The sequence below is a fragment of the Actinocorallia sp. B10E7 genome (assembly GCF_039871655.1).
GTDB lineage: Bacteria > Actinomycetota > Actinomycetes > Streptosporangiales > Streptosporangiaceae > Actinocorallia.
On sequence record NZ_JBDPLZ010000002.1, the window covers coordinates 340,472 to 450,656 of the forward strand.

General features: G+C 71.0%; 116 protein-coding genes (2 of these 116 cut by a window edge). 71 read left to right on the forward strand and 45 right to left on the reverse strand.

The genetic code is table 11. The annotated features are described in order from the left end of the window. The 10 genes from ABGB12_RS06620 to ABGB12_RS06665 all read left to right on the forward strand — a co-directional run. Positions 1–641, forward strand: the 3' portion of a protein-coding gene (locus ABGB12_RS06620) for a PLP-dependent cysteine synthase family protein (protein WP_347675366.1). 394 nt of this gene lie to the left of the window's left edge; 641 of the gene's 1,035 nt are visible here — the last part of the coding sequence; its start codon lies beyond the left edge, outside the window; its stop codon occupies positions 639–641. Next, on the forward strand, positions 638–1,621 hold the full coding sequence (locus ABGB12_RS06625; protein WP_347675367.1) for a dipeptide epimerase: 984 nt from the start codon (positions 638–640) through the stop codon (positions 1,619–1,621). The genes ABGB12_RS06620 and ABGB12_RS06625 overlap by 4 nt, the downstream gene beginning before the upstream one ends. After that, a complete protein-coding gene (locus ABGB12_RS06630; RefSeq protein WP_347675368.1) occupies positions 1,618–2,766 on the forward strand; it encodes an MFS transporter in 1,149 nt (382 codons plus the stop codon). The genes ABGB12_RS06625 and ABGB12_RS06630 overlap by 4 nt, the downstream gene beginning before the upstream one ends. Next, complete coding sequence (locus ABGB12_RS06635) at positions 2,763–3,512, forward strand: class I SAM-dependent methyltransferase (RefSeq protein ID WP_347675369.1); 750 nt, start codon at positions 2,763–2,765, stop codon at positions 3,510–3,512. The genes ABGB12_RS06630 and ABGB12_RS06635 overlap by 4 nt, the downstream gene beginning before the upstream one ends. Before the next feature lies 1 nt (position 3,513). After that, positions 3,514–5,031: an ABC transporter substrate-binding protein gene (locus ABGB12_RS06640; protein ID WP_347675370.1), complete on the forward strand. Its 1,518-nt coding sequence runs from the start codon at positions 3,514–3,516 to the stop codon at positions 5,029–5,031. Further along, positions 5,028–5,942 (forward strand): ABC transporter permease, encoded by a 915-nt coding sequence (locus tag ABGB12_RS06645; protein WP_347675371.1) that lies wholly within the window; start codon positions 5,028–5,030, stop codon positions 5,940–5,942. The genes ABGB12_RS06640 and ABGB12_RS06645 overlap by 4 nt, the downstream gene beginning before the upstream one ends. After that, positions 5,939–6,691 (forward strand): ABC transporter permease subunit, encoded by a 753-nt coding sequence (locus ABGB12_RS06650; protein WP_347675372.1) that lies wholly within the window; start codon positions 5,939–5,941, stop codon positions 6,689–6,691. The genes ABGB12_RS06645 and ABGB12_RS06650 overlap by 4 nt, the downstream gene beginning before the upstream one ends. Continuing rightward, complete coding sequence (locus ABGB12_RS06655; protein ID WP_347675373.1) at positions 6,688–8,097, forward strand: ATP-binding cassette domain-containing protein; 1,410 nt, start codon at positions 6,688–6,690, stop codon at positions 8,095–8,097. Before ABGB12_RS06650 ends, ABGB12_RS06655 begins: the two co-directional genes overlap by 4 nt. Positions 8,098–8,107: 10 nt before the next feature. Next, positions 8,108–8,431 carry a putative quinol monooxygenase gene (locus tag ABGB12_RS06660; protein ID WP_347675374.1) on the forward strand — a complete coding sequence of 108 codons (324 nt, stop codon included), beginning with the start codon at positions 8,108–8,110 and terminating at the stop codon, positions 8,429–8,431. Between the two features lie 71 nt (positions 8,432–8,502). Then, a complete protein-coding gene (locus ABGB12_RS06665) occupies positions 8,503–9,408 on the forward strand; it encodes an SDR family oxidoreductase (RefSeq protein WP_347675375.1) in 906 nt (301 codons plus the stop codon). Here ABGB12_RS06665 and ABGB12_RS06670 read toward each other — a convergent pair. Then, positions 9,399–10,355: a YafY family protein gene (locus ABGB12_RS06670; RefSeq protein WP_347675376.1), complete on the reverse strand. Its 957-nt coding sequence runs from the start codon at positions 10,353–10,355 to the stop codon at positions 9,399–9,401. The genes ABGB12_RS06665 and ABGB12_RS06670 overlap by 10 nt on opposite strands. 122 nt (positions 10,356–10,477) lie before the next feature. On the opposite strand from ABGB12_RS06670, the gene ABGB12_RS06675 reads away from it, so the two are divergent. The 3 genes from ABGB12_RS06675 (at position 10,478) to ABGB12_RS06685 (ending at position 12,343) form a co-directional block, all read left to right on the forward strand. Next, positions 10,478–11,233, forward strand: a complete 756-nt coding sequence (locus ABGB12_RS06675; RefSeq protein WP_347675377.1) for an alpha/beta hydrolase — start codon at positions 10,478–10,480, stop codon at positions 11,231–11,233. Positions 11,234–11,308: 75 nt separating this feature from the next. Then, a complete protein-coding gene (locus ABGB12_RS06680; RefSeq protein ID WP_347675378.1) occupies positions 11,309–11,638 on the forward strand; it encodes a helix-turn-helix domain-containing protein in 330 nt (109 codons plus the stop codon). Between the two features lie 327 nt (positions 11,639–11,965). Further along, positions 11,966–12,343: a RidA family protein gene (locus ABGB12_RS06685; protein ID WP_347675379.1), complete on the forward strand. Its 378-nt coding sequence runs from the start codon at positions 11,966–11,968 to the stop codon at positions 12,341–12,343. Positions 12,344–12,388: 45 nt separating this feature from the next. Here the strand turns inward: ABGB12_RS06685 and ABGB12_RS06690 are convergent, their stop codons facing one another. The 5 genes from ABGB12_RS06690 to ABGB12_RS06710 all read right to left on the reverse strand — a co-directional run bounded on the left by ABGB12_RS06690 (position 12,389) and on the right by ABGB12_RS06710 (position 16,498). Beyond that, entirely contained in the window at positions 12,389–13,627 is a 1,239-nt protein-coding gene (locus ABGB12_RS06690) for an alcohol dehydrogenase catalytic domain-containing protein (RefSeq protein WP_347675380.1), read from the reverse strand. Positions 13,628–13,872: 245 nt separating this feature from the next. After that, positions 13,873–14,646 carry a hypothetical protein gene (locus ABGB12_RS06695; protein WP_347675381.1) on the reverse strand — a complete coding sequence of 258 codons (774 nt, stop codon included), beginning with the start codon at positions 14,644–14,646 and terminating at the stop codon, positions 13,873–13,875. Positions 14,647–14,793: 147 nt separating this feature from the next. Continuing rightward, positions 14,794–15,144: a hypothetical protein gene (locus ABGB12_RS06700; protein WP_347675382.1), complete on the reverse strand. Its 351-nt coding sequence runs from the start codon at positions 15,142–15,144 to the stop codon at positions 14,794–14,796. 315 nt (positions 15,145–15,459) lie between these two features. Then, positions 15,460–15,660, reverse strand: a complete 201-nt coding sequence (locus ABGB12_RS06705; RefSeq protein WP_347675383.1) for a DUF397 domain-containing protein — start codon at positions 15,658–15,660, stop codon at positions 15,460–15,462. 1 nt (position 15,661) lies between these two features. Beyond that, the gene (locus tag ABGB12_RS06710; protein WP_347675384.1) at positions 15,662–16,498 is read right to left on the reverse strand and encodes a helix-turn-helix transcriptional regulator; all 837 of its coding nucleotides are present in this window, start codon (positions 16,496–16,498) and stop codon (positions 15,662–15,664) included. A gap of 195 nt (positions 16,499–16,693) precedes the next feature. Between ABGB12_RS06710 and ABGB12_RS06715 the strand changes: the two genes are divergently transcribed. Next, a complete protein-coding gene (locus tag ABGB12_RS06715) occupies positions 16,694–17,113 on the forward strand; it encodes an ATP-binding protein (protein ID WP_347675385.1) in 420 nt (139 codons plus the stop codon). Between the two features lie 12 nt (positions 17,114–17,125). On the opposite strand, the gene ABGB12_RS06720 is transcribed toward ABGB12_RS06715, so the two are convergent. From ABGB12_RS06720 to ABGB12_RS06730, 3 genes are all read right to left on the reverse strand, one after another. Further along, the gene (locus ABGB12_RS06720; RefSeq protein ID WP_347675386.1) at positions 17,126–18,616 is read right to left on the reverse strand and encodes a CoA-acylating methylmalonate-semialdehyde dehydrogenase; all 1,491 of its coding nucleotides are present in this window, start codon (positions 18,614–18,616) and stop codon (positions 17,126–17,128) included. Next, a complete protein-coding gene (locus ABGB12_RS06725) occupies positions 18,613–19,899 on the reverse strand; it encodes an aspartate aminotransferase family protein (RefSeq protein WP_347675387.1) in 1,287 nt (428 codons plus the stop codon). Before ABGB12_RS06725 ends, ABGB12_RS06720 begins: the two co-directional genes overlap by 4 nt. Before the next feature lie 69 nt (positions 19,900–19,968). Then, complete coding sequence (locus ABGB12_RS06730) at positions 19,969–20,202, reverse strand: 4a-hydroxytetrahydrobiopterin dehydratase (protein ID WP_347675388.1); 234 nt, start codon at positions 20,200–20,202, stop codon at positions 19,969–19,971. Positions 20,203–20,288: 86 nt separating this feature from the next. Between ABGB12_RS06730 and ABGB12_RS06735 the strand changes: the two genes are divergently transcribed. Further along, positions 20,289–21,899: a PucR family transcriptional regulator gene (locus ABGB12_RS06735; RefSeq protein ID WP_347675389.1), complete on the forward strand. Its 1,611-nt coding sequence runs from the start codon at positions 20,289–20,291 to the stop codon at positions 21,897–21,899. Between the two features lie 84 nt (positions 21,900–21,983). Here the strand turns inward: ABGB12_RS06735 and ABGB12_RS06740 are convergent, their stop codons facing one another. After that, positions 21,984–23,318 carry a CoA transferase gene (locus ABGB12_RS06740; protein WP_347675390.1) on the reverse strand — a complete coding sequence of 445 codons (1,335 nt, stop codon included), beginning with the start codon at positions 23,316–23,318 and terminating at the stop codon, positions 21,984–21,986. A 293-nt stretch (positions 23,319–23,611) separates the two neighbouring features. Here ABGB12_RS06740 and ABGB12_RS06745 point away from each other — a divergent pair, with 293 nt between their 5' ends. Next, a complete protein-coding gene (locus ABGB12_RS06745) occupies positions 23,612–23,899 on the forward strand; it encodes a hypothetical protein (RefSeq protein WP_347675391.1) in 288 nt (95 codons plus the stop codon). Positions 23,900–24,055: 156 nt separating this feature from the next. Continuing rightward, positions 24,056–25,216: an extracellular solute-binding protein gene (locus ABGB12_RS06750; RefSeq protein WP_347675392.1), complete on the forward strand. Its 1,161-nt coding sequence runs from the start codon at positions 24,056–24,058 to the stop codon at positions 25,214–25,216. A gap of 458 nt (positions 25,217–25,674) precedes the next feature. Here ABGB12_RS06750 and gabT read toward each other — a convergent pair whose 3' ends face one another. Further along, positions 25,675–27,006, reverse strand: coding sequence for a 4-aminobutyrate--2-oxoglutarate transaminase (gene gabT / locus ABGB12_RS06755; RefSeq protein ID WP_347675393.1), 1,332 nt, complete (start codon positions 27,004–27,006; stop codon positions 25,675–25,677). An 81-nt stretch (positions 27,007–27,087) separates the two neighbouring features. On the opposite strand from gabT, the gene ABGB12_RS06760 reads away from it, so the two are divergent. Both ABGB12_RS06760 and ABGB12_RS06765 read left to right on the forward strand, forming a co-directional pair. After that, positions 27,088–28,464 (forward strand): PucR family transcriptional regulator ligand-binding domain-containing protein, encoded by a 1,377-nt coding sequence (locus ABGB12_RS06760; RefSeq protein WP_347675394.1) that lies wholly within the window; start codon positions 27,088–27,090, stop codon positions 28,462–28,464. Between the two features lie 114 nt (positions 28,465–28,578). Further along, the gene (locus ABGB12_RS06765) at positions 28,579–30,177 is read left to right on the forward strand and encodes an alpha/beta hydrolase (protein ID WP_347675395.1); all 1,599 of its coding nucleotides are present in this window, start codon (positions 28,579–28,581) and stop codon (positions 30,175–30,177) included. A 63-nt stretch (positions 30,178–30,240) separates the two neighbouring features. On the opposite strand, the gene ABGB12_RS06770 is transcribed toward ABGB12_RS06765, so the two are convergent. The 3 genes from ABGB12_RS06770 to dxr form a co-directional block, all read right to left on the reverse strand. Next, a complete protein-coding gene (locus tag ABGB12_RS06770; RefSeq protein ID WP_347675396.1) occupies positions 30,241–31,098 on the reverse strand; it encodes a GNAT family N-acetyltransferase in 858 nt (285 codons plus the stop codon). Between the two features lie 111 nt (positions 31,099–31,209). Then, the gene (ispG, locus tag ABGB12_RS06775) at positions 31,210–32,382 is read right to left on the reverse strand and encodes a flavodoxin-dependent (E)-4-hydroxy-3-methylbut-2-enyl-diphosphate synthase (RefSeq protein WP_347675397.1); all 1,173 of its coding nucleotides are present in this window, start codon (positions 32,380–32,382) and stop codon (positions 31,210–31,212) included. 4 nt (positions 32,383–32,386) lie between these two features. Further along, entirely contained in the window at positions 32,387–33,577 is a 1,191-nt protein-coding gene (gene dxr / locus ABGB12_RS06780; protein ID WP_347675398.1) for a 1-deoxy-D-xylulose-5-phosphate reductoisomerase, read from the reverse strand. Positions 33,578–33,682: 105 nt separating this feature from the next. Here dxr and ABGB12_RS06785 point away from each other — a divergent pair, with 105 nt between their 5' ends. After that, a complete protein-coding gene (locus tag ABGB12_RS06785; RefSeq protein ID WP_347675399.1) occupies positions 33,683–34,591 on the forward strand; it encodes a hypothetical protein in 909 nt (302 codons plus the stop codon). On the opposite strand, the gene ABGB12_RS06790 is transcribed toward ABGB12_RS06785, so the two are convergent. The 4 genes from ABGB12_RS06790 to ABGB12_RS06805 form a co-directional block, all read right to left on the reverse strand. Beyond that, complete coding sequence (locus ABGB12_RS06790; RefSeq protein WP_347675400.1) at positions 34,588–36,006, reverse strand: aldehyde dehydrogenase family protein; 1,419 nt, start codon at positions 36,004–36,006, stop codon at positions 34,588–34,590. The genes ABGB12_RS06785 and ABGB12_RS06790 overlap by 4 nt on opposite strands. Beyond that, on the reverse strand, positions 35,930–36,592 hold the full coding sequence (locus ABGB12_RS06795) for a DUF3995 domain-containing protein (protein WP_347675401.1): 663 nt from the start codon (positions 36,590–36,592) through the stop codon (positions 35,930–35,932). Before ABGB12_RS06795 ends, ABGB12_RS06790 begins: the two co-directional genes overlap by 77 nt. Beyond that, positions 36,579–36,989 (reverse strand): hypothetical protein, encoded by a 411-nt coding sequence (locus ABGB12_RS06800; RefSeq protein WP_347675402.1) that lies wholly within the window; start codon positions 36,987–36,989, stop codon positions 36,579–36,581. Before ABGB12_RS06800 ends, ABGB12_RS06795 begins: the two co-directional genes overlap by 14 nt. 169 nt (positions 36,990–37,158) lie before the next feature. Then, complete coding sequence (locus ABGB12_RS06805; protein WP_347675403.1) at positions 37,159–37,557, reverse strand: ATP-binding protein; 399 nt, start codon at positions 37,555–37,557, stop codon at positions 37,159–37,161. A gap of 145 nt (positions 37,558–37,702) precedes the next feature. Between ABGB12_RS06805 and ABGB12_RS06810 the strand changes: the two genes are divergently transcribed. From ABGB12_RS06810 to ABGB12_RS06820, 3 genes are all read left to right on the forward strand, one after another. Further along, complete coding sequence (locus ABGB12_RS06810; protein WP_347675404.1) at positions 37,703–38,506, forward strand: helix-turn-helix transcriptional regulator; 804 nt, start codon at positions 37,703–37,705, stop codon at positions 38,504–38,506. Further along, positions 38,476–38,697: a DUF397 domain-containing protein gene (locus ABGB12_RS06815; RefSeq protein WP_347675405.1), complete on the forward strand. Its 222-nt coding sequence runs from the start codon at positions 38,476–38,478 to the stop codon at positions 38,695–38,697. Before ABGB12_RS06810 ends, ABGB12_RS06815 begins: the two co-directional genes overlap by 31 nt. A gap of 82 nt (positions 38,698–38,779) precedes the next feature. After that, entirely contained in the window at positions 38,780–38,965 is a 186-nt protein-coding gene (locus ABGB12_RS06820) for a hypothetical protein (RefSeq protein WP_347675406.1), read from the forward strand. Here ABGB12_RS06820 and nhaA read toward each other — a convergent pair. Next, positions 38,920–40,179, reverse strand: coding sequence for a Na+/H+ antiporter NhaA (gene nhaA / locus ABGB12_RS06825; protein WP_347675407.1), 1,260 nt, complete (start codon positions 40,177–40,179; stop codon positions 38,920–38,922). The two genes, ABGB12_RS06820 and nhaA, sit on opposite strands and share 46 nt — an antisense overlap. A 274-nt stretch (positions 40,180–40,453) precedes the next feature. Beyond that, positions 40,454–41,122: a universal stress protein gene (locus ABGB12_RS06830; RefSeq protein ID WP_347675408.1), complete on the reverse strand. Its 669-nt coding sequence runs from the start codon at positions 41,120–41,122 to the stop codon at positions 40,454–40,456. Positions 41,123–41,290: 168 nt separating this feature from the next. Between ABGB12_RS06830 and ABGB12_RS06835 the strand changes: the two genes are divergently transcribed. Together ABGB12_RS06835 and ABGB12_RS06840 are read left to right on the forward strand one after the other, a co-directional pair. Continuing rightward, the gene (locus ABGB12_RS06835) at positions 41,291–41,848 is read left to right on the forward strand and encodes a TetR/AcrR family transcriptional regulator (RefSeq protein ID WP_347675409.1); all 558 of its coding nucleotides are present in this window, start codon (positions 41,291–41,293) and stop codon (positions 41,846–41,848) included. Beyond that, complete coding sequence (locus ABGB12_RS06840) at positions 41,845–42,858, forward strand: SDR family oxidoreductase (RefSeq protein ID WP_347675410.1); 1,014 nt, start codon at positions 41,845–41,847, stop codon at positions 42,856–42,858. The genes ABGB12_RS06835 and ABGB12_RS06840 overlap by 4 nt, the downstream gene beginning before the upstream one ends. Here the strand turns inward: ABGB12_RS06840 and ABGB12_RS06845 are convergent. The 6 genes from ABGB12_RS06845 to ABGB12_RS06870 all read right to left on the reverse strand — a co-directional run bounded on the left by ABGB12_RS06845 (position 42,842) and on the right by ABGB12_RS06870 (position 47,114). Continuing rightward, positions 42,842–43,666: an SDR family oxidoreductase gene (locus tag ABGB12_RS06845; protein ID WP_347675411.1), complete on the reverse strand. Its 825-nt coding sequence runs from the start codon at positions 43,664–43,666 to the stop codon at positions 42,842–42,844. The two genes, ABGB12_RS06840 and ABGB12_RS06845, sit on opposite strands and share 17 nt — an antisense overlap. Next, the gene (locus tag ABGB12_RS06850) at positions 43,663–44,085 is read right to left on the reverse strand and encodes a DUF3037 domain-containing protein (RefSeq protein WP_347675412.1); all 423 of its coding nucleotides are present in this window, start codon (positions 44,083–44,085) and stop codon (positions 43,663–43,665) included. The genes ABGB12_RS06845 and ABGB12_RS06850 overlap by 4 nt, the downstream gene beginning before the upstream one ends. After that, positions 44,082–44,828, reverse strand: coding sequence for a HipA family kinase (locus tag ABGB12_RS06855; RefSeq protein ID WP_347675413.1), 747 nt, complete (start codon positions 44,826–44,828; stop codon positions 44,082–44,084). The genes ABGB12_RS06850 and ABGB12_RS06855 overlap by 4 nt, the downstream gene beginning before the upstream one ends. Before the next feature lie 16 nt (positions 44,829–44,844). Beyond that, positions 44,845–45,294 carry a hypothetical protein gene (locus ABGB12_RS06860; protein WP_347675414.1) on the reverse strand — a complete coding sequence of 150 codons (450 nt, stop codon included), beginning with the start codon at positions 45,292–45,294 and terminating at the stop codon, positions 44,845–44,847. A 249-nt stretch (positions 45,295–45,543) separates the two neighbouring features. Next, positions 45,544–45,996 carry a hypothetical protein gene (locus ABGB12_RS06865; RefSeq protein ID WP_347675415.1) on the reverse strand — a complete coding sequence of 151 codons (453 nt, stop codon included), beginning with the start codon at positions 45,994–45,996 and terminating at the stop codon, positions 45,544–45,546. Between the two features lie 65 nt (positions 45,997–46,061). Further along, positions 46,062–47,114, reverse strand: a complete 1,053-nt coding sequence (locus ABGB12_RS06870; protein WP_347675416.1) for a hypothetical protein — start codon at positions 47,112–47,114, stop codon at positions 46,062–46,064. Positions 47,115–47,240: 126 nt separating this feature from the next. Here ABGB12_RS06870 and ABGB12_RS06875 point away from each other — a divergent pair, with 126 nt between their 5' ends. Beyond that, positions 47,241–48,122 (forward strand): TIGR03619 family F420-dependent LLM class oxidoreductase, encoded by an 882-nt coding sequence (locus ABGB12_RS06875; protein ID WP_347675417.1) that lies wholly within the window; start codon positions 47,241–47,243, stop codon positions 48,120–48,122. Here the strand turns inward: ABGB12_RS06875 and ABGB12_RS06880 are convergent. Further along, a complete protein-coding gene (locus ABGB12_RS06880) occupies positions 48,106–48,747 on the reverse strand; it encodes a PaaI family thioesterase (protein WP_347675418.1) in 642 nt (213 codons plus the stop codon). The genes ABGB12_RS06875 and ABGB12_RS06880 overlap by 17 nt on opposite strands. A 154-nt stretch (positions 48,748–48,901) precedes the next feature. Here ABGB12_RS06880 and ABGB12_RS06885 point away from each other — a divergent pair, with 154 nt between their 5' ends. Beyond that, on the forward strand, positions 48,902–49,372 hold the full coding sequence (locus tag ABGB12_RS06885; protein WP_347675419.1) for a CBS domain-containing protein: 471 nt from the start codon (positions 48,902–48,904) through the stop codon (positions 49,370–49,372). Positions 49,373–49,446: 74 nt separating this feature from the next. Here ABGB12_RS06885 and ABGB12_RS06890 read toward each other — a convergent pair whose 3' ends face one another. Beyond that, positions 49,447–50,016, reverse strand: coding sequence for a TetR family transcriptional regulator (locus ABGB12_RS06890; RefSeq protein WP_347675420.1), 570 nt, complete (start codon positions 50,014–50,016; stop codon positions 49,447–49,449). Between the two features lie 68 nt (positions 50,017–50,084). On the opposite strand from ABGB12_RS06890, the gene ABGB12_RS06895 reads away from it, so the two are divergent. Next, the gene (locus tag ABGB12_RS06895) at positions 50,085–51,482 is read left to right on the forward strand and encodes an amidase (protein ID WP_347675421.1); all 1,398 of its coding nucleotides are present in this window, start codon (positions 50,085–50,087) and stop codon (positions 51,480–51,482) included. On the opposite strand, the gene nfi is transcribed toward ABGB12_RS06895, so the two are convergent. Then, positions 51,418–52,137 carry a deoxyribonuclease V gene (gene nfi / locus ABGB12_RS06900; protein ID WP_347675422.1) on the reverse strand — a complete coding sequence of 240 codons (720 nt, stop codon included), beginning with the start codon at positions 52,135–52,137 and terminating at the stop codon, positions 51,418–51,420. The two genes, ABGB12_RS06895 and nfi, sit on opposite strands and share 65 nt — an antisense overlap. A gap of 89 nt (positions 52,138–52,226) precedes the next feature. Here nfi and ABGB12_RS06905 point away from each other — a divergent pair, with 89 nt between their 5' ends. Beyond that, positions 52,227–52,550, forward strand: coding sequence for a hypothetical protein (locus ABGB12_RS06905; protein ID WP_347675423.1), 324 nt, complete (start codon positions 52,227–52,229; stop codon positions 52,548–52,550). Here ABGB12_RS06905 and ABGB12_RS06910 read toward each other — a convergent pair. Both ABGB12_RS06910 and ABGB12_RS06915 read right to left on the reverse strand, forming a co-directional pair. Beyond that, complete coding sequence (locus tag ABGB12_RS06910; RefSeq protein WP_347675424.1) at positions 52,490–53,251, reverse strand: glucose 1-dehydrogenase; 762 nt, start codon at positions 53,249–53,251, stop codon at positions 52,490–52,492. The two genes, ABGB12_RS06905 and ABGB12_RS06910, sit on opposite strands and share 61 nt — an antisense overlap. A 91-nt stretch (positions 53,252–53,342) precedes the next feature. After that, positions 53,343–54,512 (reverse strand): serine hydrolase domain-containing protein, encoded by a 1,170-nt coding sequence (locus ABGB12_RS06915; RefSeq protein WP_347675425.1) that lies wholly within the window; start codon positions 54,510–54,512, stop codon positions 53,343–53,345. Positions 54,513–54,741: 229 nt separating this feature from the next. On the opposite strand from ABGB12_RS06915, the gene ABGB12_RS06920 reads away from it, so the two are divergent. The 10 genes from ABGB12_RS06920 (at position 54,742) to ABGB12_RS06965 (ending at position 64,093) form a co-directional block, all read left to right on the forward strand. Continuing rightward, positions 54,742–55,332, forward strand: a complete 591-nt coding sequence (locus ABGB12_RS06920; protein WP_347675426.1) for a hypothetical protein — start codon at positions 54,742–54,744, stop codon at positions 55,330–55,332. 145 nt (positions 55,333–55,477) lie between these two features. Continuing rightward, positions 55,478–56,056, forward strand: a complete 579-nt coding sequence (locus tag ABGB12_RS06925; RefSeq protein WP_347675427.1) for a hypothetical protein — start codon at positions 55,478–55,480, stop codon at positions 56,054–56,056. A 174-nt stretch (positions 56,057–56,230) separates the two neighbouring features. Further along, positions 56,231–56,524 carry a Dabb family protein gene (locus ABGB12_RS06930; RefSeq protein WP_347675428.1) on the forward strand — a complete coding sequence of 98 codons (294 nt, stop codon included), beginning with the start codon at positions 56,231–56,233 and terminating at the stop codon, positions 56,522–56,524. 90 nt (positions 56,525–56,614) lie between these two features. Next, complete coding sequence (locus ABGB12_RS06935) at positions 56,615–57,277, forward strand: TetR/AcrR family transcriptional regulator (RefSeq protein ID WP_347675429.1); 663 nt, start codon at positions 56,615–56,617, stop codon at positions 57,275–57,277. 631 nt (positions 57,278–57,908) lie between these two features. Continuing rightward, the gene (locus ABGB12_RS06940) at positions 57,909–59,204 is read left to right on the forward strand and encodes an extracellular solute-binding protein (protein WP_347675430.1); all 1,296 of its coding nucleotides are present in this window, start codon (positions 57,909–57,911) and stop codon (positions 59,202–59,204) included. A gap of 60 nt (positions 59,205–59,264) precedes the next feature. Beyond that, a complete protein-coding gene (locus ABGB12_RS06945; RefSeq protein WP_347675431.1) occupies positions 59,265–60,212 on the forward strand; it encodes a sugar ABC transporter permease in 948 nt (315 codons plus the stop codon). Beyond that, positions 60,209–61,030 carry a carbohydrate ABC transporter permease gene (locus ABGB12_RS06950; RefSeq protein ID WP_347675432.1) on the forward strand — a complete coding sequence of 274 codons (822 nt, stop codon included), beginning with the start codon at positions 60,209–60,211 and terminating at the stop codon, positions 61,028–61,030. The genes ABGB12_RS06945 and ABGB12_RS06950 overlap by 4 nt, the downstream gene beginning before the upstream one ends. Beyond that, the gene (locus ABGB12_RS06955) at positions 61,027–62,400 is read left to right on the forward strand and encodes a GH1 family beta-glucosidase (RefSeq protein ID WP_347675433.1); all 1,374 of its coding nucleotides are present in this window, start codon (positions 61,027–61,029) and stop codon (positions 62,398–62,400) included. Before ABGB12_RS06950 ends, ABGB12_RS06955 begins: the two co-directional genes overlap by 4 nt. Further along, positions 62,397–63,392: a LacI family DNA-binding transcriptional regulator gene (locus ABGB12_RS06960; protein ID WP_347675434.1), complete on the forward strand. Its 996-nt coding sequence runs from the start codon at positions 62,397–62,399 to the stop codon at positions 63,390–63,392. Before ABGB12_RS06955 ends, ABGB12_RS06960 begins: the two co-directional genes overlap by 4 nt. A 17-nt stretch (positions 63,393–63,409) precedes the next feature. Beyond that, positions 63,410–64,093 carry a helix-turn-helix transcriptional regulator gene (locus ABGB12_RS06965; RefSeq protein WP_347675435.1) on the forward strand — a complete coding sequence of 228 codons (684 nt, stop codon included), beginning with the start codon at positions 63,410–63,412 and terminating at the stop codon, positions 64,091–64,093. Here the strand turns inward: ABGB12_RS06965 and ABGB12_RS06970 are convergent. From ABGB12_RS06970 to ABGB12_RS06985, 4 genes are all read right to left on the reverse strand, one after another. Then, positions 64,077–64,466 (reverse strand): VOC family protein, encoded by a 390-nt coding sequence (locus ABGB12_RS06970; RefSeq protein WP_347675436.1) that lies wholly within the window; start codon positions 64,464–64,466, stop codon positions 64,077–64,079. The two genes, ABGB12_RS06965 and ABGB12_RS06970, sit on opposite strands and share 17 nt — an antisense overlap. A 79-nt stretch (positions 64,467–64,545) precedes the next feature. Next, the gene (locus ABGB12_RS06975) at positions 64,546–66,999 is read right to left on the reverse strand and encodes a lamin tail domain-containing protein (RefSeq protein WP_347675437.1); all 2,454 of its coding nucleotides are present in this window, start codon (positions 66,997–66,999) and stop codon (positions 64,546–64,548) included. Between the two features lie 129 nt (positions 67,000–67,128). After that, on the reverse strand, positions 67,129–68,169 hold the full coding sequence (locus ABGB12_RS06980; RefSeq protein WP_347675438.1) for a hypothetical protein: 1,041 nt from the start codon (positions 68,167–68,169) through the stop codon (positions 67,129–67,131). Between the two features lie 97 nt (positions 68,170–68,266). Beyond that, positions 68,267–68,776, reverse strand: a complete 510-nt coding sequence (locus ABGB12_RS06985; RefSeq protein WP_347675439.1) for an NUDIX hydrolase — start codon at positions 68,774–68,776, stop codon at positions 68,267–68,269. A gap of 82 nt (positions 68,777–68,858) precedes the next feature. Here ABGB12_RS06985 and ABGB12_RS06990 point away from each other — a divergent pair, with 82 nt between their 5' ends. Beyond that, positions 68,859–69,539: a peptidyl-tRNA hydrolase gene (locus ABGB12_RS06990; protein ID WP_347675440.1), complete on the forward strand. Its 681-nt coding sequence runs from the start codon at positions 68,859–68,861 to the stop codon at positions 69,537–69,539. Here the strand turns inward: ABGB12_RS06990 and ABGB12_RS06995 are convergent. Further along, positions 69,508–70,527: a hypothetical protein gene (locus tag ABGB12_RS06995; RefSeq protein WP_347675441.1), complete on the reverse strand. Its 1,020-nt coding sequence runs from the start codon at positions 70,525–70,527 to the stop codon at positions 69,508–69,510. The two genes, ABGB12_RS06990 and ABGB12_RS06995, sit on opposite strands and share 32 nt — an antisense overlap. 184 nt (positions 70,528–70,711) lie before the next feature. Here ABGB12_RS06995 and ABGB12_RS07000 point away from each other — a divergent pair, with 184 nt between their 5' ends. The 4 genes from ABGB12_RS07000 (at position 70,712) to ABGB12_RS07015 (ending at position 74,280) form a co-directional block, all read left to right on the forward strand. Next, positions 70,712–71,023 carry a hypothetical protein gene (locus ABGB12_RS07000; protein ID WP_347675442.1) on the forward strand — a complete coding sequence of 104 codons (312 nt, stop codon included), beginning with the start codon at positions 70,712–70,714 and terminating at the stop codon, positions 71,021–71,023. Positions 71,024–71,173: 150 nt separating this feature from the next. Then, positions 71,174–71,551 carry an OB-fold domain-containing protein gene (locus tag ABGB12_RS07005; RefSeq protein ID WP_347675443.1) on the forward strand — a complete coding sequence of 126 codons (378 nt, stop codon included), beginning with the start codon at positions 71,174–71,176 and terminating at the stop codon, positions 71,549–71,551. A gap of 100 nt (positions 71,552–71,651) precedes the next feature. After that, on the forward strand, positions 71,652–73,196 hold the full coding sequence (locus ABGB12_RS07010) for a hypothetical protein (protein WP_347676081.1): 1,545 nt from the start codon (positions 71,652–71,654) through the stop codon (positions 73,194–73,196). A gap of 28 nt (positions 73,197–73,224) precedes the next feature. Continuing rightward, positions 73,225–74,280 (forward strand): SAM-dependent methyltransferase, encoded by a 1,056-nt coding sequence (locus tag ABGB12_RS07015; RefSeq protein WP_347675444.1) that lies wholly within the window; start codon positions 73,225–73,227, stop codon positions 74,278–74,280. A 7-nt stretch (positions 74,281–74,287) separates the two neighbouring features. Here the strand turns inward: ABGB12_RS07015 and ABGB12_RS07020 are convergent, their stop codons facing one another. Both ABGB12_RS07020 and ABGB12_RS07025 read right to left on the reverse strand, forming a co-directional pair. Next, positions 74,288–74,716 (reverse strand): ferritin-like domain-containing protein, encoded by a 429-nt coding sequence (locus ABGB12_RS07020; protein ID WP_347675445.1) that lies wholly within the window; start codon positions 74,714–74,716, stop codon positions 74,288–74,290. Then, positions 74,713–75,195: a hypothetical protein gene (locus ABGB12_RS07025; protein WP_347675446.1), complete on the reverse strand. Its 483-nt coding sequence runs from the start codon at positions 75,193–75,195 to the stop codon at positions 74,713–74,715. The genes ABGB12_RS07020 and ABGB12_RS07025 overlap by 4 nt, the downstream gene beginning before the upstream one ends. A gap of 155 nt (positions 75,196–75,350) precedes the next feature. Here ABGB12_RS07025 and rimP point away from each other — a divergent pair, with 155 nt between their 5' ends. The 14 genes from rimP to ABGB12_RS07095 all read left to right on the forward strand — a co-directional run bounded on the left by rimP (position 75,351) and on the right by ABGB12_RS07095 (position 89,781). Next, complete coding sequence (rimP, locus tag ABGB12_RS07030; RefSeq protein WP_347675447.1) at positions 75,351–75,899, forward strand: ribosome maturation factor RimP; 549 nt, start codon at positions 75,351–75,353, stop codon at positions 75,897–75,899. Next, positions 75,889–76,899, forward strand: a complete 1,011-nt coding sequence (gene nusA, locus ABGB12_RS07035; protein ID WP_347675448.1) for a transcription termination factor NusA — start codon at positions 75,889–75,891, stop codon at positions 76,897–76,899. Before rimP ends, nusA begins: the two co-directional genes overlap by 11 nt. A 34-nt stretch (positions 76,900–76,933) precedes the next feature. Then, positions 76,934–77,173: a YlxR family protein gene (locus tag ABGB12_RS07040; protein WP_347676083.1), complete on the forward strand. Its 240-nt coding sequence runs from the start codon at positions 76,934–76,936 to the stop codon at positions 77,171–77,173. A 113-nt stretch (positions 77,174–77,286) separates the two neighbouring features. Continuing rightward, complete coding sequence (infB, locus tag ABGB12_RS07045; RefSeq protein WP_347675449.1) at positions 77,287–80,319, forward strand: translation initiation factor IF-2; 3,033 nt, start codon at positions 77,287–77,289, stop codon at positions 80,317–80,319. 62 nt (positions 80,320–80,381) lie between these two features. Further along, positions 80,382–80,693, forward strand: coding sequence for a DUF503 domain-containing protein (locus ABGB12_RS07050; RefSeq protein WP_347675450.1), 312 nt, complete (start codon positions 80,382–80,384; stop codon positions 80,691–80,693). 3 nt (positions 80,694–80,696) lie between these two features. Further along, on the forward strand, positions 80,697–81,161 hold the full coding sequence (rbfA, locus tag ABGB12_RS07055) for a 30S ribosome-binding factor RbfA (RefSeq protein ID WP_347675451.1): 465 nt from the start codon (positions 80,697–80,699) through the stop codon (positions 81,159–81,161). Further along, on the forward strand, positions 81,158–82,033 hold the full coding sequence (gene truB, locus ABGB12_RS07060) for a tRNA pseudouridine(55) synthase TruB (RefSeq protein WP_347675452.1): 876 nt from the start codon (positions 81,158–81,160) through the stop codon (positions 82,031–82,033). Before rbfA ends, truB begins: the two co-directional genes overlap by 4 nt. Before the next feature lie 89 nt (positions 82,034–82,122). Then, entirely contained in the window at positions 82,123–82,788 is a 666-nt protein-coding gene (locus ABGB12_RS07065) for a hemolysin III family protein (RefSeq protein WP_347675453.1), read from the forward strand. Positions 82,789–82,925: 137 nt separating this feature from the next. Further along, positions 82,926–83,867 carry a bifunctional riboflavin kinase/FAD synthetase gene (locus ABGB12_RS07070; RefSeq protein ID WP_347675454.1) on the forward strand — a complete coding sequence of 314 codons (942 nt, stop codon included), beginning with the start codon at positions 82,926–82,928 and terminating at the stop codon, positions 83,865–83,867. Between the two features lie 168 nt (positions 83,868–84,035). Continuing rightward, positions 84,036–84,305, forward strand: a complete 270-nt coding sequence (gene rpsO / locus ABGB12_RS07075; RefSeq protein ID WP_347675455.1) for a 30S ribosomal protein S15 — start codon at positions 84,036–84,038, stop codon at positions 84,303–84,305. Positions 84,306–84,532: 227 nt separating this feature from the next. Next, on the forward strand, positions 84,533–86,860 hold the full coding sequence (locus ABGB12_RS07080; RefSeq protein ID WP_347676085.1) for a polyribonucleotide nucleotidyltransferase: 2,328 nt from the start codon (positions 84,533–84,535) through the stop codon (positions 86,858–86,860). 96 nt (positions 86,861–86,956) lie between these two features. Beyond that, positions 86,957–88,300 carry a pitrilysin family protein gene (locus ABGB12_RS07085; protein WP_347676087.1) on the forward strand — a complete coding sequence of 448 codons (1,344 nt, stop codon included), beginning with the start codon at positions 86,957–86,959 and terminating at the stop codon, positions 88,298–88,300. A gap of 165 nt (positions 88,301–88,465) precedes the next feature. After that, entirely contained in the window at positions 88,466–89,206 is a 741-nt protein-coding gene (gene dapB, locus ABGB12_RS07090; RefSeq protein WP_347675456.1) for a 4-hydroxy-tetrahydrodipicolinate reductase, read from the forward strand. Then, positions 89,203–89,781: a transglutaminase family protein gene (locus ABGB12_RS07095; RefSeq protein WP_347675457.1), complete on the forward strand. Its 579-nt coding sequence runs from the start codon at positions 89,203–89,205 to the stop codon at positions 89,779–89,781. The genes dapB and ABGB12_RS07095 overlap by 4 nt, the downstream gene beginning before the upstream one ends. Positions 89,782–89,797: 16 nt before the next feature. Here the strand turns inward: ABGB12_RS07095 and modA are convergent, their stop codons facing one another. Further along, the gene (modA, locus tag ABGB12_RS07100; RefSeq protein WP_347675458.1) at positions 89,798–90,523 is read right to left on the reverse strand and encodes a molybdate ABC transporter substrate-binding protein; all 726 of its coding nucleotides are present in this window, start codon (positions 90,521–90,523) and stop codon (positions 89,798–89,800) included. A gap of 76 nt (positions 90,524–90,599) precedes the next feature. Here modA and ABGB12_RS07105 point away from each other — a divergent pair, with 76 nt between their 5' ends. After that, positions 90,600–91,259 (forward strand): uracil-DNA glycosylase, encoded by a 660-nt coding sequence (locus ABGB12_RS07105; RefSeq protein WP_347675459.1) that lies wholly within the window; start codon positions 90,600–90,602, stop codon positions 91,257–91,259. A gap of 42 nt (positions 91,260–91,301) precedes the next feature. Here ABGB12_RS07105 and ABGB12_RS07110 read toward each other — a convergent pair whose 3' ends face one another. From ABGB12_RS07110 to ABGB12_RS07130, 5 genes are all read right to left on the reverse strand, one after another. Then, complete coding sequence (locus ABGB12_RS07110; RefSeq protein WP_347675460.1) at positions 91,302–92,990, reverse strand: ribonuclease J; 1,689 nt, start codon at positions 92,988–92,990, stop codon at positions 91,302–91,304. A gap of 19 nt (positions 92,991–93,009) precedes the next feature. Further along, a complete protein-coding gene (gene dapA / locus ABGB12_RS07115) occupies positions 93,010–93,927 on the reverse strand; it encodes a 4-hydroxy-tetrahydrodipicolinate synthase (RefSeq protein WP_347675461.1) in 918 nt (305 codons plus the stop codon). Positions 93,928–94,121: 194 nt separating this feature from the next. Beyond that, complete coding sequence (locus ABGB12_RS07120) at positions 94,122–94,301, reverse strand: hypothetical protein (protein WP_347675462.1); 180 nt, start codon at positions 94,299–94,301, stop codon at positions 94,122–94,124. A 155-nt stretch (positions 94,302–94,456) separates the two neighbouring features. Then, complete coding sequence (locus ABGB12_RS07125; RefSeq protein ID WP_347675463.1) at positions 94,457–94,987, reverse strand: GNAT family N-acetyltransferase; 531 nt, start codon at positions 94,985–94,987, stop codon at positions 94,457–94,459. Between the two features lie 19 nt (positions 94,988–95,006). Next, entirely contained in the window at positions 95,007–96,413 is a 1,407-nt protein-coding gene (locus tag ABGB12_RS07130) for a PLP-dependent aminotransferase family protein (RefSeq protein WP_347675464.1), read from the reverse strand. Here ABGB12_RS07130 and ABGB12_RS07135 point away from each other — a divergent pair. The 11 genes from ABGB12_RS07135 to ABGB12_RS07185 all read left to right on the forward strand — a co-directional run bounded on the left by ABGB12_RS07135 (position 96,412) and on the right by ABGB12_RS07185 (position 108,516). Continuing rightward, positions 96,412–97,332, forward strand: coding sequence for a DMT family transporter (locus ABGB12_RS07135; RefSeq protein ID WP_347675465.1), 921 nt, complete (start codon positions 96,412–96,414; stop codon positions 97,330–97,332). The genes ABGB12_RS07130 and ABGB12_RS07135 overlap by 2 nt on opposite strands. A gap of 84 nt (positions 97,333–97,416) precedes the next feature. Then, positions 97,417–98,997 carry an MFS transporter gene (locus ABGB12_RS07140; protein ID WP_347675466.1) on the forward strand — a complete coding sequence of 527 codons (1,581 nt, stop codon included), beginning with the start codon at positions 97,417–97,419 and terminating at the stop codon, positions 98,995–98,997. Continuing rightward, entirely contained in the window at positions 98,994–99,851 is an 858-nt protein-coding gene (locus tag ABGB12_RS07145; protein WP_347675467.1) for a 1,4-dihydroxy-2-naphthoate polyprenyltransferase, read from the forward strand. The genes ABGB12_RS07140 and ABGB12_RS07145 overlap by 4 nt, the downstream gene beginning before the upstream one ends. Before the next feature lie 59 nt (positions 99,852–99,910). After that, positions 99,911–100,603, forward strand: coding sequence for a Crp/Fnr family transcriptional regulator (locus ABGB12_RS07150; protein ID WP_347675468.1), 693 nt, complete (start codon positions 99,911–99,913; stop codon positions 100,601–100,603). A gap of 100 nt (positions 100,604–100,703) precedes the next feature. Further along, on the forward strand, positions 100,704–103,274 hold the full coding sequence (locus tag ABGB12_RS07155; RefSeq protein ID WP_347675469.1) for a DNA translocase FtsK 4TM domain-containing protein: 2,571 nt from the start codon (positions 100,704–100,706) through the stop codon (positions 103,272–103,274). An 84-nt stretch (positions 103,275–103,358) separates the two neighbouring features. Further along, a complete protein-coding gene (locus tag ABGB12_RS07160) occupies positions 103,359–104,141 on the forward strand; it encodes a RodZ domain-containing protein (RefSeq protein WP_347675470.1) in 783 nt (260 codons plus the stop codon). A 68-nt stretch (positions 104,142–104,209) separates the two neighbouring features. Further along, entirely contained in the window at positions 104,210–105,625 is a 1,416-nt protein-coding gene (rimO, locus tag ABGB12_RS07165; RefSeq protein WP_347675471.1) for a 30S ribosomal protein S12 methylthiotransferase RimO, read from the forward strand. Further along, positions 105,622–106,179: a CDP-diacylglycerol--glycerol-3-phosphate 3-phosphatidyltransferase gene (pgsA, locus tag ABGB12_RS07170; RefSeq protein ID WP_347675472.1), complete on the forward strand. Its 558-nt coding sequence runs from the start codon at positions 105,622–105,624 to the stop codon at positions 106,177–106,179. Before rimO ends, pgsA begins: the two co-directional genes overlap by 4 nt. Before the next feature lie 5 nt (positions 106,180–106,184). Then, positions 106,185–107,459 (forward strand): CinA family nicotinamide mononucleotide deamidase-related protein, encoded by a 1,275-nt coding sequence (locus tag ABGB12_RS07175; RefSeq protein ID WP_347675473.1) that lies wholly within the window; start codon positions 106,185–106,187, stop codon positions 107,457–107,459. 112 nt (positions 107,460–107,571) lie between these two features. After that, the gene (locus ABGB12_RS07180; protein ID WP_347675474.1) at positions 107,572–107,940 is read left to right on the forward strand and encodes a helix-turn-helix transcriptional regulator; all 369 of its coding nucleotides are present in this window, start codon (positions 107,572–107,574) and stop codon (positions 107,938–107,940) included. A gap of 111 nt (positions 107,941–108,051) precedes the next feature. Continuing rightward, on the forward strand, positions 108,052–108,516 hold the full coding sequence (locus ABGB12_RS07185) for a DNA starvation/stationary phase protection protein (protein WP_347675475.1): 465 nt from the start codon (positions 108,052–108,054) through the stop codon (positions 108,514–108,516). Positions 108,517–108,625: 109 nt separating this feature from the next. Here ABGB12_RS07185 and ABGB12_RS07190 read toward each other — a convergent pair whose 3' ends face one another. Continuing rightward, positions 108,626–109,108 (reverse strand): Rrf2 family transcriptional regulator, encoded by a 483-nt coding sequence (locus ABGB12_RS07190; RefSeq protein ID WP_347675476.1) that lies wholly within the window; start codon positions 109,106–109,108, stop codon positions 108,626–108,628. Positions 109,109–109,300: 192 nt separating this feature from the next. Here ABGB12_RS07190 and ABGB12_RS07195 point away from each other — a divergent pair, with 192 nt between their 5' ends. Continuing rightward, positions 109,301–110,185, forward strand: the 5' portion of a protein-coding gene (locus ABGB12_RS07195; protein WP_347675477.1) for an ROK family transcriptional regulator. Its footprint extends 312 nt past the window's final position; the window shows 885 of its 1,197 coding nt (coding positions 1–885); it begins with the start codon at positions 109,301–109,303; the stop codon falls past the right edge of the window.

The following is a 110,185-nucleotide window of genomic DNA, read 5'->3' on the forward strand; positions in this document are numbered from 1 at the left end:
CCCTGCCGGGCGCCTACTGGCCGGACCAGTACAACAATCCCGACAACGCGCGGGGATACGCCTCGCTCGCACGGGAGATCGCCGAGCGGCTCGACCGGGTGGACGTGCTGGTGTGCAGCGTCGGCACCGGCGGGCACAGCGCGGGGGTCTCCCGGGCGCTGCGCGCCTACTGGCCGGGGCTGCGCCTGGTCGGGGTGGACTCGGTGGGGTCCACGATCTTCGGCCAGCCCGCGCGGAGGCGGCTGATGCGGGGGCTGGGCAGCAGCATCCATCCCCGCAACGTCGCCTACGGGGCGTTCGACGAGGTGCACTGGGTGGGGCCCGCCGAGGCCGTCGACACCTGCCGGCGGATGGCGGAGGGCTGCTTCGTCACCGGCGGGTGGAGCACGGGCGCGGTCGCGAGGGTCGCCGCCTGGGCCGCGCGCCGGGAGCCCGGGGCGGAGGTCGTGGCCGTGTTCCCCGACGGGCCGGAGCGCTACCTCGGCTCGGTCTTCGACGACGGCTACCGCCGGGCGCACGGCCTGCACCTGCCGCCCCGCACGCATCCGGTGGAGATCGCGCAGGCGGACTCCGTCGAGGTGTCGGGGTGGGCGCGGTGCCGCACCGTCGTGGACCCCCGCCGGGTGGAGGTGCCCGCGTGAGGCTGGAGTGGGAGACCGCGACACTGGCGCTGCGGGAGCCCTTCCGCATCTCCCGGTCGGTGATGGACCGGCGCGAGGCGGTCTGGGTGAGCGTCGAGCACGAGGGGCTGCGCGGCCACGGGGAGGTCGTCGCCAGCCGCTACCGGGGGCTGGACGTGCCCCGGATCCTGGCGGCGCTCGGCGGGCTGACGGGCTTCACAAGCCCCGAAGACCTGCTGGACGGTCTCGGCTCACTGCCCGCGGGAGTGCGGGCCGGGGTGGACGCGGCGGTCCACGACCTGCTCGGCAAGCGGAGCGGCCTGCCGGTGTACGGGCTGCTCGGGCGGGCACGGCCAAAGGTGCCGACGGCGTACACGATCGGGCTGGACCAGGATCCCGGGACGGCGGCCGAACTGGTGTCGCGCGGCTTCACCCTGCTCAAGCTCAAGCTGGGGAAGGAAGGCGTGCTGGAGCGGGTCGCCGCGGCGCGTGCCGCGGCCCCGGACGTCCGGCTGCTGCTCGATCCCAACGGGGCCTGGACGCCAGGGGAGGCCGTGAGGCTGCTGGACGGGCTGGTCCGCTTCGCGGTCGAGGCGGTGGAGCAGCCGATCCCGCCGGGCACGCCCGACGACCTCGCCCGGGTGAGCGCCCGTTCTCCGATCCCGGTCGTCGCGGACGAGGACGCCGCGACCCTGGAGGACGTGCGGCGGCTGGCGGGCGCGGTGCACGGCGTCAACGTCAAGCTCACCGAATGCGGCGGGATCCGCGCGGCCGAGGAGATCCTGCGCTTCGCCGAGGGCGCGGGCCTGGACGTCCTGCTCGGCTGCCAGGTGGGCAGTTCGCTGGGCGTCGCGCCGGCCGTCCACCTGGCGGGGGCGGTGCGCTGGGCCGACCTGGACGGGCACCTGCTGCTGGCCGGAGACCCCTGGACGGGGCTCGGCGGGCACGACGGGACCCTGCGGGCGGGCGAGGCGCCCGGGCTGGGGGTGCGGCGGGTATGAGAGGGCAACCCCTGGCCGTGCGGGTGCTGCTGGTCAACCAGTTCGGCGTCAACACCGGCTTCTACCTGCTGGTCCCCTACCTGGCCGTGCACCTCACCGGAGACCTCGGCCTGTCGGCGGCGCTCACCGGGGTCGTTCTGGGCGTGCGCAACCTCAGCCAGCAGGGCCTGTTCCTCATCGGTGGCTCGGCGGCCGACCGGCTCGGGGCCCGAAACGTGATCATCGCGGGCTGCGGATTGCGGGCCGTCGGGTTCGGGCTGTTCGCGTTCGGAGGGTCGCTGCCGGTGCTGCTGGGCGCGGCGGTGCTCAGCGGGCTGGCGGGCGCGCTGTTCAACCCGGCCGTGCGCGCCTACATCGCGGTCGAGGCGCCCGACAAGGCCGAGGCGTTCGCGTTGTTCAACGTGTTCGCGCAGGCCGGGGCGCTGTGCGGGCCGCTGCTGGGCGCACTCCTGCTGATGGTGGACTTCCGGGCGGCGGCGGTGACGGCTGCGGTGATCTTCGCGGTGCTCACCGTCGCGCAGGTCCTCGTCCTGCCCGCGAGAAAGGTGCCGCCCAGCGACACCACGGTGCTCGGGGACTGGCGGGCCTGCCTGGCCGACCGCCGGTTCATGGCCTTCACCCTGGCGCTCAGCGGCATGTTCGCGCTGCAGAACCAGCTCTATCTCGTCCTGCCGCTGGCGGCCAGGGAGGCGACGGGGCGGGCGGAGTCCACGGCGCTGCTCTTCCTCGTCGGGACGGTGGCCTCGCTGCTGCTCCAGGTGCGGATCACCCGGTACTTCGACCGGGCGGCGAGCCGGTACCGGTCCATCACGCTGGGGCTGGCGGTGATGGGGGCGGGGTTCCTCGTCCCGGCGCTGCTGCCCGGCCTGCCCTCGGTGCTGGTCGCGGTGCTGTGCCTCGAAATCGGTGTGATGATCGCCCAGCCGTTCGTGTACGAGCTGATCGGCGTCTTCGGCGGGGAGCAGCGCTCCGGAACCTACTTCGGCATGTTCTACCTGGTCTCCGGCGTGGTGGCCGCGGTCAGCACCGCCCTCATCGGCTGGGCCGGCGACGGCGGGACGGTGCTGTGCGCAGCGATCGGCCTCTCCTGCGCCGCGGCCACGGCCGTCCTGGGCGGCAGGACCACGGCGGCGGTGGCGCGATGAACTTCCTCACCGACAACCCGGCGCTCTACGAGGCGCAGTTCCCGGATCCGGAGCACGCCGCCGCGCGGTTCGTGGACGGGCTCGTCCGGCGGTTCGGGGCGGAGCGGAGCGTGCTGGACGTCGGCTGCGGCACCGGCCGGGACGCCGGGTACCTGACGGGTCTGGGCTATGAGGCGGCCGGGATCGACGTGTCCGGGCCGATGCTGGAGTACGCGCGGCGGCGTCACCCGGGAGTGGCGTTCACCCGCGCCGACATGCGCGACTTCCGGCTGGGCGCCCGGTTCGGCGTGGTCACCTGCCTGGACAGCGCGCTGCTGTACTGCCACACCAATGACGACCTCGTGGCGTTCCTGGAACGCTGCCGCGCCCATCTGCGCCCCGGCGGGCTGCTGATCGCCGAGATGCGGAACGGGGCGTACTTCCTGAGCAACCCCGTCCCCGAACCCTTCACCAGAACGGTCGTCCACGACGGCGTCCCCCACACCTCCCACACCACCCTGTGGATCGATCACGAGGCACAGCTGCTGCGCCGGCGCCGCCGGTGGACGCGGCCGGGCGGGGAGCCGCTCGACCAGCGTTCGGCCTGGCGGCTGCTCTTCCCCCGGGAACTGGAGTTCCTGCTGGCCTCCTGCGGCTTGGAGGTGCTCGCCCTCTTCGACGGGCCGGGCCCGCGCGCCGAACCGCACTCCGGTCCGCCGCTGTCCGGCGACCGACTTCACGTTGTGGCACGAATCAAAGGAAACTGACATGGATTACCCCCTGAGCCGCCGCGGGCTGCTCGGCCTCGGCCTGGCCGCCGGAGCCGCGCTGCTGACCGGCTGCGGCACCCCCTCCTCCTCGGCGTCCGGCGGAGGGCGGCTACGGGCCGCCTTCGCGGGAGGCGGGGCGACCGAGACACTCGACCCCCACCTGGCGAACCTGTTCAACGAGGCGGCGCGGGCCAAGGCGATGTTCGACAAGCTCGCGGACCTCGGCTCCGACGTCTCCCCGCAGCCGCGGCTGGCCGCCCGGTGGGAGCCGTCGTCCGACTTCAAGACGTGGAGGATCTCCCTGCGGGAGGCGACGTTCCACGACGGACGGGCCGTGCGGGCCGCGGACGTGCTGGCCAGCTACGCGCGGATCCTCGACCCGGCCAAGACGTTCCGGGCCAAGTCCAGCCTCGCGTTGATCGACCTGCCGAACAGCAAGGCCGTGGACGAGCGGACCGTCGAGTTCGCGTTGAAGCGGCCGTTCGCGGAGTTCCCCAACGTGCTGGCGGCGTTCGGCGCCTACATCGTCCCCGAAGGGGCCACCGACTTCACCGAGCCCGTCGGCTCGGGGCCGTTCTCGTTCGTCTCCTGGAAGCCGGGACGGTCGGTGCTGCTGAAACGGAACCCGGACTACTGGGACGGGGCGCCGTTCATCGACGAGCTGGAGTTCCTCATCGCCAACGAGGAGGCCGCCCGGATGAACGCGCTCCTCGGAGGACAGGTCGAGTACGCCCACGACCTGTCGCCCGCGACGGCCCGCCAGTACTCCTCCCGCGCGACGTTCGTGAAGGCGCCGAACAGCTCGATGCAGGCGTTCGCCATGAAGGTCGACCGGCCGCCGTTCGACGACCGCGACCTGCGGGAGGCGATGTTCCTGCTCACCGACCGGCGGCAGCTCGTCGACACCGTCCTGCCGGGAGCGGGGCAGATCGGCAACGACCTGTTCGGCAAGGGTTACCTGCACTACGCCGCCGAGATCCCGCAGCGCGAGCACGACCTGGACCGGGCGAAGGCGCTGATCAAGAAGGCGGGAGCGGAAGGGCTGGCCGTCGAGTTGACCACGGCGCCCGTGGCGGCGGGGTTCGTCGAGGCCGCGACGGTCTTCGCCCAGCAGCTGCGCGCGGCCGGGCTGAAAGCCGAGATCAAGACGGGGAACAAGGACACCTACTGGTCCGACATCCTCACCAAGGGGACCCTGGCGAGCTTCCGGTCGGGGGCGATGCCGATCGAGACGCACATCGCGCAGCGGCTCCTCACCTCCTCCACGATCAACGCGACCCGGTGGATGAGGCCGGAATTCGACGCGCTGTACGAGAAGGCCGTCTCCGCGTCCGAGGCCGCGGACAGGGAAGGCGCGTACCTGGACATGCAGCGGACGCTGCACGCCGAGGGCGGGCTGCTGGTGTGGGGGTTCGCGGACTGGATCGTCGCCACGTCCTCCCGGGTCAAGGGAGTGGAGGCGGCGCCCTCCAACACACTGGACTGGGCCCGGTTCGACAAGGTCAAGCTGAGTTGAGACCGGCCGGATACGTCCGGCGGAGGCTGCCACTCGCGCTGGCGCAGGTGGCGGCCGTCGCCTCGGCGGTGTTCCTCCTCGCCGAAGTACTGCCGGGAGACGCGGCGGTGGTGCTCGCGGGAGACGACCCCGATCCGGAGCGGATCGTGCGGATCCGGGCGTCGCTCAGGCTCGACCGGCCGCTGCCCGAACGGTTCGCCGAATGGGCGGGCGGGCTGGCGCGGGGCGACTTCGGGGAGTCGCTGGTGTCGGGCCGCCCGGTGCTCGACCTCGTACTCGACGCGCTGTGGCCGACGGTCGTGCTCGCCTCGGCCACCCTGGCGGTGCTGGTGCCGCTGTCGGTCTGGGCAGGGGTGACGGCGGCACTACATGAAGGGGGACGTTTCGATCGGTGTCTGACGGCCGTCGGGGTGGCGCTGTACGCCGTGCCGGAATTCGCGCTGGCCGTCGTCCTGATCGTGGCGTTCGGCGGGCTGCTCCCGGTGACGGCACTGGGCGGACTCACTCCGGCGACGCTGGTGCTGCCGGTGGCGGTGCTCGTCGCCCGGCCGTTGTGCTCGCTGAGCCGACTGGTGCGGGCCGGGATGATCGACGCCCTCGCCTCGGGGTACGCGGTGCACGCTTCGCGGCTGGGCGTCCCCGAACGGCGGGTGCGGTACGTCCACGCGCTGCCCAACGCCGTCGCCCCGGCCGTCCAGCAACTCGCCCGCACCGTGGACTGGCTGCTCGGCGGCGTCATCATCGTCGAGGCGGTCTTCGTGATCCCCGGCCTCGGGACGCTGCTCGTCGACGCGGTGGCCGACCGGGACCTACCCGTCCTGCAGGGGCTCGCCGTGCTGTTCGCGGCGACGACCGTCCTGGTGAACCTGGCGGCCGACCTGGCCGCGTTTCGATCGGCTCCACGCGCATGAGAAGACTGCTCCTCGTCGTTCCGTTGTTCGTGGCGCTGTGCGGACCGTGGCTGTCGGCCTCCGGGGACACGCTGCACGGGGTCTCCTACGACCTGGGAACAGGATGGCTGGGGACGGACTTCGCAGGCCGGGACGTCTGGCAGCAGGTGCTGCTCGGTGGGCGGGGCCTGGCGACGGTCACCGTGCTGGCGACGGCAGGGGCGTATCTGCTCGGCGTGCTGTGGGGGCTGGCCGCGGCGACATCCCGGCGGCACCTGGCGGACGAACTGCTGATGCGCCCGCTCGACCTGCTGCTGGCGGTGCCGTCGCTGTTCCTGCTGCTCCTGCTCGCGACGCTCTTCCCGTCCGGGGGACTGGTGTGGATCGTGATGCTCATCCACCTGCCGGACATCGCCCGCCTGTCCCGCGCCGCCGCGCTGGAGGCGGCGCACAGCCCCGTCGTGGAGGCCCTGCGGCTCCAGGGGGAGAGCTGGTGGCGCACGACCGTCCACCACGTGGGCGGCTCGGTGGCCCGGACGCTCGCCGCGGACGCGGGCACCCGCCTGACCGGCACCCTCTACCTGGCGGCCGCCGCGAGCTTCCTCGGCGTCGGCGTCCCCCCGGACGCCGCCGACTGGGCCGTCATGATCGAACGCAATCGCGCCGGCCTGCTGCTCAACCCGTGGGCGGTCCTCGCCCCCGCCCTGATGATCATCATGTTGTCGGTGGGCCTGAACCTGTCCTTCGACCGCGCCCTGAGGAAACCATGATCGAAGTGACGGACCTGCGCATCACCCTCCAAGGCCGCGCCCTGGTGGACGGCGTGAGCTTCACGGCCGCCCCCGGGCAGACCGTGGCGCTGGTGGGGGAGTCCGGCAGCGGCAAGACGACCACCGGCCTGGCGCTGCTCGGAGAACTCCCGCGCGGAGCCCGCATGGACGGCGACGTGCGGATCGGCGGCCGCTGGCCGCCCCCGCGCGGCGCCGTCGCCTACCTGCCGCAGCACCCGTCATCGGTGCTCAACCCCGTGCGCCGGATCGGCTCCGTCCTGCACGAACTGGCTCGCCTGCACGGGACGAGCGTGCGGACCGCCCTCACCGACGCCCGCCTCCCGGGAGACGAGGAGTTCCTCCGGCGCTTCCCCCACCAGCTCTCCGGCGGCCAGCAGCAACGCCTGGTCCTCGCCCAGATCCTCCTGTCGGCGCCTTCCACTCTGGTGGCCGACGAACCCACCACCGGCCAGGACCCGCGGACCCGGGACGAACTGGCCGAGACCCTGGCCGCCCTGCCCGTCACCACCGTCCTGCTCTCCCACGACCTGGACCTGGTCCGCGGGCTGGCCGACCACGTCGTCGTCCTCCGCGAGGGGAAGGCCGTCGAAGCCGGACCCGACGTCCTGACCCGCCCGCGCGGCGACTACGCCCGAGCCCTCGTCGAAGCGGCCCGCCCGGCGCGGCCCAGCCCGTCGCCCCCGGCGTCAGGGCTCCCGTTCCTGGAGGTCAGAGGGCTCACCGCCGCGCACCGCCGACCCGTCCTGCACGACGTGGATCTCTCGGTGCCCCGGGGCGACCGCCTGGCCGTCGTCGGGCGCTCCGGCAGCGGCAAGACCACCCTCGCCCGCTGCCTGGCCGGCCTGCACCTTCCGAGAACCGGCACGATCACGTTGGACGGCCGTGTCCTCCCGGCCCGCAGGACCCGCCGTGACCTCTCCCGGATCCAGTACGTCTTCCAGGACTCCCGCGCCACCTTCGCTCCCGCCCGTCCCGTCCTCGACCAGGTACTCCGCACAGCCGTCCGCCTGCGCGCCCTGCCCCCGCCCGCCGCGAGGGCCGAGGCGCTGGAGACCCTGGCCGGCATGGGCCTGGACGAGCGGACCGTCCGCCGCCCCTCCCGCACCCTCTCCGGCGGCGAACTCCAGCGCGCCGCCCTGGCCCGGGCGCTGCTGGCCCGCCCCGACGTCCTCATCTGCGACGAGGTCACCTCGGCCCTGGATCCGCTGACCCGCGCGGAGATCCTGGACCTCCTCACCGGACGCCCCCTGACCCTGCTCCTCATCACCCACGACCCCGCCGTGGTGGCCCGCGCCACCCGCGTCCTCACCCTTTCCGACGGCCGTCTGGACCTCTCGGGAGCCGCCTCGCACCGGGCACCCGCCACCCGGGTCCCGGGTCCGTAGACTGGGGCGCATGATCTTCATCGTCGTGAAATTCCCCGTGAAGCCGGAGTACGCCGACGAGTGGCCGTCCCATGTGGAGGCGTTCACCCGGGCCACCCGCGCCGAGCCGGGCAACCTCTGGTTCGAGTGGTCGCGCAGCGTCGAGGACCCCGACACCTACGTCCTGGTCGAGGCGTTCCAGGACGACGCCGGTGCGGCCCACGTGAACTCCGACCACTTCCGCGCGGCCATGGAGACGATGCGTCCCCTCGTCCAGCGGGCCCCCGAGATCGTCAGTACCACGATCGAAGGCGCGGACGGCTGGAGCAGGATGGGCGAGCTCGGAATCGACTGACCGCCTGGAACCGGCGGACGCGCCGCGAAAGGCTGACACTTCCTGGCAGGTTTCGCGGGGAGGGTGGAGTCATGAGCGAACAGATGATCGCACTGGTGGCGGGAGCCACCCGAGGTGCGGGACGTGGAGTGGCCGTCGCGCTGGGGGAGATCGGCGCGACCGTCTACGTGACCGGGCGGACCGGTGGGGGCAGGCGGTCGGAGATGGACCGGCCCGAGACGATCGAGGAGACGGCCGAACTCGTCACCGCGGCGGGCGGGCGGGGAATCCCGGTCGTGGTGGACCATCTGGAGCGCGAGCAGGTCAAGGCGCTGGTCGAGCGGATCGACGCCGAGCAGGGGCGGCTCGACGTGCTGGTGAACGACATCTGGGGCGGCGAGCTGCTGACCGACTGGAACGCCAAGGTGTGGGAGCACTCCCTGGACGACGGGATGCGGATCCTGCGGCTGGCGGTCGACACCCACATCATCACCAGCCACTACGCCCTGCCGCTGCTCATCAGGAACCCCGGCGGGCTGGTGGTGGAGATGACCGACGGGACCGCCGAGTACAACGCCGACCACTACCGGATCTCCCTGTTCTACGACCTGGCGAAGGTGTCGGTGAACCGGCTCGGGTTCGCCCAGTCCGAGGAACTGGCGCCGTTCGGGGCGACCGCGGTGTCGTTGACCCCCGGCTGGCTGCGGTCGGAGCTCATGCTGGAGCACTTCGGCGTCACCGAGGAGAACTGGCGGGACGCGCTGGAGAAGGAACCGCACTTCGCCATCTCCGAATCCCCGCTGTTCGTGGGACGCGCGGTGGCGGCGCTCGCGACCGATCCGGATCGGTCCCGGTGGAACGGGCGGTCGCTGTCCAGCGGGCAGCTCGCGCAGGTCTACGGGTTCACCGACGCCGACGGCGGCCGACCGGACGCGTGGCGGTACATCGTGGAGGTCCAGGACGCAGGGAAGCCCGCGGACGTCACCGGTTACCGCTGATATAGGGAAGCCAGCCGTCCGGCGGTCTCCTCCATACGGGCGCGGAGTTCCGGCGGCTCCAGCACCTCCGCTTCGGGGCCGAGCCTGAGCAGCTGGTCGAAGGCGACATCGGGGTTCTCGACGGGCAGAGTGGTGACGACCCAGCCCTGCCCGTCGGGCTCCCCGGCCGCCGCACGGGCCCGTTCCTCGGCGGGCGGCTCGGTCACGCGGCGCAACGCCCGCATCCCGCCAGGGCTGAGCCGGACGGTGATCTCGTTCCTGAACATGGACGCGACGAACCGGGCCGACAGCTCGGCCCACGTCCCGGCGAGATCGAACGACTCGTCCCGCGCGAACACGGCACCCGTCTCCCGCAGGGAGGCGACCCTGTCCACCCGGTAGGTCCGGAACCGCCCCTTCACCGCCGCCACCAGGTACCAGATGCCGCCCTTGAGAACCAGCCCGTAAGGCTGCAACGTCCGCGTGTTCTCCCGGTAACCGATCTCGATCTCACGGTCCGCCCACACGGCGCGGGCCAGCTCCACGAGCAGCGGCGGCGGCTCGGCATCGGTCCACCAGCCGGGAATGTCCAGATGGAATCTCCGGCTGGTCCGCCCCGGCGCCTCCCGCAGCGGCTCGGGCAGCGCGGCGAGCAGCTTCAGCCGCGTCGAGGCCACCACATCGGCCAGCCCCATCTGATCGGCGGGCCCGTCCAGCCCGGCGAGGAACAACGCCTCCGCCTCGTCCCGCGTGATCCCCGTCAACCGCGTACGAAACCCTCCGACAAGCCGATACCCGCCGTGCCGCCCCTGCTCGGCGTAGACCGGAATCCCCGCCTCGGCCAGCGCCAGCATGTCCCGGTACACCGTCCGCTCGGACACCTCCAGCTCACCGGCCAGCTCACCGGCCGTCATGGCCCCGCGTGACTGGAGCAGCAACACCAGAGAGATCAACCGAGCGGCACGCACACCACACAACCTAAACGCGCGGAGCAGCCGCCGTTCGGGACGCGGTCGGCCGGGCGTCGGCGCGGACGTGCCATCCGTAGGGAATTCGAGACCGCGGCCCGGTCATCAGGCAGTCTGGGGGGATGCGGATCAGGAGCGGTGACGGTGTGGAGATCGGGTTCGAGGTCGTCGGGGACGGTCCTCCGCTGGTGCTGCTCCACGGGTTCTTCGGAGACCGGAGCACCTGGCATGCGGCCGGGTACGTCACCGGCCTCAGCGGCTACCGGCTGATCCTGATCGACGGGCGCGGCCACGGAACCAGCGGAGCCCCGCACGATCCGGCCGCGTATGACGTCGTCCGGCAGGGCGACGACGTCCTGGCCGTCCTGGACGCACTCGGGCTGGCCCGCGCGTCGATCTGGGGATCGTCGATGGGTGGGATCATCGCACTCCACCTGCTGGCCCGGCATCCCGAGCGGATCGACCGCCTCATCGCCACGGGCGCCCACGGCGACAGCGTGTCCGTACCGGCCGACGACCCTCTGCCGGAGACGCTCCGCACCGAAGGAGTCGAACCGTTCATCGCGCATTTGGGCGACCCGCCGACCTGGATGGTCGAAACGATGAGAGCGGCCGACCCGCTGGCGCTCGCGGCGCTGGCCGAAGCGCTCCCACGCCGGCGCAGCGCCCTGACCCGCCTCGCGGAAATCGACGCTCCCGTCCTGCTCATCGCGGGCGGTGAAGACCCCGGACTCCCCGACATCCGACGGACCGCAGACACGCTCCCCAACGGCAGACTGGCCGTCCTCGCGGGCTGCGGCCACTTCGACGCGTTCACACGCTCCGACCTCGCTCTCGCCGCTGCCGCGGGTGAACTCCCGCCCCTGCGGACGGGCTGACGCCCCGCAGCCTCCGGTCGATGGAAGTGAATGCCCTGACGAGGTCCTGCAAGCGAATCGAGAAGGGGATGAACCATGGCGAACAAGGCCGATCCTCTGGCGGAATTCCTCAGCCCCGCTGAGCTGGCCGAGGTCGAACGGCGATCCGCTCGCCTGCGGGCGGGGCTGCGGCTCGGTGAACTGCGCAAGCGGCTGGGATTCACCCAGGAGCAGGTCGCAGGGCGTATGGGGATCACTCAGCGGCGGGTGTCCGCGATCGAGACAGCGGCGCTGAACGACATCAAGGTGCCCACTCTCGTCGCCTACCTGGAAACCATGGGAGCCGAAATCGACCTTGGAGCCAGGTTCGAGGGAGGCGACCGGGTGGAGTTGCGCGCAAACCCGAGGCGTTCGTCCGTGCGTTGACGGTGGAGGAAGGGCGGAAGCTGCAGTGGATCACCCGCTCTGCCAAGGACCCGATCAAGCTGTGACGGGCGATCGTGGTGCTGATGTCCGCGCAAGGCCAGTCGTCCTCCGCGATCAGGTCGTTGATGCAGGACGGTGACGACTATGCGCGCCAGGTGGTGCACGCGTTCAACGAGCGGGGGTTCGATGCCCTGGACCCAAGATGGAGAGGGGGGCCGTCCGCTAGCGGTGACCTGGATCGCTGATGGAATCGTCGGTTCGTGTGGCCCTGGGACTTTACAAGGGGCACGGCCCCATGTGCCGGGAGGCGGCCATAGGCTCGGGATCATGGACGAGATCGAGTTGATCGGGCCGGCCAACGGCTATAGCAAGGTCGCTTCGGTGCCCGCCGGTGGACGTCTGGTCTGGACGTCCGGGCAGGTGCCCGTCGCCGCCGATGGGTCCGTGCCGGAAGGGTGGGAGGAACAGTCGCGGCTGGTCTTCCAGAATCTGACCGAAGCGCTGGCCGCGGGGGGAGCGGGATGGCGTGACGTCTTCAAGCTCACGCTGTACGTCGTCGATACGGGGCAACTGCCGGTCGTGCGGGCGGTGCGCGATGAGTTCGTGGACACCGAGCGGCCGCCGACGAGCTCGCTGGTCCAGGTCGCCGGGCTGTTCCGGCCAGACGTCCTGATCGAGGTCGAGGCTGTGGCGAGCGTGGGCTAGCGGCTCATCCCGCATCGAATCCCAGCAACGTTGGGAGACGAGCCACTAACCGGTGGTGAGGATGGTCTTGGTGGTGTCGCTGGTCATGTGGTCGCCGAGGACTTCGGGGGCGTCGTCGAGGTCGGCCAGGCGGGTGGTCACGGTCTCGGGCCGGAGCGCCTTGGCGGTGACGAGTTCGAGCACTCGGGGAATGAGGGTGCGGGTGTGGGCGCGGCCGATGTGCAGGGTGATGTTCCGGATGAAGAGCAGGCTGACGGGAATCCGGGCCGAGTGGTGCAGGGATCCCACGCTGCTGCACACGCCGTCGGGTGCCGTCTTGGCCAGTGCGGTGCGTACGCCCTGCGGGGTTCCGCTGATGTCCACGACCAGTGGGGCCAGGTCGCGGCGGCGCAGCTCGGAGGGGTGGATGGCCTCCAGGCCCAGCCGGGCGGCCTCCTCGCGCACCTGGCCGCGGGCGTCGCAGAAGGTGATGCGGCGAGCGCCCAGGGCCTGGGCCGTCAGCCCGGCGTACAGGGCGGTGCTGACGCTGAAGGGGTACCGGGCGGGGAGCGCGCCGATGATGAGGACCTCGGTGTCCGGGTCGCGTTCCAGCAGTCGCGGCAGGTGCGGGGCCACGTGGCGGAAGCCGTCGCAGACGGTGTCGGCCACGCTCGCAGCCGCGGCGGGCTCCACGCCCTCGGGCAGCGGAACGAGCATGGCGTCGGCGAAGGGGACCCCGACCAGGTCGGCGTAGGTGCCGCCCCAGTGTCCGCCGAGCAGCCCGAAACCGTACATCGACACGGGCGGCACGGCGCGGCAGCTTCCGGTCAGCCCGGCCCGGCAGGCGCCGCACTCCCCGCAGTTGATCTCGAAGGGGACCACCACGCGGTCGCCCACCTTCACGGTGCGCACCTGCGAACCGACGGCCACCACCTCGGCCACGCACTCGTGACCGAGCTGCAGTGGCAGGGGGAACGGCGTGCGGCCGAGCACCAGCGGCCGGTCCAGATCGCAGGTGGCCATGGCGATCGGGTGGACCGTGGCGCCCAGCGGGCCCGGCGGCGGAGGCGCGGGCACCTGGCGCCAGGCCAGCCGGCCGCCCGGCCCGGCGACCAGCGCCCGCATCCGCTCCCGTCCGGGCCTGACCCTCTCACGCGCCGCCGCCATGGCGGCCTCGCGCAGCCTGGACACCCGCTGCCCGGCGTTCCAGCCGAAGAGCGCCTTCGACGCGGCGGCCATATCGCGCGGATCGGTCGTGGCCAGTTGCCGCACAGTGCCGTACGGCCGGAATCGTGAAAGTGACATCTCGCCCCCTCAGCCCTCTCACCGTAACCCGGGATCTACCGGAGTCCCCGGCGCCCCGGGGACTGGAATGACACCCCACGCTGACCAGGGCGGAAGGGCCGACCGAACGCAGTACAGCCACCGGGAACCCCAAGCGCGGAACCGGAAGAGCCCACCCGGACGGGACGCAGCACATTACTGGTGCAGTGTCGTATCCAACTGTGTTGTATTCGAGGTGCGGCGCGGTCAGGCGCGGAATCGAATCTTTATTCGAGCCCTTCCTCGCGCCGATGGTAGTCGCTGGAGAGTTCGATCAGGGGGAGCTCCTGCAGCCCTACTTCGCTCAACCGGTGATTGACCTCGATTATCAGCACATTCCGCTCATGATCGATCTGGTCCATCAGGGCGAAGAGCCCCCTGACCACTTGCAGTTCGGCCGTGTGTATCGCGGGAGCGACCATGGTGAAGAAGACGTTGTGGTGCCGGTGGTCGGGATAGATCCGGCGGATCTCCTCCACGAATAGGCCAGTCAAGCGGCGGAGTTTGACGAGCTGCGCTGAGGCGAACCGCTTGAACTCCTCCCAGTCGGTTCGGCTTGAGAACATCGGTTCGAGGTCGGGCAGCGGGGTTTCGGTCACTGGGATGAAGTCGGCTACCAGCAGGTTTCCGGTTCTGGAGTAGAGCTTGCCAGTGTTCAGGGCGGTCAGGGTGTCGTCGATTGCCTGATTCAGATGTTTCAGCGAGAGTTCCATCATGCAGGTCTCGGTGAACGCGGGGCGATCGAAGATGACACGGAGCTGGGCCGCAGCTCGTCCCGCGAGTTCTTGATCAGGAAGGTTCGAGGGAGTCGACTGCGGTCGGGCCTGGATGGCGCCGTAGAGGGCCAGCGGGAATCCGGCGAGAGCGGTGAGCGCGCCGAGCACGCTGGAGAGTTTGTCGGCACTGTCCAGGCCGATATATGCGAAGAGCGCGCCGAGCCCCACCAGGGCGACACCGACCGCTATGCCCACTGCCGCCCGGACCCGGCGAGAAATGTCCATGTCCGTGACATTCTCTATCGTTTCCCCGGATGGATGTGAGGCCGACACGCGGGTACCGCGCGCTTAAAAGCCGTTTCGATTCGTGAGTTTCGGCGGCAAGAGATGTTTGCTGGTGGCTGCCGTATCCAGGCGTATCGTGTTCGTGGGCTATCGCGACGGGTCTGTGATCAGCTTCGTGGATCCCGGGATGGTGACGACGAAGTGGGGTTTCCAGCAGTCGGCTTCTTCGGTCGCGGTCTCCCGCTCGCATCCTCGGCAGATGAGGTTGGGGCCATTGGATCCGTCGGGGCCGCAGCAGCCCATCGAGCGGGTCGGATCGGGGTGGCGCGTGGTGCCCGTGACGTCGCCGGGGTTGAGGACGAATCCGCCGTCCCGGCTGGGCGTGTAGGTACCGGCCAGGAGGTAGGGCCGGCCCGGTATGTCCTGCGCGGGGCCGGAGGCCGACTGGATGTCGCTGGTGAGCCGCTGAGAGCAGCGGGCACAGATGAGGAACGGCACACAGGAATGCTCGCATCGGATGCCGTCGGCGGCGTTCTCAGGTGCTGGCGGACCTCGGAGACGGGGCTGTCTCCTCGGTCATTCGAGGAGGCGATCCCGTGGCCTAAGAGGGCGGAGCTCGGGGAAGCGGTGCTCGTCCTCAGCGGAGCGGTCGCCTGCGGGTCGAGGTTGACGGGAATCTCGAAGCGGACCAGGGACTCCATGGTCGCCGGCTCGGCGCCGAGGCTCCTATCGGACCTCGGCCTCGTAGGGCAGGCTGGGCGGGACCGTCGACGGTGTCGAGGGCGCGGCAGGGACCCGCTCCAGTGGTTCGGTTCAGGTGTCTCGGAGGCGGTCCAGGAAGGGGCGGAACTCGGAGGGGGTGAAGCAGAGGACGGGGCCGTCGGGGTGCTTGGAGTCGCGGACGGCGACGATGTGTTGAGCTGTGGCTAGTTCGATGCAGTTGCTCTGGTTTTCGCCGGATTCGCTGTAGCTGCTCTTGCGCCATGAGGCCTGGAGTGAACCTGCGGTGGTCATGTCAGCTCCCGAGACTGTGTTCCAGGAGGTCGGCGAACTGTTCGAGCCTGGCTCGTGTCGTCTCCTCGGTGAGAGCCAACTCCTGGAGATGGTCATAAGCAAGGGCGTAGCGGGCGGTTTCTGTTCTGTCGGTGACGACGGTGCTTCCGGTCAGGGTGTCGAAAAGGGGGACGGTGCCCATGCCGGGGACGTCGAGCAGGATGAATCCCCTGGTGGTGCCGGGGTGCGAGGGGAGGGTGAACGGGAGGAGCCGGAGGGACACGTGGTCCAGGTCGCTCATGTGGAGGAGATGATGGATCTGCTCGTACATCACCTGGTGGCCGCCGGTGGTCAGGTGGAGCGCGGCTTCTCCGATGATGAAATGGAAGTCCGGGGGGAGAGGACCTGCCAGGAGTTCCTGCCGGGCCATGCGGAGGTCCACCAGGCGTCTGATCTCCTGGCGGGAACGGGACGTGATGCCGGAGCCGCATACCGCTTCGATGTAACCGCGGACCTGGAGCAGCCCGGGCACGATGCCGAACTCGAAGTTCTTGATCCGGGTCGCCGTCAGTTCCAGCTCGAAGAGCCGGCTGTGCTTGGCCAGGCGGTTGGTGATGGGCCGGGCGAGCTCCATGAGCTGGAGGCGTTTGGCCTCGTCGGTGATCTCGTAGAAGGCGAGAAGGCTGAGTACGTCCCGTTCCCGGATGTGGACCTGGCCGTTCTCGATGCGGCTCAGGGATGCGGTGGAACGCCGGACCTTGGCCGCGGCCACCTTGATGGTCAGCCCTTGGGCCTTGCGGATGAGCCGAAGTTCTTCGCCCAGACGGCGGGCCCGTTCGCTTTGCGTGGTATCGGACATCAAGCGCTCCCCGTGGTTTCTTGATGTCATTCTGTGACTGAAGCGGTGGCCTCGAGGAGAGAACGCCGAGGCCCGGAAATTTCCACTTCGGAAATCCGGCGGTCGCTGCTGAGCTGCTCTTTCCTCTGTCGTAACGCCGTCATCCTGTCGCTGAGCCGCTCATGAGGAGCAGCACCGCGGAGTCGGGGAGGCGGGATGGGGTCGCTGGTGGTGTGGGGGAACGTCGGGTTCGACGGGGAGGAGTGGGCGGTCGGGGCGGCCCGTAGGTATGTGCGGGGGTTGCTGGAAGGGGAGGGTGTTGAGACCGGCGAGGCGTTGCTCGTCGTCAGTGAGCTGGCGACGAACGCGGTGGCGCATGGCGGGGAGGGCGGGTTCGAGGTGGTGGTCGCGGGCGGCGCGGACGTGGTGCGGGTTGAGGTGAGCGACTCGGGGGCGGAGGAGAGGCCGCGGGTCCGGGAGGCCGGTGAGGAGGACGAGACGGGGAGGGGGCTGACGCTCGTCGAGGCGGTGGCTCGCCGGTGGGGAGTTCGGTGGGAAGAGCACCGCACCACGGTGTGGGCGGAGCTGGAAAGGAGATCGGCCTCCCCCTCAGTGGAAGGGGAGGCCGGTCGGTGACGGTTGGGAGGGTCAGCCGTTGGTCGGGAAGCCGAGGTTGACGCCGCCGTGGGACGGGTCGAGCCAGCGGGACGTCACCGCCTTGGTGCGGGTGTAGAAGTGCACGCCTTCGGTGCCGTGGGCGTGGCTGTCGCCGAAGAGGCTGGCCTTCCAGCCGCCGAAGCTGTAGTAGGCCATTGGTACCGGGATCGGCACGTTGATGCCGACCATGCCGACCTCCACCTCGTTCTGGAAGCGGCGGGCGGCGCCTCCGTCGTTGGTGAAGATGGCGGTGCCGTTCCCGTACGGGTTGGCGTCGAGCAGAGCCATGGCCTCGTCGAACGTCTTGACCCGCACGACCGACAGGACCGGGCCGAAGATCTCGTCCTTGTAGCAGTCCATGTCGGACGTGACATTGTCGATGAGGGTGGGCCGCAGCCAGAAGCCGTCGTCTGACGGCAGGCCCTCGCGGCCGTCCACCAGCAGGGTGGCGCCCTGCTCGACCGACGACGTCAGGTACGAGGCGACCTTGTCGCGGTGGGCGCGGGTCACCAGGGGCCCCATCTCCGAGGCCGGGTCGTCACCGGGGCCCGTCACCAGCGCGGACATCCGCTCCTTGATCTTCTCCAGGAGGGCGTCCGCGACGGGCTCGACCGCCACGAGCACCGAGATGGCCATGCAGCGCTCGCCGGCCGAGCCGAACCCGGCGTTGACGGCGGCGTCCGCGGCCAGGTCGAGGTCGGCGTCGGGGAGCACCACCATGTGGTTCTTCGCCCCGCCGAGGGCCTGCACGCGCTTGCCGTTGCGCGCGGCCGTCTCGTAGATGTACTGCGCGATCGGAGTGGACCCGACGAACGACACCGCCTTGACGTCCCGGTGCTCCAGCAGCGCGTCGACCGCGACCTTGTCGCCGTGGACGACGTTGAACACGCCGTCCGGGAGCCCCGCCTCGGCCCACAGCTCGGCCATCTTCAACGAGGCCGACGGGTCCTTCTCCGACGGCTTGAGCACGAACGTGTTCCCGCAGGCGATCGCGACGGGGAACATCCACATCGGCACCATCGCCGGGAAGTTGAACGGCGTGATCCCCGCGACGACGCCCAGCGGCTGCAGGATCGAGTACGCGTCCACCTTCGTGGAGACGTTCTCGGAGAAACCGCCCTTGAGCAGGTGCGGGATGCCGCAGGCGAACTCCACGACCTCCAGGCCGCGCGCCACTTCACCGGCCGCGTCGGAGACGACCTTCCCGTGCTCGGACGAGATCAGCCGCGCCAGCTCCTCGGCGTCCCTGACGAGCAGTTCCCGGAACTTGAACAGCACCCGGGCGCGCTGCGACAGCGAGGCGTCCCGCCAGGCGGGGAAAGCCGCCTTGGCCGCGGCGACGGCTTCGTCGACGTCCGAAGGGGAGGCGAAGTCCACGGTGCCGGAGACGACGCCCGTCGCCGGGTTGTAGACGTCGCCTCGGCGTTCGGCCGTGCCGGTCCAGGGCTTGCCGTTGATCCAGTGGGTCGCGTGCTTGCTCATGGGGTGATCGCTTCCAGGGAGTCGACGAGGATCTTCAGGCCTTCGGCCGCTTCCTCCGCAGTGAGGGTGAGCGGCGGGGCCATGCGCATGACGTTGCCATACAGGCCGCCCTTGCCGACGAGCAGCCCGCGCCGCTTGGTCTCCTCCAGCATGCGGGCGGCCATCGCGGGGGAGGGGGCGCCGGTCCCGGGGTCCACCAGGTCGAGGGCGAACATCAGCCCCTTGCCTCGCACGTCTCCGACGAACGGGAAGCGGGACGCGGCGGCGCGCAGGCCGTCGATGATGAACGTGCCCCGTGCGGCGGCGTTGGCCTGCAGGTCGTGGGACAGCACGTAGTCGAGCGTGGCGTTGGCGGCGGCCATGGCGAGGGGGTTGCCGCCGAAGGTGGACAGGCCGACCGCGTGCGGGGCGTCCATGAGGTCGCCGCGCGCGACGACGCCGCCGACGGCGAAGCCGTTGCCGAGCCCCTTGGCGAAGGTCATCGCGTCGGGCGTCACGTCGTGGTTGTGGATGCCGAAGAAGCTCTGCCCGGTGCGGCCCCAGCCCGTCTGGACCTCGTCGGAGATGAACAGGATGCCGTGCTCGTCCAGTACTTCCTTGTAGGCGGCGAACAGCCCGTCCGGAGCCATGGTGAAGCCGCCGACGCCCTGGATGGGCTCGGCGATCAGCGCGGCGACGTCGCCGCCGGTCGCGGTGGCGATCACGTGCCGCAGGTCCTCGACGCAGACCCTGGTGTAGTCGGCGTCGGAGAGGCCGGCGAACTGCGGCAGGTGCCTGTCCGCGCCGTGCAGGAACGTCGTGTTGAACGGGGTGAGCCCGCTGTTCTTCCACGCCCGGTTGGACGTGACGGCCGTCGCGCCGAACGACTTGCCGTGGTAGCTCTGCCGCATCGCGAAGACCTGGTTGCTGGCGCGCGCGTACGTCGCGAGCAGCAGCGCCGCCTCGTTGGCCTCGGTGCCGGAGTTGGTGAAGAAGACCTTGGCGTCCGGGATGCCCGACAGCCGGGCGATCTTCTCGGCCAGCTCGACCTGGCCGCGGATCAGGTAGAGGGTCGAGGTGTGCACGACGCCGGTGGCGAGCTGCCGTTCGACCGCCTCGCGGACCTCGGCCACGTCGTAGCCGATCATGTTGGTGAGGATGCCCGCGAAGAAGTCGAGGTAGGAGTTGCCCTCCTCGTCGACGACGCGGTTGCCCTTGCCCCCGACGATCTCGAAGGGCCGGTCGTAGTAGAGCGCCATCCACTGTGGCATGACGGCCCTGTGGCGGGCCAGGAGTTCCGACATGTACCCAGTCTTTCCAGCTCGGAGACGGCGGGACCAGGGGGCAGAGTGTCGGGGGATACGAGCGTCTTCTTACAGGTTGTCGATCGCCTGGGCCAGCGTGAAGTCCTTCTCGGTGAGCCCGCCGGAGGTGTGGGTGGACAGGCTGAGGGTGACCTTGTTCCACCGGATCTGGATGTCCGGGTGGTGGTTCCTCTCCTCCGCGAGCTGCGCGACCCGGTTGACGAAGGCCATGGCGCCGGCGAAGTCCGAGAAGACGAACTCCCGGACGAGGGCGTGGCCCGTGTTCTCCCATCCCTGTTCCATGCCGGTCTCCTTACCCCGGTGAGAGGTTTGACAACCTGTTAACAAGCGGCAGCGGGTTTTTAACGCTATGTCCTAGAATGAAAGCGATGCTTCCTACCTTGGCCGAGGTTCTGGAGCTGGAGCCGGTGCGTCGGGGGCTGCCCCGGACGGTGGCGGGCTCCGGTCGGCTGGACTCTCCGATCCGCTGGGTGCATGTCGCGGAGATCGCCGACATCGCCCCGCTGCTGCGTGGCGGCGAGCTGGTGCTGACCACCGGCATCGCCTTCCCCGAGGAGGCCTCCGGGCTGCGCCGGTACGTCGCGGCCCTCGCCGAGGTCGGCGTCAGCGGCCTCATGGTCGAGCTGGGCCGGCGCTACACCGACGAACTCCCGCCCGCCCTGGTGCGGGCCGCGGAACAGGCCGGCCTCCCGGTGGTCGTGCTGCGCCGCGAGATCCCCTTCGTGGACGTGACGGAGGCCGTGCACGCACGCATCCTCGACGCCCAGCTCGCCGAGTTGCGCGCCTCGGAGCGGCTGCACGAGATCTTCACCCGGCTCAGCGTGGAGGGCGCCGCCCCCGGCGAGGTGGTGCGGCAGGTCGCCGCGCTCTCCGGCCGCCCGGCCGTCCTGGAGAACCTCTCCCACCAGGTGCTGGCCGCCGACGCCGCGGGAAGCGAACCGGCGGCCCTGCTCGACTCCTGGGAGAGCCGGTCCCGCGCGGTGCGCCCGGACGGGCGGACCGGCTACGACGAGGCGTCCGGCTGGCTGGTGACGGTGGTCGGCGCGAGGGACGAGGACTGGGGGCGACTGATCCTGGCGCTGGACGCCCCGCCCTCCCCGCGCGAGACCGTCCTGGTCGAACGGGCCGCCACCACTCTGGCGCTGGGCCGCCTCCTGGACCGGCACGAGGCGTCGCTGGAGCTCCAGGCCCACGGGACGCTCATCAGCGGCATCCTCGCCGGCTCCTATTCGGACGCGCGGGAGGCGGCGGCCCGCGCCCGCGCCCTGGGCGTCCGGCTGGCCGGGCGCAGGCTGCTCGGCGTGGTCGTGCGGGCCCGCGCGGGGGAGGAGCCCGAGCGGCTCACCGGCCTGGCCGAGGCCGTCGCGGCGGCGGCCCGCGAGGTCGGGCTCTCCGCCCTGGTCGGCGTGCTGGACGAGGGCTCCCCGCAGGCGCGGGTGGGGATGCTGGCCGCGCTGCCGCCCCGCGTGGACGTCGATCCCGTGCTCGCCGAGACGGCCCGCCGCCTGCGCGTCTCGGCCGGCGTGCCCGAGCCGGTCATGGCGGCGGGTTCCGTCGTCGACTCCCTGCGGGACGTGCGCGGCTCCTTCCGGGAGGCCGAGCAGGTCGCGGACGTGGTGGTCCGGAGCGGAGGCGACCGCCTCTTCCACCGCCTGTCCGACCTGCGGCTGCGCGGCCTGCTGCACCTGCTGCGCGACGACGCCAGGCTCCAGATGTTCGTGGAGCGCGAGCTGAGTCCGCTTCTGGAGCACGACGCCCAGCGCGGCGGCGACCTCACCGGGGTCCTGTCGGCCTACCTGGACTGCGGGCGCAACAAGGCGATGGCCGCCCAGCACGCCCATCTCTCCCGCCCGGCCCTCTACGAGCGGCTGCACCGCGTCGAACGCGTCCTGAACGTGGACCTGGACGACGTCGAGACGTGCACCTCACTTCACGTGGCTCTTCTGGCACTGGCGTCGGTACGCAGGGGCCACCCCTGAAATCCCCTTATTGAATGGTTTCATTTCACCATTCCCCTCCTGCGGGCCGTCCTTTTCCACAGGGGTTCACCACTCCGGAAAACCTCACAGCCAAACGGGCGGAGAAGAACCGTCCAGTGGGGGCGGAGAGTCCCATCGGGGCCGCCATCCGGAGACCGTTCCCGGGGGGAGCACGAAGCTGAGCACCCCGTGCGGGCTGTCGATCGCGGCGATCACGTCGTCCGAGGGCGCGGTCGCGGGCGCGGGCTCCTGGCGGCCCAGCGAGTCCAGCCAGCGCGCCGTGCCCGCCAGGGACAGCCGGGCGTGCCAGGAGCCGCCCACCGTGGCCCGGTGGATGAGCCCGGAGATCGCGGCGAACGCCCCCAGATAGCCGGTGGCGTGGTCCAGCGCCTGCGCGGACAGCGGGACGGGACGGTCGGAGCCCGCGGCCAGCATCGCCTCGTGGGCCAGGCCGGTGGCCAGCTGCACCAGGCTGTCGAAGCCCCGCCGCTCGTACCAGGGGCTGCCCGGCTCGTACGCCGAGACGTCGACGCTCACGATCGACGGGTTGAGCTCGCGCAGCCGCTCCGGTCCGAACCCGAGGGCGGCCAGCGCCGACGGCCGGTAACCCTGCACCATGACGTCGGCGCTGGAGACGAGTTCGCGCAGGCGGGCGCGCCCGTCCTCGGTGCGCAGGTCCAGCCGGCAGGAGCGTTTTCCGAAGCCCATGTCCAGCACCAGGCCGGGGATCTCGGGGACGTGCGAGGCGCCGATGCGCAGGACGTCCGCGCCGTACGCGGCCAGCGTCCGGGTGGCGACCGGGCCGGCGACGACCCGGGTGAGGTCCAGGACGCGGATGCCCTCCAACGGTCGGCGGGCGTTCTTCATCTGTACGACGGGCCCGTCGGAGAGGCGTTCCAGCCCGATCAGCGAGCCGTGCGGGAAGGCGGCCCACTCGTCCCGGGACCGGAACGCCGCGGCGGCGCCGCCTTCGGCCAGCACCGCGCCCTCCACGTCCAGGGAGTCGCGCTCCAGGCAGGCCGCGGTCACCGCGTCGCGGGTCGGCGTGCCGCCGAGCACGCGGAGCGCCGCGTCGCGGTGCGCGGGGAAGTTGCAGTGCAGCCGCACCCAGCCGTCGCGGGTGCGGTAGTCGCCGGACAGGTCGGCCCACAGCTGGAGCTCGTTACCGGCGATCTTGAAGAACCGTTCGGAGAGGAAGGCCAGCTCGGCGTGCTCGCGGGCGACGGAGGCGTGGGCGCGCGGCCCGCCCCTCAGCTCCCAATACACCGCCGCGGCACAGCTCGCGGCGCCGACACTGGCCGCGGCCAGGACGTCCACCCGGAAGATCGAGGGAAGGAGGCCGGGCTTTCCCAGGACCTCCACCGGGACCGAAGGAATTCCCGTCTGGGCGCACAGCGACCGGATACTCTGCTCCACCACGGTTTCACTCAACCGCACCCCGGCCGCCCCGTCGATATGACGTGCGCCACGGGCACGCGGCGCACGGGTCGGCGGGCAGGCCCGCCCCGGGACGGGAAGATCGCATGGGCGGCGGGGGCGCCGCGCCGCCGACGAATCCCATCAAAGAACGGTCCCATAAGAAGGATTCTGTATCCGTTATTTGTGTGTTACCTATTTTCGAGGGCGCGCGAAGAATTGGGAACATTTCTACAGGCCTTGACCGGAATTGTTTCACTGGACACACTCGAGAATGACTGGAAGGGAGAGCCGACATGGCGGGAGAAGACCACTCCACCGAGCTCTCCTTCCTGGTCGGACGTTATCCCCAGTGGACCATCTGGTACGGCACCGCGACCGGCAGCTGGTGGGCTCTGCCCCCCAGGGAGCGTGACATCGGCGACTTCGTCGAGGCGGCCGACCTGCCCAGGCTCATCGCACACATCGAGGAGATCCAATCCGAACTCCCGGCTTACCGGGACCCGTCGAGCATCCTCCGGCTCGGCGCGCCCCCGGTCCGCCGGGTGCCGCTGGCGACACGGCCGGGTGACCCTGCAAGGTGACCCGCTGTTCCCCGGCCCGGCCCCGCGCCGCCGCGGCATGGGACCCCGGAAAGCGCACAGGCGAGGCATTCACCCTCCATCACGTTCCTCCGTGAGAATGCTCTGCCCGGCAACCCCCGCCGCTTTCCGGGGTCTTCCTCAGTAAGCTGCCCCTTCATGAGTCATCTTCGGGCGGTACTGGCGGTCTGTACGGCCCTGTGCACCGGTCTGGTCGTGACGCTCTCGGCGTGCAGCGGAGACGACGCGCCCAGCGGGAGAGCCGAGCCGCTGAAGACGGTCGGCGCCGCGGAGGGGGCCCTGAACCTCCTGTCCCTCCCCGGCTACGTCGAGGAGGGCTCCGAGGACCGGGCCGTCGACTGGGTGACGCCGTTCGAGGAGCGGTCCGGCTGCCAGGTGACCGTCCGCACGGTCGGCACCGCCCAGGACGTCTACGAGCGCATGTCGGGCGGCTTCTACGACGGCGCGCTGGTGCCGTCCGAGGCGTTCGGCAGGCTCGTCGCCGCCGACGGCCTCGCCCCGGTGAACACCTCGCTGCTCCCCGCCTACAAGTCCCTCGACGCGCGGTTGCGCGGCCTGGTGAAACACGGGGACGAGACCTACGGGGTGCCCGCGGCGTGGGGCGCGAACCTGCTGCTGTTCGAGACGGGCCAGGCCCAGCCCGCCTCCTGGGGGGCGGTGTTCGACCCGAGGGAGAGCAGGCCGTACCACAAGAGGATCGTCTGGCGGGACGGCTCGCACGCCATCGCGTCGGCGGCGCTCTATCTCAAGCACCGCAAGCGCTCCCTGAAGATCCGCGACCCCTACGAGCTGACCACCGGGCAGCTGGACGCGGTGGTCGAACTGCTGCGCGAACAGCGCCCGAACGTGCTGCGCGTGTGGAAGGACGGCACCCAGTCGATCGAGGCGTTCTCCACCGGGGACGCCGTGGTCGGGATGGGCGGCCTCCACGAGCTGGACGTGCTGGCCAGGGGCGGGCGGCCCATCGCCGTCGCCTCCCCCAAGGAGGGGACCACCGGCTGGTACGCCGCTTGGGGGATCAACCCCCGGGTCCGCAACCCCAACTGCATGTACCAGTGGCTGGACTGGGTGAGCACCCCCGAGGTGCAGAGGCAGATGGCGGAGTGGCAGGGGGTGTCGCCCGCGGACGGCCGGGCCTGCGGGCTGCTGAGGGCGGGTTTCTGCACCGATCACCACGTGGGCGACCGCTCCTACATCGATCGGCTGGTCTTCCCCCGCGTCCCCGACGAGGAGTGCGAGAAGGACCCCGAGTGCGCGGACTGGTCGGACTGGACGGAGGCCTGGTCCTCCCTCGGCTGACGAAGGCGCCGGGAGCCGCCGGGCCATGACGAAGGCGGGCCCGACCGCCCCCAGTCGGACCCGCCTCGCGGACGCGTGAGCGAGAGATCGCCGTCTTCGCGTCCCTTCATGGGAGCGGGTGCCCCGGGCCAACCCCCCGAAAGCCCGGGGCCCCGCTGTATCCAGTGAGGTTCAACTCACCCACTTGGAACCGCGGACGGTCCCCGAAGGGAGTACGGCAGGGCGGGCACGCCGACCGTGGCATGCGCGAACACCCCTGAGCCGCCCGACATGCGGGCGCGAGCGCCGGCGCCGGGGACCAGAAGGACCTTTCGGCTCATTGCTCACCTCCCTGCAGTTCGGTGGACCGTTCCTCGGTTCTCCTCCTTTCTACGTGTTGTTGTCTGAGAGGGGAGGAATGTCGGGATCAAACCCTGGCAAAGTCGCCGGGTCCTCCCCGCCACTCCCGTGGTCCGCGGTCACCGGAACGCCTCTTCCAGGAGGTCGAGCCCCTCCAGCAGCAAGGGCTCGGGGATGACCAGCGGGGGGAGGAACCGCAGGACGTTGCCGTAGGTGCCCGCGGTGAGCACCAGCAGCCCCCGCTCGTGGCAGGCCCGCGCCAGCGCCGCGGCGGCTCCCGGATCGGGCGTCCTGGTACCCGGCACGACCAGTTCGATCGCGGTCATCGCGCCCCTGCCCCGCACGTCGCCGATCTGCGGGAACCGCTCGGCCATCGCCCGCAGCCGGGGCAGCATGATCTCGCCGATCCGCCGGGCCCGCTCGACGACCTTCTCCGCCTCCAGCGCCTCGAAGACGGCCAGCGCCGCCTGGCAGGCGATCGGGTTGCCGCCGTAGGTGCCGCCGAGCCCTCCGCCGTGCACGGAGTCCATCAGGTCGGCCCGGCCGGTGACGGCGGCCAGCGGAAGCCCGCCCGCGATGCCCTTGGCGGTGGTGATGAGGTCGGGGACGATGCCCTCGTGCTCGCTGGCGAACAGCTGCCCGGTGCGGCCGAAGCCCGTCTGGATCTCGTCGGCGATGAAGACGATCCCGTTCTCCTTGGCGAACCGGTCGAGCGCCGGGAGGAAGCCGGGGGAGGGCTCGATGAAGCCGCCCTCGCCGAGGATCGGCTCGACCAGGATCGCCGCCGTGTTGTGCGCGCCGATCTGCGTGGTGATCAGGTCGATCGCCTGCGCGGCGGTGGCCGGGCCGTCCAGCTCCGAACGGAACGGGTAGGCCATCGGCATCCGGTACACCTCGGGGGCGTACGGGCCGAAGCCCTCCTTGTACGGCATGTTCTTGGCGGTCAGCGTCATCGTGAGCAGGGTGCGCCCGTGGTAGCCGTGGTCGAAGACCACGACGGCGGGGCGGCGGGTGGCGTAACGCGCGATCTTCACGGCGTTCTCGACCGCCTCCGCGCCGGAGTTCACCAGGATCGTGCGCTTCTCGTGGTCGCCGGGCGTCAGCTCGTTCAGCTTCTCGCACACCGAGACGTACGCCTCGTAGGGGGTGACCATGAAGCAGGTGTGGGTGAAGGCCGCCACCTGCTCCTGTACCCGGCGGACCACCTCGGGATGGGCGTTGCCGACGTTGGTGACCGCGATCCCGGAACCGAAGTCGATCAGGCTGTTGCCGTCGACGTCGACGATGACCCCGCCGCCCGCCGCGACGGTGTAGACCGGCAGCGTCGAGCCCACCCCGGGGGCCACGGCCTTCTTCCGGCGCTCCTGGAGCTCCCGGGAGCGGGGCCCGGGGATCTCGGTGACGATCTTGCGTTCCTGCGGCAGGGACGGGCCGCCCTTGAAGCTGCTCATACCCCGACGATAAGCCGGGCCGCCGGGGCTGGGACGCTGCCATCCTGGACAACCCCGAGCATCACGATTGGACACAGTGGCATGGCGCCGACCCTCGCCTCCGTCGTCTCCCTCCCCCGGCTCCACCTGCGCGGGCTCACCACGGCGGCTCTGGACGTCCCGGTCCGCTGGGTGGCGGTGAGCGAGCTGCCCGATCCCACGCCCTTCCTGGAGGGCGGCGAGCTGGTGCTGACGACGGGCATGTGGCCGGCCGGGCCGCGCGAGTGCGAGGAGTACGTCGCCAGGCTGGTCGCCCGGGGGGTGGCGGGGCTGGGGTTCGGAGTGGGACTCGGCCACGCCGAGGTGCCGCCCGCCCTGGTCGAGGCCGCGGGACGGCACGGACTGCCGCTGCTGGAGGTGCCCAGGCCCACCCCGTTCGCGGCGATCGGCGAGGAGGTCTCCCGGATGCTCGCCGCCGCCCGCTACGAGGACGTCACCCGGGCCTTCCGGGCCCAGCGGGAGCTGACCAGGGCGGCGCTGCGCGGTCCCGGCGCGCTGGTCGGCCGGCTGGCCTGGGAGCTGCGCGGCTGGGCGCTGCTGCTCGGGCCGCTCGGGGAGCCGCGGCACGCGGCGCCCGAGCAGGCCGGGGAGCATCTGGAGGAGGTCGCCGCCGAACTGCCCCGGCTGGCGGACGGCGCCGTCAGCCTGGCGCTGCCGGGCCCGATCGTGGTCCAGACGATCGGCTTGGGCGGCAGGCCCCGCGGCTACCTGGCCGTCGGGACCCCGCGGCCGCTGAGCCCCTTCGTGCACACCGTCGTGGGCGTCGCGGTCTCCCTGCTCACCCTCGGGTCCGAGACCCCGCGCGGGGACGCGGGGTTCAAGGCGGCGCTGGGCCGCCTGCTGCTGGGCTGGGAGCCCGAGCGGCCCCCGCACCGGATCAGGGTCCTGGTCTGCGGGTCCGGCGCGCCGGAGGGGCTGGAGAACGACCCCCTGGGCGAGCGCTGCCTGGCGGTGCCGTACCGGGGCGGCTGCGCGCTGATCGTCCCCGACCCCCTGGTCGACCAGGTCCTCCCCCTGGTGGAGGCGTACGGGCCGGTGGGGGTGGGGGATCCGGCAGGGCTTGAGGACGCGCCCCGTTCGCTGGCCGAGGCCGAGCGGGCCAGGCCCGGCTCCGGGGTCCGCCGGTACGCCGAGCTGCCGGTCCGGGGGCTGCTGGGGCTGCTGGAGGGGCCGGAGGCCGCGGAGCTGGCCGAGCGGCTGCTCGCCCCGTTGGACGAGGTGCTGCGCGCGTCGCTGATGGCGTATCTGGAGGCGGGCGGACAGGGAGATCCGGCGGCCCGCGCGCTGGGGGTGCACCGGCACACCCTGCGCCACCGGACGCGCAGGATCGCCCGGCTGCTCGACCGCGACCTGGAGGACGCCGGTACCCGTGCGGAGTTGTGGATCGCCCTGATGCTCACTCGGCGCGCGGTTTTTTAAGGATTCGTTACGGTTGGGCGTAGTTCTTGTTATGGATCTTCTATCCATCTGGAACTTATCGTGACAATCTCCCTTTGTTCGCTTTGCTTTATCCGAACGTGACAAGGGGAGTCGATGAAGAAGCTGATCGGGGCGTCCGCCGCCGCGGGGCTCGTCCTCGCCGGACTCGCCCTGCCCGCGCAGGCGTCCGCCGCCGCGCCCCAGCACCGCCCCGTCAAGTGGGGATCCTGCGGGCAGGACCTGGTGGACTACGCCGCGCTGTACGACACCCTCAAGGGCGCCATCCTGCAGTGCGCCAAGATCAAGGTTCCGCTGGACCACAACAGGCCGCGGGGGGAGAAGATCACCCTCGCGCTCTCCCGGATCAAGCACACCGGCGCCAAGAAGGGCACCCTGGTCGTCAACCCCGGCGGCCCGGGCGGCACCGGCACCGACTTCGCCGTCCCGGTCGCCGGCCGGGCCTCGGCCAAGCTCCGCGCCGCCTACGACATCGTGGGCTTCGACCCGCGCGGCACCGGCGGCAGCGGCGCGATGAGCTGCGACGCCGACCACTTCGACCCCGTCCGCCCGGACTACAACCCCAAGAACAAGGGGGACATCGCCTACTGGCTGAAGGAGGCGAAGGACTACGCCAAGGCGTGCGGCAAGAAGTACGGCCGTCTCCTCAAGCACATGAAGACGACCGACTCGGCACGCGACATGGAGCTCATCCGGCAGCGCCTGAACGACCGGAAGCTCAACTTCTACGGCGCGTCCTACGGCACCTACCTGGGCGGCGTCTACGCGACGCTGTTCCCGCGCAAGGTCGGCCGCATGGTGCTCGACTCCAACGTCGCCCCCAGCGGGGTCTGGTACGACGCCAACCTCGAGCAGGACAAGGCCTTCGACCGGAACCTGAACATCTTCTTCGGCTGGGTCGCCAAGCACAACGACGTCTACAAGGTCGGCGCGACCCGCAAGGAGGTGCGGGCCTTCTACTACAAGACCCGCGCCGAGCTGGCCGCCAAGCCCGTCTCCGTCGCGCTCGACCCCGCCAAGCCCGCGGAGCTGACCAAGGTGGGGCCGTCCGAGCTCGAGGACAGCTTCCTCACCGCCGGTTACCGCGCCAGCAGCGGGATCTGGGGTCTGCTCGCCACCGCCCTGGCCGACCGCAAGGCCGGCTCCGACACCGGCATCGCCAACGCCTACGTCAACCTCGGCGCCTCCGCAGAGGCCGACGGCTACGCCGTCTACAGCGCCGTCCAGTGCACCGACGTGCAGTGGCCGCGCAAGTGGAAGACCTGGAAGCGGGACGCCGAGCGCACCGCCGCCAAGCACCCGTTCATGACCTGGAACAACACCTGGTACAACTCCCCCTGCCTGTACTGGCCCGCCAAGGCCGGCAAGCCGGTGGACGTCCGCGAGCGCGCCGGACTGCCGGACATCCTGCTGTTCCAGGCCACCCTCGACGCCGCCACCCCCTACGCCGGCGGCCCCGAACTGCGCAAGCGGCTCGGCGGCCACCTGGTCGTCGAGGACGGAGGCCTGACCCACGGCGTCGTCCAGCGCGGCAACGCCAAGATCGACGCTTACTTCGAGAACTACCTGCTCACCGGACGCCTTCCGAAGCGGAAGGTCGTCCACGTCGACGCTCTGCCGAAGCCGCAGCCCCCGGCGGCCGAGGCGCGGACCCAGGGCGCGCCCGCCGACGAGGTGATCCTCGGCCGGCGGTGACCTCCGCGGACCAGAACGAGGCCCCCGTGACCGGCCAGGTCACGGGGGCCTCGTGCGGCCGGGTCAGAAGAGCACGCTCATGAACTCGTCGACCTCGGCGAAGCCGACCCTGCGGTAGGCGGCGCGGGCCCGGACGTTGAAGTCGTTGACGTACAGGGAGACCGCCGGGGCCGCGTCGCGCAGCGACATCCGCACCACCGAGGCCATGCCGAACTCCGAGAGGCCGCGGCCCCGCGCCTCCGGGTGCACCCAGACGCCCTGGATCTGGCAGGCGTACGGGGTGACCGCGCCGATCTCCGCCTTGAAGAGCACCCGGCCGCCCTCGATCCGGGCGAAGGCGCGGCCCGCCCTGATCAGCTCGGCGACCCGGGCCCGGTACAGCACCCCGCCGTCCCCGGCGTTGGGGGAGACCCCGACCTCCTCGGTGAACATGGCCACGCAGGCGGGGTAGAGGATCTCGAAGTCCTCCATGCGGACACGGCGGACATACGGGTCGGAGGGGAACTCGCTCTCCCGGGAGGTGGCCATCACCGGCTGCAGCGCGCGGACCGCCCGGGCGGGACCCCAGTAGGGCTCCAGCAGCGCCCACAGCTCGCGCACGGCGCCCACCGGGCCCACGATGGAACTGCACCGGCGGCCCTGGACGCGGGCCCGGTCGGCGAAGGCCCGGACGGCGTCGGACCCGGCGTTGACCGGGATCAGGTTGGCGCCGGCGTAGCACAGGGACTCCAGCCGCCCGTCCCGCCAGTACCCCCACATCTGCGCGCCCAGCCTGCCGGGCTCGAGCCCGGCCTGGTGCACGCGGGAGCTGACGAAGACGTTGCTGAGCGGCGCGGCGTCCAGAATCGCCAGGACCTCGTCCCGGTACCGGTCGTCCAGGACCCGTACCGGGAGCGAGTCCAGCCGCGTGGATCCGATCATCCCCTTGAGATCCCCTGCATGCCCGTCGGTGCCCGGCCGCCGGCGCCCAGGCCGCGGCCACTGTGCGACAAGCCTATGCGGAAGCAAGGACGAACGGGGCGTCAGGGGCGTTCAGGCGGTGACGACCTGGGCGCCGGGACCACTGTCGTCGTCGAGGTCGACCTCCACGCCCATCTCCTCGGCGATGCGCAGGGCCTCCTCGATGAGGGTCTCGACGATCTGGTCCTCGGGGACGGTCTTGATGACCTCGCCCTTGACGAAGATCTGGCCCTTGCCGTTGCCCGAGGCGACGCCCAGGTCGGCCTCACGGGCCTCGCCGGGGCCGTTGACGACGCAGCCCATGACCGCCACCCGCAGCGGGACGGGGAAGCCCTGAAGCCCGGCGGTGACCCGCTCGGCCAGGGTGTAGACGTCGACCTGGGCCCGGCCGCAGGAGGGGCAGGAGACGATCTCCAGGCCGCGCTCGCGCAGCCCGAGGGACTCCAGGATCTGGGTGCCGACCTTGATCTCCTCGACCGGCGGGGCCGACAGGGAGACGCGGATGGTGTCGCCGATGCCCTCCGACAGCAGCGCGCCGAAGGCCACCGCGGACTTGATGGTGCCCTGGAAGGCCGGTCCGGCCTCGGTGACGCCCAGGTGCAGCGGGTAGTCGCACCGGGCGGCGAGCTGCCGGTAGGCGTTGATCATCACGACCGGGTCGTTGTGCTTGACCGAGATCTTGATGTCCTGGAAGCCGTGCTCCTCGAACAGCGAGCACTCCCACAGCGCGGACTCCACCAGCGCCTCGGGGGTGGCCTTGCCGTACTTCTCCAGCAGGCGCTTGTCCAGCGAGCCGGCGTTGACGCCGATGCGGATCGGGACCCCGGCGGCGGAGGCGGCCTTGGCGATCTCGCCGACCTTGTCGTCGAACTTCTTGATGTTGCCCGGGTTGACCCGCACCGCGGCGCAGCCCGCGTCGATCGCCGCGAAGACGTACTTCGGCTGGAAGTGGATGTCGGCGATCACCGGGATCGGCGACTTCTTCGCGATCTGCGGCAGCGCGTCCGCGTCGTCCTGCGAGGGGCAGGCGACGCGGACGATCTGGCAGCCGGCGGTGGCCAGCTGCGCGATCTGCTGCAGGGTGGCGTTGACGTCGGAGGTGAGCGTCGTGGTCATGGACTGCACGGACACGGGGGCGTCGCCGCCCACCGGCACGGTGCCCACCATGATCTGACGCGACTTGCGGCGGGGGGCGAGCTGGGGAGCCTGGGGACGGATCTTCGGCAGACCGAGTTCGACGCTCATGTTCCTATTGTGTCAGTCGTTGCCGGGTGCTCTCCCGTGCCCACTGATCAGCCGCGAGCACATCTTCAAGCGTCGGCGTCCGGATTGTCTGGTGTGTCGAGACGACATCGGCCACAGTATCCACGATGGAGGGAAATGTGATCCTGCCGGAGAGGAAAGCTTCGACGCACTCTTCATTAGCCGCGTTATAAACCGCGGGCGCGGTGCCGCCCATCTCGCCGGCCTCGCGGGCCAGCCGGACGGCCGGGAAGGCCTCGTCGTCCAGCGGGAACAGCTCCCAGGTGTGGGCCTTCGTCCAGTCGATGCCGTAGTCGGCCCGCTCGATCCGCTCCGGCCACGTCAGGCCCAGCGCGATCGGCAGCCGCATGTCAGGCGGGCTCGCCTGGGCCAGGGTGGAGCCGTCGACGAACTCCACCATCGAGTGGATCACCGACTGCGGGTGCACCATCACCGCGATCCGGTCGAAGGGGATGTCGAACAGCAGGTGCGCCTCGATGACCTCCAGGCCCTTGTTCACCAGGGACGCGGAGTTCACCGTGATCACCGGGCCCATGTCCCACGTCGGGTGGTTCAGCGCGTCGGAGACGGTGACCTTCTCCAGCTCGGCGCGCGACCTGCCGCGGAACGGGCCGCCGCTGGCCGTCAGCACCAGCCGCCGCACCTCCGCGTGCGTCCCGCCGACCAGGCACTGGGCCAGCGCGGAGTGCTCGGAGTCCACCGGGACGATCTGGCCGGGCTTGGCCTTGGCCTTCACCAGGGGGCCGCCGACGATCAGCGACTCCTTGTTGGCCAGCGCCAGGGTGCTCCCCGCGTCCAGCGCGGCCAGCGTCGAGGCCAGGCCGAGCGCGCCCGTCACCCCGTTCAGCACCACGTCGCACGGGTGCGCGGCGACCTCGGCCACCGCGTCGGGCCCGGCGAGGATCTTGGGGATGCGGTACTCGCCCTTGGCGTACCCGCGCTTGCTCGCCTCGGCGTAGAAGGCCAGCTGGAGGTCCTGGGCGGCGGTCGCCTTGGCGACGGCCACCACCTCGGGCTGGAACTCCAGCGCCTGCCTCGCCAGCAGGTCGACCCGGCCGCCGCCCGCGGCCAGGGCCCGGACCCGGAAGCGCCGCGGATTGCGGGCGACCATGTCCAGGGCCTGGGTGCCGATCGAGCCGGTCGAACCCAGCACGACGATCTCTGTCACGTCTGTCACCGCGGCTTCTGTCACGGCGTCCATTCTGTCCGGGGCACTCCGGGGAGATGCAAGTTCACCAAAAGTAGCCACGACATCACTTCGGGTGATGCAGACTGCTGCATCATGGTCACCGACAGCTGGATCGCGCGCCTTCTGGCGGGCCTGGTCGGACTCTCCCCGGTGGCGCTCGCCGGGGCGAGCGTCCAGCCTCCCGCGGACACGATCGTCTCCAGGGACCTGCCCGCCGGGCAGATCCAGCAGCAGCGGGTGCTGCGCTACTGGACGGCCGACCGCAGGGCCCGGGCGGTCAACGTCTCGACGCGCGGGCAGCGGCGGCGGGCCGTGCCGGCGGCGGTCAACGCCGGGGCGCTCTGGCCCGGGGCGGCGCTGAACACGGTCGGCCGGGTGTTCTTCAGCATGAACGGGCAGGACTTCCTGTGCTCGGCCGCGACGATCCGCAGCGCCAACCGCGACCTGGTGGTCACCTCGGGGCACTGCGCCAAGAACGGCAGCGGCGCCTGGGCCGAGAACTGGGTCTTCGTCCCCGCCTACCGGGACGGCGGCGGCCCGTACGGCGGTTTCCCGGCCCGCCGCATGTTCGTCCCCGACCAGTGGTCGACCGGCGCGGACGACGGCTACGACGTCGCGATGGTCGCGCTCGCGCAGGCCGGGGGCGAGCACGTGGCCGACGTCGTCGGGTTCAACGAGATCGCCTTCGGCCGTCCGCGCGGGCAGCAGGTGCACACCTTCGGCTACCCGTCGTACGAGAAGTACGACGGCCGCCGCCTGGCCTACTGCAGCGGCCTCCCGTCGGACGACCCCTACGGCGAGACCAGGGCGCAGGGCCTGCGGTGCGACCTCACCCAGGGCTCCAGCGGAGGCCCCTGGATGAGCGGCTTCGACCCCCTCACCGGCACGGGCACGATCGTCTCCGTCAGCAGCTTCAAATACGCCGACGAGGGACGCGTCATGTACGGCCCGTACTTCGGGGACGCCATCCGCAAGCTCTACGCCCGCGCCGAGAAGGGTTAGAGCGGGAGCCCCGTCAGGACCATCACCTTCTCGTAGGTGAGGTCGGCCATGGTGCTGGCGACGCCCTCGCGGCCCACGCCGGAGTCCTTCACACCGCCGTAGGGCATCTGGTCGGCGCGGTAGGAGGGGACGTCACCGATGATCACGCCGCCGACCTCCAGTTCCCGCTGGGCCTTGAACGCGGTGTCGAGGCTGCGGGTGAACACGCCGGCCTGGAGGCCGTAGCGGGAGTCGTTGACCTTCGCGAAGGCCTCGTCGACGCTGTCGGCCCTCTCCACGAACAGGACCGGCCCGAACACCTCCTCGCAGGCGACCTCGGTGCCCTCGGCCACCCCGGTCAGGACGGTCGGCGCGTAGTTCGCGCCGTCCCGGACCCCGCCGGTCAGCACCTTGCCGCCGGACCCGGCGACCCAGCTCTCCACCCGCTTTGCGGCGTCCTCGCTGATCATCGGGCCGACCTGCGTGGCGTCGTCCCACGGGTCGCCGGTGACGAGGCCCTCGACGGCCGACACCAGCTTGGGCAGCAGCGCGTCGTAGGCGTCGCCGACCGCGTAGACCCGCTGCACCGCGATGCACGACTGGCCCGCCTGGTAGTTGGAGAACAGCGCGACGCGCTGGGCCGCCCAGTCCAGGTCGGCGTCCGGGCAGACGACGGCGGCGGCGTTCCCGCCGAGCTCCAGCACCACGTGCTTGCGCGGGACCGAGTCCTTGATCGACCATCCGACGGGCCCCGACCCGGTGAACGAGATGACCGGCAGCCGCTCGTCCCGCGAGAGCGCCGACGCCCGCTCGTTCGGCACGGGCAGGACGGAGAACATGCCCTCGGGAAGGCCGGTCTCGGCCAGCAGCTCGCCCAGCAGCAGCGCCGACAGCGGCGTCGCGGGCGCGGGCTTGACGACGACGGGCGCCCCCACCGCGATCGCCGGGGCCACCTTGTGCGCCGTCAGGTTCAGCGGGAAGTTGAACGGCGTGATCGCCAGCACCGCCCCGTAGGGCACCCGCGAGGTGTAGGCCAGCCGCCCGGCCCCTCCCGGGTCGGTGTCCAGCCGCTGCACCTGCCCGCTCCACCGCCGCGTCTCCTCGGCCGCGAACCGGAAGACGGACACGGCCCGCCCCACCTCGGCCCGGGCCCACATCAGCGGCTTGCCGTTCTCCCCGGTGATCAGCCGCGCGATCTCCTCCTTGCGCTCCTCCAGCCGCCGGGAGACGTGCGCCAGCGCCTCCGCCCGCACATGCAGCGGAAGCGCGGCCGCCTCATGCCGCACCGCGTACGCCTTGGCGAGCGCCTCTTCCACCTGAGCCTCGGTGGGCACCGAGGCGATGCCGACCTCCCGCCCGTCATAGGGGTGGGTCACGCTCATCTGCTCGGCACCGGTGGCGGCCTTCCCGGCCACCCAGAAAGGAGTCACGTCCATACCGCCACGTTAACTCCGCCGCTTCCTTCCGGCTCCTGGACGGTGTGGACAACCTCCCTTCCACACTGTCCAGCCCCCTCTCACGCCCTACCCGCCCCAGCCGCCATCCGGTCACCGTCCAGCACATCCCCCAGACCAGGAAGAACGGCGACCACAGCAGCAGATCCCAGCGCGCCAAGGTGTGCGCCAGTTCGGAGTGCCCGGCCGGAGCCTCGCGGACCCCGGTCAGCAGCAGCGCGTCGCCGACCAGGCCGGACGCCGGCGTCCCGACCGCCCGGGCGATCATGAAGATCCCCAGCGTCCAGGAGACCGCGAGCAGCAGTCGGCGCGGGAACCTCGCACCCCAGGGACGCACGGAGGCCAGCGCGACGATGACACCGACCGCCGCCGCGCCGGCCAGCAGCCAGTGGCTCGCCACGAACAGCGGATGACGTGCGAGCAGCTGTTCGCGCAGATGCGGGGGCAGCGGATCCTTGTCGGCCAGCGCGTTGGCACCCAGCGCCTGGGCGAGCTTCATCGATCCGTACGCCGCGGCGCACACCGCGGCTCCGTAGGCGCCCGCCCGCGCCCGGTCAGCCCGCGGCACGTCTCGTCGACACCGCGTAGGACCGGGCCGTCTCCAGGAACAGCCCGATCACCACAAGGCCCAGGACACCGTGGTACCACTGCCAGCCCACGCCGATGCCGACGAACCCGTCCACGATCATGATCCCCGCACCGCCGCCGACGGCCAGCAGCATCCCGCCCAGCAAGAGCAGCATCAACGTCCTCGGCACCCTGCGCCCCGGCGCCGTGACCGTGGCGAGGACGACGCAGGCGCCCAGCAGGCCGGACGCGGCCGCGGACCACTGCGCGGCGGCCGCGTCCAGGAAATAGCCTTCGCTCTCGGCCGCCGTCACGGGCGGACCGCCCGGAAACCCGAGCCTGGCCTGCAGAGCGAAAGCGGCCTTTCCCGCGGCATAACCGAGGAACAGGATCGCCATCGCGTATGCCGGCCAACTTCGCCCACGAACAGAACCCATCATGATTGCGAGCGTAAGGACCGGGCGGCGAGAATCACTCCCCACAGCGAGGGAATCGCCCTCCGCTGCAAGGGCGAGATTCCGAAGCACCCGGCCTGGACCGGCACCGACCGCGTGGCGTCTTCGGGGGTCAGTCCGGTAGCTCCCGGAGGGAGAGGACGGCGTGGACGAGCTTGCCGTCCGGAGTCGGCCGCCAGCCCCACTCGACGGCCAGGGCCCCCACGAGGAGCAGGCCCCGGCCGCTCTCCTCGTCGTCCCCGGCAGGGACGCTCTCCGGACGGCCGGGGCCTCGGTCGTGGACCTCGACGCGCAGCGAGACGGCGTCGCACCGGGAGAAGGCCACCCCGATCGGCTGCCCGGAGCGGATCGCGTTGGAGACCAGCTCGGTCAGCACCAGGGACGCGGACTCGTAGAGCTCGGACAGCTCCCACCGGTCCAGCAGCTCGCGCAGCACGGCCCGGCTTTCACGAGCGACGGACGGGCAGGCCGGATAGGTCCGCGCGTGCAGCGGCGGAGTGCGGTTCGTCATCGAGTACCCCTCGGTGCGGCGGCCGGAAAGTGAAGCTGTGGATTCCGCTCTCATCGTGAACCGGGATGGTTACTCTCTGAAGCGGAATCGCCCCTACACGTGAGCGCCCGCCCCTACAGCCCCCCGGAGACCACGGAGGTCCCCGATGACGCAGATCGACCCCGCCCGCTCGATCAGAGAGTTCTACGCCTTCCACCTCAAACGCCACCGCGAGGCCGCCGGCCTCAGCCAACCCGCCCTCGCCGCCCTCGTCCACGTCTCCCCGCAACTCATCGGCCACCTCGAGAACGGCATCCGACGCCCCACGCCCCGCCTCTCGCGGACCCTGGACACCGCGCTCGGCCTGAACAGCTTCTTCGAGAGCCTCTTCCCCCGCCTCGTCGAAGAGTCCGGCATCCCTGTGGGCTTCGCCGAATACACCGACGAAGAGGCCCGCGCCTCCCTCATCAAGATCTATTCGCAGTTCATCGTCGCCGGTCTGCTCCAGACTCAGGACTACGCCCGTGAGGTCCTCCGCCGAGGCGTACGCGCCGACAGGCTGGATGAAATGGCTGCTGCACGCATAGCCAGGCAAGAACTCTTTCAGCGCGAGAACCCGCCCAGTGTGGTGGCGATTCTTGATGAGAACGCCATCAGGAGGAGAGTCGGTGGCGGTGAGGTCATGAAAGCGCAGCTCGAATCCCTGCTCGAGCGCAATCAGGAGTACGACGTCACGATTTTGGTGGTTCCCTTCGAAGCGCAGATCTTCCCTGAAGGGTCGTTCACCCTGCTGAGTTTCGACGCGGAACCCGACGTGGCCTATGAGGAAGGCGCAAGCGGACAAGGCCACCTCATTGAGGCGGGCCCCCGGGTGACGAGGCTGAGAGCGAGGTTCGATCTCATCGCATCGATGGCACTATCGGCAGTAGATTCCGAAAAATGCATGCGCGGCATTCTGGAGACGATGTGAAGAACGCGGATCTCTTTCAAGCACAGTGGCGCAAGAGCAGCCACAGCGGTGGCGACCACGGGATGTGCGTCGAGCTCGCCGCTTTGCCGTCGGTTGTGGGTGTTCGTGACTCCAAGGACCCCGAAGGGCCAAAACTCGTGGTGAGCCGCAGGGCGTTCGGTTCGCTGGTCGGTCGGATCAAGCGGAGTTGACCGCGGGCCGTTCCGCGCCTCTCGCCGGGCTGGGGCTGTGGGGTGCCTTCTGCCGGGTGCTGGGCTGGGTAGGTATGGGGGTATGGAGCAAGGAGCGGCCAAGTGGGTGGTGGCGGGGCTTTTCTGGGCGTCGATGATCTCTCTGTTCGTGGGGATCTACCGGGTGCCCGAGCCGGGGTGGCCTTACTGGTTCGTGGGGTTCGGGGTGCTGCTGACGGCGGCCTACGGCGTGCGGTACTGGGCGGTTAAGCGTTCCGGGCGGGGGTGAGCCCGGGGCCGGGGTCGGCCCCGGTGTGGCCGGGTGGCCCACAGCCAGGCGGTGCCCAGCAGTGCCGCGGCGAGCGAGCCGGTGAAGATGCCGACCTTCGCGTGGGAGGTGATCTCCGGGTCGGTGAAGGCCAGGTCGGCGATGAACAGGGAGACGGTGAAGCCGATGCCGCCGAGCAGGGAGGCGCCGACCACCTCGGTGCGGCGGGTGCCCTTGGGCGGCGTGGCCCAGCCTCGGCGCAGGAAGAGGCGGGCGGCCCCGGTGATGCCCAGCAGCTTCCCCAGGACCAGGCCGACGATGACGGCCCAGGCCACCGGCTGGGCCAGGGCCTCGGCGAGCCTGCCGCCGCGCAGGTCGACCCCGGCGTTGGCGAGGGCGAACAGCGGTACGACGAGGAACGCGCTGACCGGGGCCAGGGCGTGTTCGACCTCGTCGAGCACCTCCCGGCCGCCGACCGGGCGGGCCGGAGTGAGCAGGCCGAGCGCGACCCCGGCCAGCGTGGCGTGCACCCCCGACTCCAGGAAGGCGAACCAGACGAAGACCCCCGCGGGCACGTACCCCCACGGTGAGGACACGCCCAGCCATCGCAGCACCGCCTCGGCGAGCAGCCCCGCCGCGGCGGCGGCCAGCCACCACGGCCGGACGTCGTCGCTGTAGACCAGGGCGATGACGGCGATGGCGATGATGTCGTCGACGATCGCGACGCTCAGCAGGAACAGTTTCGCCCCCGCCGAGACGCGTCGGCCCAGCAACGCCATGATGCCGACGGCGAAGGCGATGTCCGTGGCCATCGGGATGCCCCACCCGCGCCGCCCCTCGCCGCCCGTCGCGGCCAGAACGCCCAGGAACAGCAGGGCGGGCAGGATCACCCCGCCCGCGGCCGCGACGGCCGGCAGCAGCGCGGCCCTCGGGTCGTGCAACTCCCCGATGGACAGCTCCCGTTTGACCTCCAGGCCGACGACGAAGAAGAACAGGGTCATCAGCCCGTCGTTGACCCAGTGCCGCAGGTCCTCGGTGACGATCAGCGGCCCGGCGCCGATGCCGAGCTCCTGCTGCCAGAACCACGTGTACCCGTCGGAGAACGGGCTGTTGGCCCAGATGAGCGCCGCCACGGTCGCGACCAGCAGGACGGCCCCTCCTGCGCTCTCGGCGTGCAGCAGGGCCTTCAGCGGAGACAGGATCCGTTCCCGTCGGCGGGGCGCAGAATCCTTCACGGATTCCATCGTGCCCTCACGGAGAGTGAGGAACCCTGGTGAGAGGGCCTTCCGGCCTGCGGTTCGGGCGCGGGACGATCCGCTCCCCGCCGTCGCGCACGACCCTGACCCGGGCGTGGACCATCTCCCGCAGACTCTCCAGCGCCGCCTCGGCGCCGTTCAGGCCCCGGTGCCTGTCGGTCTCAGCAGCAGAACGACCTCGTGGGCGGCCAGCCTGTGGTGCGCGTCGTCGCGACGGAGCGCCCGGGGATGGTTCATCCGCCCCCTGCTCACGTCACCGCCCGTTCCGCGTCGGCCGGACGGCTTCGGCGCCGGCCGTTCGCGGAGACCAGTCGGGCCCGACGACGAGGACCGGGACCGGCGAGCGGTGCACGAGGTCGGAGGCGACGCTTCCCAGCAGCTTCGTCGAGACGCCCCGGCCCTGCCTCCCCACGATGATCAGGTCCATTCCCTGCTCCCGGGCGTACTCGCGCAGTGTCCGCCCGGGCGGCCCGGTCAGCACCTGGCAGGAGGTGGGGATCTCCCCGGCCCTTTCCGCGAGGGCGTTCAGCCTCCGCGACTTCTCGTCGCCCTCCCGCAGCGCGTCTTCGTCGCGCTCGTCGTAGTAGACGACCTCGGCCAGGACGAGCATCCCGCAGCGGGAGGCCAGCAGGTCCAGCGCCGCGTCCAGCGCGACCCGCGACTGCGCCGACTCGTCGAGTCCGACGAGGACCCGCAGGCCGCCGGGGCTCCTGGGTTCGGGGAGAGCGCTCCGGGGCTCCAGCGCGGCACGTCTGGCCCGTTCCTCGACCTTCGAGAACGCGATCGGCACGAATCCCGGTCCCATCGCCATCGCGACGAGGGTCCATCTCGGATCGTGCCCCCTGCGGGTCAGCAGGAGCCCGGTGATCAGACCGACCGCCACCCATACGAGGACGAGGACTAGGACATTTGTAAGATCCATGGCTCCATCCTCATAAGGGGCATTCTGTATCGGATAGGGACAAAATTCCTTCGAGTGACCCCTGCTCTCGCCTACGCCTGAGGTCTTCCCGGGCGAGGATCGGTCACACGAGGAGCCGGAACGTCCACGGGGTCGACAATAATATGTAGATCGGTCTACTATTGCGGGGTGAGCAAGGGACGGGACACGCGGATGCGGATGGTCGGGGTCATGGCGGAGGCCGTGGAGGAGAAGGGGGCGGCCGGTACCGGGATCAACGAGGTGCTGCGGCGTAGTGGTGCGCCGCGAGGTTCGCTGTACTTCCACTTTCCCGGGGGCAAGGACGAACTCGTGGAGGCGGCGCTGCGGTTCGGTGCCGGGCAGGTCGAGGAACTCGTCCTGCGCGCTGCCTCCGAGGGCGGCGGGGCCGCTGATGCGATCGGGCTGCTGATCCGTCTGCTGGCCGACCGGCAGGAGGCCGCCGGGTTCGCCAAGGGGTGTCCGGTCGCGGCCGTCGCGGTCGAGGCGCCGCCCGGATCGGAGCTCGCCGGGGTGTGCGCCGAGATCTATGACGGGTGGGAGTCCGGCCTCGCCGCGCTCCTGGCCGCGGAGGGGCACCCGGAGGAGACCGCGGGTCAGGTCCTGGCGCTCATCGAGGGCGCCCTACTGCTCAGCCGGGTCCGCCGGTCCCGGCTGCCCCTCGAATCGGCGGCACGGGCCGTCCACGCACTTCTGGAGAGAACATGAACCAGCCCGACACACTCGTCATCGGAGGCACCGGGCTCATCGGCCGGTGGCTGGTGCCGGAACTCACCCGACAGGGGCGCGGCGTCGCCGTGCTCGTGCGGCGGGCCGCCGAGCGCGAGGCGGAACTACGCGCGTGGGTCGTCGCGCACGGCGGGGACACCGGACTGCTCGCCGTACTGGACGGCGACCTCACCCGTCCCGGGCTCGGGCTGCCCGGCGGGCTCGACACCGTCCGGGACGTCTACAACCTGGGGGCGCGGTTCGACTTCGGGCTCGACCGGGCGGAGGCGCGGCGGGTCAACGTGGACGGGGCGCTCGAAGCGGTGCGCTGGACGGCCGGGCTGCCGAAGGCTCGGCGGCTCGTGCACATCAGCGGGTACCGGGTGGCCGCCGTGGACGGGCGTCTCGACGCGACGGAGCTGGACGCGCTCTACCGCAAGGCCGGGGCGTACGAGGCCAGCAAGGTCGAGGCGGACCAGGCCGTCCGGGAGGCGGCCGGTGAACTCGGCATCCCGTACAACGCGGTCAATCCATCCAGTGTCATCGGGGACTCGCGGACGGGGGAGACGGTCCAGACCCTCGGCCTCGGCGAGATGGTGCGCGACCTGCACCGCGGAAAGCTGCCCGCCCTGCCCGGCGACCGGCGCACCTGGGTGCCGCTGGTCACCGTCGACCACCTCGCGCGGTTCCTCGCGGCGGTGCCCGAGCACGCCGAACCCGGAGAGGCGTTCTGGGTCCTGGACGACGACACCCCGCCGCTGCACGACCTGATGCGGCTGGTCGCCGCGCACCTGGGGGTGCGCGCGCCGAGGCTGAGCGTGCCGGCGGGGGTGCTGCGACGCCTGCCCTCCAAGCTCACCAAGGCCGATCCGGAGACGTTGAGCTTCCTGTCCGCCGACCGCTACCCGACGGGCTCGGCCCGAAAGCTGGAGGCCGCGGCGGGGCTGGAGCTCCCGCCGCTCGCCCCGGCCGTCCGGGCCTGGGCGGACCACCTCACCCGAGCGAGTTGAGGAACTGCTGGAGGCTGGAGGCGGGGTGGCCGGTGGCCCGCTGCACGGTGGGGCTGACGATGTCCATCTCGCCGGTGGCGATGGCCTGGTAGGAGGTGACCCAGCCCTCGACCTCCCAGTCGGGGGCGCCGTAGCGCGCCCGGGAGGCGTAGGCCTCCTCGACCGTCTCGTCCACGTACTCGACGCCCATCATCTCGGCCGTCTGCCCCATGGTGAGGGACTGCGGGCCCGTCACGTCGTACCTGCGGCCCCGGTGCAGGTCGGGGTGGAGCAGGATCGCCGCGGCCACGGCCGCCACGTCGGTGCGGGCCACCCAGGCGCAGCGGCCCTGACCCGCGGGGCCGCGGATGGCGCCGTCCTGGACCAGGTGGGGGAGCACGTCCTGGTAGAGGCTGGGGCGCAGGAAGGTGAAGTCCATTCCCGAGCCCTTCACGTACTGCTCGGTGGCCCAGTGGTCTCGGGCGAAGGTGAACGTGGCCTGCTCCGCCGCGGACAGGAACGACAGGTAGACGAGGTGGTGGACCTCCGCCGACATCGCCGCGTCCACCGCGCGGTGGTGCTCGGCGACCCGATCGGGCGACTCCGCGGCCGATACCAGGAAGACCGTGTGCAGGCCGGAGAAGGCCTCCCTCATGCCGTCGACGTCGTGGTAGCCGCCGGCCGTCGCGACCCTCGCGCCGGGCAGCTCGGGGGCGCGGGAGGGGTCTCGGACGATGAGCCGGAGGGAGTGGCCGGCCTTCGCCAGGAGCCGGGCGGTCTCGCCGCCCACCGCGCCGGTGGCGCCGGTGATGCCGATGGTGTGGGTCACGACTGGACGAGCCTTTCGAAGAGGCGGGCGAGGGTCGCGTCCGGGTCGTCGGTGAGCCCGGGGTGCACGGGACCGGACTGGACGATCGTGCTACGCGGGGCGGTGAGCCAGCGGAACCGCCGCCCGAGCGAGTCTCCACCGGCGTGGTCGTCGCCCGCGCAGTGGGCGGCGATTCCGTTCAGCGCCCGGCGCAGTTGCTCGACGTTCATTCCCGGTGAGAACGCGCGCAACCGATTTTCGTCCGCCGAGATGCGAACCTGCAGGTAGTCGCGCTTCCGGCAGTAGACGACGACGCCGACATTGAGTGATTCGCCGCGTTCCAGGTCCGGGATGAGGCGCAGCAGCGCGTACTCGTAGAGGTCCACTTCGGGGTGTTCCGTGAGGTCGGTAGGGGAAGAGGGGGTCTGTCGCTGGTTCACGGCAGCCAGCTCCTCGGCGCCGCGGCACGGGCGAGCAGCTGGGTCACATAGGCCTCGCGGACGTCCTGCGCCGAGGCGAACCCGGGCTCGCCGGTGAGCCAGGGCTCGGGGACGAGCTCGACCGCCGAACGCAGCAGCTTCTCGGTGACCAGGGGGAGCAGCGCGGCCTCGGCGCCGCCGAGGTCCTTGGCGTAGGGCTTGAAGACGTGGTCGTCCACGTCGTAGGGCCGGTGCACCAGCTTGGAGGCGCTGGCCCAGGCGTGGTGGAAGTACAGGCTCGCCCCGTGGTCGATGAGCCAGACGTCCCCGTGCCAGACCAGCATGTTCGGGTTGCGCCAGCTGCGGTCGACGTTGCCGATGAACGCGTCGAACCACAGGACCCGGCTGGCGAAGCCGGCGTCGGGCGTCCAGCCGAGCGGATCGTAGCCGAGCGCGCCGGGCAGGAAGTCCACGCCGAGGTTCCAGCCGGGGCTGGCGTCGAGCAGGTCCTGCACCTCCTCGTCCGGCTCGTGCTTGGCCATCACCGGATCGAAGTCCAGGATGACCTGCTCGGGGGTGCGGAAACCCAGCTCCCGGGCCAGGGCTCCGGCCAGGATCTCGGCGATCAGCGCTTTGCGGCCCTGGCCGGCCCCGGTGAACTTGGCGACGTAGGTGCCGAGGTCGGCGGCCTCCACCAGGCCGGGCAGCGAACCGCCCTCACGCAGGGGCAGGACATACCGGGTGGCTCTGATCAAGGGCAACACGCGCCAAGGCTATCCGTCAGGGGTGGTAGACCTGGTACGCGAGGGTGATCTTTCCCCGCTTGTCGAAGCGCAGGCCCCACTGGGGGTTCATCTTCGGCTTGTCGACGGCCGCGCGCAGTCCCTTCAGCCCGGTCTTGCGCATGGAGATCATGCCCTGGGAGTCGAGGGAGAAGACACAGATCGTCGCCTTCTTCGCGAAGGCGCGCGTCTGCTTCTTTCCGTAGGGCTTGTAGTAGCCGTCGTTGTACTCGGACTTCGTGTACTTGGCCCAACGGCCCGTGAGCCCGCCGTAGGGACGCTTCGCCGAGACGGGCCGCACGCCGCCGGGTCTGACGTCGATGACCTTCTGGAACTTCGGCGCCTTGGCCTTGACCGAGCAGATGTTCCCCGCGGCCTGGGCGGGAGCGGCGACGACCAGGGGAGCGGCCAGGGCGGCGGCCGCCATGGCTATCAAGGGTGTACGCATACGTCTCAACCTTTTCGCTTGTTTCAACACCAGATTCTCAACTGCGGAAGATCTGGTAGGCGGGGGTGATCTTTCCCAGTTCGTCGAAGCGCAGTCCCTCCCGAGGGTCCGGTTCCTGGCCGACCAGATGATCATCAGCTTCGACGCCCGGACCGGCGAGGAGGTTCGGTAAAGATCATCTCTTGGGGGGAGGCGGGTGGGCGGCGCCGGAGCGTGAAGGAGGTACGCGCGCCCTCACCTCTCAGGAGATCAGTGGTCCCAGGCCTCGATCACCTTGACGACTTCGCCCTTCTTGTTGAAGCGCAGGTTCCACCGGGCGGCGTCCGGCTTGCCGGCGACGGCCTTGCGGAAGCCCTTGAGACCGGTCTTGCGGAGGGTCATCTCGTCGTCCACGAGGACGCGCAGGCAGACGGTCACGTTCTTCGCCAGCGCCCGCGTCCTCGTGGGCCCGTAAGGCTTCCAGAGGAAGCCGTCGTTGTCGTCGCGGTTGCCGACGGTCTTGGTCCAGCGTCCCTTCACCGCACCGTTCGGGTGCTTCTTGGCGGGAAGAAGGACGCCGTTCTTGCGGACGAGCATCGTCTTGTCGTACTTCATCGCCGCGTCCGACCAGCCGCAGACCTTGTCGGACGGACGGGCCTCCGCGGGGGCGGAGGCCAAGGGGACGAGCAGGGCGGCCGTCAAGACGGCCAGGGTTTTGCGCATGACACTCCCTCACGATCCAGGTGCTTGTGGCGTTCGATGCGTGAGGGAGCGCCACGGTTCGCGTCCTACCAGGCGCCCTCGTAACCCTTCGGAACGAGGTTGCGCACGATGGACTGGACGGTCACACCGTTGTAGGTGGTGGTGAACCGGAACGGGGTGAGCGCCTGGACCTCCTTGTAGCCGATCCAGAACGGCGCGGCCGTCTGGCCTTCGGGGATGGTGACCTGGCCCCCGTTGTTGATCTCGAGCAGGGCGGGCTGGTCGGACGTCACCTGCAGCGTGAGCCCGCCCTTGGGGGCGGGGAGGTTGATGTCGATGTGTGCTTGAAGGGCGCGGCCGGCCGTGGAGGAGTCGACGAACTCGTTGAAGTGGAGGGTGAACTTCGTCGGCACGTAGGTGACGTCGGCGTCCTTCGCGGTGAGGACGAATCTCGTGGCGAGGCTCTGCGCCCCGTACCTGGCGGTGAGCTTCACTCTGGTGTTCGCGTCGACGGCCTCGGTCGCCACGTCGAAACGGGCGGCCTTCCGGCCCGCGGGGATCTTCACGGAGGCCTTGACCTTCGCCTTGGCGTTGCCGCTGGCGAGAGCGACCGTCACGCCGCCCGCCGGGGCCGCCTTGTTCAGCGCGATGGTGCCGGAGGTGGCGGTGCCGCCCTGGAGCGCGTAGGTGTCCAGGGCGAGCCGTGCCAGGTAGAGGGCGGGGGTGAGGGTGAGGTCGCGTTTGAGGACCTTGCCTCCGAGCCCGGCGGCCACCACACCGGTGCCGATCCGGGAGATCTTGGCGGTCCGGATGGCGAAGCGCGCGCTCTTCTTGCCGGCCGGGACCTTCACCGACGCGGGGACCTTGATGTACTTGGCGCTCTTGGCGGCGAGCTTGACCTTCATGCCGCCCATGGGCGCGGCGGCGGTCAGCGTGACGGTGCCGTAGGTCTTCTTGCCGCCGACCAGCTTGCGCTTGGCGAGTTTCAGCCCGGCGAGCCGCGGTTTCGCCTTCAACTGGGCGACGTTCTGGATGGTGGTGGTGGCTCCGTCGATCTGAGTGATCGCGTAACCGCCGGAGAGTGCGAGGGAGGCGGCGATAGTGCCGCCGATGAGGGCTCTTCTGAGTCGCCGGACCAAGGGAACGGCCTTCCGGGGAGTAAGGGGGGTCAATGGTGCCGCCGTATGATTTCGGCTCGCCGGACCCGCGTCAAGATCGCAGGCTGCCGTTCCGAAGGGCGAGCGCTCGCCCGGAAAGGGGATTCCATGCGTCTGGGGATCACCATGTTCGCCACCGACCGGACGGTGGCGCCACACGAGCTGGCGGTCGCGGCGGAGGAGCGGGGTTTCTCCTCCCTCTACCTGCCCGAGCACACGCACATCCCGGTGTCGAGGCTGACGCCCGGGCCCGCGACGCGGGAGGCGTCGGGGACGGGGGAGAGGCTTCTGCGGGGGACGTCGGGGGACGAGACGCTGCCGGAGGAGTACGCGCGGACGCTGGACCCGCTGGTGGCGCTGGGTGCGGCGGCCGCGGTGACGAGCACGATCACCCTGGGAACGGGGGTCCTGCTGGCGGCGCAGCGGGAGCCGCTGGTGACGGCGAAGGCCGTCGCGTCGCTGCAGCGGCTGGCCGGGGGCCGGTTCGCGCTGGGGGTCGGGTTCGGCTGGAACGAGGAGGAGGCCGCCGACCACGGGGTCGTCTGGCCGACGCGGCGCGAGCGGGTCCGCGAGCACGTCCTGGCGATGCGGGCGCTGTGGCGCGAGGAGGTCGCCTCGTTCCGGGGGGAGCACGTGGCGTTCGAGCCGAGCTGGGCCTGGCCCAAGGCCGAGGTGCCGGTGCTGCTCGGCGGGGCGGGCGGGCCGAGGCTGTTCGCCGCGGTCGCCGAGTACGGGGACGGGTGGATGCCGATCGGCGGGGCGGGCGTCAAGGAGGCGCTGCCGAGGCTGGCCGCGGCCTGCGAGAGCGCCGGACGGGACCCGTCCACGATCGCCGTCGTCCCGTTCGGGGTCCTGCCCACCCGCGCCAAACTGGAGTACTACGCCTGTCTGGGCGTCGAGGAGGTCGTCCTGCGGGTGCGGGGCGGCACCCGGGACGAGGTGCTGCCCGTGCTGGACTCCTACCGGGAGTTCCTCACAACATCGGCATGACGAACACGGCCGCGGCCTCGATCGTCACCTTGCCCTCGGCGTTGAGGATCCTGCCGACGGCGTGGGTCCTGCGGCCCTCCACCCGGTCGATCCTCGCCTCGGCGGTCAGCGGCTCGCCCAGCGGGGTGGGGCGGCGGTAGCGCATCTCCAGGGTGGCGGTCAGGCCGGAGACACCCCTGCCGTTGGCGGCCAGGCCGAGCAGCTGGTCCATGATCATGGCGCTGACGCCGCCGTGGACCAGGCCTGGAGGGCCCTCGTAGACCGTGTTCAGGGTGAATCCGGTGCGCACCGACCCGTCCTCGAGGAACTCCACCTGGCAGGGCGGGGCGATGGGGTTGAGCACGCCGGTGACCGGGCCGGCGAGCTGCTGGAGCATGCCGCTCTCCCCGGTGCCGGAGATGGGCGGGAGGTCGCGGCGCACGGTGTTGAGCCGGTCGGTGAGCGCCCGCACCTGCGCGGTGAGCTCCTCGAGTTCGTCCTCCGGCAGTTCGGTGTGCACGGCCGCCTCGTTCAGCCGCCGCACCTCGGCCGCGAGCTCCGCGAGGTACTCGACCCGCCGCGCGCTCACCGGCTCGCGCTTCCGGGCCGTGAAGATCGGGTGGGTGCTGGTACGGGCTCCCGGCATCGGTGCTCCTGATCATTCCTCGCGGGTTTTAGAACGGCATTCTAAATCACCCGTTCCCTCCGCTTCCGGTCGGGGCTTGGGTGATTCATGCGTTTTCGTGGTGATTGCCTCGGGTAGTGCTTCCACCGAATGTCATGAAGTCTCGGGGGGGAACATGACCACGAAGATGCAGGACCAGGTCCGTGACCTGATGTGCAAGGAGAGCTGCCGCACCATCGAGGCGCACGAGACGCTGGACCGCGCGGCCCAGATCATGCGCGAAGAGGGGATCGGCGCCTTGCCGATCGTCGGTCCGGACCATCGCTTCGAAGGCATCATCACCGACCGCGACATCGTCGTGAAGTGCATCGCGGCCGGGCACGACCCGTCCCGGGTCACCGCCGGAGACCTCGCCTCCGGGCTGTACTCGGTGTCGCCGGAGACCACCGTCCAAGAAGCCCTGGACATGATGGAGCAGCACCAGGTCAAGCGGCTCCCCGTCATCGAGAACAACCGCATGGTCGGCATGATCAGTGAGGCCGACCTGGCGCGGAACCTGCCGGACGCCCAGCTCGCCGAGTTCGTCCACCGCATCTACGCGCGCGCGGGCGGCGGCAAGCGGGGCGAGGGCGGCGGGGCCGGCTGAGACACCGGCCTTCGTGCGAGGGGACCGCGGGAACGCGGTCCCCTTTCCATGCGCGGGCGGCCTTCCCCGAGCCCTCAGCGGTCCGTTGAGGCGAGGACGCCGGTGAGGACGGTGCGCAGGGCCTCGGCCGTGCCGGTGGCGGCGGCGTCGCCGGTGGCCAGACGGCGGACGGCCAGGCCGTACAGGAGCGTGACGATCGTCGGCGCGTGGAGTTCGGGCCGGGAGATGCCCAGCGCCGTGAGAATGGACGTCGCCAGCCGGTCGTAGGCGGTGATGGAGCGCTCGGCGGCGGGCCGGAGCCCGGGGTCGCGGGCGGCCTGCAGGTGGAGTTCGAGGTGGGCTATCTGCTCGGGCCCGTCGGCGAAGGCGACGATGGCCCGCTGGACCTCGTCGGCGGCCTGGGCGGGGGAGAGCCCGGCGCCGGCCAGGGTCAGGGCGGCGCGGGTGATGCGGTCGATCTCGGCGTCGACGAAGCGGTCGAGGCACTCGCGCAGCAGGTCGGTCTGGGAGCCGAAGTGGTAGGTCAGGGTGCCCAGGGAGACGCCGGCGGCGGAGGCGACGCGCCGGTTGGTGAGGGCGCCGACGCCGTGCTCGCCGATGAGGCGCAGGGCGGCGTCGAGGATGCGCTCGCGTGCTTCGTTCATGAAGGACCGTCTTCCCAGGATGAGGGATTCATCCTATCGTTCGTTCGAACGAACGAGAGAGGGGCACGGTGAGCGGACTCGCGTACAAGGGGCTGGCGGAGCAGGCGGAGCTGGCGGCGTCGGGAAAGGTGAGCGCGAAGGAGCTGGTGGAGGCGTCCCTCACCCGGATCGACGAGGTGGACGGCAGGGTCGGCGCCTTCCGGGTCGTGCGCCAGGAGGCGGCCCGCGCCGAGGCGGCCGAGGCCGACCGGAGGCTGGCGGCGGGGGAGCGGCTGCCGCTGCTGGGCGTCCCCGTCGCCATCAAGGACGACACCGACCTCGCGGGCGAGACGACGCCGTTCGCGGTGCGCGGCGACCACCTTCCGGTGGAGCGCGACGCGGAACTGGTGCGCAGGCTGCGGGCGGCCGGAGCGGTCATCGTCGGCAAGACGCGGACGTGCGAGATCGGCCTGTGGCCCTTCAGCGAGTCGCCCGGCTACGGGGCGGCGCGCAACCCCTGGCGGCTCGGCTTCACCCCCGGCGGCTCGTCCGGGGGCTCCTCCGCGGCGGTCGCGGCGGGCATGGTCCCGGCGGCCGTGGGCTCGGACGGGGCGGGCTCCATCCGCATCCCCGCCGCCTGGACGAACCTCGTCGGTATCAAACCGCAGCGGGGACGGATCTCGGGATACCCGCACACCGACCCGTTCAACGGCCTGACGGTGTGGGGCCCGCTGGCCCGCACGGTCGAGGACGCCGCGCTGCTCCTGGACGTCCTCACCGGCAGCCACCCCGAGGACGTCCACCGGCTCGACCCGCCGCGCACCCCCTTCGCCGAGGCGGCCCGGCGGGATCCGGGCAGGCTGCGCGTCGCCGTCTCCTTCAAGACGGCCCTCGGCGTCCCCGGCAGGATCGACCCGGAGATCCGGCGGGCCGTGGAGCGGACGGCGCGGCTGCTCACCGACCTCGGGCACAAGGTCTTCCCCGCCGACCCCGACTACGGGCCCGTCGCGCTCGGCCTCGTCCCGCGCGGCACGGTGGGCGTGGCCGACTGGCTGGACTCGATGCCCGGCGCCCGGCCGGAGGCGCGCACCGAGGTGGAGGCGAGAATCGGCCGGACCGTCGGACGGCGGCTGCTGCCGCTGGCCCGGCGCATGGATCCCTACCTTCGCCGCCGCGTCGGCGGCATCTTCCGGTACGCCGACGTGGTGCTCACCCCGACCACCGCGCAGCTGCCGTCGAAGGTCGGCGCGTTCGACGGCGCCGGCTACCAGAAGACCCAGTCGGGGGTCGCCGCGCTGTGCCCGCTGGCCTGGCCGTGGAACGTCCTGGGCTGGCCCGGCGTGAGCGTCCCGGCCGGGTTCAGCTCCGGCGGCCTGCCGATCGGCGCGCAGCTCCTCGGCCATGACAGCGAGGAGGCGAAGCTCATCTCCCTCGCGGCTCAACTGCAGGAGGCGGAGCGCTGGCAGGACCTGACTCCGTCGCTCTGAGCGCCTCACGCGACAGGCGGTCGGACCGCCGCGTGGTCTCGGGCAGCCGGTAGGACGGGCTGAGCGCCAGGACGTGACGGGTCGCCGTGTCGAGGTCGACGCGGTGGCCCACCGAGACGTAGACGGGTTTGACGCCCGTCCGCGTCCGCACGGTGCGTCCGACGACCTCGCCCTCGTGGACGAGCTCGGTGAACGAGCCCCGCTCCCGTCCGGGCTCGATGTGCTCGCCCACCAGGAACGTCTTGCCCACGCCCATCGTGGGCAGCCCGGTGAGCAGGCCCAGGTGGCAGGCGAGCCCGAACCGCCGGAAGTGGGCCCGCCCGTGGCCGTCGCAGACGAGCAGGTCCGGCACGGTGCGCAGCTTCCGCAGCGCCGACAGCAGCGCGGGCAGCTCACGGAAGGCGAACAGGCCGGGGACGTAGGGGAAGGACGGCCGCTCGACGGAGACGGCCGACTCGACGACCTGCAACGTCGCGGCGTCCAGCACGACGACCGCCGCGGCGACCCGGTCGTCGGCGTAGGCGACGTCGAGCCCCGCGACGATGCGCACGACGGCGGGCCCGGGCTCCTCCCGGACGCGCTCGCGCAACCGTTCCTGCAACGCCTCGGCTTCTTCGACGGAGGCGGGCCAGGGATGCGGGTCCTCGATGTCCATGGGAGCGAGGGTAATTGAGTACCTGAATCCCTGGATCTAAGTACTTTTACGGATATGGCGGGAGGGGCAAGCCTGATTCCCTCAAGGACATGGTCAAGCTCGCCACCCCCGCCGCACTCCTCTACGCGACGCTGATCCTCTGCCTGTCCCACCGGCTGTACGCGGCGCCCGGCGCCGACCCCGGCCTGGACGGCATCTGGCTGCTGCTGGCCAGCCTCCCGACCGGCCTCGTGCCGCTGATGCTCCCCCTTCCGGAGAGCCGCGAGGTCTTCCTGCTCGTCATGACGGCGGCGGGCCTGTTCCAGGCCCTGCTGGTCTGGCTGGCCGGGAGGATGTTCGACAGCCCGCTGTTTCAGAAGCCGGGACCGGTGATCATCCCGCCGTCGACCAGGACCTCGCTGCCCGAGCAGTAGGACGAGTCGTCACTGGCCAGGAAGACGACCAGCCCGGACACCTCGTGGGTCTTGCCCATCCGGCCCAGCGGCAGCGCCTTCATGAACGCGTCGGCGTTCTCCGCGCCCCGCTCGACGACCTCGGGGTCCAGGGACATCGAGGTGAAGATCCCGCCGGGGTGGATGCTGTTGACGCGGATGCCGTGGGGGCCGAGTTCGCGCGCCGCGGACTTGGTGACGCCGCGGATGCCGAACTTCCCGGCGCTGTAGGCGGAGAAGCCGGCACCCGACACGAAGCCCTCGGTCGAGCTCACGTTGATGATGGAGCCGCCGCCGGCCGCCTTCATCGCGGGGATGACCGACTTGATGCCCAGCCACTGGCCGGTCAGGTTGACGTTGACGGTGGCCTGGAACTCCGCCAGCTCCATGTCCTCGATGTTCTTCACCCGGATGACGCCGGCGTTGTTGACCAGCACGTCCAGCTTGCCGAAGTTCTCCACGGCCAGTGCGACGGCCGCCTGCCAGTCCTCGGGCTTCGTCACGTCCATCTTGATGAACAGCGCCTCGCCGTCGAACTCGGAGGCCAGCTTCTCGCCCTCCTCCACCAGCACGTCGCCGAAGACGACCTTCGCACCCTCGGCGACGAACCTGCGGACGTGGGCCTTGCCCATGCCGCGCGCGCCGCCGGAGATGAGGGCGACCTTTCCGTCAAGCTGACCCATGAACTGCTCCCAAGTGACTGTTCGCCCGTGCCGCGGCGTCCCCGGTCCATCGCCAGCCAAACTAACGTGCGCTTGGTTGGCCTAACAAGGGTCAGGACAGGGCGGCGTAGACCGCCTTGACGAGTTCGTAGGAGCGCCGGTCCCCGGCCATGCCGCCGCCCATCTGGTTGGGGATGAACGCGACGGCCAGCTCCTTCTCCGGGTCGCCGAGGCCGATGCCGCCTCCCGCGCCGGTGTGGCCGAACGCGCTGTCCCTGCCCGCCCTCGGCGTCAGGAACGTCATGGCCGGACGCATGAAACCGAGCCCGAAGGCGCTGTCCACGAGCAGCACCCTGTCGGCGCCGCGCACACGTTCGCGGACGCCCTCCCGCAGGGTCTCCTTCTGCAGGATCCGCCCGCCGATCAGCGAGTCGTAGAAGGCGGCGAGGGCGCGGGAGGTGGCCACCATCCCTGCCGCGGGCCACCCGCCCTGCAGCACGACCGGCTTGTTGTAAGAGGCGGCGGGGTTGTTGAGGGCGCGGTTGAGCGGGGACTGCGGGTCGAGGTAGGCCTCGGCCAGCCGGGTCATCAGATCGGCCCCCGTCCGCCCGGCAGGCCGGGGGTCGGCCGCGCCGGACGGCGGCCGCCCCGTCGCGGAGAGCTTCGCGGCCTTCGCCATGACCTCCGGAGGGGTGCCGATCCACAGGTCCGGGGCGAACTCGCGCCGGACGAACTCCCCGACGGTCGTCCCGGCGGTGCGCCGCACGATCTCCCCGGCCAGCCAGCCGTAGGTGAGGGCGTGGTACCCGTGCCCGTCCCCGGGCGTCCATTCCGGCGCCTGGCCGGCCAGCAGGGCGGCCATCGCGGCGGGGTCGGCCGCCTCCTCGGCCCCGACCTTCCGCGCGAAGGCGGGCAGCCCGGCCTCATGGGTGAGCAGCTGCTCTCCGGTGACGCCCTCCTTGCCGTGCGCGCCGAACTCCGGCCACCAGTCGGTCACGGGCCGCTCCAGCGCCACCTCGCCGCGCTCGGCCAGCAGCAGCGCGGCGGTCGCGGTGACGGCCTTGGTGCAGGAGAAGGCCAGGCAAGGGGTGTCCCGCTCCCAGGCGCGGCCGGTCTTGGCGTCGGCGATCCCGCCCCACAGGTCGACGACGGGGCGTCCGCTCGCGAACACCGCGACGCTCGCGCCGAGGTTGCGGCCCTCGGCGAACTGGGTCTCGAAGACCTCTCGGACGCCGCGGAACGCCGGGTCGCAGTGTCCCTGTACCACCTGGCCAGTCACCATCATTCCTCCAGAACCCCCACAAAAGGTCGATCACATCATGACAGCCTCTGGTTTTCCCGGGAACTCCGGGAGGGCGATACGGCTGGGAGGAGTACTGTGAAATAGCGGGAATGGTGCGTAATTGTTGTGATTTCATCGGCGGGGATATCTTTAAAAGAACCGGAGTTCGCGCTGTTATCCGAAGCCATTCCTTGTAATTTGGTCGACCATCCAACACAGGAGGTCGACAGTGGTCGTAAACCATGCCCGTTTCACACTCGCCGCCGTCCTGGCCGCGGCAGCGGTCGCCGCGCTCCCGGGCTCCGCCGCCGCGGCCCCCGGCCGAGGCTCCTGCCTCATGGGGAACTGGACGCTGACCAAGTACTCGATGGTCATGAAGGGCAAGGACGTCTCGCTCAGCACCACGGGAGGCAAGGGCACCCGCCTGCGCGTCACCCCGGGGGGCGCCGTGTACGACTTCGACCACTCCAAGCCGGCCATCACCAAGGGCACCCGCTCCGGCGAGCCCGTCGCGCTGTGGGCCAGCTACCGGGGAAAGCTGTCGCTGAAGTCGAAGTTCAGGGGCTCCCGCTCCGGTGTGCTGGCGACCAGGCCCGCCAGTGCCCGGGGCGACGCCAACGGGCTGCTCGGCCAACTGCGGCCGGAGAAGAAGCTGCTCGCCAAGTACAGCATCGTGGAGACCTACCGCCGCGGGGAATGGGTGGCGCTCACCCCGCACCGTGCGAATTTCCGCTGCAATGGGCGGAGCCTGCTGCTGCACGCCAAGAAGCGGGACGCCTTCGGCACGAGCGCAGTGAAGATCCAGTACCGGCGCTCCTGAGCGGTGGGGACGGCGGCCGGGACGGCCGCCGCCCGCATCATCGGCTCTGACCTCGCGAAAGAGACCGCAAGGTTACTGATCTCGCTGTTCATCCTGTTATGTGACGGCTGTACCTTTGTCGATCATCCCTTTACGGAGGTCGACCTTGTTCGCAGTACCCACCCGTGTGGCGCTGGCCGCAGCCCTGGCGGCCGGCGCCGCCCTCGCCCTTCCCACCGCGGCAGCGGCGGCGCCCAAGCAGCCCTGCGCCGTGGGCAAGTGGAAGCTCACCCAGTACAAGCTGGACAGCAGGAGCGAGGGTTACACGGCCAAGGCCAAGGGCGGCGAGGGCACCCGGCTGACCATCACCAAGAAGACCGTCACCTACGACTTCAACCGCTCCAAGAAGGTCGTCACCAAGGGCGTCCTGGAGGGCGAGGCCTACAGCGTGACGAGCGTCTTCCGCAAGACCCTCAAGATGAAGTCCACCCTGAGGGGGAACAAGAAGGGCGGGATCCTCCTCAACGTGCAGAGCGCCTCCGGCAACGCCAAGGTGGCCGAGACCGCCAACGGCAAGTACCTGGGCTCTCACAGCATCGTCAAGACCTACCGCAAGGGCGAGACGGATCCGTTCATCCCCCCCGCGGCCTTCTTCACCTGCGGCGCCAAGACCCTGAAGCTCGTGCTCGAGGCCGACGGCGGCGACAGCACCCTCGACGCGGTGTACGTCTACAAGCGCGGTTGATCTCTCCCCGGTGGGGGCGGCGACGCCGCCCCCACCGGGCCGTGGAGAGGGCTCGCCTCTTCCTCACCGGCGACGCCTCCGACGGCGGGAGGCCTTCGGCTCGGCCCCCTTCCCGTCCTGCCCTGAAGGGGCGCGGCTCCGTCCGCCCGAGCCTCGCGGCCCTAGGCTGAGGGCATGATCAGACATGTTGTGATGTTCACCTGGACGCCCGAGGCCACCGGGGAGCAGAAGGCCGCGGTGCCCGCGGAGCTGGCGAAGCTGCCGGGGGAGATCCCGCAGATTCGCCGGTATGAGTACGGGCCGGGGATCAACCCCGGGAACAGGGATTTCGTGCTCGTCGCGGACTTCGACAGCCCTGAGGATTTCCTCACCTATCGCGATCATCCGGTCCATCGGGCGTTCATCGAGAAGTGCATCGATCCGATCGCGGCGGACGTGGCCAGGGCCCAGTACGTGCTGCCCGGCTAGTCATATTTAACAAGCGCTTGCTCAAGGTTTAACAAGATGACAACCTGAGTGACTGAGCAAGCGGTTGGGCGGGAGCTGCATAATAAAGGGGTGACTACCACGACGAACAGCGGACGAGCCAGGGCTTCGGCCCGTGAGGGAGGCGGCCGCCGCCGCGCCCGGGGCGCGACGGGACTGGCCTCCGAACGCCGTGACCATCTGGTCAAGCTGGCGGCGGAACTGTTCGCCAAGAAGGGCTTCCAGGCGACCACGGTCCGGGAGATCGCCGACGAGGCCGGGATCCTCTCCGGCAGCCTCTACCACCACTTCGACTCCAAGGAGTCGATCGTGGACGAGATCCTGTCGAACTTCTTCACCGAGCTGATGGCGGCCGACCGCGCGGCCATCGAGAAGGGCGGCAGCCCCGAGGAGGTGCTCGCCTCCCTGGTGCGCATCGCCTTCGGCACCCTGGAGCCGCACCGCGCCGCCATCACGGTGCTGCAGAACGACTGGAACTACCTCAAGGGCCTCGACCGCTTCGCCTACCTCATCAACGCCGAGGAGGAGGTCGAGAAGATGTGGGTCACGGCCATCGAGAACGGCAAGGCCGCCGGCCTCTTCCGCGCGGACCTGGAGTCCCGGCTCACCTACCGGATGATCCGGGACACCATCTGGGTCGCCGTGCGCTGGTTCAGGCCGGAGGAGGGACTGGACGTCAAGGCGCTGTCCGACCACTACCTCAGCGTGCTGCTCGACGGCATCCACGTGCACTGACGGAGCGGGGCCGCGCCCCGCTCCGTCCTCACCGGCTCACTTCCTCCAGATCGCGGAGTACCGGCCGTCCTCGGCGTCGGCCTGGACCGGGTAGAAGCCCCGGGCCTTGAGCCGGTCGAACCGCTTCTCTGTAGTACGCCGGTCCGCCGGTCTTGGCCCAGACGGCCGCGTGGCGCGGGCTGCCCATGACGGTGATGGGCCGGTACTTCTGCTTCATCAGGGCCAGGGCCCGTTCGGCCTGCTGCGTGGAAGTGACGCCGTGGTGGGCGACGAATCCGTGTTCCCGTGTTCCCGTGCTCTGAGCGATCGGTCCGTGCTCCGCCGACGTCGCACGGACGGGAGAGGGCGCGATCTCTCCCGCCCGGCGACGGGTTCCGGTCCGGGAGCGCAGGTGGAGAAGGGGGTGCTCCCGGTGGTATGCCAGGAAAGTTAACCTGAAAATCTTTCAGACGCAAGCGCTTGCTTGGTCTATTTCCCGGGGCCTTCGAGGTCGATCGCGGATAACGGTTGTGTTTCGAGCACTTGACGGGCTCGGTATCCGGGGGCTGTGATGCGTGGGAGCGCTCCCACAACCCCCCGAGGGCTCGACGAAGAGCCCGCTTCTCCCCACCCCGTCCTGGGAGGAACAACCATGAAGTTCACCCGCCGGTCCGCTGCGATCGCGGCCGTCCTCGCCGGTGTGCTCGCCGCCGGCTCCGCCTGCTCGTCCGATGACTCCGGCGGCTCCGGGGAGATCACCCTGACCGTCGACACCTTCGGCAGCTTCGGCTACGAAGAGCTCTTCGCGCAGTACGAGAAGGACCACCCCGGCATCAAGATCGAGCACCGGAACGAGAAGGAGCACGAGAAGGTCTACGTGCCCAACCTCCTCAAGTACCTGGAGACCGGCAGCGGAGCCGGCGACGTCGTGGCGCTGGAAGAGGGCGTCCTGACGAACCTGCGCGGCCAGTCCGACAAGTTCCTCGACCTCAACGAGTACGGCGGCGCCGCGCTGAAGGACGACTTCCTGCCCTGGAAGTGGAGCCTCGGCCAGAGCCTGGACGGCAAGTCGCTGATGGCGCTCGGCACCGACGTCGGCGGCCTGGCCATGTGCTACCGCACCGACCTGTTCGAGAAGGCCGGCCTGCCCACCGCCCGCGAGGACGTCGGCAAGCTGTGGCCGACCTGGCAGGCCTACGTCGACACCGCCAAGAAGTTCCAGGCGAAGGTCCCCGACACCAAGTTCGTGGACGGCCTGACGACGCTGTTCAACGCGGTCCTGTCCCAGGAGGCCCCGAAGAACGGCAACACCACCTACTTCGACGCCTCCGAGAACTACATCGCCGACAAGAACCCGGCGGTGAAGACGGCGTTCGACTTCGTCACCGGTCTCAGCAACGAGAAGCTGTCCGCGGGCCTGAAGAGCTTCACCCCGCAGTGGCAGACCGGCTTCAAGAAGGACTCCTTCGCCACCATGGCCTGCCCGGCCTGGATGCTCGGCGTGATCAAGGAGAACGCCGGCGACGCCTACGACGACAAGTGGGACGTCGCGGCGGTGCCCGGCGGAGGCGGCAACTGGGGCGGCTCGTTCCTGGCCGTGCCCAAGCAGTCCGAGCACCCGAAGGAAGCCGCTGAACTGGCGAAGTTCCTGACCGGCGCCGAGTCCCAGATCACCGCGTTCAAGGCCGTCAACGCGCTGCCGACCTCCCAGAAGGCGCTGGCCGACCCGCAGGTCAAGGACGCCAAGAACGAGTACTTCAACGACGCGCCGGTCGGCCAGATCTTCGCCGCCACCGCCGCCTCGCTCCAGCCGGTCCAGCTCGGCGTGAAGAACGTCGACGTCCGGACGGTGTTCGAGGACGTCCTGGTCGCGCTCGGACAGGGCAAGCTCAGCCCGGACGAGGCCTGGAAGAAGGCCATCGAGGACGGCCGGGACAAGGCCGAATAGACGACCCCGTGAGGCGGCGCCGCGCAGGCGGCGCCGCCCCCGTCCTCGAAAGGCAGTCCCATGCTCGACGTGAGCAAGCGCCCCGCCGCTCCTCCCGCGCCGCCGGAGGCCACCAAGCCGAGGTCCAGGTGGTCCACCTGGGTCGACCTGAAGGCGGCCCCCTACCTGCTGGTCTCCCCGTACTTCATCCTCTTCGCGATCTTCGGCCTGTTCCCGCTGGGCTTCACCGTCTGGGTGTCCCTGCACGACTGGGAGCTGGCGGGCGACCGCGAATGGATCGGCCTGGAGAACTACACCGAGCTCCTCCAGGACGGCGAGTTCTGGAACTCGGTCGCCAACACGCTCGGCATGTTCGTCCTGGCGACCATCCCGCAGCTCGTGCTCGCCCTGATGCTGGCCAACGCGCTCAACAAGCGCATGCGCTTCCGCCTGCTGTACCGGCTGGGCGTCCTGGTCCCGATGGTCACCTCGATCGTCGCGGTGGCCGTCGTCTTCGGCCAGCTGTTCGCCCGCGACTACGGCTTCGTCAACTGGCTGCTGCGCACCGACGGCCTGGACTGGACGGCCGACAAGTGGAGCTCCTGGACGGCGATCTCCGTCATGGTCGACTGGCGCTGGACCGGCTACAACGCCCTCATCTACCTGGCCGCGATGCAGGCCATCCCGCGCGACCTGTACGAGGCGGCCTCGATCGACGGCGCCTCCCCCCGCCGGCAGTTCTGGCAGATCACCATCCCCATGCTCAAGCCCGCGATCGTCTTCACCACGATCACCTCGACCATCGGCGGCCTGTCCCTGTTCACCGAGCCGGTGATGTTCGCCCAGGGCGACGTCGGAGGCGGCTCGCTCGGCCAGTTCCAGACGGTGGCCATGTACATGTACGAGAACGCGTTCCGGCACTTCGACTACGGGTACGCCTCGGCGGTCGCCTGGATGCTGTTCATGATGATCCTGCTGGTGTGCTTCTTCAGCTTCCTGTTCACCCGGCGGATCGGGGGGACCCAGTGAAAGCCACCCTGCTCACCCGCGCGACGCTCGTCGTGACGCTGCTCCTGTCGGCGTTCCCGATCTACTGGATGTTCGTCGTCGCGACCCGCTCCAACGACGTCGTCGGCATGGTGCCGCCGCCGATGCTGCCGGGCGGCAACCTCGGCGAGAACCTGGAGAGGCTCTTCGCCACCGAGGACGCACACTTCGCCAGGGGCATGCTGAACTCCGCGATCGTCGCGACGACCGTGACGCTGTCGGTCGTCGTGCTCAGCAGCCTGGCCGGTTTCGCCTTCGCCAAGCTGCGGTTCCGCGGCCGCGACGGGCTGCTGCTGGTGGTCCTGCTCACCATGATGGTGCCGCTCCAGCAGATGGGCATCATCCCGCTCTACATCATGATGGTGAAGCTCGGCTGGACCGGCGAGCTCAAGGCCGTCATCCTGCCGTTCCTGGTGAACGCCTTCGGGGTGTTCCTGATGCGGCAGTACGCGGTCCAGGCCGTGCCCGACGAGCTCATCGAGGCGGCGCGCGTCGACGGCTGCTCCACGCTGCGCATCTACTGGAGCGTCGTGCTGCCGGCGCTGCGCCCGGCCATCGCGGTCCTCGCGCTGTTCACCTTCATGCAGACCTGGAACGAGTTCATCTGGCCGATGGCCGTGCTGACGCAGTCGAACCCGACCGTCCAGCTGTCCATCTCCGCGCTGAACGGCGCGCACTTCCAGGACTACACGCTCGTCTTCACCGGGACCGCGCTGGCGACCGTCCCGCTGATCGTCATCTTCGTTCTCTTCGGCCGCCAGATCATCGGCGGCATCATGGAAGGAGCCGTGAAGGCATGACCACTCGGGGGTTTCCGGAGGGCTTCGCCTGGGGGGTCGCCACCTCGGCCTACCAGATCGAAGGCTCCACCGCGGCGGACGGACGAGGCACGTCCATCTGGGACACCTTCGCCCACACGCCGGGCAGGGTGCTGAACGGCGAGAACGGCGACGTCGCCAACGACCACTACGCCCGCTACGCCGAGGACGTGGAGCTCATGGCCTCTCTCGGCGTCGGCGCGTACCGGTTCTCCCTCTCCTGGCCGCGGATCATGTCCGGCGGCACCGTCAACCAGCGCGGCCTGGACTTCTACCGGAGGCTGGCCGACACCCTGCTCGAAGCGGGGATCACGCCCTACGCCACCCTCTACCACTGGGACCTGCCCCAGGAACTGCAGGACGCCGGGGGCTGGCCCGCCCGCGACACCGCCTACCGGTTCGCCGACTACGCGGCCGTCGTCCGCGAGGCGCTCGGCGACCGCGTCAAGCACTGGTTCACCGTGAACGAGCCGTGGTGCGCGGCCTTCCTCGGCTACGCCTCGGGCGACCACGCGCCGGGTCTGCGCTCGCCGGAGCTCGCCGTCCGCGCGGCACACCACCTGCTGCTCGCGCACGGCCTGGCCGCGCCCGTCCTGCGCGAAGGCGACGGGCTGGCGGGCGCGGCGCCCAACCTGTACGCGGTCTCGCCCGCCACCGGCAGCGAGCTGGACCTGGACGCCGCCCGCCGCATCGACGGGCTGCAGAACCGCTTCTTCCTGGACGCCCTGCTGCGCGGCTCCTACCCGGCGGACGTCGTGCGGGACCTCGCCCCGTTCGGGTTCGAGGACGTCATCCAGGCCGGGGACATGGAGCTGATCGGAGGCCCGCTCGATTTCCTCGGCATCAACTACTACTCCCGCCACACCGTGAGCGCCGAGAGCGACGGCGGGATGGTCGCCACCTCCCCGTTCGCCTCGGCTTCGCCGTGGCCCGGCGCGGCGCACGTCTCCTTCGTCCACGGCGGACGCCCCGTGACGGACATGGGCTGGGAGGTCGACCCCGGCGGCCTGCACGAGATCCTCACCCGGGTCGCCAAGGAGTACCCGTCCGTGCCGCTCTACATCACCGAGAACGGCGCGGCCTACGTCGACACCGTCGTCGACGGCGAGGTCGACGACCACGAGCGTGTCGCCTACATCGAGGCCCACCTGGAGGCCTGCCATGACGCGATCGCCGACGGGGTGCCGCTGAAGGGCTACTTCGCCTGGTCGTTCATGGACAACTTCGAGTGGGGCTGGGGCTACGGCAAGCGCTTCGGCCTCGTCCACGTCGACTACGAGACCCAGAAGCGGACCCCGAAGGCCAGCGCCCGCTGGTACGGGAAGATCTCACGGCAAAATGGTCTTCCGTGACTGAACAGCGCCCAACCCTCGAGGCGGTCGCCGCGCGTGCCGGAGTGGGGCGCGGCACCGTCTCCAGGGTCATCAACGGCTCACCCAAGGTCAGCGAGAAGGCCCGCGAGGCGGTGCAGAAGGCGATCAAGGAGCTGGGCTACGTCCCCAATCCCGCCGCCAGGACGCTGGTGACCCGGCGGACCGACACCGTCGCGCTGGTCGTCTCGGAGTCCGAGGAGCGGGTGTGGGGCGAGCCGTTCTTCGCCGGGATCATCCGCGGCATCAGCTCCGGGCTGTCGGAGACCGGCCTGCAGCTGCTGCTGGCCATGGCACAGACCCCGGCCGACCACGAGCGGCTGGAGCGCTACCTGACCGGCCGGCATGTGGACGGGGCGCTGCTGCTGTCGCTGCACGGCGACGACCCGCTGCCCCGCCGCCTGGAGGAACGCGGCCTTCCGACGGTGATGGCCGGTTCGTCTCCCGGCCGGACCCCGGTGGCCTACGTCGACGCCGACAACCGCGGCGGCGCGCGTCAGGCCGTCCAGCACCTCGTCGACCGGGGCAGGCGGCGCATCGCGGCGATCGCCGGCCCGCAGGACATGCAGGTGGGCCTGGACCGTCTGGCCGGCTACCGGGAGCTCAACCCCGGCCCCGACCTGGTCGCACAAGGCGACTTCTCCGAGGGGAGCGGCGCGGAGGCCATGCGCGAGCTGCTGGAGCGGGACCCGGAGATCGACGCCGTGTACGCGGCCTCCGACCCGATGGCCATCGGCGCGATGCACGTCCTGCGGGCGTCGGGCCGGAGCATCCCCGGGGACGTGGCGGTGGTCGGCTTCGACGACTCGAAGATGGCCCGGCACACCGAGCCCCCGCTCACCTCGGTCCACCAGCCGGTGGAGGAGATGGGCCGGGCGATGGCCGAGCTGCTGGTCGCCCGGATCCAGGGCCGCGACCTGGACTCCCTGGCGATCATCCTGGAGACCCATCTGGTGGTCCGCGAGTCCAGCTGAGCGGGCAGACTGAAGGGATGTACACCGAACGGGCGGCGCCGGAGGCCCACGGGGTGCTCTGGCGCAACACCGTGTCCGGCGGCCCCTACCGGGTGCTGCCCGACGGATGCCTGGACCTGATCTGGGAGGGCGCCGAGGTGATCGTCGCCGGCCCCGACACCGGTCCTTACCTGGGCGACTCGGAGGGGGCGGTCTTCACCGGGCTGCGGCTGGCCTCCGGAGTCGGCCCCCGCGTCCTGGGCGTGCCCGCCAGGGAGCTCACCGACCGGAGGGTGCCCCTGGCGGACCTGTGGGGCGGAGCGGAGGCGCGGCGGCTGGCGGAGAGGCTCGCGGCGACGGACGCGCCGGGCCGGATCCTGGCGGCGGTGGCCGCCGCGCGGCTGGCCGAGGCCGGACCGGCCGATCCGGTGATCGGCGAGGCGCTGGCCGGGCTCGGCGCGGGGGATCCGGTGCGCCTGATCGCCGCGCGGGCCGGGCTGAGCGAGCGGCACCTGCACCGGCGCTGCCTGGACGCCTTCGGCTACGGGCTGAAGACCCTGTCCCGCATCCGGCGGATGGGCCGGGCGGTCTCCCTGGTCGCGGCCGGGATTCCGCTCGCCGACGTCGCCTTCCGCGCCGGGTACGCCGACCAGGCCCACCTCAGCCGTGAGGTGAAGGCGCTGACCGGCGTCCCGGCCTCGGCGTTCAAGCCGACGGGCTGAACAGGTCGACGCCGTTGCCGTCGGGGTCGTGGACGACGGCGTAACGCTGCCCCCAGGGGGCGTCCCAGGGCTCCAGGCCCCGGTATCCGGCGGCGGCGAGACGTGCGTACACGGCGTCCACCTCCGCGGGGCCGTCGCACCGGAACGCCAGGCTGACCCGGGACGAGCCGGTCGGAGCCGTCCAGTGCGGGTCGAACCCCTTGATCACGTCCACCCGGTCCCAGGCCAGAAGGAGCCCGCCCGGCAGGGGCACCTCCACGTGCGGTTCGGCATCGGCCCCGGCCGGGATGTCCAGGCCGAGGAGCCGGTAGAAGGCCAGCGAGGCTGCCATGTCGGCGACCACGAGGCCGATCAGATCGAATTGCGGCTTCATGCGTCCACGCTAGAACGGCTCCGCCCCCGGAGTCTTGAACGAATCAGACACCGGGGGCGGGGCGTTCAGACGAGGAGGGTCACTTCGTCTTGTAGGGCAGCGGGGCCTCGCAGCGGGACGCGGGCTTGCCGTCGTCGCAGCCCGGGGGCAGGTGCACGACCTGCGGGTCGTGGTCGCTGGCCTTGTCGTGGAACTCGGTGTTGATGTGCACGACGCCGTAGGAGTAGCCCTTGATGGACGGGCTGACCAGGATGTGGTCGAGCGCCTGGGAGTTGCCGTCGAAGACGTAGCTGTAGCGCTCGTCCTCCGGCAGCGTCCCGATCAGGTTGAACAGGTCGGCGCCGCCGCCCGTCAGGGTGTTCATCACGGGGGAGAACTGGAAGTCGTTGATGTCTCCCAGCACGACGACCTTCGCCTCGCCGGAGCTGGCGGCGCCCAGTTCCTTGACGAAGGCGTTGAGCTCGCCGGCCTGCTTGAGCCGCTGCACCTCGCTGCTTCGCGTCGGCGGCTGGTAGCGGCCGTGCAGCGAGTCGTCCCCGCCCTTGGAGGCGAAGTGGTTGGCGATCACGAAGTACTTCTCGCCGTGGAAGACGAACTCGCCGGCCAGGGGCTTACGGCTGTCCTCCCAGGCTTCGCTGCCGGGGTTGACGCGGCCGGGTGAGACCGACAGCCGGACGTCGTTCTTCTTCTTGCCCTTGACCACGGTGACGGCCGTGGTGGCGTCACCGCCCTCGCGGTCCACGAAGTCGACCCGCTTGGGGTTGAACAGGAAGGCCTGCCGGATGTTGCCGCCCGGCTGGCCGCCGTCCTCGCCGTCGACGGGGTCGATCTGCCGCCACTGGTAGGACGGGCCTCCGGCCGCCTTGATCGAGGCGGTGAACTTGTCCAGGGTCGCGGCGGCGCCGACGGTCCCGTCGCCGGTGGGGCCGTTGTCGTCCTGGATCTCCTCGAGGGCGACGATGTCGGGCGAAGCGAGGTTGCCGACGACGCCCTGGGCGAGGCGGGCGAACTTGGAGTCGGCGTTGGTGGCGGCCAGGTTCTCCACGTTGTAGGTGGCGATGCTCAGGCTGCCCCTCTTGTGGCGCTTCACGACCTGCTTGCGGATGCCGCCGTCCCGCTCGGCGCCGATCTGCGAGGCGATCATCGTGTAGCCGCCGTACCGCTGGTAGTCCAGCGGTCCGGCCGAGGTGCCGGTCAGGGTGTCACCGACGTCGACCTGCGGGGCGTCGCCGCTCATCGTGATGATCTTGAGTCGGCCGTTGTTGGGTGTTTCGTATGACTTATAGATGACGCCGCCCCGGGGGGTCGGGTTCTGGCCGGGCTTGGTCTCGACCCACACCTCGTCGTACTCGTTGGCGGGGCTGACGACCCTGGTGTCGGAGACCGAGACCCGCATGCCCTCACGCGCCTCGTACCAGTCGAGCGTGTACTTCGCGGGCTCCAGCGGGAGGCTCTCGATGCTGCCTCCGGGCTGCGCGACGTAGGCGCCGGGCAGGGTGTCCGGGCCGATGGCCTCCGCGGCGGGCAGCGTGCCGCCCGCGCTCACCTTGGTGACGGTCGGGCCGCTGATCTCGGTGAGGGTCTGGTTGGCCCCGCCGCCCGGCCGGTACTCGGTGACCTTCCCGCTGACCAGCACCGAGTCGCCGATCTCCACGGTCGGGTCGGCGTCGGTGTAGACGAAGACGCCCTCGCTGGTGGCCGGGTCGGCGTCGGGCTCGGGGTCCTGGATCCAGAAGCCCTTCGAGCCGGACGCGCGGACGCCGGTGACGACGCCCGGCACGTCCTTCACGGTCTGGCCGTTCAGCGGCGAGATCCGGGTGTTGCCCTGGATGTCGCGGATGCGCTTGGCGGCGGGGGGCTCGCCGCCGGGGTTTCCGACGTCGACGGTCTGGCCCGCCGCGTTCGTCGGGGTCGGGACGCCGGACTTGAAGTCGGCGGAGTTCACGTCCGTGTCGACCAGGGTGGCGCGCGCCGCGGAGGTGGTGTTGCTCAGCACGGGCGCGGCGGTGCCCTCGCGGACCACCGCGCTGCCGAAGCCCACGAGGTCCTTGACGGTGGCGTCGGCCGCGCAGTCGGCCGCGGTCTTGCAGGTCAGCGCGGTGGTGCCCGCCACCAGGGCGACGGTGCCGTTGGTGCCCGACATCGGGATCGTGCCGACGGTGTCGGGGGCGGGCAGGGCCAGCGTGCCGCCGGACCCGGCGGCCTCCTGGACGAGGAACCTGCCGCCGGCCGGGACGGTCCCGCCGAGCGGCGTCACCTGCCAGGTGGTGGAGGCGCCCGGCGAGGCGGAGATGTACTGGACGCTGTAGCCGTCCAGGCTGAGGGGGGTCGTCCCGGCGTTGGCCAGTTCGATGAAGTCGTTGGTGAGGACCGCGCCGGAGTTGCCGCCACCGCCGTAGACCTCGGAGATGACGAGGTCGGCCGACGCTGCGTGCGCGGGCGGTACCACGGCCAGCGCCACGGGAAGGCTCAGCGCGGCGAGCAGCCAGCCGAACCGGGACGCCCGCCGGGACGTCGCGAGGGGGATTGCCACGGGAGGGCTCCTAGGAGGATGATCAATGATCTCCGCGTCAGGATCCTGCTTTCCCGCCGCCAGGAAAAGGGGAGATTCCCACTAATCAGGGAGTGTTCAGTCCGGTGAGATTGGAGATTCACCCAGTCCTCACCCGGCCCTCCCCGCCTCCTCCGGCGGCAGCGTGCTCCTGGCCGCCTCAGTGGCCTCGGCGAGCCGGTGCCGGAGCGTCCGCAGCAGCTCGTCGCTCTGCTCGGTGAGATGGTCGATGGCCGGGACCTCCAGCTCGTCCCGGACGGTGTCGGCGAGCAGCTCGTCGTACTCCAGGTCGCGTTCGGCGAGCGCCTCCAGGGCGTGGCAGGCGCGGTAGGCGGCGTCGGCCTCCAGGGCGCTGCGGGCGTAGCGCTCCAGCGCCTCGATCCGGCGGGCGACGGCGGCGACCGAGATCTGGAGCTTCTCCCGCTGGGCCTCCCGCAGCGCGGCGAGCTCGGGAGCCTGCTCCAGCGCCTCGGCGTCACGGCGCAGCCGGGAGTGGCGGGCCAGCACCTGGGCGATCTCCCACTCCTGGCGGGGCAGCTCCACCTGCGGATCGAGGCCCTCCAGCACGCCCTCGCGCACCACCTGGGCGCCGCGCACCTGCTCGGCGGCCCGCTGGACGCGGACCAGCAGCGCGGAGGCCTCGTCGTCGAAGTCCTCGGGCAGCAGATAGCGGTCGGCGCGGTCGCCCAGCGCTCGGGCGCGGCGGACGTCGTCCAGCAGCCGCCGGGAGCAGAAGGCCACCACCATCAGCGGCAGCGCCAGCCAGAGCCAGGCGCCGCCCAGCAGGAGGAAAGCGGCGACGCTCAACGCGGCCAGCACGGGCGGGGCCAGCCGCAGCAGCGGGCCGCGCCGGGCCACGAGCGAGTCCAGTTCGGTGCGCAGGGTCGGGTCGGCCACCGGACGCGGCGTGCCCGGCGCCTCGCCGGCCGGGGCCACCAGCGTCCAGGAGGACGGCACGTGCGTCTCGAACGCGAAGTCACCCGGGGAGATGTCCACCTCGGCGGGGCCCGGGCCCAGCGGCCACGCGCCCACCGGGCGGTCACCCGCCTCGCCCCGGAACAACACCCACCATCCGCCCCGCCCCTCGGTGCAGCGGTATCTGCCGGCAGGCATGTCGATGCCGACGAAGTACGTCCCCGTACCGGGGATCATGTGCGTGAGAGTCAACTGCCCGCTCCGCTCCGGTCGCCGCCCCCAAAGGCGTCAACCGTTCACCTACCCGCGAGAGGCCCGGAATATAACGACCGGATCAGGACCTCTCCGCCGAGGGCGAGAGAAGGAACGGCGAGAGAAGGAACAGGGTGAACGCGGCGAGCGTGGTGTTGTCGAACACCACCCCGTCCCGGATCAGCTTCTCGAACTCCGGGCGGGAGACCCAGCGCTGCTCCATGCCCTGCTCGGTGTGCTCGCGGTCCACCGGTCCCCGGGTCAGCCCGGTGGCGAGGAAGACGTCGCACTCCTGGCTGGTCAGCCCCGGAGCGATGGCCACCCGGCCCAGCGGGGTGAGGGAGGAGGCGCGCAGCCCCGTCTCCTCGGCCAGCTCCGCGCGGGCCAGCTCCTCCCCGGGCGGCCCGTCCTCGGGCCAGGTGCCCTGCACGAACTCCCACGACCGGCGGCGCAACGGGTACCGGTACTGCTCGATGAGATGGAATCCGCCGTCCTCGTACGGGATGACGCAGGCGGCGGTGGGCTTGTCCACCACCGAGTACAGCCCCGGCGAGCCGTCCGGATGACTGATCCTGTCCTCACGCAGGCTCATCCACCGGTTCCGGTAGACCTCCCGCGACGAAATCGGCCGCACCCGCCCCTCCGTTCTGACTCGACTGCCCTAACCTTCGACCATGATCGAGCATCCGCCCGTCGTACACGACGATCCCCCGGGCGAGCCGCCCTGGGCGCTGCAGCTGGCCGTCCGGGTCGAGAAGGCCGAGCCGCCCTCGCACGAGGCGGTCTGCGCCGCGGCGGCCTCGGCCGTCGTCCGCCTGCTGGCCGACCCGGCCTTCGCGCAGGAGGTCGGGCGCTGGGAGGACGGGCGGATCCGCAAGGTCGTGCGGCGGGCCAGGGGAGCGCGCTGGAAGGACGCTCAGGAGCTTCCCGGGGTCACCGTCTCCTGGCGGGGAGCCGAGGTCCGTGCCTTCGCGCCGGGGCCGGTGACGGAGGTTCCGGCGCGGATAGCAAAGCTCCAGGTGGCCGGGACCGACCTGGAGCACGCCGCGGTGCCCGCGCCCGCCGTCCCCTACGGGGTCGTCGCGCTCAACCCCGGGGCGGGGATGAGCACGGGCAAGGCCGCCGCGCAGTCCGGACACGCCGCGCACCTGCTCTACCGATCGCTCGGCCCGGCGGAGCGCGGGTCCTGGCTGGAGAACGGGGCGCCGGTGCACCTGGCGGAGGTGCCGTGGGACGAGGCCGTCGCCCGCGCCGCCGTGCGCGTCCGCGACGCCGGGTACACCGAGGTCGCGCCCGGCACGATGACCGCCGTCGCCTGGCTGGTCACCGGCCTCCCTGGCGCTGCCAGCGGTTGAGCGTGTTGAGCGCGATCTCCTGGGTGCGGGACAGGCCGGAGGGCGCGGGGCCGCCCTGCGGCGGCATCCCCTGCGGCGGCATCCCCTGCGGAGCGCCCGCGGGGGCGGGCCCGGACGGCGCAGGGAAGGGCTGCTGCCCCGGCTGCCCCGAGGTCTGCAGCCGCGCGGCGCGGACCTTGGCGCTCAGGGCGTAGGAGAGGAACAGCAGGACGCCGAAGAGCAGGGTGTACACGGCGTGCTCGGCCAGCGTGACGAACTGGCCCTTGAAGAGGTCGAGGACGCACAGGGCGGCGAAGCCGAGCACCCAGCCGAGCAGTCCCGGCAGGAACCAGACGTCCCGTTTGCGGATGAGCCCGGCCGCCGTGACGGCGAGCAGCAGCGCCTCCAGGCACTTGACGGCGACGAGGATCGGCATGGCGAGCCCGTCACCGAAGTAGGCGGCCACCTCGACTTTCCGGTTGCTGAAACCCAGCAGGCCGGTGACGAGGTTCGTCAGCCCGTACAGCACCAGGAAGACGCCGATGGCGTAGTGCTGGCGGTGCCAGGCTCCGCCGGAGGGCGCCGCGGGCTGCGGAGGCCGCTGGGCGTACCCAGGGGGCGGGAAGCCCTGCTGGGGGTGTCCCTGCGGCGGCGGGTACCCCTGCGGGGCGTAGCCCTGCGAAGACTGCTGCGGAGAGGGCGGCGCCGGCTGCCGCTGCTCGGCCTGCGGGAGCGGCGCGACCTGACGGTCCTGCCGCGCGTCCGCGGCGGGCCGGTCCTGCTGCGGCATCGGCACGGGCCGGGTGTGGTCCAGGACGGTCTCCCCGGACACCGGCGCGGGGTCCCGCACGGTCTGCGCGAAGTCGATGGCGGGGGGACGCTGCGCGGGGTGGGCGGCGCCCAGCGGCGGAGTCGCGTCGGACCCGTCCTGCCCGCCCTCAGGCTCGGCGGGCGAAGGCTGGCCCGGCAGGGCGAAGTCCCGCCGGGTGGTGTACGGGTCTTGCGACATCGTCCATACCTCTCATCGTCGGCTAGCAGGAAATCTATCCCGATTGCCAAGGAAGAGCATGGCGATCTAGTCCATAAGGGGGGTCGTCGAACTAGATCCGGCGCTGCCTCTTGCGGGGACCGCGGCGTGCGGGAAGTGTGAATCGTGTCGGGCCACGCGATCTCTGCGAAAGTGAGCAACGGGAATGCCTGACGACACGGGGACGACCGCGCCCCTGCAGTCCATGCAGACGCGGATCGATTATCTGGAACGGCTCGGCGACGAACTCGTCGAGCGCGGTCTGAGGGTGAGGCTGACCATGCCGCTCGGCACGGCGCCCTGCCTGCACGTGATGAACCCGGAAGCGTCCGCTCTGACGGAGAACATCCTGGCGGAGCGCGGCGCGGACGGCTGGTGGTTCTGGTGGTCGTGGGCCGAGCGCATAGCCGCGGCCGACGATGTGCCGGGGGCCGCGTCGAGAGTCGCGCAAGTGCTCGCGGCGAGTCCCGTCACGTGACTTGAGAAGCGGTGTTCCACGGGCACGGAACGTGAGACATGGTGGAACACCGCACTTCGCTCACTTAACGCCTAAATGTAACTTCTCGCACCAGGGCGGATGTAAGGGGACTTATCTATACTCCCTTCTTCCCGTGCGAGGAGGCGAGTGATGCGACTCGATGCCGACCGTGACTCCATGACCTGGTGGCAGGTCGTCGACCGGGGGGAGGTCCTGCTGCAGCAGTGCGGAGAGTGCGGAGGGAAGCGCTTCCCCGTCCGGGACTCCTGCCACGCCTGCGGGTCCCTCGACTCCGCCTGGGTGCCCGCGCTGGGCGCGGGCCGCGTCTCCAGCTGGATCGTCCACCGCCGCCCGACCGGGGAGTCGTACGCCGTTCTGTGCGTGCGGCTGGACGAAGGCGAGCACGTCCTCATGCAGGGCAACCTCGTGGACGGGGATCCCACCCAGATCACGCCGGGAATGCGGGTCCAGGCCGTCGTGCGGGACGGGCTCGTGCGGTGGCGGCCGTTTTCGGCGCCCCCCTTGTAACCAAGCGGCCGCTTGTTAGATTGGCGGGGCCGCGCGTTCCGGAAGGGACGCGCGGGCCGGTCGATCGTGCTCGGGGGAGAGGAGGCGGCTCGTGGTGCAGATGAACCGGAGAAGATGGTCATACGGGGTGGCGGGGCTGGCGCTGTGCTGTCTTCCCGCCCCTGTCCCCGCCCACGCGGCTCCCATCCCCGACGGGCCGGGACGCGACGCCGTACCCGCCTACATCGGGTCCCCGGCCGTGCCCAAGGCCATCCCGGGACGGCCGGTCCCGGCCAATCCGCACATGGCCGCCCCCGGATACGCCGCCATGCACGCCGACAGCTACGCCTCCGACACCTACCCGTTCCTCGGCCCTCTGGGACGCGACCCGCAGGTGCTCACCGAGGCGAAGGCGGGCGGCCTGCCCGCACTGTGCTCCACCGTCAACTACGCGCGCCGCAGCGGGCTGCTCGTCGCACAGTGCACCAAGGGCGGCACGTTCACGCTGCGGCTCATCGACCCGCGCACCCTCAAGGACCTGGCGACCTACGAACTGCCCGGCCGCCCGTCCACGGTGACCGCGGTGACCGCCTTGGACCTCGACAAGGTACTCACCGACACCTCTGGAGGCGCCTACTACTACCTGGACGCCCAGGACCGCGCCGTCCTGGCCGACTCCGCCTTCCACCTCCGCCGCTTCGCCCACGTCCGGACCTCCCGCGGCTGGAAGTTCAAGGTCACCGACGACTGGAACCTCGCCCGACACGTCCCCCATTCCTGCCCGACCTGGAAGAACCCCGAGCCCAGGGGGGAGTGCGACCCCATCACCTCGGTCCAGCCCGACTGGAAGGGGCTCATCTGGTGGGTCACCCGCAAGGGCCGCGTCGGAACCCTCGACCCGCGCAACGGACGCGTCAGAGTGCTCCGGCTGAGGGGAGAGGACATCCAGAACTCCTTCGCGGCCGGCCGCCGAGGAGTCTCGATCGTCAGCGACCACGCCCTGTACCTGCTCCGCGCCGACAAGGCGGGCAAGCCGAAGATCCTCTGGCGCAGGACGTACGACCGGGGGGTGCGCCGCAAGTCCGGCCAGCTCGACCGGGGCTCGGGGGCCACCCCCACGCTCCTGGACGGCGAGTACGTGGCGATCAACGACAACGCCGAACCCCGCATGAACGTGCTCGTGCACCGACTCCGCGACGGCAAGCGCGTCTGCAAGGTCCCGGTGTTCTGGAAGAACAGGTCGGCCAGCGACAACTCGCTGATCGGCTTCGGCCGCAGCCTCGTGGTGGAGAACAACTCCGGCTACCGCAACTTCCTGGAACTGGCCCCCGGAGCCTCGTCCGTCGGCGGACTGGCCCGCGTGGACGTCACGTCACGAGGCTGCCGGACGGTCTGGACGAGCAGGGAGCGCAGCCCCTCCACCGTCGCCAAGGCCAGCGTCCCCGGAGGCCTCGTCTACGCCTACACCAAGGAGCCCCGCAAGGACGGCATAGACGCCTGGTACCTGACGGCGATCGACTTCCACACCGGACGGACCGCCTACAAGGTCCTGACCGGCACCGGCAAGTACTTCGACAACAACTGGGCTCCCATCAACCTGGGACCGGACGGCACCGCCTACATAGGCGTCATCGGCGGGCTCGTGGCCGTCCGGGACAAGCGCTGAACGTCCGTCCGGCTCCTAGAATTCTCCGGTGAACACGCAGCGTTTCGGGATCCTCATCAGACCGTCCGCCAACCGGGTGTACGCGGAGTCGTCGGTCACCCTCATGGAGGCGGAGCTGGAAGTCCTCGACCGGGCCGTCCTCGGCGGCCGGATCGGGGACGTGGAGAGCCGGAGCATCGGCGGCGTCCCCTACCTCGTCTTCTCCGCCGAGGACCTGTCCGCGCGTGACGTCGCGTTCCTGTCCAACCTGTCGTCCCTCTACGCGCTGTTCCGGCTGGGCGGAGACGACGGGCCCGGGGGCACCGCCCTGTACCCGGTGGAGCTGAGCCCGCTGGACCGGCTGGACGACGACCTGCTGACCATCCAGAAGTACTCGGGGAAGACCAACGAGTACTTCACCAAGCTGCTGCTGAACGTCACCCTCTGGTCCTCCGCCTCCGGCCCGCACATGGCGGACCGGACGCTGCGGGTCCTCGACCCCATGTGCGGCCGGGGCACCACCCTCAACCAGGCGATGATGTACGGCTACAACGCCGACGGCATCGACATCGACGGCAAGGACTTCGAGGCCTACGCGGGCTTCCTCCGCACCTGGATGAAGCGCAAGCGGCTCAAGCACACCGCCGAGATCGTCCCCGTCCGCCGGGACCGCAGGCTCGTGGGACGCAGGCTCGACGTCTCCTACGGCGTGTCGAAGGAGGAGTACAAGTCCGGCGACAAGCGCCGGCTCACCGTGGTCAACGCCGACACCACGCGGGCCGCGGACTTCTTCGCGGCGGACTCCTTCGACGTGATCGTCACCGACGCCCCCTACGGCGTCCAGCACGGCGCCCGCAACCGCGAGAGCCTCACCCGCAGCCCCCTGGAGCTGCTCACCCGGGCCCTGCCCGGCTGGGTGCGGCTACTGCGGCCCGGAGGGGCGGTCGGCATCTCCTGGAACACCCACGTCACCAGCCGCGAGGACGCCCTGGCCGCCCTGGCCGAGGCCGGTCTGGAGCCGCTCGACGAGGGGCCCTACCGGAGGTTCCGGCACCGCGTCGACCAGGCGATCGTCCGCGACGTGATCGTCGCCCGCAGGCCCTGAGGCGGCCTCAGGAGCCCTCCGCGGGGGCCAGCCGGTCCTCCGGCAGGCCGGGGAAGGGGCTGGGCGGGCTGGTGCGCGTCCAGCGCACCCGCCGGGTCATCGCCTCCTGCATCGCCTGGGCGGCGAACTTGCGCAGGGCGGCGTCCGAGGCCCCCGCCAGCCCCAGGTAGGCCGAGAGCAGCTCCTCCTCCAGACCGGCCGCGAGCTGGGCGGGGGCGCCGTCGGGCAGCCGGTAGGAGGGCTCGGCCGCCACCGGGTCGCCGTCCCGCTCGGCGATCATGGTCGCGATCCGGTCGCGGCGGGTGCGGTGGGCCTGCCACAGGGCGGTGCTCTGCTGCCGGGGCACGCCGCTCTGGCGGGCCCCGGCCAGCCCGTAGCCGTAGACCGCGCGGTGCTCGGCGGCCAGGACGGTCTGCAGGAGGGTCAGATCGCTCATCTCAGCCCCAGCGCGGTGGCGTGACCCGCCTCGCAGGCCCCGATGCTGGCCAGCAGCTGCGCCAGCCCGGCGGGAGCCCCCGCCATGTCCGTGACCCTGGCCGCCGCCGCGGCCTTCTCCGCGGCGCGCGCCGTCGGCACCGCCTCGGCCGCGCTCGACGGCGGCGCGAAGGGGGTGGCGGAGACCGCGGGGGTGGCGGTGGCGCCCCCCGTCCCGGGCACGTAGTGGCGGCGCAGCACCGCCAGATGCTCACGATGATCGCGCAAAGCGTCGGTGAAGGCGCTGGACAGGCCGGAGTAGGTGGTGGTGACCTGCTCGTAGAGCGAGATCAGGCGTTCTTCGTCCGCGATCGCGCCGAGCAGGACTGCCACCTCGGGGCCGGGCGAGAGGTCGCGGGCCGCGGGGTTCTCGCAGGCCGTGAGGCAGACCAGCCCGGCCGCACCGCCCAGCACGGCGCGGCGGGAGACGGGGACGGGCAAGCGGGACTCCTCCGAAAAGATCGCTTGAAGGCGGTGGACAGCATCCCACACAGGGGGTCGGAGCGTGCGAATACACACCCTGGGGTCAGGCTGTCGATAGTCTTGTCTGGTCAGAGCGTAGGTATAGCGCCCGAAAGAGCCAATAGGGAGGTCCCGTGAGCGCAGCAGCGCGCGACGGACGCGTTCGGGGGGACCGCCAGAAGGCCGCGCTGGTCGAGTTGCTGACGCCGCTGGTCGAGGCGTCCGACCACGACCTGGAGGACGTCATCGTCTCCCAGGCGGGCAAGCGGCGGGTGGTCCGGGTGATCGTGGACGCCGACGGAGGAGTCGACCTGGACGCCATCGCGGTGATCAGCCGCGAGGTCTCGGCGGCGCTCGACGAGACGGACGTCCTGGGCGGCAGCCCTTACGTGCTCGAGGTCACCTCGCCCGGGGTGGACCGCCCGCTCACGCAGCCGCGCCACTGGCGCCGGGCCGCGGGGCGGCTGGTGAAGTTCACCACCGCCGAGGGCGTCGAGCTGCAGGGGCGGGTGCTCAGCGCGGACGAGAGGGAGATCCGGCTGGACGTGGCGGGCGGGGAGCAGGTCTTCCCGCTGGCGGCCGTCGGCCCCGGCCGGGTCCAGGTGGAGTTCCGCCGGATCGAGGCAGAAGACCTGCTCCACGACGAAGAGGAAGGTGGGGACGGGGAGCCTCATGGACATTGACATCAACGTTTTGCGCAGCCTGGAGCGGGAGAAGGACATCTCGTTCGAGGTCGTGGTCAGGGCGATCGAAGACGCCCTGCTCATCGCCTACCACCGCACCGACGGCGCGGCGGACAAGGCCCGGGTGGAGATGGACCGCGGGACCGGGCATGTGACGGTCTGGGCGACGGAGACCGGGGAGGAGGGCGCCGCCCGCGAGTACGACGACACCCCGGACGACTTCAGCCGGATCGCGGCGACCACCGCCAAGCAGGTCATCCTGCAGAAGCTGCGGGACGCCGAGGACGAGCTGACCTTCGGCGAGTACGCCGGGCGCGAGGGCGACATCGTCGCCGGCGTGATCCAGCAGGGCAAGGACCCGCGCAACGTCCAGGTCGACCTGGGCAGGCTCGAGGCGGTCCTGCCGCCGCAGGAGCAGGTCCCGACCGAGGCGTACGAGCACGGCGAGCGGATCAAGGCCTATGTGGTCCAGGTCCGCAAGGGGCACCGCGGCCCGTCGGTGATGCTCAGCCGCACCCACCCGAACCTGGTGCGCAAGCTCTTCGCGCTGGAGGTCCCGGAGATCGCCGACGGCACCGTCGAGATCGCCGCGATCGCCCGCGAGGCGGGGCACCGCACCAAGATCGCGGTCCGTTCGCGCAAGCCCGGGGTGAACGCCAAGGGCGCCTGCATCGGCCCGCTGGGCAGCCGGGTCCGCAACGTCATGACCGAGCTGCACGGCGAGAAGATCGACATTGTGGACTGGTCGGAGGACCCCGCGACGTTCGTCGGGAATGCCCTGTCGCCCGCGCGGGTTAACAGTGTCGAGGTCGTCGACGCGGAGCAGCGGGTGGCCCGGGTGATCGTCCCGGACTACCAGTTGTCGCTGGCGATCGGCAAGGAAGGGCAGAACGCTCGTCTCGCGGCCAGGCTCACCGGATGGAAGATCGACATCCGTCCGGACACCCCCGCCGGTCCGGGGGACGAGACCGCCGACCCCGCCGAGGCTCCGGCGGGGTAGACTGATGAATGGTGGCCACTCGGCCCCGCAGCGCATGTGCGTGGGCTGCCGGGTCCGTGCGGCCCGCGCTGACTTGTTGCGAGTCGTGGCGGTGGAGGGAGTACTCCTCCCCGATCCCGGTAAGCGACTGCCGGGACGTGGTGCTTGGCTGCACCACGATCTCGGATGTCTGGAGCAGGCGATTCGCCGTCGGGTCTTCTCTCGGGCCTTGCGTTTGGGAGCGGCGCCCGATACTTCTGGTCTGCTGCGGTATCTACGAGACAGCACTGTGTGAGTAAGAGATCTAGTCGGAAGCAGGTCGAGATTGCTATGAGCGCTCGATGAGCAGTACGCGATGACTGGTTAGCGACGGCCCGGCGACACGACCCGGGCCAGATTGGGAGTGCAGTGGCCAAGGTCCGGGTGTACGAACTCGCCAAGGAGTTCGGTGTCGAGAGCAAGGTCGTCATGGCCAAGCTCCAGGAAATGGGCGAGTTCGTCCGGTCAGCGTCTTCGACGATCGAGGCGCCGGTAGTTCGTCGACTCACCGAAGCGTTCGGTAAGTCCTCTTCGGGTGGCGCCAGGTCTGGCGGCCCCCGTCCCTCAGCGCCGCGTCCCGGCCCCAAGCCGGGCCCCGCGGCTCCGAAGCCGGGTCCCGTGTCCGCGGGAGCCCCCAAGCCGGGCCCGCGTCCCGGCCCCGCGGCCCCCAAGCCGGGTCCGCGCCCGCCGGTGCCCGAGGCCCCCGCCGCGGCGGCCCCCAAGGCACCGCAGGCCCCGCAGGCCCCGCAGGTTCCGCAGGTCCCCCAGGTGCCGCAGGCTCCGGCCGCCCCGCGCCCGCCGGTTCCCCCGGCGCCGCAGCAGGGCCCGCCGACCCCGGGCCCCAAGCCCGGCCCGCGGCCGGCTCCGGGCCCCAAGCCCGGCCCGCGTCCCGCCCAGGGCCAGCGCCCCGGCGGCGGTGGCCGTCCGGGTGGCCCGCGTCCGGGTAACAACCCCTTCAGCTCCACCAACACCGGCATGGGCGCGCCCAAGCCGGGCCCGCGTCCCGGCCCGCGTCCCGGTGGTCCCGGTCCGCAGGGCGGCGGCGAGCGTCCGGGCGGTCCTCGTCCGGCGGCTCCGCGTCCCGGCCCGCGTCCGGGCGGTCCCGGTCCGCAGGGCGGCGAGCGTCCCGGCGGTCCGCGTCCGGCCTCGCCGGGCAACATGCCGCCGCGTCCCGGCGGCCCGCGGCCCAGCCCGATGAACATGCCCTCCCGTCCCCCGCAGGGCACCGGACGTCCCGGTGGTCCCGGCGGCGGTGGCGGCGGCGGCCCGCGTCCCGGCGGTGGCGGCGGAGGCCGTCCCGGCGGTGGCGGCGGCGGTGGCGGCTTCGCCCGTCCCGGTGGCGGCGGAGGCCGTCCCGGCGGTGGCGGCGGCTTCGCGCGTCCCGGTGGCGGAGGCCCCGGCGGCGGTGGCGGCGCAGGTCGTCCCGGTGGCGGCTTCGCGGGCCGTCCCGGCCCCGGCGGCCGCGGCCGCGGTGGCACGGCGGGCGCGTTCGGCCGTCCCGGCGGACGTCCGGCCCGCGGGCGCAAGTCCAAGAAGCAGCGGCGTCAAGAGTTCGACAACATGCAGGCGCCGGCGATCGGCGGCGTCAACGCCCCGCGCGGCAACGGCAAGGTCATCCGGCTCGCCCAGGGCGCGTCGCTGACCGACTTCGCCGAGAAGATCGGCGCCAACCCGGCGTCGCTCGTGGCGATCATGATGCACCTCGGCGAGATGGTGACCGCCACCCAGTCGGTCACCGAGGAGTCGCTGCAGCTGCTGGGCGCCGAGCTGGACTTCAACGTCCAGGTCGTCAGCCCCGAGGACGAGGACCGCGAGCTGCTGGAGTCCTTCGACCTCGAGTTCGGCGAGGACGAGGGCGGCGAGGAGCTCCTGGTCGCGCGGCCCCCGGTCGTCACCGTCATGGGTCACGTCGACCACGGCAAGACCAAGCTGCTCGACGCCATCCGCAACGCCAACGTGGTCGCGGGCGAGGCCGGCGGCATCACCCAGCACATCGGCGCCTACCAGGTGACCACCGATGTCGAGGGTGAGGAGCGCAAGATCACCTTCATCGACACCCCGGGTCACGAGGCCTTCTCGGCCATGCGTGCCCGCGGTGCCGACACCACCGACCTGGTGGTGCTGGTGGTCGCCGCGGACGACGGCGTCAAGCCGCAGACCACCGAGGCGATCGACCACGCGACGGCGGCCGGCGTGCCGATCGTCGTGGCGGTCAACAAGATCGACAAGGAGGGCGCGGACCCGACCAAGGTGCGGGCCCAGCTCACCGAGTACGGCCTGGTGGCCGAGGAGTTCGGTGGCCAGACCATGTTCGTGGACGTGTCCGCGAAGCAAGGCCTGAACATCGACGGGCTGCTCGAGGCGATCGTGCTGTCCGCGGACGCCGAGCTCGACCTGCGGGCCAACCCCGACCAGGACGCCCAGGGCGTCGCGATCGAGGCCCACCTCGACAAGGGCCGCGGCCCCGTGGCGACCGTGCTGGTCCAGCGCGGCACGCTGCGGATCGGCGACTCCATCGTCGCCGGCGGCGCGCACGGCCGCGTCCGGGCGATGCTGGACGAGAACGGCGAGCACGTCACGGAGGCGACCCCGTCGCGTCCGGTGCTGGTCCTCGGCCTCACCGCGGTGCCGGGAGCGGGCGACAGCTTCCTGGTCGTCGAGGACGACCGGATGGCGCGCCAGATCGCCGACAAGCGGGCCGCGCGCAAGCGCAACGCCGAACTGCTCAAGAGCCGTCCCAAGCACTCCCTGGAAGACCTGTTCAAGGAGCTGGAGAAGGGCGAGCGGCAGGAACTGCTGCTCATCCTCAAGGGCGACGTGTCCGGTTCGGTGGAGGCCCTCGAGGACTCGCTGCTCAAGATCGACGTGGGCGACGAGGTCAACCTGCGGATCATCCGCCGCGGCGTCGGCGCGATCACGCAGAACGACGTCAACCTCGCGGTGGCGTCCGAGGGCGCGGTCATCATCGGCTTCAACGTCCGTCCCGAGCGCAACGCGCAGGAGATGGCGGACCGCGAGGGCGTGGACATCCGCTACTACTCGGTCATCTACAACGCGATCGAAGAGGTCGAGGCGGCCCTCAAGGGCATGCTCAAGCCGGAGTTCGAAGAGGCGCAGCTGGGCACCGCCCAGGTCCGCGCGGTCTTCAAGGTGCCGAAGATCGGCAACATCGCCGGTTGCATGGTCCAGTCCGGCACGGTCAACCGCAACAGCAAGGCGCGGCTGGTCCGCCAGGGCGTGGTCATCGCCGACAACCTGTCGGTCTCCTCGCTCCGCCGGGAGAAGGACGATGTCACCGAGGTCCGCGAGGGCTTCGAGTGCGGTATCGGCATCGGCTACCAGGACCTGAAGCTCGACGACATCATCGAGACCTTCGAGATGCGCGAGAAGCCTCGGGCATAACGAGTCGGTGAAGGGGCGCTCCGGAATGAGATTCCGGGGCGCCCCTGTTTTGACTGACGACCATGAGGAGGTGGCCCTTGTTCGTGGGGGCGTTGACCCTTGACCTGCTGTTGGGGGACGTGCATTCCCTGAAGGAGAAGAGGGGGGTCGTACGGCCCCTCATCGCGGAGGTGCTCAAGCGCTTCCCGGCGGTCGCGGTCGCCGAGACCGGGGACCACGACCTGTACCGCAGGGCGGAGATCGGCATCGCCGTGGTGTCCGCGAGCGCGGGCAACTGCCAGGAGGTCCTGGAGAAGTGCGAGCGGCTGGTGGCCGGTCGCCCGGAGATCGAACTGCTGTCGGCGCGGCAGCGGATCTATGACGACGAGGAGTAGGCCATGGTGGATGCGGCGCGGGCGCGCAAGCTCGCCGACCGGATTCAGCAGATCGTGGCGGAGATGCTGGAGCGGCGGATCAAGGACCCCAGGCTGGGGTTCGTGACGATCACGGACGCCAAGCTGACGAACGATCTACGGGACGCCACCGTGTTCTACACGGTGTACGGGACGGATGAGGAGAAGGCGGGGACCGCCGCGGCGCTGGAGAGCGCCAAGGGCGTCATCCGCTCGGAGGTCGGCCGCAAGACCGGGATCCGGCACACCCCGTCCCTGGTGTTCGAGCTGGACGGCGTGATGGAGAACGCCCACCACATCGAGGAGTTGCTGGCCAAGGCCAAGGAGCAGGACGCCGAGGTGGCGGCCAAGGCGGTGGGCGCCCGGCACGCCGGCGACGCCAACCCCTACAAGGTCGAGGACGAGGACGAGGACGAGGAGTCCGAAGAGGACGACGAGGACGAGTCGTGAGTCCCGTGTCCGGTCTGGTGATCGTCGACAAGCCCGCCGGGTGGACCTCCCACGACGTGGTCGCCCGGATGCGCCGCCTGGCGGGCACCCGCAGGGTCGGGCACGCCGGCACCCTGGATCCGATGGCCACCGGGGTGCTGGTGGTCGGGGTGGAGAAGGCGACCAGGCTGCTGGGGCATCTGGCGCTGACCACGAAGGTCTACGACGGCACGATCCGGCTGGGGGAGAGCACCAGCACCGACGACGCCGAGGGGGAGCCCACCGGGGCGGTCCCCGCCGGGCACCTGGCGGACGCCGAGATCGTCGACGCGGCCAAGACGCTCACCGGCGAGATCATGCAGGTGCCGCCCCAGGTCAGCGCGATCAAGGTGAACGGGGAGCGGGCCTACAAGAGGGCCAGGCAGGGCGAGGAGGTCGCGCTGAAGGCCCGGCCGGTGACCGTCCACGGCCTGGACGTCCTGGAGATCCGCCGGACCGGCGACGTCGTGGACGTGGACGTCTCGGTGACGTGCTCGTCCGGCACCTACATCCGGTCGCTCGCCCGGGATCTGGGCGGGGCGCTGGGCGTCGGCGGGCATCTGACGGCGCTGCGCCGCACCGCGGTGGGGCCCTACCGGCTCGATCAGGCCCGGACCCTGGAGCAGCTCGCGGAGGACTGCGTGATCCTGCCCATGGCGGAGGCGGTGGCGGCGGCCTTTCCGCGCCGTGACGTCACCGAGGAGGAGGCGCGGCTGGTGGCCCACGGCGGCCGTCTGCGCGCGCTGGGGCTCGGCGAGGGTCCGATAGGGGTGTTCGGCCCGGACGGCGCGCTGCTGTCGCTGGTGGAGGAGAAGGGCTCCCAGGCCCGGCCGCTCGCGGTGTTCGTCTCCTGAAGCGGGACTCGCCGTGAACATCATCACCTTCCGGCGGCAACCTACGATGCCGTAACCTACGGATACGTAGGTAAGGGGTGGAGGAAGTCATGGTCTCGACGCTGGAACGGGTCATCGAGACGCCGCTGAAGCCGCGGCTGCGCGGATGGCTGCATCTGGGGGCCTTCCCCGCGGCGCTGATCGGCGGGCTGGTGCTGGTGACCTTCGGGCCGACCCTGCAGGCCAGGATCGGCTCGGCGGTCTACGCCGTCACCTCGGGGCTGCTCTTCGGCATCTCGGCGACCTACCACCGCAATCAGTTCGGGCCCAGGGGAGAGGCGGCGATGCGCCGCTTCGACCACGCGAACATCTACCTGATCATCGCGGGCACGTACACGCCGTTCGCGCTGCTGGCGCTGGAGGGCGCCACCCGGACGCTGATCCTGACCGGGGTGTGGGCCGGCGCGCTCGCGGGGGTGGTCTTCAAGACGGTCTGGCTGTCGGCGCCGCGCTGGCTGTCGACCGCCTGCTACATCGGCCTGGGTTGGGTGGCGGTGCTGGCGCTGCCCCAGTTCTACGCCGGGGCGGGCCTGACCGCGCTCATCCTGATCGCGGTCGGCGGCGCCCTCTACAGCGCCGGAGGCGTGATCTACGCCATGAAGCGGCCCGACCCCTCGCCCCGGTGGTTCGGGTTCCACGAGGTCTTCCACGCCTTCACGCTGGCGGCCTATGTGTGCCAGTACGTGGCGGTCTCCCTGGTGGTCTACCGGGCGTGAGGGCGGTGGGGCCCCGTTTGCTACCCACGAGTAGAGTCGGTGCAACGGGGGTGCGGCGTGCATGCCGCCGCCCCGGGCATGGCAGTCTTGTCCCGGGTAGGGCCACGGATGGGCTCACGAAGCTAGGGAGCGAGTAGGTGCGGCGTTGGTACGGCCTCGATGAGGTGCCCCGGGACTGGGGCAGGTCGGTCGTCACCATCGGGGTGTTCGACGGTGTCCACCGCGGCCACCAGAAGGTCGTCGGCCGGGCCGTGGAACTCGCCGCCGAACTGGGACTCCCCTGCGTGGTGATCACTTTCGACCCGCATCCGGACGAAGTGGTGCGGCCGGGCAGTCACCCGCCGCTGCTGTCGTCGGGCGCCCGGCGGCCCGAGCTGCTGGCCGAGCTGGGCACGGACGCGATCATGGTGGTGCCCTTCACCCTGGAGCTGTCCCGGATGGGGCCGGACGAGTTCGTCCAGTCCGTGCTGGTGGACCGCCTGCACGCCGCCCGGGTGATCGTGGGGGAGGACTTCCGCTTCGGCCACCGGGCCAAGGGGGACGTCGCCCTGCTGCGGGAGCTGGGCGAGAAGTACGACTTCACGGCAGAGGGGGTTCCGCTGGTGGCCGACGGCGACACCATCTCCTCCACCGCCATCCGGGCCAGGCTGGCCGAGGGCGCGGTCGAGGAGGCGGCGCACCTGCTGGGGCGTCCGCACCGGGTCGAGGGCATCGTGGTGCGCGGGCACCAGCGCGGCCGGGCCCTGGGCTTCCCCACCGCCAACGTGGAGTCGCTGCCGCACACGGCGGTCCCCGCCGACGGCGTGTACGCCGGCTACCTGGTCTGCGACTCCGAACGCTACCCGGACGTGCGCTGGCCCGCCGCGATCTCCGTCGGCACCAACCCCACCTTCGAGGGCGTGACCCGGACGGTGGAGGCCTACGCGCTGGACCGGGACGATCTGGACCTGTACGGCGAGCACGTCGCGGTCGACTTCGTCAGCAGGATCCGGGGCATGGTCAAGTTCGACTCCATCGAGGACCTCATCGCCGAGATGGAGCGCGACGTGGCCCGCGCGCGCGAAGTGACGCGGGTCTAGAATCGCCGTGATACGGTAAGTAGTCATCGGGATTTTCGTCCCGGTGCGTTGTCCGCTGCTCCCTCATGGTGGCGGGCGAGTGCCCGAACCCGGCACGGGGTCGGCACGATTCACTGAACGCACTCTGCGGCTGCGGCTGCGGGTGTCGAGCAAAATCTAAGGAGTCACGTGTCCCTGGACACCGCCGTCAAGAACCAGATCATCGCCGAGTATGCGACCACTGAGGGTGACACCGGATCCCCGGAGGTCCAGGTCGCGCTGCTGACCCGGCGGATCAACGATCTGACCGAGCACCTCAAGGCGCACAAGCACGACCACCACAGCCGCCGCGGCCTGCTCCTGCTGGTCGGCCGTCGTCGTCGGCTGCTGAAGTACCTGCAGAACAAGGACATCAGCCGCTACCGCCAGCTGATCGAGCGCCTCGGTCTGCGCCGCTAGCACCCACGTGAGGGAGTGATCCACAGCCGAGGATCACTCCCTCTCGCATAATCGAAGAACAAGCCCGCGAACGCCTCCTCAGGCCTTCGAGGGCCGGTCCTCGGTAGTGGCCACCGGATCACGGCGATCCGCGGGCTTCGATCGAAGACCGGCAAGGATCTCGAGCGAGAGATGCGGGAGCGGGGAACTACGGAACCTGGAGGTTTCCCGTGTCCGATGCCATTCGCATCGATGGAGCGCACAGCTCCGAAGCCGTCATCGACAACGGCTCGTTCGGCGTACGCAAGGTCCGGTTCGAGACCGGCCGGCTCGCGCGCCAGGCGGCGGGTTCGGCCGTCGTCTACCTGGACGACGAGACCATGATCCTCTCCGCGACCACCGCGTCCAAGCGGCCCAAGGAGAACCTGGACTTCTTCCCCCTGACGGTCGACGTCGAGGAGCGGATGTACGCCGCGGGCCGCATCCCCGGCTCGTTCTTCCGCCGCGAGGGCCGCCCGTCGGAGGACGCCGTCCTCACCTGCCGGCTCATCGACCGGCCGCTGCGCCCGTCCTTCGTCAAGGGCCTGCGCAACGAGATCCAGGTCGTGGTGACGGTCATGTCGCTGCACCCCGACCACCTGTACGACGTGGCGGCCATCAACGCCGCCTCCATGTCCACCCAGCTGGCGGGCCTGCCGTTCTCCGGCCCGATCGGCGGCGTGCGCGTCGCCCTGATCGACGGCCAGTGGGTGGCCTTCCCCACCCACCCCGAGCTGGAGCGGGCCACCTTCGACATGGTCGTGGCGGGCCGCACGCTGCCCGACGGCGATGTCGCGATCATGATGGTGGAGGCCGAGTCCACCACCTCCACGCTCGGCCTGGTGGCCGAGGGCGCGGTCGGCCCCAACGAGGAGAGCGTCGCCCAGGGCCTGGAGGCGGCCAAGCCGTTCATCAAGGAACTGTGCCGCGCCCAGGCCGAGCTGGCCCAGATCGCCGCCAAGGAGACCGCCGAGTACCCGGTCTTCCTGGACTACGAGGACGACGTCCTGGAGGCCGTGTCGGCCACCGCGACCGAGGAGCTGAGCCAGGCGCTGACCATCGCCGGCAAGCAGGAGCGGGAGGAGCGGCTCTCGCAGATCCAGGCCGAGACCGCCGAGAAGCTCGCCGAGCGGTTCGAGGGCCGGGAGAAGGAGATCCCCGCCGCCCTGCGCGCGCTCACCAAGAAGCTCATCCGCGAGCGGATCATCCGCGACGGGGTGCGCATCGACGGCCGCGGCGTCAAGGACATCCGCCAGCTGTCGGCCGAGGCCCACGTGGTCCCGCGGGTGCACGGCTCGGCGCTGTTCGAGCGCGGCGAGACCCAGATCCTGGGCATCACCACGCTGAACATGCTCCGCATGGAGCAGACGATCGACACGCTGAACCCCGAGCGCACCAAGCGCTACATGCACAACTACAACTTCCCGCCGTACTCGGTCGGTGAGACCGGCCGGGTCGGTTCGCCCAAGCGCCGCGAGATCGGCCACGGCGCGCTGGCCGAGCGGGCGCTGCTGCCGGTGCTGCCCACCCGCGAGGAGTTCCCCTACGCCATCCGTCAGGTCTCCGAGGCGCTGGGCTCCAACGGCTCGACCTCGATGGGCTCGGTCTGCGCGTCCACGATGTCGCTGCTGGACGCGGGCGTGCCGCTGAAGGCGCCGGTCGCGGGCATCGCGATGGGCCTCATCCACGAGGGCGGCGAGTACGTCACGCTGACCGACATCCTGGGCGCCGAGGACGCGTTCGGCGACATGGACTTCAAGGTCGCCGGCACCCGGGAGCTCATCACCGCGCTGCAGCTCGACACCAAGCTCGACGGCATCCCCGCCGAGGTGCTCGCCGCCGCGCTGCGCCAGGCCCGCGGGGCCCGGCTGGCGATCCTGGACGTCATGCAGGACGCCATCGAGGGCGCCGGCGAGATGAGCGAGTACGCGCCGCGGATCATCACCATCAAGGTCCCGGTCGACAAGATCGGCGAGGTCATCGGCCCGAAGGGCAAGATGATCAACTCGATCCAGGCGGACACCGGCGCCGAGATCACCATCGAGGACGACGGCACCATCTACGTCGGCGCGACCAACGGCCCCTCCGCCGAGGCCGCGCGTCAGGCGATCAACTCGATCGCCAACCCGCACATGCCGGAGACCGGCGAGCGCTACCTGGGCACGGTCGTCAAGGTGACCACCTTCGGCGCGTTCGTCTCCCTCATGCCGGGCAAGGACGGCCTGCTGCACGTCTCGCAGCTGCGCAAGCTCCACGGCGGCGTCCGGATCGAGAACGTCGAGGACTTCATCAAGGTCGGCGAGAAGATCCAGGTCGAGGTGAGCGAGATCGACCCGCGCGGCAAGCTCTCGCTGGTCCCGGTCGAGGTCATCGAGAAGGAGGCCGCCGCTGCCGCCGAGGGCGACGGCGAGGTTCCCGCCGAGGGCGAGGCCGCGTCGGGCGAGGAGCGCTCGGAGCGGCCTCGGCGCACCCGGACCAGGCGTCCGGCGTCCGACCGCGGCGACCGCGGCGGGGACCGGGCCGACCGCAACTCCTGAAACACCATGGCGACCGGCCGGCCCCTCCCTCGTGGTGCGGGCCGGTCGGTCGCCGCGTCAATACGCCGAGACCGTGAAGAGAGAGACCCAGTGACCATGTCGGGAGAGGCCGGGATCACCGCCGCGGAGCAGGAGCCCGGAAGCACCGTCACCCTCTACCCGGGGGTCGATGGAGTGGGGACCGTACGGCGTACCGTGCTGCCGGGCGGGCTGAGGGTGGTCACCGAGACCATGCCGACGGTGCGTTCGGTCGCGTTCGGCATCTGGGCCGGGATCGGCTCGCGGGACGAGGACCTCGTCGACGCCGGGGCCACCCACTATCTGGAGCACCTGCTGTTCAAGGGCACCGCCCGGCGCAGCGCGCTCGACATCTCCGCCACGATGGACGCGGTCGGCGGCGACCTCAACGCCTTCACCGCCAAGGAGTACACCTGCTACTACGCGCGGGTGCTCGACAGCGACCTGCCGCTGGCGGTGGACGTCGTCTCGGACATGGTCACCTCCTCGCTGATCGAGGAGGCCGACGTGGAGGCCGAGCGCGGGGTCATCCTGGAGGAGATCTCGATGCGGGACGACGACCCGTCGGACCTCATCCACGACGAGTTCTCCATCGCGATGTACGGGGACGCGCCCCTGGGCCGGCCGATCCTCGGCACGGTCGACACCATCAACTCGCTGCGCCGTGACGGCATCGCGCGGTACTACCACTCGCACTACCGGGCGCCGAACCTCGTCGTCGCGGTCGCCGGCAACGTCGACCACCACCGGGTCGTCGAACTGGTGGGACGGGCGTTCTCTACGCATCTGAGCGGGTCGTCGGAGCGTCCGGCCCCGCCGCGTCTCGGCGGGGAGGCCACGCCGACGCTGGGCGGCGGCGCCCGGCTGATCGTGGACGACACCGAGCAGGCGCACCTGGTGCTGGGCGTGCCGGCCCTGGCCCGCCACGACGAGCGCAGGTTCGCGCTGGGGGTGTTCAACGCCGCGTTCGGCGGCGGCATGTCGTCGCGGCTGTTCCAGGAGATCCGGGAGAAGCGCGGGCTGGCCTACTCGGTCTACAGCTACACCTCCCAGCACTGCGACACCGGCTCGTTCGGCCTGTACGCGGGCTGCCAGCCGGCCAAGGTGGACGAGGTGCTGAAGATCTGCCAGGAGGAGTTCGCCAAGGCCGCCACACGCGGTCTGACCGCCGAGGAGCTGGACCGGGGCAAGGGCCAGCTGCGCGGCTCCACGGTGCTGGGCCTGGAGGACACCGGGTCGCGGATGAGCCGGATCGGCAAGAGCGAGCTGGTCTACGAGTCGTTGCTGTCGGTGGACGAGGTGCTGGCCCGCATCGACGCGGTGAGCCTGGACGAGGTCAACACGCTGGCGCGGGGGCTGCTGGAGCAGCGGCCGACGCTGACGATCATCGGTCCGTTCGAGGACCGGGAGTTCACCGTCTGAGCCGCTCCGGGCGGGAGCGGCCGGAGCGCGAAAGAAAGAGGACCGGGTCGGCGCGTGACCCGGTCCTCTTTCAGTGTGCCCTGTCCCGGGCCCCGGGGTGAAGAAATCTCATGTTTTGCTTCCGCGATAGGCTTTCGAACGCGTGAGACGTCGGGAGGAACTGAAGTGATCAAGGTCGGAGTGCTGGGCGGCCGGGGCCGGATGGGCGCGGAGGTCTGCCGCGCCGTCGAGGGCGCCCAGGACATGGAGCTCGTCGCCGTGGTCGACCAGGGGGACTCCCTGGAGGCGCTCAAGCAGGCGTCCGTCGTGGTGGACTTCACCCACCCCGGCGTGGTGATGGACAACCTCCGCTTCCTGATCGGGCACGGGATCCACGCGGTCGTCGGCACCAGCGGCTTCGAGCCCGAGCGGGTCGAGCGGGTGCGGGCCTGGCAGCGGGAGACCCCGGGCGCCAAGGTGCTGATCGCGCCCAACTTCGGCGTCGGCGCGGTGCTGATGATGCACTTCGCGCAGAAGGCGGCCCCGTTCTTCGAGTCCGTGGAGATCATCGAGCTGCACCACCCCAACAAGCTGGACGCGCCCAGCGGCACCGCCTACCGGACGGCCGAGCTGATCGCCGAGGCCCGGCGCGAGGCCGGGGTTCCGGCCTCCCCGGACGCCACCGCCAGCGAGCTGGAGGGGGCGCGCGGAACGAGCGTGCAGGACGTGCGCGTCCACTCGGTGCGGCTCTCCGGGCTCATCGCCCACCAGGAGGTGCTGCTCGGAGGGCACGGCGAGGTCTTCACCATCCGCCACGACTCGATGAACCGCGAGTCGTTCATGCCCGGCGTCCTGCTGGGCGTGCGCAAGGTCGCGGACCTGCCCGAACCCCTGGTGCTCGGCCTCGAACCGCTACTGGGCCTGTGATCTTCATCGGGGAGCCCTGGGACTTCCTCGGCGAGTCCGAGGCGGTGGACTTCGAGCACCCCTCGATCCAGGCGCTCAGCTCCCGCTTCCCCGACGGGGACCTGGAGTACGCGCGGGCCGCGTTCGACTTCGTCCGCGACGAGGTCGCGCATTCCGTGGACGCCTCGGACCTCCGGGTGCCCTGGCGGGCCTCGGACGTCCTGGAGCAGGGCACCGGCCTGTGCTACGCCAAGTGCCACCTGTACGTGGCGCTGCTGCGCCTCGCGGGCATCCCGTCGGGGTTCTGCTACCAGCGGCTGGCCGACGGGGACGGGTTCGTCCTGCACGGCCTCGCCGCCGTGCAGGTGGGCGACGACAGATGGGTGCGGCTCGATCCGCGCGGCGACCGTCCGGGCCTGCGCACCTGGTTCTCCGCCGAGGAGGACATCACCGCCTTCCACGTCGACCCGGCCGCCGGGGAGGCCGACTACCCCGAGGTCTACGCCCAGCCCCCGGAGAAGGTCCTCAGGGCCCTGCGGGAGGCCGAGGACCGCGCCGTCCTCTGCTCGGGCGGCCTGCCCTCCGAGCTTCCCTGAGGCTTTCGCGGGCGGTTCAGGGGGACTGGAAGCCGTACTTGTTGAACAGGACGGTGGCCTCGGGGGAGGCCAGCCAGTTCACGAAGGCCACGGCCTCGTCCCGGTGGGGGGAGTCGGTGATCGCGGCGGCCGGATACAGGACCGCGGCGTTCTGGGCCGCGGGGATGGCCACGCTGCTGGCGGCGGCGCCCGCCGACTTCATGTCGGTGATGTAGACCAGTCCGGCGTCGGCCTGGCCGCTGCGGACCATGCCCAGCACGGCGCGGGCGCTGGCCTCCTCGGAGCGGGGTTTGACGGCCACGCCCGCGTTGCCCAGCACCTGCTGGGAATAGCGGCCCAGCGGGCCCGTGGAGGGGCCGAGCACCACCTTCAGCCGCCGGTCGGCCAGCCGCACCAGGTCGCGGACGCGCAGCGGGTTGCCGGGGGCGACGGCTATGGTCAGGGAGTTGCGGGCGACGGTCCTGGCCGGCTCCAGCTCCTCCTCGGGGGATCTGAGCGACCGGGTGTCGGCCGTGATGACCACGTCCCCCGAGCCGAGCTCGCCGGTGAGGATCTGGGAGCCGTCCAGCCGCAGCCGGAACCGCAGATGATGGTGGGACTGCCGGTAGACGGCGGTGAGGTCCGACATCACCTCGGTGAGGGAGGAGTCCGCGAGCACCCGCAGGGTGACCGGGCCCCCGCCGTCGGTGCCGCAGCCGGCCGCGACCGGGAGGAACAGCAGGAACGCAGCCAGAACACGCATGATCAACACCATAACCGGATCAAGACTCGTCCTGGATTCCCCCGGAAGTGTCACCGGTGATCGTTAGGGTTTCCGCATGGACTTGACCGAGAAACTTCCCCCGGACTGGCGCGACGCCCTGGACCTCGACCCCCTGGCCACGGCGGCGCTCGGCTCCTTCGTGGCCGAGGAGTACCAGACGCGGACGGTCTACCCTCCCGGCGAGGACCTCTTCTCCGCCTTCCACCGCACCCCGTACGCGGACGCGCGGGTGCTCATCCTCGGCCAGGATCCCTACCACGGCCCCGGGCAGGCGCACGGGCTGAGCTTCAGCGTCCGGGAGGGGGTCAAGCTCCCGCCGTCCCTGCGCAACATCTACAAGGAGCTCGCCGCCGACCTGGGCGTCACGCCCCCGGCGGACGGGGACCTGGGCCGCTGGGCCGAGCAGGGGGTGCTGCTGCTCAACGCGGTGCTGACGGTGCGGGCCGGCGAGGCGGGCTCGCACGCCAAGAAGGGCTGGGAGCAGTTCACCGACGCGGCGATCCGCGCGCTGAACGCCAAGGAGGAGCGGGTCGTCTTCGTGCTGTGGGGCGCCTACGCCCGCAAGAAGGCGGCGCTGGTCACCGCGCCCCAGCATGTGGTGCACGAGTCGGCGCACCCCAGCCCGCTGAGCGCGCGCGCCTTCTTCGGGACGAGGCCGTTCAGCACCGTGAACAAGGCGCTGGCCGACGCGGGGCTGCGGGAGATCGACTGGTGAGAGCGCCGGCCGTGGCGCCCGGCGGGGCCGGGCGCCACGGACTCAAGCCTCGATGACCACCGGGACGATCATCGGCCGGCGGCGGTAGCTGTCGGCCACCCACTTGCCGAGGGTGCGGCGCATGCGCTGCCGCAGCTGGTGCGAGTCGGCGACGCCGTCGGCCGCGGCCTCGGCCAGGGTCGCGTTGATGCGGCCGATGACCTCGTTGAAGTCCGCGTCCCCGATGCCCGCGCCCCGGGCGTGGATCTCCGGCCCGGCGATGACCTTGCCGGTGGTGGAGTCGACGACCACGACCACCGAGACGAAGCCCTCCTCACCGAGGATGCGCCGGTCCTTGAGCGAGGCCTCGGTGATCTCACCGACGCTGGAGCCGTCCACGTAGACGTATCCGGCGGGGACCGCGCCGACGATCTGGGCGTGCCCGTCGATGAGGTCGACCACCACGCCGTCGTCGGCGATGACGATGTTCTCGTCCGGGACGCCGGTCAGCGAGGCCAGCCGGGCGTGGGCCCTCAGGTGCCGCCACTCGCCGTGCACCGGCATGAAGTTCGACGGCTTGGTGAGGTTCAGCAGGACGAGCAGCTCCCCGGCCGAGGAGTGGCCCGACACGTGGACCAGGGCGTTGCCCTTGTGCACCACCCGGGCGCCCCAGCGGATCAGCCCGTTGATCACCCGGTACACCGAGTTCTCGTTGCCGGGGATCAGCGAGGAGGCCAGCATCACCGTGTCGCGCTCGGTGATGCGGATCTGGTGGTGGTCGCGGTTGGCCATCCGCGACAGCGCCGACATCGGCTCGCCCTGGGACCCGGTGCAGACCAGGACCACTTTCTCGGGCGGCAGCTCGTCCAGCGCCCTGGGGTCGACCAGGAGGCCGTCGGGGACGCTGAGGTAGCCCAGGTCCCGGGCCACGCCCATGTTGCGCACCATCGAGCGGCCCACGAAGGCGACCTTGCGCCCCTCCTTGGCCGCCGCGTCCAGCACCTGCTGCACCCGGTGGATGTGCGAGGCGAAGCACGCCACGATGATCCGCTCCTGGGCGGTGCGGAAGACCTCGTCCACCGCGGCGAAGATGTCGCGTTCGTTGGTGACGAACCCGGGCACCTCGGAGTTGGTGGAGTCGGACATCAGCAGGTCGATGCCCTCGGCACCGAGCCTGGCGAAGCCCGGCAGGTCGGTCAGCCGGCCGTCCAGCGGGAGCTGGTCCATCTTGAAGTCGCCGGTGTGCACGACCAGCCCGGCGGGGGTGCGGATGGCCACGGCCATCGCGTCCGGGATGGAGTGGTTGACCGCCAGGAACTCGCACTCGAACGGCCCGAAGGAGCGGCGTTCCCCGTCGGCGACCGGCTGCAGGACCGGTTTGATCCGGTGCTCGGCCAGCTTGGCCTCCAGCAGCGCCAGCGTCAGCCGGGAGCCCGCCAGGGGGATGTCCCCCCGTTCGCGCAGCAGATAGGGGACCGCGCCGATGTGGTCCTCGTGCCCGTGCGTGAGGACCACGGCCTCGACGTCGTCGAGGCGGTCACGGATGTACTCGAAGTCCGGCAGGATGAGGTCGATGCCGGGCTGCTCCTCCTCGGGGAAGAGCACGCCGCAGTCGACGATCAGCAGCCGTCCCTCGTACTCGAACACGGCCATGTTGCGGCCGATCTCTCCGAGCCCGCCCAGCGCGACGATGCGCAGGCCGCCTGAGGGCAGCGCCGGAGGCGGGCCCAACTCGGGATGCGGGTGGCTCATAGGGCACCCTCGGTATGACTCACTCAGTGGCCTCCACTTTGATACCCCCCGTGATCAAGTCTTCGCGCAGTCGCGCCACGAACTCGGGCGTGGCGTCCACCAGCGGGGCGCGCACGGTCCCGCCGGGCCGACCCAGCAGGTTCAGCGCAGCCTTGGTCGCGATGACCCCCTGGGTCCGGGTCATGATCGCGGTGACGACGGGGAGCAGCCGGCGATGGAGGGCCAGCGCTCCGGCGACGTCGCCGGACCTATAGAGGTCAATCATCTCATGGAGGTCGGACCCGGCGACGTGCCCCACCACGCTGACGAACCCCGCGGCGCCCTGGGAGAGCCAGGCGAGGTTGAGGACGTCGTCGCCGGAGTAGAACACCAGGTCGGTGGCGGCCATCACCTGGGAGGCGGCGAACAGGTCGCCCTTGGCGTCCTTGACCGCGACGATCCTGGGGTGCTCGGCGAGCCGGAGCAGGGTCGGGGTCTCGATCGGGATGCCCGTGCGGCCGGGGATGTCGTAGAGCATCACGGGCAGGCCGGTGGAGTCCGCGATCGCCGTCATGTGGCGGTAGACGCCTTCCTGCGGCGGCTTGTTGTAGTAGGGGCAGACGATCAGCAGGCCGTGGGCTCCGGCCTGTTCGGCCATCTTCGCCAGCTCGATGCTGTGGCGGGTGTCGTTGCTGCCGGCGCCGAACACGATGGACGCGCGGTCGCCCACGGCCTCGACGACGGCGCGCAGGACGCGCTCTTTCTCGTCGTCGGTGGTGGTGGGGGACTCTCCGGTGGTGCCGTTGATCACCAGGCCGTCATGACGCTGCTCGTCCACCAGGTGGACGGCCAGGCGCGCCGCTCCGTCGTAGTCGACCGAGCCGTCGGCGAGCATGGGGGTGACCATCGCGGTGAGCATCCGGCCGAACGGCGCGTCGGGTGTAGTGCTGGGTGCCATGCACCGAACCGTACCCGTCCGTGGGCATTCCACGGGTGCCGAAGGGCGTGTCAGCCGGGGAACCGGTGGCGGGCGGCGCCGCTGAGATGCGGTGACGCCATTTCGATCCGCGCTCGGGGGTACGTGGATCAAAATGGCGTCATCCCGTCATCGTGACCGGCGAATCCCGCGTTACGCGGTTTTCTCTGCTTCTTTCAGGAGATGGAACCGGCCAGCTCGGCCAGCCTGGCCCGCAGCTCCGCCAGATGAGGGGTCCGGACCAGCTCGTTGCCCCGCACGGCCCACCAGTGACCGGATCCGCCGAGGCCGATGCGCCATCCGGAGAACTCCGTGTGCAGCTCGGCCAGCGTCCGCCGTGCGTCCTCCACCGTCATCGCCTCTCTCCACGTCACAGGACCGACTGGGATCTCCCGATGCTCACCGCATCCGGGCGTTTCGGCAATCCCCTTGCGACCTGCGGGAACGGGGAAAAGGGAACGTGACAACCGGGGTGGCCGGACGGCGTGATTCCCCTTACTCCGGGCGGGATTCAGGCCAGCGACGTGTGCAGCCTGACCATCTCCACCGGCCGTTCCAGCTCCAGGGTGCGCCGGGCCCCGTCCGGGGCCCAGCCGGACGGCTCCAGGAAGGAGCGCAGCGCGGCGTCCTCGGTGAAGACCCAGGTGACGGCGGTGCGGAAGGAGTGCTCGCGCAGCAGGTCGGCCACCGCGGCCAGCAGCCGGCTGCCGTGGCCCTCGCGGGCGCGGCCCGGGTCGACGGCCAGGGCGATCAGCTCGGCGTCCTCCTCGGGCAGCAGATCGGGGTCGGAGGCGGGGGCGAACGCGGCGAACCCGGTGACCAGTCCGTCGGCCACCGCGACCAGGAGCCGGTGGCGGGGGGAGGGCGGGGCGGTGACGGCCTCGGCCCAGCGCTCCCGCCAGGGCTCGGCCGAGGCCGTCATCTCGGCCAGCGGCTCCGCGGGCATGAAGGGCCGGTAGGCGGCCTTCCAGGCCCGGACCTGGATCTCGGCCACCGCCGCCGTGTCGCTGAGGGTCGCGTCCCTGACGCCGACATCCGCCATGGCCGGTAACGCTACCGCTTCACGAGGACGTTCCGGACGGCCTGGAACGCAGGGCGCGCGCCAGCCTGCGGACCCCTTCGGCGAGGTCCTCGGCGGTGGGCGTGCAGTTGTAGTTGAGCCGCAGGTGGGGGGCGGGCGGCTCGGCCGGGAAGTAGGGCCTCCCCGGCCCGACGATCACTCCGTGGGCGCGGGCGGCATCGGCCAGCGCGGTGTCGTCGGTGCCGTCGGGGAGCCTGACCCACAGGTGCATGCCCCCTTCGGGCAGGGAGACGAGCTCCACCTCCGGCAGGTGGACCGCCAGCGCCCGCACCAGGGCGTCCCTGCGGGCGCGCAGCTCTGCCGAGACGGCCCGCAGATGGCGGGGCCAGGCCGGAGAGGTCACCAGTTCCAGCGCGGTCTCCTGCAGCGGCCTGGCCGGGTAGTAGGACTCCACCAGCTGGCAGGCGCGCAGGCGTTCGGCGACCGGACCCCGCGCGGTGATCCCGGCGATCCGCAGCGACGGGGCGGTCGGCTTGGTGAGGGAGGCCAGGTGCACCACGGTGCCGTCCGGGTCGGCCGCCGCCAGCGGGGGCGGCGGGGTGGAGAAGGCCAGGTACCTGGCGAAGTCGTCTTCGATGACGAAGGCCCCGGCGGTCCGCGCGGCCTCCAGGACCCGGGCCCGGCGTTCGGGGGCCAGCACGGCGCCGGTGGGGTTGTGGAAGGCGGGCTGGCAGTAGAAGGCGCGGGCGCCGGTGCGGGCGAATGCCTCGGCGAGGAGGTCGGGCCGCACTCCGCGCCCGTCCATGGGCACGGGCACCGGGTGCAGCCCGGCGGCGCGGGCGGCGATGATCGCGCCATGGTAGGTGGGGGACTCCATGAGCAGCGGCTCCCCGGGCCTGAGGAGGGCGCGCAGCGTGGTCCACAGGGCGGCCTGGCCGCCTCCGGCGACCAGCACGTCGGACGGCTCGGCCCCGACCGGGGCGGCGAACCAGGCGCGCAGCTCCGGCAGGCCGGCCAGCGGCGGAACCTGCCAGGCCTCGGGACGCCGCGCGGCCCGGGCGCTCGCGGCGGCCAGCGCCCGGAGCGGCTGGAACGCCAGGGGGAGATAGCCGCCGCTCAGCGCTATCGCGTCCGCGGGGGGAGGGGTGAGCAGACGGGCCATGCCTTCGACGCCTCCCTGGCCCTCGCCGAGCACCACCGACTGCCAGCCGAAGTCCGCGGGGCGGCCCGCCGCCCGGCGTTCGGCGACGAAGGTGCCGCTGCCGGGGCGGGTCACCACGACCCCCTCCGCGGCCAGGAGCGCCAGGGCCCGGGAAACGGTGACGGGGCTGACACGGTAGCGCTCGGTCAGCGTCCGGCTGGACGGCAGCCGCTCACCTGCGGGAAGGAGCCGGGCCTCTGCCCTGAGCCTTTGGGCGAGGAGAGCGATACTGCTATCCTTGTTCATGAGAGATAACGATAGCGCTACCGAAGGCGGGAAGATAGCGCTCTTCCTCGCCTTCCTCGGCACCCTGGTGTTCTCCTTCACCTTCCCCGCCACCGTGCTGGCGCTGCGCGGACTGGACCCGATGCTCATCGGCGTCGGCAGGGCGGCCCTGGCCGCGGTCCCGGCGGCCGGCGCGCTGCTGTGGGTCCGCGCGGGCCGCCTCCGCGACCGGAAGGGAGCGGTGATCGTCGGACTGGGCGTGGTGGTGGGCTTCCCGGTGCTGTCCACCCTCGCCCTGGCCCAGGGGGCGAGTGCCGCGCACGGTGCGGTGGTCATCGGGCTGCTGCCCGCCGTCACGGCGATCATGGCGACGCTCCGCGCGGGGGAACGCCCGCCCGCCGCCTTCTGGATGGCGGCCGGCAGCGGCGCGGCCTGCGTCACCCTGTTCACCCTCCTGCAGGGCGGCGGCGGGTTCACGTCCGCCGACCTGCTGTTCGGGGCGGCCCTCGTGCTGGGCGGGATCAGCTACGCCGAGGGCGGGCGGATGGCCAGGACGATGCCCGCCTGGCAGGTGATCTGCTGGGCCCTGGTGATCTTCGCGCCCCTCACCGTCCCGGTGACGGCCTGGCTGCTGGCGACGACGCAACCGTCCTGGACGGCCGAGAGCCTCGCCGGATTCGGGTACGTGTCGTTCTTCTCGATGTTCCTGGGGTTCTTCGCCTGGTACGCGGGCCTGGCCCGGGCCGGGATCGCCAGGGGCGGCCAAGTCCAGCTCGCCCAGCCGCTGCTCACCCTGGGCTGGGCCGCCCTCTTCCTCGGCGAGGACCTGGACGCCCAGACCGGGCTGGCGGCCCTCGCCGTCCTGGGATGCGTCGTCTGGGCCCAGCGCGCCCGGGGGGAAACACCGCGGGAACCCGCGGCGGAACCGGCCCCGGCCTGAGGCAGGGGGGCGTGTCGGTGCTGGAAGAGACGGGTTTAGGCTTACCGGGATCTCCTCGACCCCTCTGTTCCGAGCAGGATGACTATGAGCGTGCCCGTGACGGCCGAGGTCCCGGTGGAACCGGCCGTCGAGCCGGGACGGGGCCGCTGGCTCGGCCTCGCGGTGATCAGCCTCGCGGTGTCGCTGATCGTCGTGGACGCCACCATCGTCAGCGTCCTGCTGCCCGGCATGGTGGACGAGTTCGGGCTGCGCGCGACCCAGGCGGAATGGGTCACCTCGATCTACTCGCTGATGTTCGCGGCGCTGCTGATCTCGTTCGGCCGGCTGGCCGACCGGTTCGGCAGGCGCCGGATGCTCGTCCTGGGCACCTGGGTGTTCATGCTGGCCAGCGTGGGCGCGGCCCTGGCGGGAGGGAGCGCCTCCCTGACCGCGGCGCGGGCGCTGCAGGGCCTGGGCGCGGCGATGATCATGCCCGCCACGCTCTCCACGATCAACACGCTGTTCCAGGGCAGGGACCGGGCCGTCGCCTTCGGCGTCTGGGGCTCCATGATCGGCGGCATGTCCGCGGCGGGCCCGCTGCTGGGCGGCTGGCTGGCCACCTGGCAGGGCTGGCGCTGGGCGTTCCTGATCAACCTGCCGCTGGGCCTGCTGCTGGTCGCGGGCGTGCGCCGCTACGTCCCCGAGACCAGGGATCCCGGGGACCGGGGCGGCCTGGACTGGGCCGGGGGAGCGCTGTCGGCGCTCGGTCTGGGGGCGCTGGTCTTCGTGCTGATCGAGGGCCAGACCTACGGCTGGTGGGGCCCCGCCGAAGACTTCGCGGGATGGCCGGTCTCCGCGGGACTGCGCCTGTCCCCGATCCCGCTGGTGCTGGCCGCCGGAGTGCTGCTGCTGGCCGCGCTGGCGGCGGTGGAACGGCGCAGGACGCGCGCGGGCCTGCCGGTGATGCTCGACCTGAGCCTGTTCCGGATCGCCAGCTTCCGGCGCGGCAGCATCGCCGCCTCGCTCATCAGCGTCGGGGAACTGGGCCTGCTGTTCGTGCTGCCGCTGTTCCTGCAGGGCGCGCACGGGGACTCCCCGCTGCAGATCTGCGTGGCCATCCTCCCGCTGGCCCTCGGCGCGTTCCTCTCCGGCGGGCTGGCCTCCCGGCTGTCGGAGCGGATGGGCGAGCACCGGATCGTGCAGCTCGGCATGGCCGCCGAGGTGGCGGCGGTGCTGGCGATCGGCCTGACCGTCCACGCCGGGACGACCGGGTTCGCCCTGGCGCCCTGGATGCTCATGTACGGCCTGGGCCTGGGCCTGACCTCGGCCCAGCTGACCAACCTGTCCCTGTCCGAGATCCCGCGGGCCAGCGCGGGCCAGGCGTCCGGCACCCAGTCCACCGCCCGGCAGGTGGGCAGCGCCCTGGGCATCGCCCTGATCGGCACGGTCTTCGCGACCAGTCTCGGCCACGTCATGCGGGAACGTTCCGGGGACGCGGCCGCGGCCCGGGAACTCCAGCACAGCGTGGGCTCGTCCGCGGCCGACCTGCACGCCGGCAACCCCTCGCTGGCCGACGCCGCGGTGGAGAGCCTGGCGGCGGCGACCGCCCACGCGGCGCTGGTGACCGCCGGTATCCTCGCGGTCGGACTGATCATGACCCTCCGGCTCCGCAGAAGAGACACATGAAGCTTTGGATCGCCGGGGCCAGGCCTCGGACGCTGCCCGCCGCCGTCGTCCCCGTCGCCGTGGGCACCGGGCTCGCCGTGGGCGAGGGCCACCCCGTCTGGTGGCGGGCGGGCCTCGCCCTCTTCGTCGCCCTCGTCCTGCAGGTCGGGGTGAACTACGCCAACGACTACAGCGACGGGATCAAGGGCACCGACGCCGACCGGGTCGGGCCGCTGCGGCTGGTGGGCTCGGGCACGAAACCCGCCAAGCGGGTGCTGGCCGCGGCGCTGGCCTGCTTCGCGCTGGCCGGGGTGGCCGGGCTGGTGCTGGCCGCCGTCACGACCTGGTGGCTGCTGCTCATCGGCGCGGCGGCGATCGCCGCCGCCTGGGGCTACACGGGGGGCTCCCGCCCGTACGGCTACCGGGCGCTGGGCGAGGTCTCGGTCTTCGTGTTCTTCGGGCTCGTCGCGGTGCTCGGCACGGTCTACGTCCAGCTGGAGGAGCTGCCCTGGACGGCCTGGGCGGCCTCCGTCCCGGTCGGGCTGCTGGCCTGCGCGATGCTGGTGGTCAACAACATCCGCGACCTGGACACCGACGCGATGACCGGCAAGCGCACCCTGGCGGTGGTGCTGGGCGACCCGCTCGCCCGGCTGCTGTACGCGCTGTGCCTGGCCCTTCCGTTCCCCCTCGTCCTCGGCCTGGCCGTCGGCAGGCCGTGGGCGCTGCTGGCGCTGCTGGCCGCGCCGCTGTCGATCCGCCCCTCCCGGCGGGTGCTGGAGGGGGCGCAGGGGCCGGAGCTCATCGCGGTGCTGGGGGAGACGGGCCGGCTGCAGCTGGTCTTCGGGGCGTTGCTCACCGTGGGATTGGCCCTTTAGAAAATCCGGGATTTGCGGATAATTGGATCCCCGTCGTCCTTTCTTTCGTCTGTAGGAATATGACCCCCGCCTCGAAGGTCAACCGCGAAGCCTTCTGGAGCAGTCTCGACCCCGCCGCGCGCGACACCCTGGTGCGCGGGGGCCGCAGCCGCAGATACCGCAAGGGCGACCACCTGTGCCTGCAGGGAGAGCCCCCGGACCAGGTGCTCATCCTGCAGAGGGGATGGGCCAAGATCTGCGTCGGCGACAGCGAGGGCAGGGAGCGGGTGATCGCCGTCCGCGGGCCGGGGGAGCTGATCGGGGAGACCGGACTGCTCACCGAGTCGCCCAGGACGGCGACCGTCACCGCCCTGCACCAGCTCATCGCCCTGGTGGTGCCGCGCCAGCGGTTCCGCGCCTTCCTCAACGAGCACCCCGACGCCTGGCCGAAGGTCTACCAGACCCTCAGCCGCAGGCTGGCCCAGTCCGATGAGCGCATCCTGTCGCTGGGCAGCCACGTGGGCGCGGGCCGGCTCGCCCTGTTCCTGCTCAAGCTGGCCGAGCAGAGCGGGCTGCCGGACCCCGACGGGGGGATCAGCCTTCCGCCGCTGTCGCAGACCGAGCTGGGCAGCTGCGTGGACGTCTCCCGGGAGACCGTCGCCCGGGCCATGCGCGAGTGGCGTGCGCAGGGCCTCATCCGCAACAGCTGGCGGCAGACCGTGCTGCTCGACGCCGAGGGGCTGCGCGAGCACGCCCGGAAGTTCATGATCTGACCGTCGCGATCCGGCCGGGACTCCGCCGGAGGGCCTCCGGACGACACGCCCGCCCGTTTTGTTCTTGGTTGCTCTTGTATCACGAGTTACGCTCAACGGCATGGCCTCACGTGCGTCCGGAGGTACACGGAACTCCTCTCGTGGCGGGTCCCCCAAGCGTCCCTCCAAAGCCTCCGCGCAACGTCGTCGTCCTCCCGCGAAGAAACCGGCCCGGAGGCCGGCGCCCGCCCGGAGGCCGGGGCCCGCGAGGCCGGGACCCGATCCGATCAGCTCCCTCTTCCTCGGCTTCTTCCGGATGTTCGCAGGACTGTGGATGCTCTTCGCCCGCGGCGTCGGCTCGGTGTTCCGCGCCTACGGCGACGGCGCGCGCGACCTGGACGAGGAGCACCGCCGCGACGGCCTGGGGCTGACGCTGCTCGGGGTGGCGATCATCCTGGCCTCGGTGCTGTGGTGGACGCCGCACGGCTGGTTCACCCAGGTGCTGGAGCTGGTGGTGCGCGGCGGGCTCGGCAAGTTCGCCATGGTGCTGCCGATCTTCCTGGCCGGCCTGGCCTGGGGCGTGCTGCGCCACCCCGAGCACAACGCCGACACCGGCCGGATAGCGATCGGGTCCAGCGCCCTGTTCCTGGGCATCGCCGGCATCGTCCACATCGCGCTGGGCACCCCCACGCCGCGGTCGCAGATGGACCGGGTCCGGGACGCCGGAGGGGTGCTGGGCTGGCTGGTCTCCGCGCCGCTGGAGATCGTCCTGTCCGCCTGGGTCGCGGTCCCGCTGCTGCTGCTCGTGGCGTTCTTCGGACTGCTCGTGGTGACCAAGACGCCGGTGCACCGCATCCCGGACAGGTTCCAGGAGCTGCTGCAGCTGACGATGCTCAAGGAGCGCCCGAAGCCGGCCGCCGAGCCCGAGAAGCCGGGCAAGGACAAGGGCGACAAGCCGAAGAAGAAAAAGAAGCAGCGCCCCGACCCCGAGGAAGACGGCGAGTTCTCGGTCGGAGAGCACACCAGGCCCTACGACACCCCCGTCGTCGAACCCGGCGAGCGGACCCGGGACCTGGCCGACGAGCTCTTCGGCGACCCGGCGCCGACCGTCCTGGAGACCCCCGCCGTTCCGCAGGCCCCGGACGAGGCGCCGGGGCCCGACATCCCGGCCGTCCCCGACCCGACGCCCGCGCCGCGCCGCGCCGAGCAGCTGCCGCTGAACTCCAGCGGCGAGATCTACGAGCTGCCCGCCCCGTCGCTGCTGCGGCCCGGCTCGGCGCTCAAGCCGCGGACCAAGGCCAACGACACGGTCGTCGACGCGCTCACCGGGGTGCTGGAGCAGTTCGACGTCGACGCCCAGGTCACCGGGTTCACCAGGGGCCCGACGATCACCCGCTACGAGATCGAGCTCGGCCCCGCGGTCAAGGTCGAGAAGGTCATCGCGCTCACCAAGAACATCTCCTACGCGGTCAAGAGCCAGGACGTGCGGATCATCTCCCCGATCCCCGGCAAGTCCGCGATCGGCGTCGAGATCCCCAACACCGACAAGGACCTGGTCTCCCTGGGTGACGTGCTGCGCTCCCAGGTGGCCCAGACCGACCAGCACCCGATGCTGGTGGGCCTGGGCAAGGACGTCGAGGGCCGGACGGTCGTGGCGAACCTGGCCAAGATGCCGCACATCCTCATCGCGGGCGCCACCGGCGCCGGCAAGTCGACCTGCATCAACGGGCTCATCACCTCGATCCTCATGCGGGCCACCCCGGATGAGGTCAGGTTGATCCTGGTCGACCCCAAGCGGGTGGAGCTGTCGGCGTACGCCGGGATCCCGCACCTGATCACGCCGATCATCACCAATCCCAAGAAGGCGGCCGAGGCGCTCGGCTGGGTCGTCGGCGAGATGGACCGCCGGTACGACGACCTGGCCGCCTCCGGGTTCCGGCACATCGACGACTTCAACAAGGCGGTGAGGGCGGGCAAGCTCACCGCGCCGCCCGGCAGCGAGCGGGTCTACACGCCCTACCCGTACCTGCTGGTGATCGTGGACGAGCTGGCGGACCTGATGATGGTCGCCCCGCGCGACGTCGAGGACCACGTCGTGCGGATCACCCAGCTGGCCCGCGCCGCCGGCATCCACCTGGTGCTGGCCACCCAGCGCCCGTCCGTCGACGTCGTCACCGGCCTCATCAAGGCCAACGTGCCCTCGAGGCTGGCCTTCGCGACCTCCTCGCTGGCCGACAGCCGGGTCATCCTCGACCAGCCGGGCGCGGAGAAGCTCGTCGGCCAGGGCGACGCGCTCTTCCTGCCGATGGGCGCCTCCAAGCCGATGCGGCTGCAGAACGCCTACGTCTCCGAGAAGGAGATCGCGGGCATCGTCGAGCACTGCAAGGACCAGATGGAGGCCCGGTACGCCGAGGACGTCCAGGGCGAGGCCGCGCCGCGCAAGGAGGTCGACGAGGAGATCGGCGACGACCTCGAGCTGCTGATGCAGGCGATCGAACTGGTCGTCTCCACCCAGTTCGGGTCGACCTCGATGCTGCAGCGGAAACTGAGGGTCGGTTTCGCCAAGGCAGGACGTTTGATGGACCTCATGGAGAGCAGGAACATCGTGGGTCCCTCCGAGGGATCGAAGGCCCGGGACGTCCTGGTCAAACCGGAAGACCTTCCAGAGGTCCTGGGCGCGCTCAATTCGTGATCAACTAATGCGGCGTTGCGTATCGCAGGAGAAGAACACGTTTTCTAGACTTGGCTGCATTGCAACGTCGCGGCGGAGGCCTTCATGAGCATTGGTGAGACCCTTGGGCAGGCGCGCCGCGATGCGGGACTCACCGTGAAGCAGATCAGCGAACGGACCAGGATCCGCGAGACGGTGATCCGCCGGATCGAACAGGACGACTACTCCCTGTGCGGCGGCAACTTCTACGCCCGCGGCCACATCCGCAGCATCGCCCGGATGCTGGACGTCGATCCCGACCCGATGATCCGCGAGTATGACGAAAGTCATGGCGGCGCTCCCGGGGCGCTGGCCATCGCCACCGCGTTCGAGCCGGAACAGCCTCTGAAGTTCCGGGAGCGGCGGACCCCGAACTGGAGCGCGGCGATGGCCGTCACGCTCGTCCTGGTGATGGTCTACGGCGTCTTCCAGGTCTTCAACGGCGAGGACGAGCGCACGCCCGCGCCGGTGACGGCGAGTTCGGCGAACCCCGCGCTCACGGCCGCCCCCGCGACCGCCACGCCGGGGAACGGCGACGCTCACGCCCTCGGCGAGGCCCCCGCGGGGCAGCCGTCCGCCGCCATCGGCGAGAACGAGGTCGTGGTGATGGTCCGGGCGACTAAGCAGTGCTGGGTCAACGTCCGCGACGCCGCGGGCAAGGTGCTGTTCAGCGCCATGATCCCCAAGGGCCAGCAGCGGGAGTGGCGGGCCGAGAAGCGCCTGCGGGTGCTGATCGGCAACGCGGCCGGGGTCGTGCTCACCGTCAACGGCAAGGAGCTGGGCGTGCCCGGCGAGGACGGGCAGGTGCTCCGCCTGACGTTCGTTCCCGGCAGCAGCGACCCGGTCTGACCCGTTTCGGGAGATCTTCCCGGGCGGCCGGTTCCAGGACACGGCCGGGTTCCCACTACCGTTAGGGCATGCCCGAGTCCCGTATCGTGTCCCTGGTCACTCTCGGTTGCGCGCGCAACGAGACCGACTCAGAAGAACTCGCCGCCCGGCTGGAGGCGTCCGGCTGGAAGCTGCAGGACGAAGCCGAGGGAGCCGACGTCGTCGTCGTCAACACCTGCGGGTTCATCGACGCGGCCAAGAAGGACTCGATCGACACCCTGCTCGCCGCGCACGACACCGGCGCCAAGGTCGTCGCGGCCGGATGCATGGCCGAGCGGTACGGCTCCGAGCTCGCCGAGGCGCTGCCGGAGGCCGACTCGGTGCTCGGCTTCGACGACTACGCCCGGATCGGCGAGCGGCTGGACGACGTCGTGGCCGGGCGCAAGCGCCCCGCGCACACGCCCAGGGACCGCCGGACGCTGCTGCCCATCACCCCGGTGGAGCGCTCCGCCGGACACGTCCACGTGCCCGGGCATGGCATCCAGGACCTGCCCGAGGGCGTGGCCCCGGCCTCCGGCCCCACGGTGCTGCGCAAGCGGCTGGGCGGCGGGCCGGTGGCGCCGCTGAAGCTGGCCTCCGGCTGCGACCGGCGCTGCGCCTTCTGCGCGATCCCCGCCTTCCGCGGCTCCTATGTCTCCCGGCGGCCCGAGGAGGTGCTGGCCGAGGCCGAGTGGCTCGCCGGGCACGACGTGCGCGAGATCGTCCTGGTCAGCGAGAACTCCACCTCCTACGGCAAGGACCTGGGCGACCTGCGCCTGCTGGAGAAGCTGCTGCCGCGGCTGACCGAGGTGATCGACGTGGTGCGCGTCAGCTACCTGCAGCCGGCCGAACTGCGCCCCTCCCTCATCGAGGTCATCGCCGGAACCCCCGGCGTCGTGCCCTACTTCGACCTGTCCTTCCAGCACGCCAGCGGGCCGGTGCTGCGCCGGATGCGCCGCTTCGGCGACCCGGCGCGCTTCCTCGACCTGCTCGCTCAGGTCCGGGCGCTGGCCCCCGAGGCCGGAGTGCGCTCGAACTTCATCGTCGGCTTCCCCGGTGAGACCGAGGAGCAGCTGGCGGAGCTCACCGGCTTCCTGGAGGCCGCGCGCCTGGACGCCGTCGGCGTCTTCGGCTACTCCGACGAGGACGGCACCGAGGCGGCGGGTCTGGACGGCAAGCTCGACTCCGACGAGGTGGACCGGCGGCTGGCCGAGGTCTCGGAGCTGGCCGAGGAGCTCACCGCCCAGCGCGCCGAGGAGCGCGTCGGCACCGAGCTGACGGTGCTGGTGGAGCGGGAGCTGGAGCCCGGGGTCTGGGAGGGCCGCGGTTTCCACCAGGCGCCCGAGGTCGACGGCTGCACCGTCGTGCGCGGCGCGGGCCTGACGGCGGGCGCGCTGGTCGACGTCCGGATCGTCGAGAGCGAGGGCGTCGACCTGGTCGGCGAGGCGACGGGGCCGGGTCGGTGACAGCCTCCCAGGCACGGCGGGTCTCGAATCTGAACCTCGCCAACGTGCTGACGATGCTGCGCGTCGTGCTCGTCCCCCCGTTCTTCCTCGTGCTGGTGCTCGGCGAGGGCACCGGCTGGCGGGTCACCGCCCTGCTGCTGTTCGTGGTCGCCGCCTTCACCGACCTGGCCGACGGGCGGATCGCGCGCAGCCGCGCGGAGGTCACCACCTTCGGCAAGATCGTCGACCCGATCGCCGACAAGCTGCTCACCGGGGCGGCGCTGGTCGGGCTGTCCCTCAACGGAGAGCTCACCTGGTGGGCCACCGCGATCATCCTGCTGCGGGAGATCCCGGTGACCGTCCACCGGCTGGTGCTGCTGCGCGCCGACGTGGTGGTGGCGGCCGAGCGGCTCGGCAAGTACAAGGCGGCGCTGCAGATGCTGGCGATCACCGTCTACCTGCTGCCGTTCCGGCTCGACCCGCTCAACGGCATCCTCATGGGCGCCGCGGTCGCGGCGACCGTCGTCTCGGGGATCGAGTACCTCAACGGGCGGCGGCGTGCGGCACTAGGCTGAGGGGCGTGCGAGCCGAACTCCTGACCGTCGGGGACGAGATCCTCATCGGAGACATCGTCAACGGGAACGCGGCCTGGCTGGGCCGGGAGCTGACCGGGGCGGGCGTGCGGGTGGACCGCTCGGCCGTCGTGGGCGACACGCTGGAGGCGATCACCGCCGCGGTCTCCGCGGCGCTGGCCGAGGCGGACGTGGTGATCGTCACCGGGGGGCTCGGGCCGACCCGCGACGATCTGACCAGGGACGCGCTCGCCGCCCTCGCCGGGGTGGAACTCGTCCGGGACGAGGCGCTGGCCGGGCTGATCCGCGACCGGGTCGAGCGCAGCGGGCTGCGGTTGAAGCCGATGTCGCTGCGGATGGCCGACGTGCCCGAGGGCGCGACCATGCTGCCCAACCCGGCGGGGACGGCGCCGGGGCTGCGGATGGAGCTGTCCGGCAAGGTGGTCTACGCGCTGCCGGGCGTGCCGTCCGAGATGAAAGCGATCATGAAGTCCGCGGTGCTGCCGGAGCTGGGCGGCGACGGGGCTCCGCCCGTCCTCACGCTGCGGACGGCCGGGATCTGGGAGACGGTCCTGGCGGCCAGGCTGGCCCCCGTGGAGACGCTGGAGGAGATCTCGCTGGCCTTCCTCCCCTCTCCCGCGGAGGTCGCGGTGCGCATCACCGCGGGCACGTCCGAGACACTGGACAAGGCCGTGCTCATGGCCAAGGAGCTGCTGGGCACGGCCATGTACGGGACGGGCGATCAGTCGCTGGCGTCGGTGGCGCATGAGCTGCTGGCCGCGCGCGACCGCAGGGTCGCGGTGGCCGAGAGCCTCACCGGCGGGCTGCTGGGGGCCGAGCTGACGGACGTGGCGGGGTCCTCGGAGACCTTCGCCGGCGGGGTGACCGCCTACGAGACCCGGTTGAAGCACGAGCTCCTCGGGGTTTCAGCCGACCTTCTGGAGGCTCGGGGCGCCGTGGATCCGGAGGTCGCCGTCCAGATGGCCGAGGGCGTCAGGGAGCGTCTGGGGGCCTTCTACGGGCTCGGGGTCACCGGGGTGGCCGGGCCGGGCGCTCAGGACGGGAAACCGGTAGGAACGGTTCATATCGGCATTTCCAGCCCTGAAGGCAGTAAATCTTTCACCCCGGTGCTGGCGCTGCCGCCCGACCTCACCCAGGCGCGCGCGAACATCCGCCGCATGACCGTTGTCCATGCCTTGGACCTGCTAAGACGTGAGATTTTGGGGGTTGCAATGGTCCGCCAGTGGGAAGAGGATCAGGAAGATCGGGAAGGTTTGACCTGATTACAGCGTTACGTTCGCAGCGAACACGATTTCCCGGCTCTGCCAAGCTCACGGTGGAGACGGGTACGGTGGAACAGGTCAGATGGTCCGCACGATGGGGAGGGAGCGAGCGATGGTCCTGCTTCGCCAGCTGCTGGGGGACGTTCTGCGGCAGCTCCGGCTGCGCCAGGGTCGCACCCTCCGTGAGGTGTCCGCCGCGGCCAGGGTGTCGTTGGGATATCTCTCAGAGGTGGAACGAGGTCAGAAGGAAGCGTCTTCTGAGCTGCTCGCGGCGATCTGCAAGGCACTGGGCGTGCCGTTGTCTCACGTACTACGAGAAGTGTCCGATCTGCTGGCGCTCGCCGAACTGCAGGCCGAGCCGGTCATGGCCGGTGCCCCGAAGCACGAGCGCATCTCCGAGACCATCCCGGCCTCACCGGTTCCCGACTCGCCCGAAGCGATCGCCGGTGACGCCTTCAGGGGCGACATGGTCGCGGCGTGACCCGTTCCATATCCCCGGGGAGATTGGGGCAGGAGTAGATGGGTTATCCCCATTGTTACAAAGAGGTGACGCGAAAGCCGCCGAACTCGATGTGACACGGGAGGACCCATCATGGCCGTTGTGAAGAGCCCGCTCACCGATGAGGTGCGGAACGCCGTCGGGCAGGCGCTGCAGGGCTCGCTGATCGACCTGATCGATCTGTCCCTGACCGCCAAGCAGGCTCACTGGAACGTCACGGGCCGTACGTTCAAGAGCGTCCACGAACAGCTGGACGAGCTCACCGCGACGGCTCGCACGGCATCCGACTCGGTGGCCGAACGTGCGGTGATGATCGGCGTGAACCCGGACGGCAGGGTGCAGACCATCGCGCACGAGACCTCGCTTCCGACCCTGGAGCCCGGCTGGTTGCCCGAGGACAAGGTGATCACGTCCATCGTGGACGCGCTCGCCGGCACCATCTCCCGCTTCCGCGAGCGCATCGACGCCGTCGAGGCCGACCAGGTGACCCAGGATCTGCTGATCACGGTCACGGGTCAACTGGAGGAACAGCACTGGATGTTCTCCGTCCAGCGGTGACCTTCTGGAGAAGCCCCGCGCCGGGACGCCGCACGCGCTCCCCGGCGTCCGCGCCCCGCCTCGCCGCGGGGCGCGGCTTTTGCACGCCGCGCGTGATCAGGCTGCGCGATCAGGCGAAGAAGACCGGCTTGCTCCAGGCCTTGGGGTCCTCGGTGAGCCGCCGCACCGACTCGGGCAGCTCGGAACGGGCGATGTGCTCGAGGGTGACCAGTTCGAGGATGGCGCGCTCGCTGGCGCGCAGCGCGATCCAGACCTCCTGCAGCGGACGGGCGGCGCCGCCGTAGCCGACGTCCTCGGGGCGCTCGCCCCGGACGCCGAGCAGCGGCCCGTCGATGGCCCTGATGATGTCGGCGAGTGAGATCTCCTCGGCGGGCCGGGCCAGCCAGTACCCGCCGTCGGGGCCGCGCTGGGAACGGATGATCCCGGACCGGCGGAGCTGTCCCAGGATGTTCTCCAGGAACTTGGGCGGGATCTGCTGGGCTTCGGCGAGCTGGACCGCCGTCACCGGATGGCCTCCCGTGGAGGCCTCCGCGGCGGCGGCGAGTTCGGCGGCCGCACGCAGCGCGTAATCAACCCTGGCAGACAAACGCATGCAGTAAGTATCCCCCTCTCCAGGACGTGGTTTCACCACCACCCTGATAGGACGTCCCGGTTAAGTCGATCCGGTCTTTTTTGCAGCGTTCCACGGCCGTCTTCGGCCGGTGCGCGGGGATTCTTCCCGAGGTGCGTCTCCCGAGGGGGGAGAGGCCGCCCCGACGGGCCCGAACCCTTAGAGTGCCGGAACATGGCAAGACGTCCGGGCACCCCCCGCCTTCTGCGTGAACTGAACGACAGGGCGGCGCTGGAACTGCTCCTCGACGAGGGGCCCCTGACCCGGGCCGAGATCGGGGCGCGGACCGGCCTGTCCAAGGTGACGGCCTCCCAGCTGCTGTCCCGGCTGGAGGAGCGCGGGCTGGTCGAGGTGGTCGGCCGGCGCGCGGGCGGCCGCGGGCCCAACGCCGCGGTCTACGGCGTGGTGCCGGCCAGCGCGTACGTCGCCGGGCTGGAGGTCGACCCCCGGGAGGTGACCGCGGGAGTCTCGGACATCACCGGGCGGATCGTCGCGCGGACCGCGGTCCCTTTCTCCGGCGGGGAAGACCCGGTCGAGGTGATCCGGACGGCGGTGGCCAGGGCCTGCCGCTCGGCGAAGGTGGGGATCCCGCGGCTGCGGGCCCTGGTGGTCGGCACCCCGGGCCTGGTGGACCCCCGCACGGGGGAGGTGCGCTTCTCGTTCGACCTCTCGTCCTGGCACGAGGGCGCGCCGGACGCACTGCGCCGCCGCCTCGGCACCCGGGTGGTCGTCGAGAACGACGTGAACCTGGTGGCCGTCGCCGAGCACGCCCACGGAGCCGCCCGCGGCACCGACGACTTCGCCCTCCTGTGGATCGACCGGGGCGTCGGCCTGGCCGTCATGCTCGGCGGACGCCTCCACCGGGGCGTTTCGGGCGGCGCCGGCGAACTCGGCTATCTGCCGGTGCCCGGCGTCCCCCTCCCCGGCGGCGTCACCGAGTCCCGCGTCCACGGCGCCCCCGCCCTGGCGGGCGGCTTCGGCGCCCTGATCGGCACCGACGCCCTGATGGACCTGGCCGGCTCCCACGGCTACCCGGACCTCTCCCCGGAGGAAGCGGTC

Coding starts and splice junctions, on each gene's coding strand:
- ABGB12_RS06750 (WP_347675392.1), top strand. CDS start 24,056: ATGAGTCATCTTCGGGCGGTACTGGCGGTCTGTACGGCCCTGTGCACC.
- ABGB12_RS07010 (WP_347676081.1), top strand. CDS start 71,652: ATGAACCGGAGAAGATGGTCATACGGGGTGGCGGGGCTGGCGCTGTGC.
- rimO (WP_347675471.1), top strand. CDS start 104,210: ATGCCCGAGTCCCGTATCGTGTCCCTGGTCACTCTCGGTTGCGCGCGC.
- nfi (WP_347675422.1), bottom strand. CDS start 52,137: ATGGACATCGAGGACCCGCATCCCTGGCCCGCCTCCGTCGAAGAAGCC.
- ABGB12_RS06715 (WP_347675385.1), top strand. CDS start 16,694: ATGGGGTCGCTGGTGGTGTGGGGGAACGTCGGGTTCGACGGGGAGGAG.
- ABGB12_RS07130 (WP_347675464.1), bottom strand. CDS start 96,413: ATGAACAAGGATAGCAGTATCGCTCTCCTCGCCCAAAGGCTCAGGGCA.
- ABGB12_RS06665 (WP_347675375.1), top strand. CDS start 8,503: ATGAGCGAACAGATGATCGCACTGGTGGCGGGAGCCACCCGAGGTGCG.
- ABGB12_RS07050 (WP_347675450.1), top strand. CDS start 80,382: ATGAGGAGGTGGCCCTTGTTCGTGGGGGCGTTGACCCTTGACCTGCTG.
- ABGB12_RS06790 (WP_347675400.1), bottom strand. CDS start 36,006: ATGGACGTGACTCCTTTCTGGGTGGCCGGGAAGGCCGCCACCGGTGCC.
- ABGB12_RS06680 (WP_347675378.1), top strand. CDS start 11,309: ATGGCGAACAAGGCCGATCCTCTGGCGGAATTCCTCAGCCCCGCTGAG.
- ABGB12_RS07085 (WP_347676087.1), top strand. CDS start 86,957: ATGTCGGGAGAGGCCGGGATCACCGCCGCGGAGCAGGAGCCCGGAAGC.
- ABGB12_RS06865 (WP_347675415.1), bottom strand. CDS start 45,996: ATGCGCAAAACCCTGGCCGTCTTGACGGCCGCCCTGCTCGTCCCCTTG.
- ABGB12_RS06875 (WP_347675417.1), top strand. CDS start 47,241: ATGCGTCTGGGGATCACCATGTTCGCCACCGACCGGACGGTGGCGCCA.
- ABGB12_RS06885 (WP_347675419.1), top strand. CDS start 48,902: ATGACCACGAAGATGCAGGACCAGGTCCGTGACCTGATGTGCAAGGAG.
- ABGB12_RS06945 (WP_347675431.1), top strand. CDS start 59,265: ATGCTCGACGTGAGCAAGCGCCCCGCCGCTCCTCCCGCGCCGCCGGAG.
- ABGB12_RS07180 (WP_347675474.1), top strand. CDS start 107,572: ATGGTCCTGCTTCGCCAGCTGCTGGGGGACGTTCTGCGGCAGCTCCGG.
- ABGB12_RS06805 (WP_347675403.1), bottom strand. CDS start 37,557: ATGACGAACCGCACTCCGCCGCTGCACGCGCGGACCTATCCGGCCTGC.
- ABGB12_RS06830 (WP_347675408.1), bottom strand. CDS start 41,122: ATGGATCTTACAAATGTCCTAGTCCTCGTCCTCGTATGGGTGGCGGTC.
- ABGB12_RS06915 (WP_347675425.1), bottom strand. CDS start 54,512: ATGGTGACTGGCCAGGTGGTACAGGGACACTGCGACCCGGCGTTCCGC.
- ABGB12_RS06890 (WP_347675420.1), bottom strand. CDS start 50,016: ATGAACGAAGCACGCGAGCGCATCCTCGACGCCGCCCTGCGCCTCATC.
- ABGB12_RS06940 (WP_347675430.1), top strand. CDS start 57,909: ATGAAGTTCACCCGCCGGTCCGCTGCGATCGCGGCCGTCCTCGCCGGT.
- ABGB12_RS06720 (WP_347675386.1), bottom strand. CDS start 18,616: ATGAGCAAGCACGCGACCCACTGGATCAACGGCAAGCCCTGGACCGGC.
- ABGB12_RS07155 (WP_347675469.1), top strand. CDS start 100,704: ATGGCCTCACGTGCGTCCGGAGGTACACGGAACTCCTCTCGTGGCGGG.
- ABGB12_RS06760 (WP_347675394.1), top strand. CDS start 27,088: ATGGCGCCGACCCTCGCCTCCGTCGTCTCCCTCCCCCGGCTCCACCTG.
- ABGB12_RS07110 (WP_347675460.1), bottom strand. CDS start 92,990: ATGAGCCACCCGCATCCCGAGTTGGGCCCGCCTCCGGCGCTGCCCTCA.
- ABGB12_RS06840 (WP_347675410.1), top strand. CDS start 41,845: ATGAACCAGCCCGACACACTCGTCATCGGAGGCACCGGGCTCATCGGC.
- ABGB12_RS06675 (WP_347675377.1), top strand. CDS start 10,478: ATGCGGATCAGGAGCGGTGACGGTGTGGAGATCGGGTTCGAGGTCGTC.
- ABGB12_RS06730 (WP_347675388.1), bottom strand. CDS start 20,202: ATGGAACAGGGATGGGAGAACACGGGCCACGCCCTCGTCCGGGAGTTC.
- ABGB12_RS06635 (WP_347675369.1), top strand. CDS start 2,763: ATGAACTTCCTCACCGACAACCCGGCGCTCTACGAGGCGCAGTTCCCG.
- ABGB12_RS07140 (WP_347675466.1), top strand. CDS start 97,417: ATGAGCGTGCCCGTGACGGCCGAGGTCCCGGTGGAACCGGCCGTCGAG.
- gabT (WP_347675393.1), bottom strand. CDS start 27,006: ATGAGCAGCTTCAAGGGCGGCCCGTCCCTGCCGCAGGAACGCAAGATC.
- ABGB12_RS06725 (WP_347675387.1), bottom strand. CDS start 19,899: ATGTCGGAACTCCTGGCCCGCCACAGGGCCGTCATGCCACAGTGGATG.
- ABGB12_RS06800 (WP_347675402.1), bottom strand. CDS start 36,989: ATGGCGATCCTGTTCCTCGGTTATGCCGCGGGAAAGGCCGCTTTCGCT.
- ABGB12_RS07120 (WP_347675462.1), bottom strand. CDS start 94,301: ATGACGGTGGAGGACGCACGGCGGACGCTGGCCGAGCTGCACACGGAG.
- ABGB12_RS06815 (WP_347675405.1), top strand. CDS start 38,476: ATGCATGCGCGGCATTCTGGAGACGATGTGAAGAACGCGGATCTCTTT.
- ABGB12_RS07000 (WP_347675442.1), top strand. CDS start 70,712: ATGCCTGACGACACGGGGACGACCGCGCCCCTGCAGTCCATGCAGACG.
- ABGB12_RS07105 (WP_347675459.1), top strand. CDS start 90,600: ATGGACTTGACCGAGAAACTTCCCCCGGACTGGCGCGACGCCCTGGAC.
- ABGB12_RS06785 (WP_347675399.1), top strand. CDS start 33,683: ATGGTCACCGACAGCTGGATCGCGCGCCTTCTGGCGGGCCTGGTCGGA.
- ABGB12_RS06980 (WP_347675438.1), bottom strand. CDS start 68,169: ATGATCCCCGGTACGGGGACGTACTTCGTCGGCATCGACATGCCTGCC.
- ABGB12_RS07160 (WP_347675470.1), top strand. CDS start 103,359: ATGAGCATTGGTGAGACCCTTGGGCAGGCGCGCCGCGATGCGGGACTC.
- ABGB12_RS07040 (WP_347676083.1), top strand. CDS start 76,934: ATGTGCGTGGGCTGCCGGGTCCGTGCGGCCCGCGCTGACTTGTTGCGA.
- ABGB12_RS06765 (WP_347675395.1), top strand. CDS start 28,579: ATGAAGAAGCTGATCGGGGCGTCCGCCGCCGCGGGGCTCGTCCTCGCC.
- ABGB12_RS06955 (WP_347675433.1), top strand. CDS start 61,027: ATGACCACTCGGGGGTTTCCGGAGGGCTTCGCCTGGGGGGTCGCCACC.
- ABGB12_RS07125 (WP_347675463.1), bottom strand. CDS start 94,987: ATGGCGGATGTCGGCGTCAGGGACGCGACCCTCAGCGACACGGCGGCG.
- ABGB12_RS06705 (WP_347675383.1), bottom strand. CDS start 15,660: ATGACCACCGCAGGTTCACTCCAGGCCTCATGGCGCAAGAGCAGCTAC.
- ABGB12_RS06660 (WP_347675374.1), top strand. CDS start 8,108: ATGATCTTCATCGTCGTGAAATTCCCCGTGAAGCCGGAGTACGCCGAC.
- ABGB12_RS06930 (WP_347675428.1), top strand. CDS start 56,231: ATGATCAGACATGTTGTGATGTTCACCTGGACGCCCGAGGCCACCGGG.
- ABGB12_RS07005 (WP_347675443.1), top strand. CDS start 71,174: ATGCGACTCGATGCCGACCGTGACTCCATGACCTGGTGGCAGGTCGTC.
- ABGB12_RS06905 (WP_347675423.1), top strand. CDS start 52,227: ATGGTCAAGCTCGCCACCCCCGCCGCACTCCTCTACGCGACGCTGATC.
- ABGB12_RS06695 (WP_347675381.1), bottom strand. CDS start 14,646: ATGGACATTTCTCGCCGGGTCCGGGCGGCAGTGGGCATAGCGGTCGGT.
- nusA (WP_347675448.1), top strand. CDS start 75,889: ATGGACATTGACATCAACGTTTTGCGCAGCCTGGAGCGGGAGAAGGAC.
- ABGB12_RS07065 (WP_347675453.1), top strand. CDS start 82,123: ATGGTCTCGACGCTGGAACGGGTCATCGAGACGCCGCTGAAGCCGCGG.
- ABGB12_RS07145 (WP_347675467.1), top strand. CDS start 98,994: ATGAAGCTTTGGATCGCCGGGGCCAGGCCTCGGACGCTGCCCGCCGCC.
- ABGB12_RS07135 (WP_347675465.1), top strand. CDS start 96,412: ATGAGAGATAACGATAGCGCTACCGAAGGCGGGAAGATAGCGCTCTTC.
- rbfA (WP_347675451.1), top strand. CDS start 80,697: ATGGTGGATGCGGCGCGGGCGCGCAAGCTCGCCGACCGGATTCAGCAG.
- modA (WP_347675458.1), bottom strand. CDS start 90,523: ATGCGTGTTCTGGCTGCGTTCCTGCTGTTCCTCCCGGTCGCGGCCGGC.
- ABGB12_RS06770 (WP_347675396.1), bottom strand. CDS start 31,098: ATGATCGGATCCACGCGGCTGGACTCGCTCCCGGTACGGGTCCTGGAC.
- ABGB12_RS06965 (WP_347675435.1), top strand. CDS start 63,410: ATGTACACCGAACGGGCGGCGCCGGAGGCCCACGGGGTGCTCTGGCGC.
- ABGB12_RS06690 (WP_347675380.1), bottom strand. CDS start 13,627: ATGTCACTTTCACGATTCCGGCCGTACGGCACTGTGCGGCAACTGGCC.
- ABGB12_RS06985 (WP_347675439.1), bottom strand. CDS start 68,776: ATGAGCCTGCGTGAGGACAGGATCAGTCATCCGGACGGCTCGCCGGGG.
- ABGB12_RS06655 (WP_347675373.1), top strand. CDS start 6,688: ATGATCGAAGTGACGGACCTGCGCATCACCCTCCAAGGCCGCGCCCTG.
- ABGB12_RS06880 (WP_347675418.1), bottom strand. CDS start 48,747: ATGCCGGGAGCCCGTACCAGCACCCACCCGATCTTCACGGCCCGGAAG.
- ABGB12_RS06745 (WP_347675391.1), top strand. CDS start 23,612: ATGGCGGGAGAAGACCACTCCACCGAGCTCTCCTTCCTGGTCGGACGT.
- ABGB12_RS06630 (WP_347675368.1), top strand. CDS start 1,618: ATGAGAGGGCAACCCCTGGCCGTGCGGGTGCTGCTGGTCAACCAGTTC.
- ABGB12_RS06710 (WP_347675384.1), bottom strand. CDS start 16,498: ATGTCCGATACCACGCAAAGCGAACGGGCCCGCCGTCTGGGCGAAGAA.
- ispG (WP_347675397.1), bottom strand. CDS start 32,382: ATGAGCGTCGAACTCGGTCTGCCGAAGATCCGTCCCCAGGCTCCCCAG.
- ABGB12_RS07190 (WP_347675476.1), bottom strand. CDS start 109,108: ATGCGTTTGTCTGCCAGGGTTGATTACGCGCTGCGTGCGGCCGCCGAA.
- ABGB12_RS07185 (WP_347675475.1), top strand. CDS start 108,052: ATGGCCGTTGTGAAGAGCCCGCTCACCGATGAGGTGCGGAACGCCGTC.
- ABGB12_RS06995 (WP_347675441.1), bottom strand. CDS start 70,527: ATGTCGCAAGACCCGTACACCACCCGGCGGGACTTCGCCCTGCCGGGC.
- ABGB12_RS06640 (WP_347675370.1), top strand. CDS start 3,514: ATGGATTACCCCCTGAGCCGCCGCGGGCTGCTCGGCCTCGGCCTGGCC.
- ABGB12_RS06970 (WP_347675436.1), bottom strand. CDS start 64,466: ATGAAGCCGCAATTCGATCTGATCGGCCTCGTGGTCGCCGACATGGCA.
- ABGB12_RS06990 (WP_347675440.1), top strand. CDS start 68,859: ATGATCGAGCATCCGCCCGTCGTACACGACGATCCCCCGGGCGAGCCG.
- ABGB12_RS06685 (WP_347675379.1), top strand. CDS start 11,966: ATGGACGAGATCGAGTTGATCGGGCCGGCCAACGGCTATAGCAAGGTC.
- ABGB12_RS07020 (WP_347675445.1), bottom strand. CDS start 74,716: ATGAGCGATCTGACCCTCCTGCAGACCGTCCTGGCCGCCGAGCACCGC.
- ABGB12_RS06650 (WP_347675372.1), top strand. CDS start 5,939: ATGAGAAGACTGCTCCTCGTCGTTCCGTTGTTCGTGGCGCTGTGCGGA.
- ABGB12_RS06810 (WP_347675404.1), top strand. CDS start 37,703: ATGACGCAGATCGACCCCGCCCGCTCGATCAGAGAGTTCTACGCCTTC.
- ABGB12_RS06735 (WP_347675389.1), top strand. CDS start 20,289: ATGCTTCCTACCTTGGCCGAGGTTCTGGAGCTGGAGCCGGTGCGTCGG.
- ABGB12_RS06820 (WP_347675406.1), top strand. CDS start 38,780: ATGGAGCAAGGAGCGGCCAAGTGGGTGGTGGCGGGGCTTTTCTGGGCG.
- ABGB12_RS06910 (WP_347675424.1), bottom strand. CDS start 53,251: ATGGGTCAGCTTGACGGAAAGGTCGCCCTCATCTCCGGCGGCGCGCGC.
- ABGB12_RS07150 (WP_347675468.1), top strand. CDS start 99,911: ATGACCCCCGCCTCGAAGGTCAACCGCGAAGCCTTCTGGAGCAGTCTC.
- dapA (WP_347675461.1), bottom strand. CDS start 93,927: ATGGCACCCAGCACTACACCCGACGCGCCGTTCGGCCGGATGCTCACC.
- ABGB12_RS06860 (WP_347675414.1), bottom strand. CDS start 45,294: ATGCGTACACCCTTGATAGCCATGGCGGCCGCCGCCCTGGCCGCTCCC.